Origin of the sequence: Cyanobacterium stanieri LEGE 03274 (assembly GCF_015207825.1) — a bacterium.
Lineage (GTDB): Bacteria > Cyanobacteriota > Cyanobacteriia > Cyanobacteriales > Cyanobacteriaceae > Cyanobacterium > Cyanobacterium stanieri_B.
On sequence record NZ_JADEWC010000001.1, the window covers coordinates 1 to 115,343 of the forward strand.

General features: G+C 37.2%; 99 protein-coding genes and 3 tRNA genes (1 of these 102 running past the window's edge). 46 read left to right on the forward strand and 56 right to left on the reverse strand.

What is annotated here, in order from left to right; genetic code table 11:
- Positions 1–71 precede the first annotated feature (71 nt).
- Genes IQ215_RS00005 through IQ215_RS00015 form a run of 3 tightly spaced genes read left to right on the forward strand, consistent with a single transcriptional unit; the run spans position 72 to position 2,777 of the window.
- Positions 72–1,265: an ATP-grasp domain-containing protein gene (locus IQ215_RS00005; protein ID WP_193799275.1), complete on the forward strand. Its 1,194-nt coding sequence runs from the start codon at positions 72–74 to the stop codon at positions 1,263–1,265.
- 58 nt (positions 1,266–1,323) lie between these two features.
- Positions 1,324–2,046: an FHA domain-containing protein gene (locus IQ215_RS00010; protein ID WP_193799276.1), complete on the forward strand. Its 723-nt coding sequence runs from the start codon at positions 1,324–1,326 to the stop codon at positions 2,044–2,046.
- Between the two features lie 59 nt (positions 2,047–2,105).
- Positions 2,106–2,777: a COP23 domain-containing protein gene (locus tag IQ215_RS00015; protein WP_193799277.1), complete on the forward strand. Its 672-nt coding sequence runs from the start codon at positions 2,106–2,108 to the stop codon at positions 2,775–2,777.
- Positions 2,778–2,810: 33 nt separating this feature from the next.
- Here the strand turns inward: IQ215_RS00015 and IQ215_RS00020 are convergent.
- A tRNA-Cys gene (locus tag IQ215_RS00020) sits at positions 2,811–2,882 on the reverse strand.
- Between the two features lie 57 nt (positions 2,883–2,939).
- Between IQ215_RS00020 and IQ215_RS00025 the strand changes: the two genes are divergently transcribed.
- The 9 genes from IQ215_RS00025 to IQ215_RS00065 all read left to right on the forward strand — a co-directional run bounded on the left by IQ215_RS00025 (position 2,940) and on the right by IQ215_RS00065 (position 12,635).
- Positions 2,940–3,419 (forward strand): CYTH domain-containing protein, encoded by a 480-nt coding sequence (locus IQ215_RS00025; RefSeq protein ID WP_193799278.1) that lies wholly within the window; start codon positions 2,940–2,942, stop codon positions 3,417–3,419.
- A gap of 92 nt (positions 3,420–3,511) precedes the next feature.
- Positions 3,512–3,961 carry a nucleoside-diphosphate kinase gene (gene ndk / locus IQ215_RS00030; protein WP_193799279.1) on the forward strand — a complete coding sequence of 150 codons (450 nt, stop codon included), beginning with the start codon at positions 3,512–3,514 and terminating at the stop codon, positions 3,959–3,961.
- A gap of 151 nt (positions 3,962–4,112) precedes the next feature.
- The gene (gene glyS / locus IQ215_RS00035) at positions 4,113–6,245 is read left to right on the forward strand and encodes a glycine--tRNA ligase subunit beta (protein WP_193799280.1); all 2,133 of its coding nucleotides are present in this window, start codon (positions 4,113–4,115) and stop codon (positions 6,243–6,245) included.
- Between the two features lie 193 nt (positions 6,246–6,438).
- On the forward strand, positions 6,439–7,227 hold the full coding sequence (locus IQ215_RS00040; protein WP_193799281.1) for an HAD-IA family hydrolase: 789 nt from the start codon (positions 6,439–6,441) through the stop codon (positions 7,225–7,227).
- 199 nt (positions 7,228–7,426) lie between these two features.
- Positions 7,427–8,533, forward strand: a complete 1,107-nt coding sequence (locus IQ215_RS00045; protein WP_193799282.1) for an ABC transporter ATP-binding protein — start codon at positions 7,427–7,429, stop codon at positions 8,531–8,533.
- Between the two features lie 185 nt (positions 8,534–8,718).
- On the forward strand, positions 8,719–9,993 hold the full coding sequence (locus tag IQ215_RS00050) for an ABC transporter substrate-binding protein (protein WP_193799283.1): 1,275 nt from the start codon (positions 8,719–8,721) through the stop codon (positions 9,991–9,993).
- Positions 9,994–10,052: 59 nt separating this feature from the next.
- Positions 10,053–10,412, forward strand: a complete 360-nt coding sequence (locus tag IQ215_RS00055) for a four helix bundle protein (RefSeq protein WP_193799284.1) — start codon at positions 10,053–10,055, stop codon at positions 10,410–10,412.
- 98 nt (positions 10,413–10,510) lie between these two features.
- On the forward strand, positions 10,511–11,482 hold the full coding sequence (locus IQ215_RS00060) for a carbohydrate ABC transporter permease (RefSeq protein ID WP_193799285.1): 972 nt from the start codon (positions 10,511–10,513) through the stop codon (positions 11,480–11,482).
- Between the two features lie 304 nt (positions 11,483–11,786).
- A complete protein-coding gene (locus IQ215_RS00065; RefSeq protein WP_206688459.1) occupies positions 11,787–12,635 on the forward strand; it encodes a carbohydrate ABC transporter permease in 849 nt (282 codons plus the stop codon).
- A 37-nt stretch (positions 12,636–12,672) separates the two neighbouring features.
- Here the strand turns inward: IQ215_RS00065 and IQ215_RS00070 are convergent, their stop codons facing one another.
- Both IQ215_RS00070 and IQ215_RS00075 read right to left on the reverse strand, forming a co-directional pair.
- The gene (locus IQ215_RS00070; RefSeq protein WP_193799287.1) at positions 12,673–13,032 is read right to left on the reverse strand and encodes a DUF5615 family PIN-like protein; all 360 of its coding nucleotides are present in this window, start codon (positions 13,030–13,032) and stop codon (positions 12,673–12,675) included.
- Positions 13,032–13,268, reverse strand: coding sequence for a DUF433 domain-containing protein (locus IQ215_RS00075; protein WP_015221931.1), 237 nt, complete (start codon positions 13,266–13,268; stop codon positions 13,032–13,034). Before IQ215_RS00075 ends, IQ215_RS00070 begins: the two co-directional genes overlap by 1 nt.
- A 175-nt stretch (positions 13,269–13,443) precedes the next feature.
- Between IQ215_RS00075 and pntA the strand changes: the two genes are divergently transcribed.
- The 4 genes from pntA to pntB all read left to right on the forward strand — a co-directional run bounded on the left by pntA (position 13,444) and on the right by pntB (position 17,207).
- Positions 13,444–15,036: a Re/Si-specific NAD(P)(+) transhydrogenase subunit alpha gene (gene pntA / locus IQ215_RS00080; RefSeq protein ID WP_193799288.1), complete on the forward strand. Its 1,593-nt coding sequence runs from the start codon at positions 13,444–13,446 to the stop codon at positions 15,034–15,036.
- Positions 15,037–15,038: 2 nt separating this feature from the next.
- Positions 15,039–15,350 carry a nucleotidyltransferase family protein gene (locus IQ215_RS00085; protein WP_193799289.1) on the forward strand — a complete coding sequence of 104 codons (312 nt, stop codon included), beginning with the start codon at positions 15,039–15,041 and terminating at the stop codon, positions 15,348–15,350.
- Positions 15,347–15,694, forward strand: coding sequence for a HepT-like ribonuclease domain-containing protein (locus IQ215_RS00090; RefSeq protein WP_193799290.1), 348 nt, complete (start codon positions 15,347–15,349; stop codon positions 15,692–15,694). The genes IQ215_RS00085 and IQ215_RS00090 overlap by 4 nt, the downstream gene beginning before the upstream one ends.
- An 82-nt stretch (positions 15,695–15,776) precedes the next feature.
- Positions 15,777–17,207 (forward strand): Re/Si-specific NAD(P)(+) transhydrogenase subunit beta, encoded by a 1,431-nt coding sequence (gene pntB / locus IQ215_RS00095; RefSeq protein ID WP_193799291.1) that lies wholly within the window; start codon positions 15,777–15,779, stop codon positions 17,205–17,207.
- 132 nt (positions 17,208–17,339) lie between these two features.
- Here pntB and IQ215_RS00100 read toward each other — a convergent pair whose 3' ends face one another.
- The gene (locus IQ215_RS00100; protein ID WP_193799455.1) at positions 17,340–18,875 is read right to left on the reverse strand and encodes a hypothetical protein; all 1,536 of its coding nucleotides are present in this window, start codon (positions 18,873–18,875) and stop codon (positions 17,340–17,342) included.
- 52 nt (positions 18,876–18,927) lie between these two features.
- Complete coding sequence (locus tag IQ215_RS00105) at positions 18,928–20,202, reverse strand: ABC transporter ATP-binding protein (protein WP_193799292.1); 1,275 nt, start codon at positions 20,200–20,202, stop codon at positions 18,928–18,930.
- Between the two features lie 292 nt (positions 20,203–20,494).
- On the opposite strand from IQ215_RS00105, the gene IQ215_RS00110 reads away from it, so the two are divergent.
- Together IQ215_RS00110 and IQ215_RS00115 are read left to right on the forward strand one after the other, a co-directional pair.
- Complete coding sequence (locus IQ215_RS00110; protein WP_193799293.1) at positions 20,495–21,868, forward strand: iron uptake porin; 1,374 nt, start codon at positions 20,495–20,497, stop codon at positions 21,866–21,868.
- A 231-nt stretch (positions 21,869–22,099) separates the two neighbouring features.
- Positions 22,100–23,233, forward strand: a complete 1,134-nt coding sequence (locus IQ215_RS00115) for a transporter substrate-binding domain-containing protein (protein WP_193799294.1) — start codon at positions 22,100–22,102, stop codon at positions 23,231–23,233.
- A 589-nt stretch (positions 23,234–23,822) separates the two neighbouring features.
- On the opposite strand, the gene IQ215_RS00120 is transcribed toward IQ215_RS00115, so the two are convergent.
- The 8 genes from IQ215_RS00120 to IQ215_RS00155 all read right to left on the reverse strand — a co-directional run bounded on the left by IQ215_RS00120 (position 23,823) and on the right by IQ215_RS00155 (position 35,203).
- Positions 23,823–24,761, reverse strand: coding sequence for an isoaspartyl peptidase/L-asparaginase (locus IQ215_RS00120; RefSeq protein ID WP_193799295.1), 939 nt, complete (start codon positions 24,759–24,761; stop codon positions 23,823–23,825).
- Between the two features lie 239 nt (positions 24,762–25,000).
- Complete coding sequence (gene dnaN, locus IQ215_RS00125) at positions 25,001–26,185, reverse strand: DNA polymerase III subunit beta (protein ID WP_193799296.1); 1,185 nt, start codon at positions 26,183–26,185, stop codon at positions 25,001–25,003.
- A 103-nt stretch (positions 26,186–26,288) separates the two neighbouring features.
- A complete protein-coding gene (locus IQ215_RS00130; RefSeq protein ID WP_193799297.1) occupies positions 26,289–28,766 on the reverse strand; it encodes an exonuclease domain-containing protein in 2,478 nt (825 codons plus the stop codon).
- A gap of 176 nt (positions 28,767–28,942) precedes the next feature.
- Positions 28,943–29,212 carry a helix-turn-helix domain-containing protein gene (locus IQ215_RS00135; protein WP_193799298.1) on the reverse strand — a complete coding sequence of 90 codons (270 nt, stop codon included), beginning with the start codon at positions 29,210–29,212 and terminating at the stop codon, positions 28,943–28,945.
- Positions 29,213–29,316: 104 nt separating this feature from the next.
- Positions 29,317–30,351, reverse strand: coding sequence for a hypothetical protein (locus IQ215_RS00140; RefSeq protein WP_193799299.1), 1,035 nt, complete (start codon positions 30,349–30,351; stop codon positions 29,317–29,319).
- A gap of 377 nt (positions 30,352–30,728) precedes the next feature.
- Positions 30,729–32,030, reverse strand: a complete 1,302-nt coding sequence (hemL, locus tag IQ215_RS00145) for a glutamate-1-semialdehyde 2,1-aminomutase (protein ID WP_193799300.1) — start codon at positions 32,028–32,030, stop codon at positions 30,729–30,731.
- 85 nt (positions 32,031–32,115) lie between these two features.
- On the reverse strand, positions 32,116–33,963 hold the full coding sequence (locus IQ215_RS00150; protein WP_193799301.1) for an ABC transporter ATP-binding protein: 1,848 nt from the start codon (positions 33,961–33,963) through the stop codon (positions 32,116–32,118).
- Positions 33,964–34,003: 40 nt separating this feature from the next.
- Positions 34,004–35,203 carry a glycosyltransferase gene (locus IQ215_RS00155; protein WP_206688460.1) on the reverse strand — a complete coding sequence of 400 codons (1,200 nt, stop codon included), beginning with the start codon at positions 35,201–35,203 and terminating at the stop codon, positions 34,004–34,006.
- Between the two features lie 101 nt (positions 35,204–35,304).
- Between IQ215_RS00155 and gloB the strand changes: the two genes are divergently transcribed.
- From gloB to rsmD, 3 genes are all read left to right on the forward strand, one after another.
- On the forward strand, positions 35,305–36,078 hold the full coding sequence (gene gloB / locus IQ215_RS00160) for a hydroxyacylglutathione hydrolase (RefSeq protein ID WP_193799302.1): 774 nt from the start codon (positions 35,305–35,307) through the stop codon (positions 36,076–36,078).
- A 161-nt stretch (positions 36,079–36,239) separates the two neighbouring features.
- On the forward strand, positions 36,240–37,655 hold the full coding sequence (locus tag IQ215_RS00165; protein WP_193799303.1) for an LCP family protein: 1,416 nt from the start codon (positions 36,240–36,242) through the stop codon (positions 37,653–37,655).
- 23 nt (positions 37,656–37,678) lie between these two features.
- Positions 37,679–38,224 (forward strand): 16S rRNA (guanine(966)-N(2))-methyltransferase RsmD, encoded by a 546-nt coding sequence (gene rsmD, locus IQ215_RS00170; protein WP_193799304.1) that lies wholly within the window; start codon positions 37,679–37,681, stop codon positions 38,222–38,224.
- 272 nt (positions 38,225–38,496) lie between these two features.
- Here the strand turns inward: rsmD and IQ215_RS00175 are convergent, their stop codons facing one another.
- The 3 genes from IQ215_RS00175 to IQ215_RS00185 all read right to left on the reverse strand — a co-directional run bounded on the left by IQ215_RS00175 (position 38,497) and on the right by IQ215_RS00185 (position 41,457).
- A complete protein-coding gene (locus IQ215_RS00175; RefSeq protein ID WP_193799305.1) occupies positions 38,497–39,201 on the reverse strand; it encodes a pirin family protein in 705 nt (234 codons plus the stop codon).
- 262 nt (positions 39,202–39,463) lie between these two features.
- Positions 39,464–39,724 (reverse strand): hypothetical protein, encoded by a 261-nt coding sequence (locus IQ215_RS00180; RefSeq protein ID WP_193799306.1) that lies wholly within the window; start codon positions 39,722–39,724, stop codon positions 39,464–39,466.
- 236 nt (positions 39,725–39,960) lie between these two features.
- Positions 39,961–41,457, reverse strand: a complete 1,497-nt coding sequence (locus IQ215_RS00185; protein WP_193799307.1) for an AAA family ATPase — start codon at positions 41,455–41,457, stop codon at positions 39,961–39,963.
- A gap of 89 nt (positions 41,458–41,546) precedes the next feature.
- Here IQ215_RS00185 and IQ215_RS00190 point away from each other — a divergent pair, with 89 nt between their 5' ends.
- Positions 41,547–42,260, forward strand: a complete 714-nt coding sequence (locus IQ215_RS00190) for a cytochrome b/b6 domain-containing protein (RefSeq protein WP_193799308.1) — start codon at positions 41,547–41,549, stop codon at positions 42,258–42,260.
- Positions 42,261–42,272: 12 nt separating this feature from the next.
- Here IQ215_RS00190 and IQ215_RS00195 read toward each other — a convergent pair whose 3' ends face one another.
- The 3 genes from IQ215_RS00195 to IQ215_RS00205 form a co-directional block, all read right to left on the reverse strand.
- Positions 42,273–43,931: a ShlB/FhaC/HecB family hemolysin secretion/activation protein gene (locus IQ215_RS00195; RefSeq protein WP_193799309.1), complete on the reverse strand. Its 1,659-nt coding sequence runs from the start codon at positions 43,929–43,931 to the stop codon at positions 42,273–42,275.
- 55 nt (positions 43,932–43,986) lie between these two features.
- Positions 43,987–45,447: a sodium/glutamate symporter gene (locus IQ215_RS00200; protein ID WP_193799310.1), complete on the reverse strand. Its 1,461-nt coding sequence runs from the start codon at positions 45,445–45,447 to the stop codon at positions 43,987–43,989.
- Positions 45,448–45,587: 140 nt separating this feature from the next.
- Positions 45,588–46,181 carry a DUF4340 domain-containing protein gene (locus tag IQ215_RS00205; RefSeq protein WP_193799311.1) on the reverse strand — a complete coding sequence of 198 codons (594 nt, stop codon included), beginning with the start codon at positions 46,179–46,181 and terminating at the stop codon, positions 45,588–45,590.
- A gap of 266 nt (positions 46,182–46,447) precedes the next feature.
- On the opposite strand from IQ215_RS00205, the gene IQ215_RS00210 reads away from it, so the two are divergent.
- Both IQ215_RS00210 and IQ215_RS00215 read left to right on the forward strand, forming a co-directional pair.
- Positions 46,448–47,113 (forward strand): DUF2834 domain-containing protein, encoded by a 666-nt coding sequence (locus tag IQ215_RS00210; protein ID WP_193799312.1) that lies wholly within the window; start codon positions 46,448–46,450, stop codon positions 47,111–47,113.
- Positions 47,114–47,269: 156 nt separating this feature from the next.
- Positions 47,270–48,877 carry a B12-binding domain-containing radical SAM protein gene (locus IQ215_RS00215; RefSeq protein ID WP_193799313.1) on the forward strand — a complete coding sequence of 536 codons (1,608 nt, stop codon included), beginning with the start codon at positions 47,270–47,272 and terminating at the stop codon, positions 48,875–48,877.
- A 6-nt stretch (positions 48,878–48,883) separates the two neighbouring features.
- Here the strand turns inward: IQ215_RS00215 and IQ215_RS00220 are convergent, their stop codons facing one another.
- Positions 48,884–49,576 carry a response regulator transcription factor gene (locus IQ215_RS00220; protein WP_193799314.1) on the reverse strand — a complete coding sequence of 231 codons (693 nt, stop codon included), beginning with the start codon at positions 49,574–49,576 and terminating at the stop codon, positions 48,884–48,886.
- A gap of 663 nt (positions 49,577–50,239) precedes the next feature.
- Between IQ215_RS00220 and IQ215_RS00225 the strand changes: the two genes are divergently transcribed.
- Complete coding sequence (locus IQ215_RS00225) at positions 50,240–50,458, forward strand: chlorophyll a/b-binding protein (protein WP_069790582.1); 219 nt, start codon at positions 50,240–50,242, stop codon at positions 50,456–50,458.
- A gap of 308 nt (positions 50,459–50,766) precedes the next feature.
- On the opposite strand, the gene IQ215_RS00230 is transcribed toward IQ215_RS00225, so the two are convergent.
- Entirely contained in the window at positions 50,767–51,687 is a 921-nt protein-coding gene (locus tag IQ215_RS00230) for an NAD(+) kinase (RefSeq protein ID WP_193799315.1), read from the reverse strand.
- 80 nt (positions 51,688–51,767) lie between these two features.
- On the opposite strand from IQ215_RS00230, the gene ovoA reads away from it, so the two are divergent.
- Positions 51,768–53,090, forward strand: coding sequence for a 5-histidylcysteine sulfoxide synthase (ovoA, locus tag IQ215_RS00235; protein ID WP_193799316.1), 1,323 nt, complete (start codon positions 51,768–51,770; stop codon positions 53,088–53,090).
- Between the two features lie 360 nt (positions 53,091–53,450).
- Here the strand turns inward: ovoA and ilvB are convergent, their stop codons facing one another.
- From ilvB to IQ215_RS00255, 4 genes are all read right to left on the reverse strand, one after another.
- Positions 53,451–55,148 (reverse strand): biosynthetic-type acetolactate synthase large subunit, encoded by a 1,698-nt coding sequence (gene ilvB, locus IQ215_RS00240; RefSeq protein ID WP_241735215.1) that lies wholly within the window; start codon positions 55,146–55,148, stop codon positions 53,451–53,453.
- 174 nt (positions 55,149–55,322) lie between these two features.
- The gene (locus IQ215_RS00245; RefSeq protein ID WP_193799318.1) at positions 55,323–56,210 is read right to left on the reverse strand and encodes an alpha/beta fold hydrolase; all 888 of its coding nucleotides are present in this window, start codon (positions 56,208–56,210) and stop codon (positions 55,323–55,325) included.
- A gap of 55 nt (positions 56,211–56,265) precedes the next feature.
- A complete protein-coding gene (locus IQ215_RS00250; RefSeq protein WP_193799319.1) occupies positions 56,266–57,384 on the reverse strand; it encodes a mechanosensitive ion channel family protein in 1,119 nt (372 codons plus the stop codon).
- Positions 57,385–57,652: 268 nt separating this feature from the next.
- The gene (locus tag IQ215_RS00255) at positions 57,653–58,741 is read right to left on the reverse strand and encodes a mechanosensitive ion channel family protein (protein ID WP_193799320.1); all 1,089 of its coding nucleotides are present in this window, start codon (positions 58,739–58,741) and stop codon (positions 57,653–57,655) included.
- A 236-nt stretch (positions 58,742–58,977) separates the two neighbouring features.
- Between IQ215_RS00255 and IQ215_RS00260 the strand changes: the two genes are divergently transcribed.
- Together IQ215_RS00260 and cydB are read left to right on the forward strand one after the other, a co-directional pair.
- Positions 58,978–60,414, forward strand: a complete 1,437-nt coding sequence (locus IQ215_RS00260) for a cytochrome ubiquinol oxidase subunit I (RefSeq protein WP_193799321.1) — start codon at positions 58,978–58,980, stop codon at positions 60,412–60,414.
- A gap of 82 nt (positions 60,415–60,496) precedes the next feature.
- On the forward strand, positions 60,497–61,498 hold the full coding sequence (gene cydB / locus IQ215_RS00265) for a cytochrome d ubiquinol oxidase subunit II (RefSeq protein ID WP_193799322.1): 1,002 nt from the start codon (positions 60,497–60,499) through the stop codon (positions 61,496–61,498).
- 244 nt (positions 61,499–61,742) lie between these two features.
- On the opposite strand, the gene IQ215_RS00270 is transcribed toward cydB, so the two are convergent.
- The 4 genes from IQ215_RS00270 to IQ215_RS00285 form a co-directional block, all read right to left on the reverse strand.
- A complete protein-coding gene (locus IQ215_RS00270) occupies positions 61,743–62,861 on the reverse strand; it encodes an FAD-dependent oxidoreductase (protein WP_193799323.1) in 1,119 nt (372 codons plus the stop codon).
- Positions 62,858–63,955 carry a hybrid sensor histidine kinase/response regulator gene (locus IQ215_RS00275; RefSeq protein ID WP_193799324.1) on the reverse strand — a complete coding sequence of 366 codons (1,098 nt, stop codon included), beginning with the start codon at positions 63,953–63,955 and terminating at the stop codon, positions 62,858–62,860. The genes IQ215_RS00270 and IQ215_RS00275 overlap by 4 nt, the downstream gene beginning before the upstream one ends.
- Before the next feature lie 133 nt (positions 63,956–64,088).
- Complete coding sequence (gene rdgB / locus IQ215_RS00280; protein WP_193799325.1) at positions 64,089–64,670, reverse strand: RdgB/HAM1 family non-canonical purine NTP pyrophosphatase; 582 nt, start codon at positions 64,668–64,670, stop codon at positions 64,089–64,091.
- A gap of 134 nt (positions 64,671–64,804) precedes the next feature.
- Positions 64,805–65,308 carry a DNA-processing protein DprA gene (locus tag IQ215_RS00285; RefSeq protein ID WP_193799326.1) on the reverse strand — a complete coding sequence of 168 codons (504 nt, stop codon included), beginning with the start codon at positions 65,306–65,308 and terminating at the stop codon, positions 64,805–64,807.
- A gap of 145 nt (positions 65,309–65,453) precedes the next feature.
- On the opposite strand from IQ215_RS00285, the gene IQ215_RS00290 reads away from it, so the two are divergent.
- Positions 65,454–65,527, forward strand: a tRNA-Val gene (locus IQ215_RS00290).
- An 8-nt stretch (positions 65,528–65,535) separates the two neighbouring features.
- Here IQ215_RS00290 and IQ215_RS00295 read toward each other — a convergent pair.
- From IQ215_RS00295 to IQ215_RS00310, 4 genes are all read right to left on the reverse strand, one after another.
- Complete coding sequence (locus IQ215_RS00295) at positions 65,536–65,925, reverse strand: hypothetical protein (protein ID WP_193799327.1); 390 nt, start codon at positions 65,923–65,925, stop codon at positions 65,536–65,538.
- A gap of 492 nt (positions 65,926–66,417) precedes the next feature.
- The gene (gene pflB, locus IQ215_RS00300; RefSeq protein ID WP_193799328.1) at positions 66,418–68,688 is read right to left on the reverse strand and encodes a formate C-acetyltransferase; all 2,271 of its coding nucleotides are present in this window, start codon (positions 68,686–68,688) and stop codon (positions 66,418–66,420) included.
- A 310-nt stretch (positions 68,689–68,998) separates the two neighbouring features.
- Positions 68,999–69,919 carry an SGNH/GDSL hydrolase family protein gene (locus IQ215_RS00305; RefSeq protein WP_193799329.1) on the reverse strand — a complete coding sequence of 307 codons (921 nt, stop codon included), beginning with the start codon at positions 69,917–69,919 and terminating at the stop codon, positions 68,999–69,001.
- Between the two features lie 6 nt (positions 69,920–69,925).
- The gene (locus IQ215_RS00310) at positions 69,926–70,777 is read right to left on the reverse strand and encodes an SHOCT domain-containing protein (RefSeq protein WP_193799330.1); all 852 of its coding nucleotides are present in this window, start codon (positions 70,775–70,777) and stop codon (positions 69,926–69,928) included.
- Positions 70,778–70,971: 194 nt separating this feature from the next.
- On the opposite strand from IQ215_RS00310, the gene IQ215_RS00315 reads away from it, so the two are divergent.
- Positions 70,972–71,056 (forward strand) — tRNA-Leu (locus tag IQ215_RS00315).
- A 149-nt stretch (positions 71,057–71,205) separates the two neighbouring features.
- Here the strand turns inward: IQ215_RS00315 and IQ215_RS00320 are convergent.
- The 4 genes from IQ215_RS00320 to IQ215_RS00335 form a co-directional block, all read right to left on the reverse strand.
- Positions 71,206–72,534: a Mur ligase family protein gene (locus IQ215_RS00320; RefSeq protein WP_193799331.1), complete on the reverse strand. Its 1,329-nt coding sequence runs from the start codon at positions 72,532–72,534 to the stop codon at positions 71,206–71,208.
- 86 nt (positions 72,535–72,620) lie between these two features.
- Positions 72,621–73,070, reverse strand: coding sequence for a photosystem II protein PsbQ (gene psbQ, locus IQ215_RS00325; protein WP_193799457.1), 450 nt, complete (start codon positions 73,068–73,070; stop codon positions 72,621–72,623).
- Between the two features lie 260 nt (positions 73,071–73,330).
- A complete protein-coding gene (locus IQ215_RS00330) occupies positions 73,331–74,353 on the reverse strand; it encodes an aspartate-semialdehyde dehydrogenase (protein ID WP_193799332.1) in 1,023 nt (340 codons plus the stop codon).
- Positions 74,354–74,677: 324 nt separating this feature from the next.
- Positions 74,678–76,018, reverse strand: coding sequence for a cytochrome c biogenesis protein (locus tag IQ215_RS00335; protein WP_193799333.1), 1,341 nt, complete (start codon positions 76,016–76,018; stop codon positions 74,678–74,680).
- A gap of 145 nt (positions 76,019–76,163) precedes the next feature.
- Between IQ215_RS00335 and IQ215_RS00340 the strand changes: the two genes are divergently transcribed.
- The 3 genes from IQ215_RS00340 (at position 76,164) to IQ215_RS00350 (ending at position 80,923) form a co-directional block, all read left to right on the forward strand.
- Positions 76,164–76,643: an NAD(P)H-quinone oxidoreductase subunit N gene (locus IQ215_RS00340; protein ID WP_193799334.1), complete on the forward strand. Its 480-nt coding sequence runs from the start codon at positions 76,164–76,166 to the stop codon at positions 76,641–76,643.
- Positions 76,644–76,888: 245 nt separating this feature from the next.
- Positions 76,889–80,092, forward strand: coding sequence for a valine--tRNA ligase (locus tag IQ215_RS00345; protein WP_193799335.1), 3,204 nt, complete (start codon positions 76,889–76,891; stop codon positions 80,090–80,092).
- 402 nt (positions 80,093–80,494) lie between these two features.
- On the forward strand, positions 80,495–80,923 hold the full coding sequence (locus tag IQ215_RS00350) for a hypothetical protein (protein ID WP_193799336.1): 429 nt from the start codon (positions 80,495–80,497) through the stop codon (positions 80,921–80,923).
- An 85-nt stretch (positions 80,924–81,008) separates the two neighbouring features.
- Here the strand turns inward: IQ215_RS00350 and psaM are convergent, their stop codons facing one another.
- On the reverse strand, positions 81,009–81,104 hold the full coding sequence (psaM, locus tag IQ215_RS00355; protein WP_015223751.1) for a photosystem I reaction center subunit XII: 96 nt from the start codon (positions 81,102–81,104) through the stop codon (positions 81,009–81,011).
- A 110-nt stretch (positions 81,105–81,214) separates the two neighbouring features.
- Between psaM and IQ215_RS00360 the strand changes: the two genes are divergently transcribed.
- Positions 81,215–81,739 carry a helix-hairpin-helix domain-containing protein gene (locus tag IQ215_RS00360; protein WP_193799337.1) on the forward strand — a complete coding sequence of 175 codons (525 nt, stop codon included), beginning with the start codon at positions 81,215–81,217 and terminating at the stop codon, positions 81,737–81,739.
- A 24-nt stretch (positions 81,740–81,763) separates the two neighbouring features.
- On the opposite strand, the gene IQ215_RS00365 is transcribed toward IQ215_RS00360, so the two are convergent.
- From IQ215_RS00365 to IQ215_RS00375, 3 genes are read right to left on the reverse strand one after another with little or no spacing between them, the layout of a single operon-like run.
- Positions 81,764–82,375 (reverse strand): exopolysaccharide biosynthesis protein, encoded by a 612-nt coding sequence (locus tag IQ215_RS00365; protein WP_193799338.1) that lies wholly within the window; start codon positions 82,373–82,375, stop codon positions 81,764–81,766.
- 22 nt (positions 82,376–82,397) lie between these two features.
- Entirely contained in the window at positions 82,398–83,609 is a 1,212-nt protein-coding gene (locus IQ215_RS00370; protein ID WP_193799339.1) for an ATP phosphoribosyltransferase regulatory subunit, read from the reverse strand.
- 53 nt (positions 83,610–83,662) lie between these two features.
- On the reverse strand, positions 83,663–84,652 hold the full coding sequence (locus tag IQ215_RS00375; RefSeq protein WP_193799340.1) for a J domain-containing protein: 990 nt from the start codon (positions 84,650–84,652) through the stop codon (positions 83,663–83,665).
- A gap of 475 nt (positions 84,653–85,127) precedes the next feature.
- On the opposite strand from IQ215_RS00375, the gene tpiA reads away from it, so the two are divergent.
- Positions 85,128–85,853, forward strand: coding sequence for a triose-phosphate isomerase (gene tpiA, locus IQ215_RS00380; RefSeq protein ID WP_193799341.1), 726 nt, complete (start codon positions 85,128–85,130; stop codon positions 85,851–85,853).
- 110 nt (positions 85,854–85,963) lie between these two features.
- Here the strand turns inward: tpiA and IQ215_RS00385 are convergent, their stop codons facing one another.
- From IQ215_RS00385 to IQ215_RS00405, 5 genes are all read right to left on the reverse strand, one after another.
- Positions 85,964–87,157, reverse strand: a complete 1,194-nt coding sequence (locus IQ215_RS00385; RefSeq protein ID WP_193799458.1) for a DUF4336 domain-containing protein — start codon at positions 87,155–87,157, stop codon at positions 85,964–85,966.
- A gap of 197 nt (positions 87,158–87,354) precedes the next feature.
- Positions 87,355–87,903 (reverse strand): FKBP-type peptidyl-prolyl cis-trans isomerase, encoded by a 549-nt coding sequence (locus IQ215_RS00390; protein ID WP_193799342.1) that lies wholly within the window; start codon positions 87,901–87,903, stop codon positions 87,355–87,357.
- 163 nt (positions 87,904–88,066) lie between these two features.
- Positions 88,067–90,256 carry an argonaute PAZ domain-containing protein gene (locus IQ215_RS00395; RefSeq protein WP_193799343.1) on the reverse strand — a complete coding sequence of 730 codons (2,190 nt, stop codon included), beginning with the start codon at positions 90,254–90,256 and terminating at the stop codon, positions 88,067–88,069.
- 268 nt (positions 90,257–90,524) lie between these two features.
- The gene (gene cobA / locus IQ215_RS00400; RefSeq protein WP_193799344.1) at positions 90,525–91,289 is read right to left on the reverse strand and encodes a uroporphyrinogen-III C-methyltransferase; all 765 of its coding nucleotides are present in this window, start codon (positions 91,287–91,289) and stop codon (positions 90,525–90,527) included.
- 102 nt (positions 91,290–91,391) lie between these two features.
- Positions 91,392–94,028: an EAL domain-containing protein gene (locus IQ215_RS00405; RefSeq protein WP_193799345.1), complete on the reverse strand. Its 2,637-nt coding sequence runs from the start codon at positions 94,026–94,028 to the stop codon at positions 91,392–91,394.
- 447 nt (positions 94,029–94,475) lie between these two features.
- Between IQ215_RS00405 and miaB the strand changes: the two genes are divergently transcribed.
- The gene (miaB, locus tag IQ215_RS00410) at positions 94,476–95,831 is read left to right on the forward strand and encodes a tRNA (N6-isopentenyl adenosine(37)-C2)-methylthiotransferase MiaB (protein WP_193799346.1); all 1,356 of its coding nucleotides are present in this window, start codon (positions 94,476–94,478) and stop codon (positions 95,829–95,831) included.
- Between the two features lie 315 nt (positions 95,832–96,146).
- Here the strand turns inward: miaB and IQ215_RS00415 are convergent, their stop codons facing one another.
- Both IQ215_RS00415 and IQ215_RS00420 read right to left on the reverse strand, forming a co-directional pair.
- Positions 96,147–96,641, reverse strand: coding sequence for a hypothetical protein (locus IQ215_RS00415; RefSeq protein WP_193799347.1), 495 nt, complete (start codon positions 96,639–96,641; stop codon positions 96,147–96,149).
- Positions 96,642–96,752: 111 nt separating this feature from the next.
- Entirely contained in the window at positions 96,753–97,817 is a 1,065-nt protein-coding gene (locus IQ215_RS00420; protein ID WP_193799348.1) for a glycosyltransferase family 4 protein, read from the reverse strand.
- A 188-nt stretch (positions 97,818–98,005) separates the two neighbouring features.
- Here IQ215_RS00420 and IQ215_RS00425 point away from each other — a divergent pair, with 188 nt between their 5' ends.
- On the forward strand, positions 98,006–98,392 hold the full coding sequence (locus IQ215_RS00425) for a c-type cytochrome (RefSeq protein WP_193799349.1): 387 nt from the start codon (positions 98,006–98,008) through the stop codon (positions 98,390–98,392).
- A gap of 35 nt (positions 98,393–98,427) precedes the next feature.
- Here IQ215_RS00425 and IQ215_RS00430 read toward each other — a convergent pair whose 3' ends face one another.
- Positions 98,428–99,099, reverse strand: a complete 672-nt coding sequence (locus IQ215_RS00430; RefSeq protein WP_193799350.1) for an N-acetylmannosamine-6-phosphate 2-epimerase — start codon at positions 99,097–99,099, stop codon at positions 98,428–98,430.
- Between the two features lie 405 nt (positions 99,100–99,504).
- On the opposite strand from IQ215_RS00430, the gene IQ215_RS00435 reads away from it, so the two are divergent.
- From IQ215_RS00435 to IQ215_RS00455, 5 genes are all read left to right on the forward strand, one after another.
- Positions 99,505–100,365: a pentapeptide repeat-containing protein gene (locus tag IQ215_RS00435; RefSeq protein ID WP_193799351.1), complete on the forward strand. Its 861-nt coding sequence runs from the start codon at positions 99,505–99,507 to the stop codon at positions 100,363–100,365.
- 33 nt (positions 100,366–100,398) lie between these two features.
- Positions 100,399–101,298, forward strand: coding sequence for a tRNA pseudouridine(55) synthase TruB (gene truB / locus IQ215_RS00440; protein WP_193799352.1), 900 nt, complete (start codon positions 100,399–100,401; stop codon positions 101,296–101,298).
- A 119-nt stretch (positions 101,299–101,417) separates the two neighbouring features.
- A complete protein-coding gene (locus tag IQ215_RS00445) occupies positions 101,418–102,116 on the forward strand; it encodes a TerC family protein (protein WP_193799353.1) in 699 nt (232 codons plus the stop codon).
- A gap of 71 nt (positions 102,117–102,187) precedes the next feature.
- Complete coding sequence (locus IQ215_RS00450) at positions 102,188–103,255, forward strand: AI-2E family transporter (protein ID WP_193799354.1); 1,068 nt, start codon at positions 102,188–102,190, stop codon at positions 103,253–103,255.
- On the forward strand, positions 103,236–103,784 hold the full coding sequence (locus IQ215_RS00455; protein WP_193799355.1) for an HD domain-containing protein: 549 nt from the start codon (positions 103,236–103,238) through the stop codon (positions 103,782–103,784). Before IQ215_RS00450 ends, IQ215_RS00455 begins: the two co-directional genes overlap by 20 nt.
- A 356-nt stretch (positions 103,785–104,140) precedes the next feature.
- Here IQ215_RS00455 and IQ215_RS00460 read toward each other — a convergent pair whose 3' ends face one another.
- Positions 104,141–105,391 carry an FIST signal transduction protein gene (locus IQ215_RS00460; RefSeq protein ID WP_193799356.1) on the reverse strand — a complete coding sequence of 417 codons (1,251 nt, stop codon included), beginning with the start codon at positions 105,389–105,391 and terminating at the stop codon, positions 104,141–104,143.
- A gap of 107 nt (positions 105,392–105,498) precedes the next feature.
- Positions 105,499–107,745 (reverse strand): RelA/SpoT family protein, encoded by a 2,247-nt coding sequence (locus IQ215_RS00465; RefSeq protein WP_193799357.1) that lies wholly within the window; start codon positions 107,743–107,745, stop codon positions 105,499–105,501.
- Between the two features lie 327 nt (positions 107,746–108,072).
- On the opposite strand from IQ215_RS00465, the gene patD reads away from it, so the two are divergent.
- Positions 108,073–108,459 carry a heterocyst frequency control protein PatD gene (gene patD / locus IQ215_RS00470; protein ID WP_193799358.1) on the forward strand — a complete coding sequence of 129 codons (387 nt, stop codon included), beginning with the start codon at positions 108,073–108,075 and terminating at the stop codon, positions 108,457–108,459.
- A 209-nt stretch (positions 108,460–108,668) separates the two neighbouring features.
- Here patD and cpcA read toward each other — a convergent pair whose 3' ends face one another.
- Positions 108,669–109,157, reverse strand: a complete 489-nt coding sequence (gene cpcA, locus IQ215_RS00475) for a phycocyanin subunit alpha (protein ID WP_193799359.1) — start codon at positions 109,155–109,157, stop codon at positions 108,669–108,671.
- A 73-nt stretch (positions 109,158–109,230) separates the two neighbouring features.
- Positions 109,231–109,749: a phycocyanin subunit beta gene (locus IQ215_RS00480; RefSeq protein ID WP_193799360.1), complete on the reverse strand. Its 519-nt coding sequence runs from the start codon at positions 109,747–109,749 to the stop codon at positions 109,231–109,233.
- A 429-nt stretch (positions 109,750–110,178) separates the two neighbouring features.
- Between IQ215_RS00480 and rlmB the strand changes: the two genes are divergently transcribed.
- The 3 genes from rlmB (at position 110,179) to nusB (ending at position 112,213) form a co-directional block, all read left to right on the forward strand.
- Complete coding sequence (gene rlmB, locus IQ215_RS00485; RefSeq protein WP_193799361.1) at positions 110,179–111,063, forward strand: 23S rRNA (guanosine(2251)-2'-O)-methyltransferase RlmB; 885 nt, start codon at positions 110,179–110,181, stop codon at positions 111,061–111,063.
- A 149-nt stretch (positions 111,064–111,212) separates the two neighbouring features.
- A complete protein-coding gene (locus IQ215_RS00490) occupies positions 111,213–111,506 on the forward strand; it encodes a DUF1816 domain-containing protein (RefSeq protein ID WP_193799362.1) in 294 nt (97 codons plus the stop codon).
- 80 nt (positions 111,507–111,586) lie between these two features.
- Positions 111,587–112,213: a transcription antitermination factor NusB gene (nusB, locus tag IQ215_RS00495; RefSeq protein WP_193799363.1), complete on the forward strand. Its 627-nt coding sequence runs from the start codon at positions 111,587–111,589 to the stop codon at positions 112,211–112,213.
- A 41-nt stretch (positions 112,214–112,254) separates the two neighbouring features.
- Here the strand turns inward: nusB and pgeF are convergent, their stop codons facing one another.
- The 3 genes from pgeF to IQ215_RS00510 form a co-directional block, all read right to left on the reverse strand.
- Positions 112,255–113,049 carry a peptidoglycan editing factor PgeF gene (pgeF, locus tag IQ215_RS00500; RefSeq protein ID WP_193799364.1) on the reverse strand — a complete coding sequence of 265 codons (795 nt, stop codon included), beginning with the start codon at positions 113,047–113,049 and terminating at the stop codon, positions 112,255–112,257.
- Positions 113,050–113,159: 110 nt separating this feature from the next.
- Positions 113,160–114,506 carry a diguanylate cyclase domain-containing protein gene (locus IQ215_RS00505; RefSeq protein WP_193799365.1) on the reverse strand — a complete coding sequence of 449 codons (1,347 nt, stop codon included), beginning with the start codon at positions 114,504–114,506 and terminating at the stop codon, positions 113,160–113,162.
- Between the two features lie 167 nt (positions 114,507–114,673).
- Positions 114,674–115,343, reverse strand: partial view of a hybrid sensor histidine kinase/response regulator gene (locus tag IQ215_RS00510; protein WP_193799366.1) — the 3' end only. Its footprint extends 2,045 nt past the window's final position; only the last 670 of its 2,715 coding nucleotides appear in the window; its start codon lies off the right edge, out of view; it ends in the stop codon at positions 114,674–114,676.

Below are 115,343 nucleotides of genomic sequence, written 5' to 3' on the forward strand. Positions count from 1 at the left end.
AAGTAATACCATTGCAATTATTATCCCGAACAGAGGTTATATTGGTAATTGGGTCATCACCAAAGAATACAATGGATTTACTAGAATATCAAGCCAAAAAACTATTTAACCAAGTGGGTATCCCCGTATTACCTTCTCAACCTCTATCGAGCGCCAGTGAATTAAAAAATCTCCAAATTCCCTATCCCGTAGTCTTAAAATCCCAAGTGATGGCCAGTGGTAGAGCTAAATTAGGAGGTGTAAAGTTTGTTAATAATACCATAGATGCGATCGCTGCTTGTCAATCTATTTTTAGCCTCGCCATCGAAAAAGAATATCCGAAAGTAATTTTGGCCGAAAGCCGTTACAACGCCCAAAAAGAGATATTTTTGGCCATCATGCTTGATTATAAACTCAAAAAACCCGTCATATTTGGCTCAGGGCAAGGGGGAATCAACATCGAAGAATTATTAAACAACCTCGTTTATTGCCCCATAAAAGACGAATACTCACCCTTTTATGGTCGTCGTCTTGCCAAAAAAATGGGCTTACAAGGCAAAACCATCAACGCCGTTACTAACATTATCAATAAAATGTATCGGCTTTTTATAGACCAAGATTTAGATATGATTGAAATTAATCCCCTTGGTATTAACCATGATGGAGCCGTCATGGCCCTCGATGGTAAAATCAGAGTCAATGATTATGGGCTACTTCGTCATCCCGAACTATCGGAGTTAATTAAACCCATTCAAGATTCTAGCCCCCATCAATCTATTAACTATTCTCCTAATAACTCTCTTTTTTCTCAATTTAATATTAATACTCATCAAAAAACTGCCCTGATTTCTGCTAGTATAGATAAAGCTATTTTTAGCATAAATAATAGTCAAAATATTATCAGTAACGATACAATAAATACTTGCTTTATTCTTGAAAAGCCTTGTAATCAAATAACTTCAGAAGATATTAACGAAATATTTTATAAAATTATAAAATCAGAAACTATCAATAAAGTTTTAGTGGATTTACCCCTAGAATATCAATTTAATTATAGTTTAATTCAAGTAATTTCTAAACATTATCCTACGGATTTTTCCCACTGGTCAAACAAAAATGACGAAAGGGGCGATCGCCCCACAGGAACAAGATTTGAAATCAGAGAGTCTAACAAAAATAAGACCTCCTTTGCCCTCAGAAAAATAGACTGGATAATCAAAACCAAAGGAGACAAACTCAATAATCAAATTAACAATTTACCCATAACAATAATTAACATAATATGACGAAAATTTTCTTAAAATAAAAATATCCCCACTCCCCCTATTCCATAAGCAATAGTTTATGATACCCATTATTTGTCCGAAATGCGGATACAGTAACCAACAAGATAGCAAATTTTGTACCTTTTGTGGTCATGATGTAGAATTTCTTCGACCCCATATTGATAGTAATTTTAGCCTTAAGATGGCAGAAAAAGCATCTATGGAATTTCCAGAAGATGAAAGCCTTACCCAAATAAACAACCATGAGGACTTTTTTCCCTATGGAAAAGATGATTTCCTCAATTCATCAGAAGAAAACGAAGATGACATCCCCACCGTTGCTAATTGGAATATTCCCACAGAGTTAAACACCGCCATCGATGAAAACGATTCTAATCCCAGAACCATTATTGATGTAAGAGTGACCAATTCTGTTAATAAAACAACCCTTGTTTTAACTAACCCTGATACCGACAAAACTTTTATCTTTCCCCCAGATAAAAAAGCCATTTATTGTGGAAGATATAACGAAGATTTTGCCATTGATATAGATTTATCAAATTTACCCCATAGCGACATTGTATCTAGGGTTCATTTCATTATTCATATTGATTTTGAAACCTATTACATAGAAGATGCAGGAAGTTCTAACGGTACTTTTTTGAACAATGAGGAAGTAAAAAGTGGTCATATTCATCGTCAACAAATACACATTGGAGATGAAATTAAACTAGGGAAAACCACCCCCTTAAAACTCATATTTCAAGAAGTAGAAAACATTGTTTATTCTCCCTCAGAATAATTAATTAATCCGAATTATTTTAACTACTACTATTAATAATAGAAACAAAACATAGACCCATGAAAAACCAACTCATTGCATTAGCCATATTATCAGGATTAAGTCTGGGTAGTTTAAGTCAACATAACCCTGCCCAAGCCCAAAACCGTAACCTTTATCGTTGCGTCATGAAAAACGATGCCCCCACCACCGTAGTTGATACCCCCAGAGGGCGCATTGATTTGATTGTCTGGAAAAACGAACTTCCGGGCGGATGGTCTCCTGTGAGAAGATGTCAAGAAATTACCAAAAGATTTCAAACTTTTTCAGATCGTGGCGCTTTACGCTATGTTACCAGTGGTCGTCTCAATAATCAACCAGTGATTTGTGTGGCAGAGAATCGCCCAGGAGTAGGTATTAGTTGCCGAAATGATGGCTTACTATTAACCCTAGCTCAAAATGAAAATCCTCAAAGGGTTATGGAACAATTATTTGATATATCTGCAAGGGTGAGGGGAGGTAATCCTATTACCAGGAATATTCAAGAAAGAACTATATTAGCGGTGGATCGTTTTCTTGATGAAGTGGATATAGTAGAAGAAGGGGAAGATGTAGAGGTGATTGATATTACCGATGCTAGTGCCGATGAAATTTCCGATTTGATGGATGATGGGGAGACACCAAATCAACCCATGGTTAATCCTAGTCGTTGCTCTACTCCTACCCCAGAATTACAGCCCGTGGAGCAATAAAAACAACATGGAGTCGAAGTGAATGTAATTGTAAGGCGGCACCCAGATTCGAACTGGGGGATGAAGGTTTTGCAGACCTCTGCCTTACCACTTGGCTATGCCGCCGTTTTTTAGCCATTTATTATATTAACTTAAAGTTAGTGTAATATGCAAGGAGAAATTATGTCCATTGAAATTGAACGCAAGTTTTTAGTTAATAAGGAGCTTTGGCAACCTCCTGATGAGGGGGTGATTTATCAACAAGGTTATATTTACACTCAAAATGGTAGCACCGTTCGGGTAAGGGTTGCAGGAAATGTTGGTTTTCTTACCCTCAAGACGAAAACAAACGGTATGAGTCGATATGAGTTTGAATATCCGATTCCCTTGTTTGAAGCCCAAGAAATGTTAAGGATTATGTGCGATCGCCCCTTAATCGAAAAAAAACGTTATAAAATTAAAATCGAAGAACTAATTTGGGAAATAGACGAATTTTTTGGAGATAACCAAGGCTTATTGTTAGCAGAAGTAGAACTAAGCTCAGAAAATCAAACCATCTCACTACCCCCATGGATAGATCGAGAAGTAACAGGGGATTTACGCTACTATAACTCTAATCTGGTTAAAAATCCCTACAATAATGGTAAATGGATAAAGTCCTAAGCAGAAAATAATCCATAAAACCTATCAAAAGGTGCAACATCTAAGGTAATCTTTTTTAGGAAATAAAAATAAATTATTGCTAGGAGAATACCATGGAACGCACTTTTTTAATGATTAAACCCGACGGAGTACAACGCAACCTCGTAGGAGAAGTAATCAAACGTTTAGAAAATAAAGGATTTACCCTCGTTGGCTTAAAATTAATGGCCGTATCCCAAGAATTAGCCGAAAAACATTACGATGTCCATAAAGAGCGCCCCTTCTTTGGTAGCTTAGTAGAATTTATCGTATCTTCCCCCGTGGTTGCCATGGTATGGGAAGGAGAAGGGGTTGTCGCCTCTGCCCGTAAAATTATCGGTGCCACTGATCCTTTAAGTGCTGAACCTGGTACTATTAGAGGAGATTATGGAGTTAATATCGGTAGAAACCTCATCCATGGCTCAGATGCCATTGAAACTGCCCAAAGAGAAATCAGCCTTTGGTTTAAAGAAGAAGAACTTTGCTCCTGGCAAAACACCATGAAACCTTGGCTTTCTGAATAATATATCATTTCCCCTCTCAAAACGGAGGGGTTTACTATGATTTAAAATTTGCTTGAAACAATTATTAATTATCAATTCTTTGAACCATTGCCCATTGCCTATTCCCTATATAATTGTATGATTGATAATATTATGAGTAAATTGTTATAAGATGCCTGATTTTCTCTTAGAAATTGGAACAGAAGAATTACCCGCTAGTTTTGTGGACAGTGCGATCGCACAGTGGCAAGAAAAAATAAAAAATCATTTAGAATCAGAATATCTACAACCTGAAAAAATCAATATATATGGCACTCCTAGACGTTTAGCCGTATTAATAGAAGGCATCGGCGAAAAACAACCCGACAGAGAAGAAGAAATAAAAGGCCCCCCCGTCAGCGCCGCCTACAAAGATGGGCAACCCACCAAAGCATTAGAAGGTTTTACCCGTAAGCAAGGAGTAAGTATGGATGAGGTGGAAATCAAATCTACTCCTAAAGGGGATTTTATCTTTGTTAATAAAAAGTTTGTAGGGAAAAACAGCACAGAAATATTACAACAGTTAATCCCGCAATGGATAACGGGGTTAGAGGGTAGAAGGTTTATGCGTTGGGCGGATGGCGATTTGCGTTTTCCTCGCCCCATTCGTCATTTAGTAGCACTTTGGGATAATCAAATATTACCCCTCCAATTACCTAACGGTAACACAACTATTAAGGCAGGGCTAACCTCCACTGGGCATCGTATTTTACATCCTGAAAAAATAACCATCGAGACAGCCAAAGACTATAAAAAATCCCTAGAAAAAGCCTTTGTGCAAGTAGATGTCAATGAAAGATGTGAGTCTATCAAAAAACAAATTCAAGAAATAGCCCAAAAAGTAGGGGGTAAAGCGGAAATTTATCCCGACTTACTCGCCGAGGTTACCAACCTTGTGGAATATCCTACCGCTGTTTTAGGTAGTTTTGAACCAGAATTTTTGCAACTTCCCCCCGAAGTAATCACCACCGTCATGGTGACACATCAACGTTATTTCCCCATCAAAGACGAAAAAGGTGCATTATTACCCTACTTTATCACCATCGGTAACGGAGATCCCCAAAAGTCCGCCATCATCGCCACAGGTAATGCCAAGGTGATTAGGGCAAGACTGGCAGATGCTCAATTCTTCTATCAAGCCGATTGTGATGAGCATTTAGAAACCTATCTCCCCCAACTAGAAAACGTCACTTTCCAAGAAGACTTAGGCACTATGCACGATAAAGTTAATCGTATCATTGCCATCAGTCAACAAATTGCCGAACAATTAAACCTCGATGCCACTCAAAGGGCGGAAATTGAAAGCACAGCTTCTCTATGTAAGGCTGATTTAGTTACTCAGATGGTGTATGAATTTCCCGAATTACAGGGGGTTATGGGGGAAAAATATGCCCTCGTTAGTGGGGAGTCGGCAACCGTGGCTAAGGGGATTTTTGAGCATTATTTACCCCGTAATGCTGATGATATTATGCCCCACACCCTTAATGGACAAGTAGTGGGTATGGGCGATCGCCTCGACACCATTGTTAGTATAATTGGATTAGGCATGATACCATCGGGTTCTAGTGATCCTTTTGCCCTGAGAAGATCGGCTAATGGTATTATTAATATTGCATGGCATGGTAATTTGGGCATCAATTTAACTCAATTAATCGAACAAGCCTGTAACGATTTTTTAGCAGGACATAATCAAGAATCTCCTTTGCCAATTGTTACTGATTTCTTTTTACAACGGATTCAAACTTTGTTACAAGATGAATTAAATATTGACTATGATTTAGTTAATGCCGTCTTAGGTGAAGATGACCAAGAATACAAAGAACGTGCTTTAAATAGTGTCTTAGATATACGAAATCGTGCCTTATTTTTACAAGGAATTAGGAATAATGGTACTTTAGCAAATATTTACGAAACTGTAAATCGTTCCACAAAACTAGCTAAAAAAGGAACTTTAAATACCACAGAATTAGACCCCCATAATATTATTAAAACAGAATTATTTGAGTCTAATTCAGAACAAGAATTATACAATTCCCTAGAGAAATTATTACCCATTTCCCAAAAAGCAAAGGCGAATAGTGATTATCATTTGTTAACTAATGCCCTAGTAGAAATCGCCCCTACCATCAGTAACTTTTTTGATGGTGAAAATAGCGTTTTGGTAATGGCGGATGATGACAACATCAAACAAAATCGTCTTAATCTTCTTGGTTTATTACGTAATCACAGTCGTATTTTAGCTGATTTCGGTGCGATCGTTAAATAATTGATAATGGATAATTGAGAATTGATAGTTAGATAAATTTAAGTTTTTTTGCTTATTTTTTCCTTATCAAAATCAACACTTTCATTAACCATAAAAGTCCCCCTGGATTTAGGGGGCAAAATCCTTTTTAGACTAACTCGATTTTTCCCTATTTTTAGACTTCACTTTTTAGTAAAACTTCCTTGTAAAGATAATGAAACTTAAAGCACTTATATTCGATGTTGATGGTACTATAGCCGAAACTGAAAAAAATGGTCATAGAGTAGCCTTTAATCTCGCTTTTGATGAACTTAATTTACCTTGGCAATGGGATATAGATTTTTATGGTAAATTACTCAAAATTGGGGGAGGAAAAGAACGTTTTACCTATTATTTAAATAACTATCAAACAGATTTTCAATTACCTACTTCCCTTGATGAGTTTGTCTTAAATGTTCATAAAATAAAAAATCAATATTATGGCCAATTAGTACAAGATAAAACCATTAAATTGCGTACGGGGGTAGCAAGATTGATGAAAGAAGCCCATAAAAATAATGTGCACCTTGCGATCGCCTCTACATCGGCAGTAAAAAATGTAAAATCTTTACTAGATGGTACTTGTAGCCCCGAAATGATTTCATGGATTGAAGTTATAGCCGCAGGAGATATGGTAGAAAATAAAAAACCCGCCCCCGATATATACCAATTAGCCCTCAAAAAACTAAATCTTTCTCCCCATGAATGTGTAACCATCGAAGATACTAACCAAGGCTTAGTAGCGGCCACCAGAGCCAATATAAAAGCCATTATTACAGTTAATGACTATACCAAAGACGAAAATTTCGATTCTGCCATGGTGGTTTTAAATCATTTAGGCGACAAAAAAAATTATTGTAATGTTATTCAATATCAAGATGAAATATCGTCTTTAATTCCACAATTAGATAAAAAATATTTAACCATTGAATTAATAGAAAACATATTATCCTCTAATAAGTAAATATAAATAATTAATCCAAAACAATTATAACAGTTAAAACGTGAATAAAATTATGAAAAGTATATTTTATTGACTACTTTCTTGAAGTTCAACCATTAGCTAAAATGCAAAAAATAGCATACAACAATGTAGTTAAAAATTTGCACAGAATAGAAAATCAAGCTATGGTAGAAAAAAGAAGTAGTAATGTACAGTCAGTATGGCCAGTATAACTTTTGAAAATGTCAGTAAACAATTTGATAATTTTACTGCAGTTAAAAACTTAAATTTAAGCATCGATGACGGCGAATTTTTAGTCTTCGTCGGGCCTTCCGGATGTGGAAAAACAACATCTCTGCGTCTTTTAGCAGGGTTAGAAACCATTACATCAGGTCATCTATATTTAGACGATCGCATCGTAAACAAATTACCACCAAAAGAGCGTAACATCGCCATGGTGTTTCAATCCTACGCGCTCTATCCTCATCTGAGTGTATATGAAAATATGGCATTTAGTCTGCAATTGCAGGGTAAAAGTAAAAGTGCCATCCGCCGTAGGGTAGAAACCGCAGCCGATCAATTGGGTATTGCCCATTTGCTAGAACGTAAGCCCAAAGAGCTTTCTGGAGGACAAAGGCAGAGGGTGGCAGTGGGAAGGGCGATCGTCCGTGAACCATCAGTATTTTTGATGGATGAACCCCTATCGAACCTCGATGCAAAATTGAGGGTTCAAGCAAGGACAGAAATCTGTAAACTCCATGCAAAACTCCAAACCACCTTTGTTTATGTAACCCATGATCAAGTAGAAGCCATGACCATGGGAACGAGAATTGCGGTGATGAATCATGGTATTCTCCAACAGATAGACAGCCCCGAAAATCTTTACAATTATCCTCAAAATGTGTTTGTCGCTGGATTTATTGGTAGTCCGGCGATGAATTTTTTTAAGGTAAATTTAATTAGAAAAGAGGCTCAATTATTTTTAGAAAATGAAGACTTTTCCCTGCCTATCCCTCAATCTTTGACAGCAAAGTATGAACAATATCCTCAAAAAGAATATATCTTCGGTATTCGCCCCGAAAATATCCACGATCCCCAATATGAGGTAGCCGATATTATGCCCATTCCCGTCCAAGCTGAAGTTACACTAAGGGAAATGATGGGTAATGAAATCATCCTTTATCTTAATACTGTGGGTGGTGAAGAATTTGTGGCAAGGGTTGATCCACGATCGCCCCTAAAAGCAGGAGATAAAATTAATCTCACTTTTGATATGAGTCATATTCACTTATTTGACACCGAAACTGAGGTTAATATCACTTTGTAACAATTAACAATTGACAATGGACAATTGACAATTAATTGTAGTTCAAAATATTTTCTACCGATATTAAACAATCCCTAATATATTTTTTCAAAAATTATTTTATAAATTAATTGAAAAACTTTTAATTCACTCCCCCCCGAATTCGCGGGGGGATAGGGAGGATCCAAACACTATCCAAAAATGTTATGAAAATCTCGAAAATAACTCAGAAAATAATTATTTTTCTCAGTTTAATCTGCCTAACCGTGGCCTGTACCGTAAACGGGGATGATGAACCTCCAGAAGTAAGACTAATGGGAGTAATCATCGGCGAACAACAGGAAAAACTAGAACAAGCCCTAGAACCCTTTGAGCAGGAAACAGGTATTAACGTAGTTTACGAAGGAACAGACGCTTTCGCCACCCTCCTCCCCATCCGAGTAGATGGAGGTAATCCCCCAGACATCGCCATGTTTCCCCAACCTGGACTAATGAGAGACTTTGCCAGAGAAGGAGAATTAATCCCCCTCGAAACTTTCATGTCCTTAGAAAATTTAATTGATGCCTACGGAGAAGATTGGGTAGGCTTAGGAGAAGTAGATGGAAATGTATATGGTTTATGGTATCGAGCTTCAGTTAAAAGTTTAGTCTGGTATCCCCCGAGCAGTTTTGCCGAAAATGGTTACACTATCCCCGAAACATGGGAAGAAATGATTACCCTTTCCGATCAAATCGTAGCCGAAGGCAAAAGACCATGGTGTTTAGGTATTGAAAGTGGTGATGCCACAGGGTGGGTTGGCACTGACTGGGTAGAAGATATTTTATTACGCAATATTGGTGCTGAAAATTACGATCAATGGGTAGATAATGAAATACCATTTAATGATCCTAGGGTGGAAGAAGCCTTTGAAAAATTCGGAGAAATTGCCCTCAACGAAGAATATGTCAGGGGAGGAAGAATTGGCGTACTTAGTACCCCTTTTGGTGATTCCATTAACCCTATGTTTGAACAACCACCCCGTTGTTATCTCCATCGTCAGGCAAACTTTATCGCCTCTTTTTTCCCCGATGATGTCACCTTGGGGGAGGATGTGGCGATTTTTCCCTTACCCCCCATCGAGCCCGAACAGGGGCAACCCATCCTAGTCGCGGGAGATGCCTTTGCCATGTTTAATGATACCCCCGAAGCAAGGCAGTTGATGGAGTATTTAGCCTCTAAAGTTCCCCATGAGATATGGGCAGGGTTAGGAGGTTTTATTAGTCCTCAGAGACAGGTTAGCCTAGATGTCTATCCTGATGAACTTACCCGTCAAGTGGCGGAGATTTTGCAGTCTGCCGATGTAGTGCGTTTTGATGGTTCGGATATGATGCCCGGTGCCGTGGGTACGGGTACTTTTTGGACTGGAATGGTGGACTATCTAGGGGGCGCTGATTTGGATGGGGTTTTGGATTATATCGAGAATAGTTTTCCTGAAATTTAAAAAGAGGGAACGGGGAACAGGGAATAGGGAACAGTATTTTATTTAAAGAGGGTAAGTTGATGAAGGAAATTACTGATTTTAAAGACTTAAGGATTTGGCAAAAAGGCATGGATATTGCCAAAGAATGTTATTTTCTCACCAAAAAATTTCCTCAAGATGAGCTATATGGCATGGTTCAACAAATTAGAAGATCTGCATCTTCTATCCCTGCAAACATTGCAGAGGGATATGGAAGAAGAACAACGGGAGAATATAGGCGTTTTTTGAGTATTGCACAAGGTTCTGTCAATGAATTACAGACTCATCTACTTCTGGCTAAGGCAGTGGGTTTATGTGATTCTTCCGATATAGAACTTTTGATCAATGAGTTGGAGTACGAAAATCGAATGATTATTACTCTCATAAAAAAACTATCTTAAATATTCCCTGTTCCCTACCTCCTGCTTAAATTTTTCCTGTTCCCCGTTCCCCATTCCCTGTTCCCTACCTTAACCAAAAATTTTATTTATAATTACTTATGCTACAACGATTATTCACTGTTATTGTCGCAATCCTCCTCGGTTGTGGGGGGGTTATTGCCATATTTTATGCCCTTAATTATGCGGTCAATTTATTACCACAAAAGTGGCGATCGCCCGTACTGCCATGGGTATATCTAGCCCCTGCTATTTTAGTATTGGGAGGCTTTTTGGTATTACCCACCATCAATACTTTTTATCTGAGCTTTTTTGATCGCAGGTCAGAAAATTTCGTTTTCTTGGACAACTACATCTTTTCCTTTACCGATAGAACAATGTTAATTGCCTTTCGCAATAATATTCTTTGGTTGGTATTGGTAACGGGGGTTAGTGTTGCCTTGGGTTTGGTGTTGGCGGTATTGATGGATAAAGTCAGGTACGAAAAATGGACTAAGGCATTAATCTTTTTACCCATGGCTATCTCTTTCGTGGGGGCGAGTGTGATTTGGCGTTTTATCTATGCTTATCGCCCCGCCGATGAAGCCCAAATTGGTTTATTAAATGCTATCATCACTTCCCTAGGATTTGAGCCTGTGGGATGGCTAGTGGAGCAAAGTGTTAATAATTTCGCCCTCATCGCCATTATGATTTGGTTACAAACGGGGTTTGCCTTAGTAATTTTATCAGCGGCGGTAAAGGGTATCCCTAAAGATGTCATCGAGGCGGCAAAAATGGATGGTGCCAATGAATGGCAGATTTTTTGGAAAATCATTGTACCTATGATTAGTTCTACTATTACGGTGGTAGCTACTACGGTGGTTATTTTGGTGTTGAAGGTATTTGACATCGTTTTTGTGATGACAGGGGGCAACCAAGGCACGGAGGTAATCGCTAGTCGCATGATCAAAGAAACCTATAACTATCGTAATGTGGGGGTTGGCAGTGCGATCGCCGTTATTCTTTTACTTGCCATTATTCCCGTGATGGTAACGAATATTAAACGATTTAAAGAACAAGAAAGGCTCAGATAATTAATGGACAATGGACAATTGACAATTCACATAATGAAGGTTGCAGGTGTCAGGTGTCAGGTTGCAGGTTGTAAAAGACAAGAGATTTTCAATTTACTTTCTTAGTCTTGATTTTCCACACCCCATCTCCTCATCACCCCATCTCCAAGCTATTGCCCATTGCCTATTCCCTAGTAAAAACACCATTGCCCATTGCCTATTCCCCATTGCCTTCCCTCAAAAAACACTATTCCCCGTTCCCCGTTCCCTATGTAGTAACACCTAAATATTAGCTATCATGAAAAGAAGAAAGAAAAAAAACAAAATGCAGAAATTTTGGGAAAAAACTCCCGTTCATATTACCCTAGTAGTAATTTCCCTTATTTGGACATTACCCAGTATTGGTTTATTAATTAGCTCTTTTCGCTATCAAGATGACCTATTGAGGACTGGTTGGTGGACAGTATTCCAACATCCCTTCGACTTTACTCAGTATCATTTGGGGAACTATATTACTGTACTAACCGCTGAGGGTATGGGAGATGCTTTTTTGAATAGTTTAACCATCTCTATCCCCGCTACTATCATCCCCATTGCGATCGCCTGTTTTGCCGCCTATGCCTTCGCTTGGATGAAATTTCCTGGGCGACAACTCCTGTTTATTATCGTCGTTGCCTTATTGGTAGTACCTCTACAAATGACCCTAATTCCCATTCTCAACGCCTATCGAGTATTTGGCATCTCAGGCTCTTTTCTGGGGGTATGGTTAGCCCACACAGCCTATGGAATGCCCTTGGGTATATATCTACTGAGAAACTATATCGGTGCATTGCCTAAGGATTTAATTGAAGCGGCGGCGGTGGATGGTGCATCCCATTTGAAAATTTTTACCAAGATTATTGTACCTCTTTCAACCCCTGCGATCGCCTCTTTTGCCGTATTCCAATTCCTCTGGGTATGGAATGATTTATTAGTTGCCCTCGTCTATCTGGGAGGTACTCCCGATGTTGCCCCCGTTACCATCCAATTAAGCAATATGATAGGCTCTCGTGGTCAAGACTGGCACATTCTCACCGCTGGGGCATTTATCAGTATGATTATTCCTTTACTGGTATTCTTTGCCCTTCAGAAATACTTTGTCCGAGGTTTGTTGGCAGGTTCAGTCAAATCTTAGTAGTGTTTTAGTATTTTATTGTGAGGAGCTTTTCGCCCTACTGAAATTCAAATTTAGTTATATTTTCCGTATCATCAATCAAAACGACTCCTAAAGCAACATCATTAATTAATCCACTAACTTTTTGTATCAAAGGTAATATATGCTTAGGATTAGTGCTACTTGTATTTAAAACAATCACTTTCAAAGAGCTATTACTTAAATTTTGCTGATACGGTAAATTTTTATCGGCGGTGATAAAAACATCAAAAGGGTGATTTTCTGCTAAATTAATAATCTCCTTATCTTTTAAGCCACGCCATCCCATATCATTGATGTTATAAACTTCATAACCTTGATTAAGAAATGGTTGTTTTAATTTTTTACTTAAAAGATTTTCGTCCAATAATATAATCATTAAGCACAAAGCTCTTTTTCAATCATTAACCTAGTGATACATTCCAAAACTTTCATAGTTTGAGTTTTTAAGTATGGAAAATCATCTAAGAATTCTATTAATCCCCCCTCTTCTTGCATATAGTCAAATAATGTTTGCAAAGGTACACGAGTACCAATAAAAACTGGTGTACCACTCATGATTTCAGGATCTGAATGTATAATTTTTTGACTTTCTAATAATTGCTTTAAAGTCATATCTTTTTATTTATGGGGTGTGGTTTCATTTTCCTATTTTACAATTAGAACTTTAATAATCAAACTTCAAAAAACTTAACCTAATCCCTTGAGATTCCTAAGATAAGTTTAAATTCACCGCCAAAATGGAAAAACTGCCATAAGATGCAAATTAACGACTTATTTGGGAGTACACATGACAGCAACATTAGTAAAAGACAAAGAAGTTGAGAATAAAAAAACTTCTTTGAAGATAGCCATTCCCAGAGAAATTTATCCGAATGAATGTCGAGTTTCAGCCACTCCCGACACTGTCCAGAAATTGCAAAAACTCGGTTTTGAAGTGTTAGTAGAAACAGGGGCAGGGGAAAGAGCCAATTTTGATGATCGCCTTTATACCTCTGTAGGGTGTAAAATCATTGAAAATAGGGAACAACTGTGGCAAGAGGGAGATATAATCCTCAAAGTACGTCCTCCCGAAGCCCAAGAAGTAGAATTATTAACCGAAGATAAAACCCTTATTAGCTTCATTTACCCTGCCCAAAATCCCGATTTACTGGCACAACTGGCGCAGAAAAAAGCCACCGTATTCGCCATGGATGCAGTGCCACGCATTAGCAGGGCGCAGAAATTAGATGCCCTTTCTAGTATGGCAAACATCGCTGGTTATCGTGCCGTCATCGAAGCCGCCAACAATTTCGGTAGATTTTTCACTGGGCAAATCACCGCCGCCGGAAAAGTTCCCCCCGCCAAAGTATTGGTAATTGGTGCAGGGGTAGCAGGGTTAGCCGCCATTGGGGCCGCCAAAAGCCTTGGGGCAATAGTTCGGGCGTTTGATACTCGCTTGGTGGTAAAAGAGCAAATCGAAAGCCTTGGGGGAGAATTTTTGGAGCTAGAATTTGCCGAGGATGGCTCTGGGGAAGGGGGTTACGCCAAAACCATGAGCAAGGAATTTATTGATGCGGAAATGGCTTTATTTGCCGAACAAGCGGAGGAAGTGGATATAATTATTACCACCGCCCTTATTCCAGGGAAACCTGCCCCCAAGTTGATTACCGAGGAAATGGTTAAAACCATGCGCCAAGGTTCGGTAATTGTGGATTTGGCTGCCGGGCAGGGTGGAAATTGTGAGGTGACAAAACCCGATGAGGTGTATCAATATCATGGGGTAACCATTGTCGGTTTAACGGATTTACCTAGTCGCATGGCGAGTCAATCTAGCCAATTATATGGCACTAATTTATGGCATTTGCTCAAGGATATGGGAGGTAACGATCAATTTACCGTTAACCTTGAGGATGAAGTTATTAGGGGGGCATTGGTTACCCATCAAGGGGATGTTACTTTTCCTCCTCCAAAAATTGCCCAACCTTCCCCTACCACCCCTGTTAAACCCGAAACTAAAGTTGTGTCTTCTGCTGAAAAGCAATCGAAAAAGGGGATTAGTGGTTTAGTGTGGTTGATATTGGGAATTGCCTCTTTAATTGGTATTGGTATTGGGGCGCCAACGTCTTTCCTATCCCATTTTACTGTGTTTATTTTGGCTTGTTTTGTGGGTTGGCAGGTGATTTGGAATGTTGTCCCTGCTTTACATACTCCTTTGATGAGTGTTACTAATGCCATCAGTGGCATCATTATCATCGGTGGTATGTTGCAAATTTCTGGAGATATTTCTTCTCCTACTACCATTCTAGGGGCGATCGCCATTTTGGTGGGTACGATTAATATTTGTGGCGGATTTTTAGTGACTCAAAGAATGCTCAAAATGTTTCAACGAATTGACAATTGATAATGGTTCATTCAACAGAGAAATTAACTCATTTACAGGCAAAAATTAGGGAAATAAAAAAGGAAATAGGAGATAAATATCAAATTGAAGAACTAGGTTTATTTGGCTCTTATGTAAGGGGAGAAGAAACAGAAGACAGTGATATTGATATTCTCGTTAAGTTCCATTCTGATCATAATATTGGTTTGTTTAAATATTGTGAGTTACAAAATTTGTTGAGTGAAAAACTGGGTAAAAAAGTAGATTTAGTCATGAAAGATTCTCTTAAATCCTACATCGGTAAATATATTTTGGATGAGGTTATTTATCTATGAAAAGAGAATTAAAAGATTATATACTTGATATTCTCAATGCCATAAATAGTATTGAAATGTTTACCAAGGGGTATGATTTTAATTCTTTTAGTAGGGATGAAAAGACTAAATTTGCCGTAATATATGCTATCCAAATTATTGGCGAAGCTAGTAACAAAATACCTGTAGATTTACAAAATAAGTATCCTCAAATTCCTTGGAAAAATGTTAGGGGAATGCGTAATTTAATTGTCCATGAATATTTTGGGGTTAATTTGCTAGTTATTTGGAACACCATTAAGAATGATTTACCTTCTTTAAAGCCAGTTATAGAAGATATGCTTACAGATTTGCTTAATGGGTAAAAATTTTGATTATCACTAGGGAGTAATGAATGGCTAAAGCCATTACTACAAACTACTATTACACAAAATACATTGTAAAAATATGAACTCGAATTTAATCACAGTTGCCTATATTGGCGCCAGCGCTTTGTTTATCCTCAGCCTAGCGGGATTATCCCGACAAGAAACCGCCAGAAAAGGTAATATATATGGTATCGCTGGAATGGCGATCGCATTTATTGCTACTGCATTCAGCCAACAGGTAAGCAACTATAGCCTTTTAATTGGCGCTATCATTCCCGCCGTCATCATCGGTGCAGTATTAGCTTCACGGGTAGCCATGACATCCATGCCTGAATTAGTGGCAATCCTCCATAGTTTTGTGGGTTTAGCCGCTGTATTGGTAGGTATCGGCAACTATCTACAACCCGAAACAGGGTTACTCCCTGCCGAAGAATTTATCCATCAAATCGAAATCTATGTAGGGGTATTCATCGGCGCCGTCACCTTCACAGGCTCAATTATCGCCTTTGGTAAATTACGCGCCATCATTAGCTCAAAACCCCTTATGTTACCAGCCCGACACTTTCTCAATTTAGGTATGTTAGGGGCTACGGTTTACCTTGGTTATAACTTCCTGAATACAGAAACAGGATTACAACCCCTCCTCATCATGACTGGGATTGCTTGTTTATTGGGTATTCACCTTGTGGCAGGAATTGGGGGCGCAGATATGCCCGTAGTTATTTCCATGCTCAACAGTTATTCTGGATGGGCAGCCGCTGCGGCAGGTTTTATGCTCAATAATGACTTGTTAATTATCACAGGGGCTTTGGTGGGTAGTAGTGGCGCCATCCTCAGTTACATTATGTGTAAAGCCATGAATCGCTCATTCATTAGTGTGATTCTCGGTGGTTTTGGGGAAGGTAGCAACAAAAACACTGCCTCTGGTGAAAAACAAGAGGTAGGAGAAGCGGTAGCCACCAACATCGATGAAGTGGCTGATATGTTAGTAGAAGCCAAAAGCGTCATTATCACCCCCGGCTATGGTATGGCTGTTGCCCAAGCCCAGCATGGGGTTTCGGAAATTACTAAGATTTTGAAAAGTCGTAAGGTAAATGTGCGTTTTGGTATTCATCCCGTGGCAGGGCGTTTACCCGGGCATATGAATGTATTATTAGCAGAAGCAAATGTACCCTATGACATGGTTTTGGAAATGGATGAAATTAACGAGGATTTTCCCCAAACTGATTTGGTATTAGTGATTGGGGCTAATGATACTGTTAATCCTAGCGCATTGGAAGACCCTCAAAGTGCGATCGCAGGTATGCCCGTATTAGAAGTCTGGAAAGCCCAAAATTGCGTAGTTATGAAACGGAGTTTAGCCACAGGTTACGCAGGGGTCGATAATCCTTTATTCTATAAAGAAAATACTAAAATGCTCTTTGGTGATGCCAAAATTAACGTTGATTCTCTTTTGGTTGCCTTACGGGAAAAAACTGCCAAAAAAGGAAAGGTTTTAGTTTCTGCATAAAAAATGTGCGATCGCCTTTTAAACTTTTACCATTGTGACAAAAGTGATACCTCCATGGACATAAACTTTTATATGGGAAGGTTTTATGGATTGTAGTATGGGCGATCGCCTCTTTGACTAGATGGATGCTATTTATGGACTCCATTGGGGTTTAAAACCTGCAATGGGTAATTCTTGGAGAGATGCTTGGGGAGATTCAGGGCTAGGTAGATTTAATATCCAAAGACGACTATCTAGGATTAATTCTGCTGAGTCGCTGAATAATTCTTGGGCGGGCATATTTTCAATGGGGGTGTTTTCTCTTAGGTTACTTTCGGTAACGAGTTGATCAAATAAAATTCCTGAACCATCGGGAGATATACTTATTTTGATGTCTTGATAATGGGGAAGGGCAAGAAGGGGTATCACTTTTTGGGATTCGATGTCGATGCCGACAAAGTAGGGCTTTTCTTGAAATTGATTTTCAGTTTCCATTAATTCGGTAAGGAGACAGAAAAGGTTATTTCCATTGGGGGAAAATTTACAGTCAACAATTGAGCCTTCGATGGTGACTAATTCTTTCTCTAGTCCTTGATTATTAACGTAAAATAGTGAGCGGGTATAGCGTAAATCAGGGTTATCGGTGTTAAAGTTTACCATGGCTGCCCCTGTGCCGTCTCTGGTGAAGGTTAATACTTGTCCATATTGAGGAAGAAAGTTAAGGGAGTCGTTTTCTTGTTCTTGTTCTTGTTTTTGTAGTGGTATGATGGAAATTCCTTCTCCTTGGGCAATGGCGATCGCACTTTTGTCGGGGGTTATGATGAAGTTGCCACCATCGGCATTGAGTGCTTGGGGAATTTTACCTTCTTCTATTTTCCATAAATCAAAGTCGGTGGGATCATCTTTGCGTATTCGTTGCACAATAATAATATCTCCATTTTCCCCTGCTAAGTCAAAACGATTGTTTAGGTATTCGTCTTGCCCGAGAATGGTTTTTAGTTGCCCTGGAATTTTGGTTGTACTATCATTGGATAATCCTGTAGTTACTTCATAGATGGATAAATCTCTTACCCCTTCTTGATTAGTTTCTTTCTCGGAGGCAGAAAAAATTATTTTTTCGGTGTTAGGGCTAAATTTAAAGTCGCTAACCACTAGATTTGCAGGGGTTAGGATTGTTTGGTTTTCTTTGGTGGTATTGTTGAGTATCAATCTTCCTGCTTCTTCCCCTTGACTACCTACATAGGCAAAGGCTTTGTCTCTACTCTGAAATTGTCCGATAAAAGGTTCTATTTCTGCTCCTAATTCTTCTTTTCCTCTAAATTTTTCCCTCGCACTTTTGAGGGATAAACGATAATTTCTACCGTAGGGAATTACGTTATTTAAAGTATAGACTAATCTTTTTCCTGCCCAGCTAATTCTTCCGGGTAGGGGGGGTTCAATTTCTAAATTATCTTCTACACTTTCTTGAGATACAGGACGATCAAAGTCTAAAATAAAGGCGTTATCATTGGCATTTACAGTGCGATCGCCCCAGGAAAACTTTTCTACATGGGGATTGGTTCTAAATAAACAAACATCATTAGGACATAAACGACTACCGATGATTAAGATCGAGATAATTATGGTACAAATAATTATAGTAAATAAACATATTTTATCAATGGTTTCTTGGTAAGTAATCTTTTTCATTTTCATGGACAAATACTGTTTAAATTGAGTTATTTTTATCTCATTATTATTGCTATTTTAAATAGATATTTTTACCTTGATAAGCATCAAAAAAACTGACTTTATCTAGGTTGATTCCTAAGTTAATTTTATCGCCGATATTAAATAAATTATCACCAAATATTCTTACTTGTAAGGTTTGATTAGAATCATTATTTAATAATACCTTTAAAAGAGTTTCATTGCCTAAGGATTCAATTAAATTGATGGTGCAAGATAAAGAAGATTCCCCAGGGTTTGAAATATAAAAATGTTCTGGTCTAATGCCTACATCTATTTTTTCATAATTATAATTACTGAGAATATCTAACCATTTTTGAGTTAAAATAAACTTAAAACATTCATGGACAATCATTGATTTTTCCTTAATAAAATCCACCTCCAAAAAATTCATGGGAGGCGAACCAATAAACTGAGCAACAAACTTATTAGCAGGTTGACGATACACTTCTAGGGGGGTAGCTACCTGTTGAATTTCTCCATTATTCATGATAGCAATACGATCGCCCATAGTCATAGCCTCAGTTTGATCATGGGTAACATAAATAGTAGTTACCTGCAATTGCTTTTGTAGGGTAACAATCTGGCTGCGGGTTTCTGTCCTTAGTTTAGCATCCAAATTAGAAAGAGGCTCATCCATCAAAAAGGCTTGGGGATTTCGGGCAATGGCGCGCCCTAGGGCTACCCGTTGTTTTTGTCCCCCAGATAGTTGTTTTGGTAGTCTATCTAAAAGATGATCTATTTGCAATAATTGGGCTACCTCTAAAACTTTTGCTTGGATACTTTTTTCTTCATCACTGAGGAAACGAAAACGAGGGGGCAACACACGGCTAAGATTACCCAATATTTTTGGGGCAGAAAACTTTTTTTTATCAGGATTCATCCGCCTTAAACCAAAGGCAATATTATCATAAACTCGAAGATGGGGATAAAGGGCGTAATTTTGGAATACCATGGCAATATCCCTAGATTTTGGTGGTAAATTATTTACGGTGCGATCGCCTATAATGATTTTCCCCGCACTAATCTCCTCTAACCCAGCTATTAAACGTAATAGGGTACTTTTTCCACAACCAGAAGGCCCCACCAATACCATAAATTCCCCTTCTCTAATCTCTAAATTAATCCCCCTCAACACATTCGTATTACTTACCGATGGGATTTTCTTTTGTTCATCATTCGCAGGAATAGAAGTGGGAGCAATAACCCCTAGATTATCACCATTAGATAGTTTTGACCTAGAGCTAGAATAGCTCTTATAGAGATTGTCAATAATTACTTGTGCCAAAATGTATCATCTATCCAAAATAAGCATTCAAGCCAAAATTATAGCACGTCAACATTTAAGCTAACAATTAACCCCACATCATTCCCCATGGAAATAACAATTAGCGATTAACCCCCATATTTTTTTTAAATTGTGATTATTTATTATGCAAAAAGTGAGTTTTTTAATTATCTTATTTATTAACTTATTCTCCTTCCCTAGCAAAGCAAATCCCATAAATTTTTACCCACTAGAAACACTAGAAAATAATACAATTAACGATAACCTTCCTTTAGTAATTGAGTTAAAGGAGATGAAAAACAATCAGAATATAATAGATGCCATTAAATATCTTGATAATAAATATCACTGTTTAGAAAACAACTTCATCGATACCCCGACAAAAAAAAGTTACCATAATGATATTACAAACAAAATAAATTATTGTCTAAAGCAACTAAAAAACGCCCCTAAGCAACTAATTTTAGAAGATATAAATATAATAAAACAACTGGAAAAAATATATTATTATGACCTAAAAACCTTAGAAAATAGCACAAAAAACCTAGAAAATATAAGTGATCAATTAACAAAAACAGCATTTTCAAACACCGCAAAACTAGAAGGAGAAATTATATTTGCCCTAGCCCAAGTACAAGGTAATCATCAAGTAGAAAATAGAGAACAATCAATCCCCGAAAACCTAACCCTTAGCCATCGTACTAGGTTAGAATTTATAAATAGTTTTAACGGCTCAGATGAACTAAGAATTCGTTTTCAATCCCGCAATGTTCCAGAATTTGAAGACATAACAGGAACATCTATGGCTAATTTAGGCTTTGATGGTAATAGCGATGGCAATATTGAATTAAGCCGTCTTGATTATGAAACCAACCTCGGTGAACATAGCGAAATTTACTTTAACATTGTAGGGGGAGGCTTAGGAGACTATCTCGATAATATTAATGGGGATTTTAGCGGTAGTGGAGATGGTGCGATTTCTTTATTTGCTCGAGAAAATCCTATCCGACGACAAGGGGGCGCACCCGGCATTGGGCTTAGTCATCAACTTAATGATAATATTCTTCTACAATGGGGTTATGTTGCACCAGAAGCCGATGATTTGGATGTGGGAATTTTTCAGAGTCCTTACGGTTTAGCTTTACAGGGGATGGTTGAATTTTCCAATGATTTTCGCTTCAGTTTAACCTATATACGTTCATTTAATGCGGTTAACACGGGAACAAGTAGTAGTTTAGCAGCCAACCCTTTTAATGGTGATTCTAGGGCGATTATGGCTGATTCCTGGGGCGCTGAAATATCATGGGATTTATCTTCCCAGACAACTTTTGGAGCGAGAGTGGGTTATATTAATGCTCAAGCTCAGGATTTAGAAAGACAACCCGAAGCACAGTTACTAACATGGGCAATGTTATTGGCGCTAAAAGATTTAGGAAAAGAAGGTAATTTATTAGGATTTGTATGGGGGCAACCTTTGAGGGTGATAGGAAATAATTATGGATTAGTGGAGGATAATGGCTCATGGCATTTAGAAGTTTTTTATCGTCTTAAAATTAATGATCATATTGCCATCACTCCTGGTTTTTTTATGATTATAAATCCTGAAAATAATCTTGATAATGCCCCTATATTGGTATCTACTGTTCGTACTACTTTCACTTTTTAAGTTTATCTTTAATTATTTACTGATGTTACTTAAAATTATTTATTTCTTTTCACTAACAATCATATTTTTTTGTTTATTATTATTTTTAGAAAAATTGGCGGATTATTGGTCTAGTAGATTAAGATAAGAATAAATGCTATTAAGAAATAAATCACTTTATAAATTTTCATTAATCAAGTTTTAAAATATTAATTGTATAATAAAAGCGAAATATGACATTTTTCTTAAATCATGTTTGTTCCCACAAAAATTAATGTTCTCCATTTTGTTAAACAAAATTCATGGATTAAAATTATCATTTTTAGTGTAATTATCATCTTCTTAAAACCTGTATCTGCCCAAGAAAATACTAATACTCTAAGGGTATCAACTCGCCCTTTTCCTCCTTTTGTATTTGAGGATAATAATGGTAAATATTCTGGCTTTAGTATTGAGTTATGGGATGAGATTGCTAATAGTATGGGTGTTGAATATGAATTATATTCAGAAGATAATGTGGAGGAATTATTAAATTCGGTGGTTGAGGGTAGGGCTGATGTGTCGGTAGCGGGAATTTCTATGACATCGGAGAGGGAGCAAATTATCGATTTTTCTCATCCTTTTTTCGATTCAGGATTAAATATACTGGTATCTGGTGAGCCTTTGTCGCCTTTGCGCATGGTTATTAACTATATTTTCGTACCGAGTATTTGGATTACGGTGGGAATTTTGTGTTTATTTACCATTTTTGCGGCTCATATAATGTGGTTTTTTGAAAGAAAGGAAAATGATGAGATGTTTCCCCGTCGATATTTGCGGGGTATTTGGGAATCTTTTTGGTGGTCTGTGGTAACCTTAGTTACAGTGGGTTATGGGGATAAGACTCCTACTACTGCGGGGGGAAGAATCGTTGCAACTATTTGGATGTTTGCAGGAATATTGTTAATTTCTTATTTTACTGCTTCGATTAGTTCTTCGATGACGGTCGATCGCCTCGATACCCAAATCAGGGGCTACAATGATTTAAGGGGACGTTCTGTGGGTACTGTAGCGGGTAGTACATCGGTAGATTTTTTAAATAATTTATCGGCTAACGTGGTGGTGTTTGAGAATATTGAGAGGGCTTATGAGGCTTTAAAAAATGATGATATTGAGGCGGTGGTTTATGATGAACCTGTTTTATTATATTTGATGAATCGACAAGAAAATTATAATCATAGTAGTAAGATTATTGGTAATACTTTTGATACTCAAAGTTATGCCATTGTCTTACCTAGGGGTAGTAGTTATCGTAATGAGATTAATCGAGCTATTTTAAGTTTGCGCGAAGATGGTACTTATGATCAAATTTATGAACGTTGGTTTGGTAGCAATAATGAGTTTTAAATATTGAGGGCGTTTGCTATTACCCCAAGTTCGGATAATTAATTTGTTATAAACGGATTGTATTTTAGCCCACCGTGTAATGAATTACCCCAAGTTCGGATAATTGGTTGTAAACGGATTGCATCTTAGCCCACCGTGTAATGAATTACCCCAAGTTTGGATAATTAGTTATAAACGGATTGCATCTTAGCCCACCGTGTAATGAGTTACCCCAAGTTCGGATAATTAGTTATAAACGGATTGTATTTTAGCCCACCGTGTAATGAGTTACCCCAAGTTCGGATAATTGGTTGTAAACGGATTGTATTTTAGCCCACCGTGTAATGAGTTACCCCAAGTTCGGATAATTGGTTATAAACGGATTGCATCTTAGCCCACCGTGTAATGAGTTACCCCAAGTTCGGATAATTTGTTATAAACGGATTGCATCTTAGCCCACCGTGTAATGAATTACACGGCTAACGGTAGTTCGTTCAATAAATTGAACTAAGATATATTTGGATTCACGAATTTATCATAAATTATTATCATCCTCACCCTTCATCTACCTTACTCCCATCACCTGAAACCTCACTCTAATTTTTTGTAACTAAATAGTATCAACCAAGGTATGGTCATTCCATTCAAGGCTATCGTTAATGGTATTACCATCATGGTAAGCGGCTAATAATATTTCGCTAGTTTTACCCCATGCTATTTTACCATCACGACTAAGGGCGATCGCCCCTAAATCCCGCTTATTGACCTTAGCTTCTTCCATAGATTTAGCCATAGCATCATATAATGACATACCATCAGAGGTACGAATAACCACCTTCGCCGCCAAACACTCATCAATAATATCTTCCCCAATACCTGTACAACTAACCCCAGCTACTCCATTGGCATAATTTCCCGCAGGCATAGCCGAATCACTTACCCTGCCCACATATTCCAAACCCTTACCCCCCGTAGAAGTACCAGCACTCACCCTGCCCATGGCATCAAGGGCAACCACCCCAATCGTACCCCGTCTGGCATTATCACCCTCTGCTACAACCCCAGCCATTTTACTGCTAAAGTTACCTTTTCTCTCCTCAATCCATTCTTGTAACCTTAAATCTGTGAGGGGATCATAAATGGGCAATCCCAACTCCCGTAACAGTTGTGCACTACCATAATCAGATAAAATCCGATCTTCTTTATCTTGTAATGTTTTTGCTAAATCAATGGGGTTTTTCACCCTAGAAACATTAATAACGCCACTGAAGCGCTGGGCATCACCATCCATCAAAGAGGCACTCATGCGAATTTGCCCATCTGATTGTAACACAGAACCCGTTCCAGCATTAAAACGGGGATTATTTTCTAGTAATTGACAACCTAAAATAACGGCTTCATTGGCACTTTTTCCCGCCAAAAGTAATTGATAAACTTCCTTAACAATATCCTGTAAAGATTCTCTAACCGCTGTTAAGCCTCCTTTTCCTTTTAAAGAACTACCAGCGCCGCCATGAATAATTAATTTAGGAATGTTTTGATTAGACATTTTTATTTCTTTATATATTGCTATTTACAAAAAATTTTAGCATATTTATGTACATAAAACCTTAACAAAAAAACAAATTTTATTAAAAATAAATGCTAATATTAACCATGAATTAACTATGTAGTAATTGCATTACTAATCTTTTAATTATTTCTCCTGTGATAACTGATAATTTATTGATTATTAATAAAGAAGATGATAAGGATAAAAAATAGGTGGGCATTACCCACCAACAAAAATTATAGCTTGACAGGCATAATTAAATAAGTCATTTGTAAACCACTAAGGGGAGTCACAATTACTGGTTGAATAGCGCCGTTAAAATGAAAAGTGATTTCGTTAGAAGATAACGCTTTTAAACCATCCATTAAATAACGAATATTAAAGCCAATCTCAAAGTCATCCCCTGTTATTTCCGCTAAAATACTTTCTTTTGCGTTTCCTAATTCGTTGGCTTCCACTGATAAAAATAGTTGTCCTTTTTGACTATCTAGGCTAAACTTGACCATATTATTTTTTTGGTCTAATAATACTGATACCCTTTCTAAACTTTCAATAATTCTCTTTCTTTCTACTACCATGGTGCGATCGAAAGAAGTGGGAATTAACTGATTATAATTAGGATAAGCCCCATCAAGTTTACGACTGGTTAAATTTTGCTCTCCTAACTCAAAAACTACCTGCCCATCATCCACATAAAGGGCAACATTATCTTCCTCCTTCGCCATGGTTAAAATTTTCTCCACTTCACGTAATGCACGGGCAGGAATTGTCATGGTAAAATTTTGTTCTTCACTAACAGAAATATCATCATGGGTGGTTTCCTCTTCTCCATCCTCCGATACTTCTTTATCATCAGTGGTTTTTACCACCGCCAAACGATGTCCATCAGTAGCCGCAAATTCGAGGGTATCAAGGTTACGGGTGAGATGTATTCCCGTTAAAATTTGTTTGGCTTCATCATTACTCGCAGCAAATAAAGAGCCTTTTAAACCCTCACTCAAAGCAGTTACAGGCAACATTAAGGCTTCTTCCTTCTCCACCGCTGGTAAATCGGGAAACTCCGAAGCTGATACCCCCCGAAGCTGAAATTTTCCGTACATTGACTCGATCGCAACCAGGGGATTATCATCAGTATCATCACCATCAAAACTAACTATAATTTCTCCTTCTGGTAAACGACTGACTATATCATTAAACAACTTAGCAGGAATAGTAATACAACCTTCTTCTTCCACTTGGGCGGCGAAACTGGTGCGCATTCCCAAACTCAAATCAAACCCTGTAAGGGTAACGGTATTTTTTTCACTATCAGCCATTAATAACACATTAGCTAAAATGGGATGGGTTGGACGACTAGGCACAGCACGACTAACTAAAGAAAGGTTATTTCTTAATTCGCTTTGAGAACAAATAATTTTCACGGTTTTCTATATTTGATAAGAATATATATAATGGGTTAGCAACCAACCTTATAGATGGTTAGTTTTTTTGCACAGACTCAATATTTTAACTCAGATTTTCAGTTTAATTTTTGATTATTTTTTTCAGGAATACGGTTATTAAGGAATCTTCTTCCAAAATTTCAGGTAAAAGCATTAAAGATTTTTCTAAATCTAATTCTAAATCTTTCTCTTGAATTTGAATAATTAGTTGATAAACCAGTTCAAAATTGACACGAGTTATTTCATCGAGGATAATAAATTTACCATTTTTCGTATTGTTTATCTTTTCAATTTCCATCTTCCCCACTCTGCCTTTTATTGGAGGCTCTTGTTTATCCCTAAATAATAGAAAATAACTTTTAGGATTAGAAATAATCAATTCATTAAAGTTACGTAATCTAGTGGTAAATGATGAACCTCCTACGTGTAAAAAACCGACAACTAATTCATCATTATCACTAATAGAAAGATGTTCAGGTAATTTTTTGTTGCCTAATCTTAGTTGATTTATTTCTATATCTTTATAGTATTGAGTAATGGTTTCTACTATAGTATTTAGTTTACCAAAATCATCGGAGTCTGTAATAATTTGCGGTAATTGATATTCCTTAATAATGTTATCTTTTATGGGTTGTAAAGATTGAATTAATCTATCCTTAAATAAAATATTATTTTCCTTGTTCTCTTTTTCATCAATAACTAGATCAGGAAAAATATCTGGTAAAGAAATTCCCTCTTGCTCATCATTTTTTACCTTTAAAAAGCTACTGGTTAAATGCGCTATTTGTTGTAAAATGTTTTCTAGTTGTTGAACCCTTGTTTCTAAATTTTTAGGATTATCAATAATAGTAGTTTGTGTGGGTGGTAAGGGTACATTTTCAGCCTTATAACGGTAATAATCAGATGCCCGATTAATAATACTTCTAATAGATGATTGTGATAAAATGTCTTTTAATTCTTCTTCTGTCAAAAAATCGGTAATTGATAATCCGACTACTTGACTTTTGAGGTTTAGAATTTCTTCGATTTGTGATTGTGCAGGGCGAGAAAGGGTAATACAGTTTTGAGATAGTCTATCCAACACTGAATCATCAAAATAGTCTTTAAACTGTTGCCAACGGTCAGGAAAAAGGTTTAAGATAACTAAACTATTGGGTACGTGGGTTAAAATTTCTTTGATGGCTAAACCGAAATTTTCTAATATTTTTTGATTTTGTTTTAATCCTAACCCCTCTAGTTGATCAAATACTATTATTAATGGTTCATCGAGGGTTGATAATTTACCAAAAACAGCGATCGCATCCAGGGCAAATTCTTCCCTGCTTAAATCATCATTCCAATTTTTTAAACCTATTTGATTAGCTTCTTCGTCACTTAATTCTTTCCCTGATAACCAACGTCTAATTATATCTTTAAAATCGGAACGACTATAGCGACAAAACTTGATCATTCCTTTTAAAATTTCTAAACCATAACCACCAATTGAAAAGTTTTTTGACCACCAATTAATAATATTGCGTTCAATAAAATCCCAGTTATTTTGATATTTTTTAGTATCTTCTTTGCCTAATACTTCGTAAATATTTAAACTATCATCACGGAAATTATCAATAACTTTTTTACCATTAATACTATTAGCTACTTTATCAATTTTAGATAAAATAGTGACAAAACTATGGGCGATTAAAAGTTCTAATTGCGTTCTTTTGGTGCCATCAACTTTTTCATTAAATGATTCTAAAATACGATTATAAGTATGATAAAAAATTGACTCTGAATTATTGGGTTGTCTGATAAATAAAACACGATTTCTAATTAATAATTCCTTAGCAATCCTCATAATTAAATGAGTTTTACCTGTTCCTGCTTCGCCGATAATTACAGCGCCCTTACTTTGATTATTACTATCTTTTTTTACTTCCTGTAAAATCGATTTTAGACTTTCATATTCTGTTTGATAAACTTGTTTAAAATCTAAATGAACTTGAAAAGGATTATCTACTCTACTGCTAGTAAAAGGATTAGGATAATTACTTAATTCTGTGTTAGAAATAATTTTTTTATTCATCTTTTCCATACTAAGTAAATGTAAGTATAATTGATGGGTAAATTTTGCATCATATGCCGCACTATGGGCAAAATTATTGTTAAATAGGCGTTGGTTTAGTTTCAGCCGTAGTTGCTTACTAATGTATTCTAGGGAATATTTTGGAAAGTGAGGGTAGTATTTTTTTGTTAGTTGTAGGGTACAAACAAAATTACAGGGAGGAAATTTCTTTTTAACATATTTGAAACTATCTTTTAATATTCTTTTATCATGGTTAACATGATGACATATAATAGTTTTTTTGAATAAGAATTTACTTAAGTCATTAATGATTTGAGGGAGAGATTTACGTTTAATTCTTTGTGATTCATTGTTATAATGTCCATCCACAAAGGCTTCGTAAACTAATCGTCCTTGCCCATCTATAATAGCAATTTCTCTCAGTAATTGTTGTCCCTCGGTATCTATGACTATGAATTCGGGGCGATCGCCTTTAAAACTATTAAATAACAAGAATTTATAACTCTAAAAGTAACTGCTAAAAACCAATAAAAAAAGAGATAATTTTATTTATAAAATAGTAACAATAGAAGTATTTTATCTTTTATAAAAATAGTAAAATGTAAAAAGTTTATTTAGAATTTTTAATTATCTCTAAAAATAGACTAAAAGTATAAGATTAAGTAATATTATTCAGTGGGTATATGCTCAGGTAAAGTACAACAATTGACCTCATCAAGACAAATTTTGCCCCATTTGAGCGCCCAACGAACTAACTCAACACGATTATCAGTTTTAGTTTTAGTTAAAATATTACTAATATGATTATCAACAGTTCTTTTACTAATTTCTAGTTTATCGGCAATATCGTTATTGGTTAAGCCGGTGGCCACCAGCTCCAAAATCTCTAATTCTCTTTGGGATAAACTATTATTGTCGGTATTTTTACCACTCGCCATATTCTTCTGCTTTGCTTAAATTAATACATAAATATTTACCTATGGTTATTGTAACGAAAACTTATCATTAATAAAACATATAATATTTCGAGGGGTAAAGTCGATTATTCCTCCGTCATCACCCTTAGGCGAACTAATTTTTCTCCCCCTTCATCGAGTTTTACTTCTATTACTTCACTGGTTAATCTTTCTAAACAAGTAAGGAGCGATCGCAAATTAGGACTACTCGAACCAGTTTCCACATAAAGGCGATCGGAAATACTACCAACCTTTTTCCAGAGGGTATATAGTTTTGCTACATTTTGTTCTAAATTACTGGCTTGTTTCACCAAATCAGCGGTAATACTAAGACAATCAAGGCGCATAGCCTCATCAAGCGCCATTTCTAAATCAATGGGAGAATCTCGGAGGGTTTCCACTTGGGATGCAGAATCGATATATTTGGCTAAACTTTTGGCGGTGGAGGTCATTTTTTTGACGGTGTCGATGTCGGGGTTTGCCTCTACTTCCTTTTTAATATCGTCAATTTGTTCGTCCGATAATTTTTCCATCTCTTTGACGAGGGGGGCAAGGTGGCGGGGTGGTAAAGAGCCATCTACGGCTTTTTCCTTGACATTATCGGGCAAAAAGTCCGAATTCATAGCGGTATATTCATCAGTCAGTTGCTTTACTTCTCGGCGTGTGATGCGATCGCCATTTTGAGCCGCCTCACTAACTAACTTTTGTACTTCTGGTTCAGCTTTAGCGGTTTCAATGAAAGCTCGTTTACTAAAATTTTGAATGGCATCAGGTTCTAAATTTCCTTCTGCTAAAAGGGTATCAGCGCTATTAGCCAATTGAATGAGGGCATAGGCTTGGCTTTTACTGATTTCCCTATTTTTGAGCCAATTAAGAAAACCTGCTCCCCTATTTTCTCCACCAAATTTCTCTCTATCCCTTACAGCTCTTAGGATTCTACCACGCCATATATCGGTTTGTAAGTCGAAGCGATCGCACACTTTCCAAACATCATCAACCTTTTGTTGGAAGTCATGTTCAGCAATTTCTTCATCTTCAGGATCTGGTAATTCAAATTCCAAATCCACAGGCATCGTTAACGCTTCGGCAATCTCCACCGTAGAGGGAGCAACTTCGACCATTTTCTAAAATTTCCTAACCTTGTAATCGTAATTTTCGCACTCCTATTAAAATATCATTTTTTGGATTATTAATTAACTTCAATTAGGGATAATAGTTGTCAGAATGGGGGGGATGGGAGATGGGGAGTAAGGGAGATGGGGAGTAAGGGAGATGAGGAGTAAAGGAGATGGGGAGTAAGATTGATAATAGTTCAATTTATTGAACGATAAACAGTTAGCCTTATAATTCATTGCAAGGGGAGTGATGATATATTTCTAAATCGAATTTGGTATTAGGTACTAGGTCATAATTTATTAATTGTCCATTGTTAATTAAGGTGCGCTGTGGAAAAGCAAAAGCCCCTCTCCCATGGGAAAGGGGTTAGGGTGAGGATAAATTAGACTTCTTTTAACACTTCTGCGGCGGCTTTAATGGTAGCTTCAATATCTTCTTCCGTATGAGCTAGAGAAGTAAAACCAGCCTCAAATTGAGAAGGAGCTAGATAAACACCTTTTTCGAGCATTCCTCGGTGGAAACGACCAAATTTAGCAGTATCTGCTTTTTTAGCATCATCATAATTATGCACAGGAGTATCAGAAAAGAACATCCCAAACATACCGCTAATATTACCACCATTTACCTGATGTCCTGCTTTACGGGCTACATCTAATAACCCAGTAATTAACTGATTGGTGATTTTTTCTAAATACTCATAGCTACCTGGTTTTTGTAACAATTCAAGGGTTTTAATCCCTGCCATCATCGCCAAAGGATTACCAGATAAAGTTCCAGCTTGATACATGGGCCCTGCGGGGGCTACCATGGACATAATTTCTTTTTTACCACCGTAAGCGCCTACGGGTAAACCACCACCGATTACTTTACCTAGGGTAGTTAAATCAGGAGTAACGCCAAATTTTTCTTGTACTCCACCATAGGCAATACGGAAACCTGTCATTACTTCATCAAATACCAAAAGAGCGTCATTTTCTTCGGTGATAACTCTTAAGCCTTCTAAAAATCCTGCATCGGGAGGCACAAACCCAGCATTACCTACCACGGGTTCAAGGATTACCCCGGCAATTTCTCCTTTATTGTCTTCAAATAGTTTCTTAACGGCTTCTAAGTCGTTGTAAGGGGCAGTTAAGGTGTCGGAGGTGACGTTTTTAGGTACTCCGGGGGAGTCGGGTAAACCAAGGGTAGCAACCCCTGAACCTGCTTGAACAAGGAACATATCTCCATGACCATGGTAACAGCCCTCAAATTTAATAATTTTATTTCTTTGGGTATAGGCGCGCATTAGGCGTAATACAGATAAACAGGCTTCTGTGCCAGAGTTAACAAATCTAACCATTTCGATGCTGGGTACGGCTTCGATCACCATTTCAGCGAGGACATTTTCTAATAGACAAGGAGCGCCAAAACTTGTGCCTTTTTCTAATACTTCCTTGAGGGCGCTTAATACTTCGGGATGGGCATGGCCACAAATGGCAGGGCCCCAACTACCTACATAATCAATATATTTATTATTATCTACGTCCCAAATATATGCTCCGTTTACTCTATCGAATACGATGGGTTGTCCACCCACGGATTTAAATGCTCTTACTGGGGAATTTACTCCCCCCGGCATCAGTTTTTGAGCTTGAGCAAAAATTTCTTCTGATTTTGTGGTTGTAAATGATGTTGTAGTAACCAATGTTATCTCCTTAGCTTTTATGTTCTGATTTCTTATAATCGATCTATTTTACCGAACTATTTGTCTCTAGGTTATGGATTTGGTTTTACCATGGGTTATGGATTTGGTTTTCTTTTTCTAGTTCATTGTCCATGATGGGGATGGTGTTGTTAAATTGCAATGAGTGTAGTTTTGCGTAATAGCCTTTTTTGGCTAGTAATTCTTGGTGAGTGCCAATTTCTACGATTTCTCCTTTTTCTAGGGCGACGATTTGATCGGCATCGTAGATGGTAGAAAGTCGATGGGCAATTACTAGGGTTGTTCTATCTTTTGAGAGGGTGTTTAAGGCATCTTGGACTATTTTTTCTGATACGGTGTCAAGGGCGCTGGTGGCTTCGTCTAGGAGTAGGATTTGTGGATCTCTTAATAGGGCACGGGCGATCGCAATTCGCTGTTTTTGTCCCCCTGAAAGGAGTACGCCGCGATCGCCTATTTCCGTTTCCAACTGCCGGGGTAAATCCATAACAAAATTATAGGCATTAGCTTGTTTTAGGGCATTAATCAAATCTTCCTCACTCACGTTATTCATACCATAACAAACGTTAAAACGTACTGTGTTATTGAATAAGAAAGTATCTTGACTGACGATCGCCATTTTATCCCGCACACTCTTAAGATTATATTCCCGATAATCAATACCATCAATGAGAATTTCACCCTCAGAAGGATCATAGAATCTGACAAATAAATCACCCAAAGTCGATTTTCCTGAACCTGAAGAACCTACCAAGGCAGTTACCTTACCCTTAGGAATTAACAAATTAATATCCCTCAAGACCAAATTATCATGGGCAGGATAATGGAAATTAAGATTATTCAATTCAAAACCCTTTTGTAGAGAAGAAAACTCCACATCCCCTTGGGGTAAAAACGGCTTATCCGATTTATCCAAAAAAGCGTGAATAACTTCCACACTACTAGACTGATTGGCAAACGCATTTCTTTTATTATCAATTTGAGCTACCAAAGGCACAGCCCGAAATAACAATATTAAAAATGTCAAAAGTAAAGGAACTAAAGTGGCCGCATCCTCCTGAAAGGTTAGTTTACCAATGATGACAATCCCTAAAATAATACAGATACCACCAATCTCATTTAACGGTTGAATAAAAACATTATTATATTGAACTTTCAGGGCAGCTTCTTCCCTTGCGTGAATCAGATCAACTAAATTTTGATACTCATTATCTTCCTGACTAACGGATTTAACTAATCTAATACCACTCAAAGTTTCTACTAATTTTTGAGTGTATGTCCTAGCAATTCTCCTTTGCTCACGACCTAATTCTTTCGATCTTCTGACAAAAATTTGATTACTACGGCTCAATAAAAATAATAACGCCCCTGTAATTAAAGTTAACTGCCAAGAAATGGTGAACAAAATAGCGGTAAAGGTGAGTAAATTAAATCCAATACTCATCATTCCAATGGCTGTATTAATAGAAGTGGCAGTTCTACTACATTCAGTTTCTAAATAGCTCATTAAAGTACCAGTTTTGGTGCGCTGGAAAAAATCTAAATCCACCGCCATCACAATTTTAAATAAATCATCTCGGATACTGTTAGCTAATCGTTTTGTTAACCATGAACTTGATAAACTATTCAGAACATTATTGATATTTTTGAGAATAATAATAAGAATAATAGTTGATAACATTAACCCTACTCTCATATTCCCTGAAAAACTATCAAAAAAAGAAAAAGGTTGACTTAATATAGGGGGAAAATTATTAATATCCAATAATGTGGGATCAAGAATAGAAAGAACAATGGGAATAATTAGGGTAATCCCAATACTATTAAAAAAAGCTCCTGAAAAACCAAAAAAAAGACTTAATAAAATCCACCAACGAAAGCGGAGGGCATATTGTAATAATAATTTATTATGATTCATTCTAATAACTAGATATACTGTGGATTTATCAACTCGACAATTATTTTTTGAGAGGCAAGGATGCAATCACTTGATCTAACATGAAGACCATTTGTTCTTGGCTATAGTATTTAAAGTAACGTTCCCTAGCTTTTAGTCCTTTATCAATGGCTGTTTGATACCCTTGGAAGATAGTTTTTATTCCTTGGGCTAAATCCTCTGGGGATTGAGGATTAACCAAATAACCCGTATCTTGTAAAACCTCGGGAATATCACCTACCCTAGTGGCTAAAATAGGTTTTGCCATGGCCATAGCGTCGGTTAATTTCAAGGGAAATTGGGCTATGGTTTCGGGGGTTTTGCGTTGGGGAATTACCATTACATCGGCACAAGAGATTATTTCGGGCATCTGCTCAAAGGGTTGGGGGGGAATAGATATAATCCATTTTGACCATCTCTCTTGTAGATACTTGTCATAATCATCGTAAGGACTTCCACCAACGATAACAAGTTTGAGATCTTCCCACTGCAACAAGTCCATGGCCTCTAATAAGTCTTCTAATCCTTTGTAGGGGCGAGGGGCGCCGGGGAACATTAATACTCGATAGTTTTCTAGTCCATATTTTCTTTTACAAGTGATAGGATCAAATTTACTAGGATTGAATAGTTCTAAGTCTTTTCCTTGGGGAATATAAACCCCTCCAAATTTTTTTTGTAGGAAAGTGTTATGGGTGGTAACCGCATCGGCGTAGGAAATAAATTTTTCGAGCCAACGAAGATAAAGGGGATGATCGGGATACCTCAATGCTCCGTCTTCTTTGACAATTTCTTTGATAAATTTGATGGGTTTAAAACCAAATTTCCATTTATCTCCTCCAAACCAACTCATTTCCCAGTCGTCGATGTCTAAGATGAGAGGACAACCGGAGGTTAATTTCTTGATTATGGCTAGACCAAAACTGGTGGTTTTTGGTTTAATGGCGTAAAGAATATCACCGTCAATTTGACTTATTAGTTCTTTACTGGCATCGATAATACCTGAGTGGTATTCAGAGGGTATGTAAACTATGGGAATATCTTTGGAAAATTGGGGAGTTTGTACACCAAATCCGAGACCAAATATTTTTACTTGATGTCCCATTTTTTGCAGGGCTTTGGCAAGGAGAAAGGGACGCACAGCACCGCCCCAGCGCCCCGAGCCACTGGAGGATAAATCACTGACGATAATGGATATTTTGAGGGAATGTTTGTTGGTATTCAAAACAATCTTAGTAGTGGGTTAATGGGTTCACGGGTATAATGACAAGTTAAGTTTTATTTCGTAATGTTATTTTATCTATAGATTTTAGTCAATTGTTAATTATGGATATTATTAGAATTCCCGTTTTATCGGACAATTATATCTTTGTTTTATACGATCGCACTTTAAACCAAGCGGCAGTGGTTGATCCGGCGGAGGCACAACCTGTTTTAAAATGTCTTGAAGAACTTGGGGTGCAGTTAGTGGCAATTTTTAACACCCACCATCATGGGGATCATGTGGGGGGTAACAAGGAGTTACTAGAGGCTTTTCCTGAGGCGATTGTTTATGGTGGGGAAGTGGATAGGGGTAGAATTCCTAGGCAACAGTTTTTTTTAAAAGAAGGAGATACGGTCGAATTTGCCGGGAGAAAAGGGGAGGTCTTTTTTGTACCTGGTCACACGAAAGCCCATATAGCCTACTATTTTGCTCCCGATGAAAAAAATGAGGTGGGGGAGCTTTTCTGCGGTGATACGCTCTTTGCTGGGGGCTGTGGACGGTTATTTGAGGGGACTCCCGCCCAGATGGTGAACTCTTTGAGTAAGTTTCGTGCTTTGCCAGATAATACTAGGGTATGGTGCGCCCATGAATATACCCTCAGTAATTTAAAGTTTGCTATTACCGTAGATGGTAACAATTTAGACCTTATGAAGCGCTATGGGGAGGTTAAAATGGCACGGGACAATGATCAACCTACCATACCGACTTTTATTGGTTTAGAGAAAAAGACTAATCCTTTCATGCGGTGGGATAGTGAGCAGATTAAATCTGCCATGGGTTTTGAAGAACCTAGTCGGGTGTTTGGTCGTCTGCGGGGTATGAAGGATAATTTTTAGAATTCTTACTCATTTTGCAGTCCTATTGCCTATCATTTAAGAGGTTGTTTGTGAATGTGTGATCAGTTTTTGTTTATCATATTCGTTAATTGAAAAAAGAAGGGTAGGGCTTCCTATTCTTTTGCCTAATTATTTTTATATTTCTTTTGTGGGGAGTTTTAATGTCTGTCAGTAAAGTAAATTATCGTCCCAAAAAAGGGGGAACAAGGAAAACACAACCTCCCAAAAAGGGTTCTAAGGTCAATTGGCTTTTAATGGGTTTTGGTTTAAGTGCGATCGCCTCTTTATCCACTGCCATAGGAGCTTTACTAGCCCTATCTTTTACCCAAACCCCCCTCGCCCAAGTTAACCTCACCGCCGAGGAAGAGGCGGTTTTTAATCAGGAGGAAACTTTAAGTTACAGTAGTTTAAATGTTCCTCAATTACGCAGACCTATTAATATTTTAGTGTTGGGCATCAAATCCTTAAGCACGGATATTCCCGATTATCCAGAAACAAACCTCGGTTATCATCCTCTGGTTAATTCGTTCCAGGGGCGATCGGATAGTATGATGTTACTCAGACTAGACCCACAAAAAGATGAAGTAACGGTATTATCTATCCCCCGTGATACTAGAACCCTAGTGCAAGGGGTGGGCATAACCAAGATTAATGATGCTAATGCCTACGGTGGGGCATCTTTAGCGGCGGAGTCCGTTAGTGAGCTTCTCAATGGGGTGCAAATTGATCGTTATATTCGCATTAATGTTCAGGGGGTAGAAAAACTCATTGATGCCCTTGGGGGGGTAGATTTTTATGTTCCTAAGGATATGAAATATACTGATCATAGTCAGCGTCTTTATATCGATTTACAGGAAGGGGAGCAACATTTAGACGGACAAAAAGCATTACAACTATTACGTTTTCGTTATGATGCCCTAGGGGATGTGGGTAGGGTGCAACGACAACAAGCCCTCATCAGAGCTTTGAGCGAACAAGCCTTAAGCCCTAAAACCGTTTTACGTATTCCTGAAATTTTGGGTATTATCCGTTCCCATATTGATACTAATTTAGGAACAAATGAACTAATAGCCATGGCTGCTTTTATGGGCCAAAAGACTAGATCGGATTTTCAGATGGTAATGTTACCTGGAGATTTTAATCAACCAGAGGAAGGGCAGTTAAGTTATTGGTTACCGAATCAGAGGGGTATTACAAGGGTGGCTCAAGATATTTTTGGGGTTCAGCCTGATTATTTTTACGCTAGTGATGACCGTGACGAGGCGATCGCCCCTAGTCGTGTTAGGGTTGCCATACAAACCCATGATGGCGATGAAGAAACGGCTCAAAGTGTGGCTAATCGTCTGATAGAATTAGGTTATAACCGAGTTTTTATTAGTACCATTCCCTACAACGAACCCATTAAGGAAACCCGTATCATTGCCCAAGGGGGAAATCCTTCTATGGCTGCGCTTCTGCGCTCTGAGTTGGGCTTAGGGGAAGTTTTAGTAGAAAGCACGGGGATTTTAGGTACTGATGTCACCATTCAGGTAGGTAGTGATTGGACTACGGATAACCAACCATTGACCATTGATTAGGGAAAATTGAATATCAGTTATAGATGCGTATTTACGGTAATAGAGAAATCAAAACCCTTGCGGGGCAAAATACCCGCCCCACTACTTCCAAGGTAAGGGAAGCTATTTTTAATATTTGGCAACATAAAATTAATGGTTCTCGGTGGCTCGATTTATGTGCGGGAAATGGTACTATGGGCGCTGAAGCCCTTTGTCGTGGTGCTATTAAAGCCGTGGCGATCGAAAAATCTCCCCGCGCCTGTCAAATCATTCGGGAAAATTGGCAAAAAATCGCCCATAACAATCAAGAGGCGATCGTTCTCAAAGGAGATATTTTAAAAAGATTAAAAGGATTACAAGGACAACAATTTGACCTTATTTATCTTGATCCCCCCTACCATTTAAACCTTTATAATCCCACTTTACAAGCTATCTTTGACTACGATTTATTATCCTCCCATGGAGAAATAGCTACGGAATTTGCTCCCAAAAAATCCCCCGTAATAATTACCGATAAATGGCAACTATTACAAGAGAAATTTTATGGTAATACTAATATTAATTTTTACGGTAAGTTACCCACTAATTAACTATAATAGTCTTGCTTAAATTCATTAAAAATTTGTACAAAACGAATATACATAGATTTATTTACCAATAGTTATTAGTATGATTTAGTTTAGAGGTTTAAGATTTAAAACCCATTAATCGATCATGATTATCCATTATTCAGCGCACCCTAATTGACTTAATTTTAGATTAACATTTTTAGTGTTTTAAAGGTGTCAATAATTAACAATAGATAATCAATAAAGTATGCCTAAAACCTAAACTTATTGATAACTATCATAGAGAATTGAGTTTAATTTAAAAAATGAAATAATAAAAATTCACTCTCATTTTGATTACCCTTAATAGTTAATAAATCTTCCTCCCGAATAGCTACCCCGTCTCCAGCATTAAGAGTGTTATTATTAAAATCTAATTGTCCTTTTACTAACTGAATCCAAGCATAATCATTGCTACCCAAAGAATAATTTATTTCTTCATTTTCCCCTAAAATAGAAGACCAGATGTTAACATTTTGATGAATTTTTAAAGAATTATTTTCACCATCAGGAGAAACTAATAAACATAATTTTCCTCTTTTTTCCTCCTCAGAAAAAATCTTTTGTTCGTAGCTAGGCTCTAAATTTTGTTGATTGGGTAAAATCCAAATTTGTAACAAATGCACTTCATTTTGACTAGAATGATTAAATTCACTATGACGAATACCCGTACCAGCGCTCATTCTTTGTACTTCTCCCCTAGAAATGGTTTCACCATTACCGATACTATCTTTATGCTCTAATTCTCCCTCAATGACATAGGTGACAATTTCCATATCTCGGTGTCCATGAGTACCAAAACCCCCAGCGGGAGCGATTTTGTCTTCATTAATAACTAAAAGATTACCAAATCCTGTATATTGAGGATCATAATAACTACCAAAAGAAAAAGTATGTTTTGTATTTAACCAATCAAATAAAACATGACCTCTTTGGGCTGATGGACGTATTGTAATCATTATTTTTTCTTTACAATTTATCTGGGTTAGATGATATTGAGCTTATTTTTTGTAATACTGTTATATCTCTGAACTTCCTTCAGATTCCAATAATTATAACATTCAAAAAATAACCAATATTGTTCGTTTATTATCACCTATAATTTCTGGGTAACCGCCATTATTTTAGTTGACAAAAGCTAATAACCAGCGCACCTTAATTGTTAAATAGAATTTAAAATAATAATCCAAAAAATACGCAAATATTACTAATTTTAAAACCCTATTTACGTTCTGAAATTATGAGAGAAATGGGGATAAAACTTTCCCACGGTAATAAAATTGGTTGTTTCTTAAAAATTAACTGTCCATTATAGGTTTTTTTATCAATGGCAACTCCGATGGGCTGAGAATCAAGGGTTATATGGAATTTACAATAAGTTTCATAAATTTCTCTCGCCGCCCTTAACATTGTAGGATCTAAAATTTGAGGAATACTATTTAAAACTTTTTGAGAAAGATTATTTTTATTGGGTATAGCCATAGTTTTTATATAGAAATATATATATGATGTTAAGTTCTTTTAGTTATTTATCAATAAACTCCATGGGGTTTTTGTACACTTTTTAAAGTCAATCAAAATTATCAATTGGTTAATGGTCAATAAGAGTAAAAACTTAATATAAATAATAAGTAAGCTAACGCTAAAATATATTTTACTTATATATGACCAAAAAAGATCTTTTTTATCTGACTATGACAACCCTTGAGAAATAATTATTAATTATCCATTTTTAACTGGTAATTTCGAGAAGCTAAACGGGCTTTTCCCGATGATGCCCATTGTTCAAGAAAGGCAATTTGTTCTCGGGCAGTACGGGCTAGGGGTATAATTTGACTGGCGGCCATGAGAATGTCATCGGTGCTAAAGTCTCGATTTTGACTAAAGCCGAGGTGCATGGCTTCGATAATAGTTTGTTCGATTTCTGCCCCAGAAAATTCCGGGGTTTCGTATGCCAGTCTTTTCATGTCGAATTTTTCAAGGTTATGGGGGCGTAGTCGGTTGAGATGCACCGCAAAAATAGCTTCCCTTTCATCTTGACTTGGTAAACCAACAAAGAATATTTCGTCAAACCGTCCTTTTCTTAAAACTTCTGCTGGTAAATTTTGAATATTATTGGCGGTAGCCACCACAAAAACAGGGCTTTTTTTCTCTGCTAACCAAGTGATAAATGTGCCGAATACTCGGCTAGTAGTGCCTGAGTCGCCTCTACCATCAGCGCCCGAGAATCCTTTATCAATTTCATCAATCCAGAGAATACAAGGGGAAAGGGCTTCGGCTAGGTTAATCATTTGCCTTGTGCGCGATTCCGATTCCCCCACCAAACCGCCAAAAAGTCTGCCTACGTCTAGCCTGAGAAGGGGTAAATGCCAGTGATGGGCGATCGCCTTTGCGGTGAGAGATTTCCCTGTGCCTTGAATACCAACGAGTAGAAGCCCCCGAGGGTAGGGCAATCCGTAAGCCCTAGCGGATTCAGAAAATGATCCGCCCCTTCTGAGTAACCATTCTTTGAGGTTATCCAAACCACCAATATCGGATATTTGTTCTTGGGCTGGGTAGTAGTCGAGGATTTGGGTTTGACGTATGGACTGTTTTTTCTCCTCTAAGATGAGTTCTACGTCTTCGGCTTCTAATTTGCCATTTTGGGCGATCGCCCTTGTTAACACCCTTCTGATGCGTTCTAGGGATAATCCTTGGGCTGCCCTAACTAATTCGGTTAAAAGTTCATCATCCAACGATTGCCCTACCATCAAACGCTCAATTTCTTCTTTGATTTCTGTGGCTTGGGGTAAAGGAAAATCGACTACGGTAAAAACTTCCCTTAACTCGGCTGGGAGGTTGACTTCTGAGGCAATGATAACAATATTTTTTGGTTGGGCTTTCAGTTTTCGAGCAAGGTTACGCAGTTTACGGGAGATGGAAATATCTTCTAAAAATCTTTGAAAGTCTCGCAAGATAAATACTCCCCCCGTATTAGGGGGCAATTTTTCCAGAAACTCCAACGCTTGAAGGGGGTTACGTCTGCCAAAATTGGTATTATTAGGATTATCTTGATAACCGTCCACAAAATCCCAGATATAAGTATGACGATTGCCCATGGTTTCGGTGATAGATGCGATCGCCTTTTCTACCCTTTCTTCTTCGCTGCTAGAAATGTAAATAAGGGGGTAACAGGCTCTTAATAATAGGGAAAATTCTCGGTTAAATTCTTTCATTCCAGATTTTGACCAATGTTGGATTAAATATTCTTCGCACTTTTACTAATTTATCATGACAGAATTATAAATATTATTGATTACCACTTATGAACAAAAAACAATCAATTCTTTATCAACCCTTATTATTAAGAATATTCCATAACTTTCAAGCCATATTTACTATCTTAGCGATGGTGACAGCTTTTTGGACATACAATACCTACGATGGCCGATGGGGAAAAGTTAATTTTCTTCCTGATTGGAATGCCATTGAGGGTATCCATGGAACTTTTGGTTTATGGAGTTTATTATTATTTCCTGTTTTTACCATTTATGTTATTCATCGTGGGCAAACAAAATTAATTCAAACAAATACCCCTAACCAACTAAAATTATTTAATAAACCCATCTGGTGGTATTCTCTCCATAGAATTGTCAATACCCTTAGTATTTTTAGTTTAGTATTTGCGGTTTTTAGTGGCAAAATGATGGATGAAAAGTGGTTACCTCAAGGGGAATTAAATCATATTTGGTATTACTTACATTTGATTTCGTTATTAATAATAACTTTAACCCTCGCTCTACATTTATTAATGAGTGTAAAAATAGGCGGTTATCCTCTCCTTTTATCCATGGTTAATTTACGGGTAAGGGATAAGGATAGTTGGCGATTATGGAAGAAAAATATTATTAATAATTCCCCTCAATATAAAGAAATAATTATCAAAGAATGGGCAAAATTAGCTCCCCATTTTAAGTTTTTAGAAATGGTGATTTTATTATCTATTCTTGGGGCTTGGTTATTTTCTTTTATTAAATAAATTGTTGTCAAATTAAAAATTATACCTCATGTTAAAATGAAGACCATCATCTTGAATATTATCAGTACGATCGCCCAAATTTACCAACGGGGGTGCATAATCAAGACGAAAATAAATATTTTGTTTTGGTTGCCAAATCAACCCCATACCAAGAGATGCAAGGAAATTTTGCGAAGGTAAAAAATTAGGATTACTCGACACATTCCACACTGCCCCCATATCAAAAAAAGGCACTAATTGTAATACCGACTCCTGCGCCTCATTGCGTGAAATAGTGATTCTATCTTCAATGGAAAAACGAAAACCATTATCTCCTGATCTCGCATTTTGCCGATAACCCCGTAAAGATTGACCCCCACCAATGCTAAACTGTTCCGAGGGTAAAAGGGCATCCCCCGTTAACTGTACATCCCCTTGAATAATCAAAAAATGATCTCGCCCCAATAGTTGCACCCTTTGCACCTGCCCACTCCAAGCAAAAAAGTAACCGTCAGGATTATTCGGCGCTTCACTGGTGGTAACATCAAATAAGCCCATACCAAGCCTAAATTGCGATCGCACCGCCCACGCCCCAAACTGCTCTCTTTTAACATAGTCTTGCCCAAAAGTCAATACATTCGTCCGAGAAATACCATTTTCATCTGGCCCAATACCGAAAGGAGTAGGCCCTTGAAAAGTAAAAGTTTGCCCCGTGCGATAACTCATCCCCAAAGAAAGGGCAAATTCTGCCAACGGAGTGCGCATCAAAGGTTGACGATAACTCACCTCATAAAACTCACTACTACCACTAATATCCAACACCTCAAACGGGCCACTAACAATGCGATTTCGTTGTAAACTTACCGTTGTATCCAGAGTGCCATTCATGGGATTAAGGGGCGCTGAATAGGCAAAAGTAAGATCATAGGTACTCAAAAACTCCTCAAAACGAGGACGAAACGACACCGAAAAAGCATCCCCAAAACCAAACACATTGCCATGGCGTAAATCAATATCCCCCTGCACATCTCCCACCCTTGGGGGAGAATAATTATTAATAGCCACCGAGCCAGAAAAAGGATTTGCCTCCGTTACCCTCACACTGAGAATGCTTTGCCCAATGCCATCTCCACTTCTCAAACTACCCTCAATATTATCGATTAAAGGATCAGATTTTAATAACTTCAACTGGTCTTCTAATTTATCAGAATTAAAAGGCGTTTTAGTACCAAGGGCAATTCTATCTAGCACATAACCCCTCAATCTTTCCACCCCTTCAATTTCTACTTCCTGAATTTCCCCTTCTATTACCCGAATAATTGCCACCCCATCATCATCTATATTCGCCACAAAAGCCCTTGTAGTCAGATAAGCATCATTGAGATATAACTGAGTAATATCAGCACTAATTTTTTCCAAATCTTCGTTAGTAAATTCTTGATCATCATAGGAATCAATAATTTGGGCAATTTCTCCTCCAAAAATAGAATTACCCTCAATCCTGATACTCGTCGCCACAACTTGATCATTTTCAGACTGAGATAACAAAAAATTTTCTTGATTTAATTCCTCGGAATTGTGACTATTTTCTATTACCTCCAAAGCCAAAACCCTTGGACTTAAACTGAAATTATTTAAGCCTAAATACCCACAGAAACAAGAAGCAATAAAAACCAGTTTAGAATAACCCATATAATTTGACCACAAGGATATTTATAGACAAAATTAATTTTAACTAGATTTTATTTTATCGATTAATCTTTTCTGCAATTCGTGCTTGTTTAGAATCTTTACCAAAAAGGAAAAAACCTAACACCAACCAGATAACAAGTATTACAGTAGTTAATAAAAGAATAGATAAAGAGCCAAACTCATTAATTAAAATAGGTGCGGCAGCCGTAAACAAACCACCTCCCACAATAGGTTCAAAAAACAATTGTTTATAAGCAAAACTTTCAAAAGCACCCGATTTATTCTCAGGATCAACCATTCTTAAAAGTAAAATTCCTGTGGCAGTAACCCCCATAGATTGACCAAAATCACAGATACCACGCTCAAACCAATAGTTAGGAATGATTTTTGGTGCAATAAATATAAAAGCAAAAAGATTCCAAATAATACCAACAATACTTAGTAATAAAAAGGGAACAATATTTGTTCCTAATACTTGTAAAGAAATAGAAGCCAAGGCCGTCACCACCACAATATCAAGGGCTAAACCAGCTAAATTATTCATTAAACGACGATTAATTAATTCTTTTAAGCCAATTCTTTCTAGGGTAATTTGAACAATTATTCCTCCAATTAAAGCCATGGGAAAAAGGGGAATATAATTCATCAACGTTAACCCCGTTGCCCCCCATGTTGCTGATTCAATGAGTTTTAATCCTTCTAAAATTAACCAACCAATACCAATGGCTAAACCTACAAAACCGAAATTTAAAGAAAGAGGATCAATTAATAGATTACGATAGAGTTTAATTCTTTTTAATCTGATTCTTTCTTCTTTTTCTTTAATTTCTGAAGCCGATAAACCTTCGTAGGTGGAAAACTTTTGACCTTCTTTATTAAAGGTTTTTATATGTCCTTTTTTCCTACCCCAACTAGCTAATAATGTTCCTGTGATAATCCCTGAAACGATACCAACGGTGGCTAATCCGAGGGCTAAATCTCCCCCTTCAGGAAAGTTTAAATCAATAAAAGTTTGTTCCATTCCTGCGGCCGTGCCATGCCCCCCCTCAAAGGCAATTTCGATGAGACTACCTACCAAGGGATTCATATTAAATACTGGCACAAGGATTAAAAGAGTAAGTAAAATTCCGATCACATATTGCCCCCATGCCAAGGTTTGCCCAAAGATTACTTGAGGGGCTGCTTTTTTCCAAATTTGCTTGGGATTAGGTATGGATTCCCCCAGAAAAAGGGCGGCAAAGACAACGTTGATAAATACCCCGGGGGATTGTTGCCAAACGGTACGAATGGGCTCACTAAATAAACCCCCTGCAAAAAGGGCATTTTCTCCCCCTAGGTTGGTGATGAGGGCGCCCAATGCTTCTTGCCCCAATATGAGGGCTAAAAATCCTGCTACTACAGATTCTGGAAGGTATAGGGTTTGAATCCAACGGGCTTTTTGTTTTATCCACCTAGCAATTAAAATTAGAATCGATAGGATAACGAAGGCAAAAAGTGCGTCTCTGAGGTTAAACATAATTAGTTGAGATGTAATAGTCAGGTTATATGTACCGAGATGACGCAAGTGGGGAGAAGAAAAATTGTCTATTATGGTTTATGACAATTTATGGTAAGCCAAACACGATAAATATAAGTTTAATTGTACATGGTTCATTGTCAATTGTTTAACTCTTTCCAGTCTTCGTACGGCCTTTCTACGACATATTGAAAACTTTTGGACATGAGAAATATTCCTTCGGATTGGGGGGCAGATGGAGGAAATTTGACTAAACCATAGATTTGGCTGTTGTCGAAGTTACTACCTCCAATGTTAATTTGGTAGGTTTCATCATTATCTAAGGTTATGCTTATTATCGCTTTGGGGGTTTCTAAGCCATATTCGGATAGGTTAGCCTCATCCATGGGAATTTCTGGTTTTTTGGTGGCTTGGGGAAAAAGGTTTAATAAAAAGGAGATGGAGGCATCGTTGGCTTTGACTTGTTCTGGGGCGCTCATTTGCCATGGTTGAACTTCTGCTTGGGTTTTTTCAAAAATCAGGGTTTGACTATTTTCTTGCCTGTCTGGGGGGTCAATGGTGATGGTTTTTATTTGCTCTGTGTCAAAGGAGAAAAGTTTGTTTTCCTGTGGTATTAAATTTTCGTTGTCATTGTTTGTTACATTAGATTGAGGACGAATTTCTACAAGATAAATAACGGAGGCAAGGCTAACAGCAAATATACTTAGTAATATGGTACTGCGATTAAATTTCATATTTTGTCTTGCTGGATTGAGATTTAATTTTAGCTTTATATCATGTTCAGGTAATCAGTTGTAAACAAAAATTGTTTCTCCGGTCTAAATTCTTTAATTTTGAGGAATATTAATGATAATTTTTTCTTTGAAAGTAGTTTGAAGGGGGTAAAAATTTTAATAAATATGATAAATATTAAATCATTTTTTTAGTTCAATTATATATTTTTATGAAATAATTTCTAACATTTTGTCAATTAAAGTGACTTTAATCTTGTTTTTTTATTATGATTAATAAAATTGTTTTTTTTAGTATTTGGATTTTATTTATTGGTTACGGATTTTTATTTGCCCCTCCTGATAATCCTGAGACTATGGATTTAATCATTAATCTTTCTAAAGGTAATTGGGATGGTATCAACCCTTATATTATCAGCTTGTTTAATCTGATGGGAATTTTGCCGATGATTTATGCTTGTTTACTTTTGGTGGATGGTAGGGGGCAAAAATTGATGGTGACTCCTTTTATGGTAGGTAGTTTTTTCCTCGGTGCTTTTTCTCTCTTGCCTTATTTTGCTTTGCGGGAATCTAATACTACTTTTGTGGGGGAAAAGACAATATTTATCAAAATTGTTGAAAGTAAATTAACTGCGATCGCCCTTATAATTGGTACTACTATATTGGTGGTATCAGGAATAAAAGATGGTAACTTTAGTGATTTTGTTTATCAATGGCAACATAGTAAATTTATCCATGTAATGAGCCTTGATTTTTGTCTATTATGTTTACTTTTTCCTGTACTTATTAAAGATGATTTGGTAAGACGTAATATTAATAATCCTGTCCTCAGGGCGATCGCCTTTATTCCCTTATTTGGTACTTTGATATATATGATATTACGCCCCTCTTTATCCACCGATGAAACTCCTAATAATTCTGAAGTCTTAGCATGATAAATCCGTTTATTTAACAAGGGGCTTAAGCCCCTTGCCTAAAACTTTTACCCCTTGCCTGAAATAAATTATATTTCTATAAATTGCCCTCTCAAAAAAATAACTTTATTTAATCATGATTATCAATTATCAACTATCAATTATCAATTAAAAAACATGGATTTATTTTCCTCAGAAAAACTACTTTTTACCCCGACATCTAAAAACCATAACCCCATCTCCCTTATCTACGCCTTTCCCAATGAATATACCGTAGGTATTACTAGCCTTGGTTATCAATTAATTTGGGCAAACTTTAGCACCCGTGAAGATGTAGAAGTAACTCGTCTATTTACCGACATTGAGGAAAAATTACCCCGTCATCCTGAAATATTAGGCTTTTCCTTTTCATGGGAATTAGACTATGTTAATATCCTCGATTTATTAGAAAAATTAAACATACCTATTTATGCCAAAGATAGAACCGAAAATCATCCTTTAGTATTTGGTGGAGGCCCTGTTTTAACAGCTAATCCCGAACCTTTTGCAGAATTTTTTGACGTTATTTTATTAGGAGATGGAGAAAATTTAATTGATAATTTTATAGATAGTTTCCAAGAAATTAGGAATAGTAATAGACAAGAAAAATTAATCCATTTAGCCCAAACCCCCGGTATTTATTGCCCCAATTTATACCATGTAGAATACGAGAATATAACAGGAAAAATCAAATCTATTACCCCCATTGATGAGCGTATTCCTGCGGTGGTGGAAAAACAAACCTATCGAGGCAATGTCTTATCTGCTTCTACGGTGGTAACAGAAAAGGCGGCATGGGAAAATATTTTCATGGTGGAAGTGGTGCGCAGTTGCCCCGAAATGTGTCGTTTTTGTCTGGCAAGTTATCTTACTTTACCATTTCGTACCGCTAGTTTAGAAGGTTCGTTAATTCCTGCCATTGAAAGGGGTTTAAAATATACTAACCGCTTGGGATTATTGGGGGCATCGGTGACACAACATCCCGAATTTGAGGAGTTGTTAAACTATATCATGCAACCAAAATATGATGATGTACGCCTCAGTATTGCCTCCGTGCGCACCAATACGGTGACGGAAAAATTGGCTCAAACCCTTACGAAAAGGGATACTAAGTCCATTACCATCGCCATTGAAAGTGGTTCGGCAAAAATTCGGCAAATGATTAATAAAAAGTTGGAAAATGACGAAATTATCCAAGCCTCTATTAATGCGCAAAAGGGTGGTTTAAGGGCGATTAAGTTTTATGGTATGGTGGGTTTACCCCAAGAGGATAATAGTGATTTGGATGCTACCATTGAGATGATGAGGGCGGTTAAAAAGGCTTCTCCACGGTTAAAAACTACCCTCGGTTGCAGTACATTTGTGCCAAAAGCCCATACTCCTTTCCAATGGTTTGGGGTGAATAAGCAGTCGAAAAAGCGTTTACAGTATTTACAAAAAAATCTGGCAAAGGCAGGGGTAGATTTTCGCCCAGAGAGTTATAATTGGTCTGTAATTCAAGGGTTAATGTCTAGGGGCGATCGCCGCTTAAGTAAGTTGTTATTATTAACTCGTATTTATGGAGATACTCTAGGTAGTTATAAACGAGCATTTAAAGAATTAAAAGGACAACTGCCCAGTTTAGATTATTATGTCCATGAAAATTGGGAGTTAGAACAGGTTTTGCCTTGGAGTCATCTCAAAACCGCCTTACCTGATGAGACTTTAATAAAACACCTACAAATGTCTTTACCCAATAATCTATAGTCGGATTTAAACTTCAAATTTGTAGCCAACTCCCCTAACCGTAAGGATAAAATGGGGATTATTACAGTCTTTCTCTATTTTTTTACGAATTTGTCCAATATGCACATCAACAACCCGATTATCTCCAATGGGATTGTTATCCCATACATGGCTGACTAAATCTTCTCTACGCCATACTTTCCCCGGATTATTAGCAAGGAAGTAAAGTAAATCAAATTCTAAAGTTGTTAGAGTGATTACTTGCTCATTAATTTTGACTTCTCTGGTTTCAGGATTAATAATTAAATTATCAATGGTAATTAAACTTTCTGGAGAAGATTTAACAATTCTCTGTCTTTTAAGAATTGCTTGTACTCTAAATTCTAATTCTTCTAAATCAAAAGGCTTGGTTATATAATCATCTGCCCCCGTAATGAAACCTTTTTTTTTATCTTCCAAATCTGTACGACTGGTGAGCATCAACACAAAAACATCGCTAGTGTTTTGCATTTCGGTGCATAAGTTGTAACCTAAGGTATCGGGTAAATTAATATCTAAAATGACTAAGTCAGGTTTAAATTCGCCAAAAATGTTTATTGCTGTTTTACCATTATTGGCATACTCAACGATATAGTCTTTTTTTTGTAAAAAACGACTGACTAAATTACCAATACTAATATCATCATCAACAATTAAGATTTTTGGACAAGTGATACTCATTTTATATAGTCATTATAGTTAGTAATGGAAATGGTTTTATTCTTTTAATCGACGAATTAGTAAAAAATTTTTTGTTTAAGTTAACTACGATTTTATTAAATTGTACCGTATATTTACTGATTATAAAGTTATAATAAACATTCTTCACTGAAAAATATAATCAAAATCATTTCACACTAAATCCCTAAATCAAAATATACTTTAGCTCAATGAATTGAACCATAAATTGATAACCTTACCATTGATGACAAGATGGTTAGAAAATATCTCATCCCTCGCTCTGCAATGAATTATATCAAATTCGGATAATTTGTTATCAATAGATTGTATCTTTGTATCCCCACCGTGTAATTCATTACACGGCTAATGGTAGTTCGTTCAATAAATTGAACTATTCTACCTTTACCCCCCATCACCCTTACTCCTCATCTCCCATACTCCCCATCACATGAAACCTCACTCTAATTTGTAAGTAATCAAGCGGACTTGACATTACAAGCCTAAAAGTTGGTCGTTAAATAAATTGAACTTTGATCCACGGATTTAGTATAAGCAGTCAATTACGGCTAACCGAAGAAAAACCGAATGTCAATTACTTGTTACAAAAGTTTATATTATGTTATAGTTATTTATATACGCAATATATAACAAATTATAACTTTTATGGATAGTCGCACTAATACATACGTAACAGAAGATCAAGGTCGTTTAAACAACTATGCCGTTGAGCCTAAAATGTACGTTGATTCTAGTCAACAATTCGGTTTCAATAAATATGCTGAAAAATTAAACGGTCGTTTAGCAATGATTGGTTTTATTTCCTTAATTGGCTTTGAGTTATTGACTGGTCAAGGTTTAATCGGTTGGTTAACTAACCTATAAGAACAAATTTTCTTTTTCACCATAGCTTTCTAGTTAGTTGCAATCGCACATAATATTTAAACACTACATTAAAGGATGAGGAGCTTGAGAGACGCTCCTTATTTTTTTTGTGTCAAGACGAATAGAGTTCATCTCAATTTAGGATAATGGGTTATGAGTAATATCAGTTTTGGGCTGTAGGTTAGAGGTGTGATGTTGCTTAATTACAGTGTGAAATATATTTTCATGATCAAAACCGGTGATTATAAACAATATCACGACTATTGCCCATTGCCCCCTTAACCAGAAAATTTTATCTCGAACCCAAGTTAATTACGATGATTGTTATCAGAAGAAATTCTAGCGCCCGTCCATTGCAACTTTTCTCGGATGGTTTTATAAAAAGAATGGGATTCCCGTAGAATGATAAAATTAGCAAAACATTCCGCCATACGTACCGATACCCATTGCCCAGGCCAAATGGCGGTACTAAGCGCCCCATCCATCCATAACTTATTATTTAACTCATAATCCCCTAACGTCCAGACATTCACCACCGAACCGGCAGGTAACACCAAAGGGCGACTAGAAAGACTGAGAGGACATATAGGGGTAACGGCGATCGCACTCATGGCAGGATGAATAATAGGCCCCATAGCCGACACCGTATAACAAGTAGAACCCGTGGGGGTAGAAATAATTAAACCATCTCCATGGTACTGATCTACTACCTCCCCATCAATCTCCATTTCCAACAAAGCCGTAGGCATCCTATCCAGACAAGCAGGTTTAATACACATCTCATTGAGACAATAAAAATCATCACTCACCGCCTCTGGTTGCCCTCGATTCAACTCAAAAACCTGAGCCTTAAGCATCATCCTTCTTTCCACCGCATACAAATCAGCTGATAACCTATCCCAAAGATGCTCGGTATCCTTAAACAAAGAAAAAGGTTCAGTCAAAAAACCTAAATGCCCACCCACATTCACCGCCAACATGGGAATCCCTTCAGGGGCGAGGTGTCTTGCCGCCGCCAAAATAGTGCCGTCTCCCCCCAAAATAATACCCAAATCAATTTTATCCGTGGCAGAAGCCAAAAAAACAGGATAAGGATTATCCTTCACACCGCTAGGCCCTAGTAAAACTTTACAACCCCTAGCCTCTAATTCTTGGGAGCATCTTTCCGCCCATTTTTTACTCTCCCTATCCCCTGCCTTGTAGGCAATAATTACCTGTTGTAACTGCACAATATTTAATTGATCTGTTTTTTCTCATTGTACTGGCATCTTTGAACGGATAACATAAAAGAAAAGTATAATTTAAAGCCATGATCAATAATCCTTTATTACCCCTCAACTCTTGCACCAAGGAAGACATTATCAATTATCTGGAGTGGGGATGGCAAAAGGAAGATATTTTATTTAAAAGTATTTTGAGCCGTGATACTTATTATCTTAATCCTGATCCGTTGCGTAATCCTTTAATTTTTTATCTGGGACATTCTGCGGTATTTTATATTAATAAGTTGGTCATGGTGGGGTTACTAACCCAAAGGATAAACCCTGATTATGAAAGGCTTTTTGAAATGGGGGTTGATCCAGAATTTCCCGATGAGTTACAAAAAACCCTTGCCCATATTCGTCAACAATCCCTCGAGGATGTGTGGGCATATCGTAACCAAGTTTATCAAACTGTTATCAAAGTAATTAATAATACTCCTTTATCTTTACCCATAACTATGGATAGTCCATGGTGGGCTATTGTAATGGGTATGGAACATCAGAGGATTCATATTGAAACTTCTTCGATGTTGATTCGCCAGTTACCTCCTCATTTATTAGCCAAGCCTGATAGTTGGAGTTATGCGCCTTCTTTGGGTAAACCTCCAGCAAATGAAATGGTTTTGGTGGGTGGTGGTAAGGTGGTTTTGGGTAAAAAGGATGATGATTTTCTCTACGGTTGGGATGTGGATTTTGGTAGTAGGGGGGAGGAAGTTAATAGTTTTTTGGTTAGTAAATATATGATTACTAACTATGAGTTTTTGGATTTTGTCAATGAGGGGGGTTATGAAAATAAGGGTTTTTGGAATGAGAAAAGTTGGGCATGGTTGGTTGAGGAAAATCGCCATCATCCTAAGTTTTGGCTGAAAACAGATGATGGTTATCAATATCGAGCTATGTTTGATTACATCGATTTACCTTTAGATTATCCCGTGGAGGTTAACCACTATGAGGCGATCGCATTTTGTCGTTATTTAAGCCAAAAAAGAAGTAAAAAATATGCTTTGATGAGTGAAGCGCAATGGCATTTGGCTTCTATGGGTAACGATGATATAGATAACTATAACCTCAATCTGAATTATCAATCTCCTACCCCCGTGGGAAGCATTAAAATCGCTCACAGTCAAAGAGGAGTATATGATATTAGGGGTAATGTGTGGGAATGGTTAGGAGATAAATTTACTCCTTTATCTGGTTTTAAATCCCATTTTCTCTATGAAGACTATTCCCAACCCTTTTTCGATAATCGTCATTATCTGTTAGTGGGCGGTGCGTGGATTACCAATGGTGCAGAAGCCACCCGTTATTATCGTAACTGGTTTCGCCCTTATTTTTATCAACACGCAGGATTTAGAATTGTAGAAAAATAAGATAGAGCTTAATTAAGTGTAGGTTGTAGGCATTATATCAAGTTCGCTTGATTACTTACACATTAGAGTGAGGTTTCAGGTGATGGAGAGTATGGCAGATGAGGAGTATGGGTAGAATAGTTCAATTTATTGAACGAACTACTATTAGCCGTGTAATTCATTACACGGTGAGGATACGAAGATACAATCTATTGATAACGAATTATCCGAACTAGATATAATTCATTGCAAAGGGAGTGATGATATATTTTTTAGATCGGATTGGGTATAATTCATTTGTTAATTGTCCATTGTTTACCCAGCGAATTTAGTCCAAAAACAAAAAAAACTCCCTCCATGGAGAGGGAGAATTAAACAAAATTAACCGAAATTAGGAGGCTCTTTTGGCAAACCTAACATTTCAGCATTACATTTACCCGGGGCTACCATGGGATAACAATTTTCATTGGATTTTACCTGAACATCCATTAAAACAGGGCCATCATGGTTGAGCATATGGGCGATCGCCCCTTGTAACTCATCTCGACTACGAACAACCATACCCTTAACCCCAAAAGCCTGAGCCAACAGTTCAAAATTAGGCATACCTGTGGACATATTAGAAGAAGAATAACGCTCCCCATAAAAAGTCTCCTGCCACTGACGAACCATGCCCTGCCAACCATTATTAATGATGACAATTTTCGCCTTAATATTATACTGAGCCAACGTCGCCAACTCTTGGAGATTCATTTGGAAACTAGCATCCCCACTAATACAGATAACCTCCTCATCAGGCAAAGCCACCTTAGCACCCATGGCCGCAGGAAGCCCATAACCCATCGTGCCTAATCCCGCACTAGAAATCCAACGACGAGGCCCAGTCTGTAAAAATTGAGCCGCCCACATTTGATGTTGTCCTACATCGGTAGTATAGTAAGCATTAGGAGCTTGACGGCCCACCTCCACAATCACCTCTTGGGGAGACAAAGCCCCTTCAGGTTGAGGAACTTCCAAAGGATAATCCCGTTTCCATCGTTCAATTTCTGCCAACCAATCTTGAGTGATGGTTTCCTCAGGTAAATTTAACTCATCCAAACGATCCAAAATTTGAGTTAAAACTTGACGCACATCCCCCACAATCGGCACATCAGGACGGCGATTTTTACCCACTTCCGCAGGATCGATGTCAATGTGAATAACCTTAGCACGGGAAGCAAACTCATCTAACTTACCCGTCACCCGATCATCAAATCTAGCACCTACCGCAATCAACAAATCACAACCAGTCACCGCAAAATTAGCATAGGCAGTGCCGTGCATCCCTAACATACTCACCGAGAGAGGATCATGTTCATCAAAAGCGCCCAATCCCATCAAGGTAGTGGTGACAGGAATTTGGAAACGATGGGCCAGCGTCTTAACTTCCTCGTGGGCATTAGCTAAAATAGCTCCACCACCCACATACAACAAAGGCTTTTTCGCCGTACTCATCAACTCGATGGCCGCATTAATTTGGCGGGGATTTCCCTTCACCGTAGGCCGGTAACTAGCTAACTTCACATCTCCCGGATTGACAGGCACATAATCACACTCCTCTAAACCCACATCCTTAGGAATATCCACCAACACAGGGCCTGGTCGTCCCGTACTAGCAATGTGGAACGCCTCGGCAATAATCCAAGCAATATCACGGGCGTGACGAGCCACATAGGAATGTTTAACAATGGGTAAAGTAATGCCAAAAATATCAGTTTCTTGGAAAGCATCAGAACCAATAGCCGCACGGGGAACTTGACCTGTAATAATTACCATGGGAATAGAGTCCATGTGGGCCGTAGCGATGCCCGTTACAAGGTTGGTCGCCCCAGGGCCTGAAGTGCCAAAACATACCCCTACCTTACCTGTTGCCCTGGCGTAACCATCGGCGGCATGGGATGCTCCTTGTTCGTGGCGCACTAAGATATGTTTTAATTCTCCTCTGGCTTCAAAGCGATATAGTTCATCATAGATAGGTAAAATTGCTCCCCCCGGATAACCGAAAATATGTTCCACACCATGACGGTGAAGGCTATCCATAAGTGCGAAAGCTCCAGTTTTTTTAACTGAAGCTGCATCAGGGGACAGTTTTACAGGGGAAAAGTTAGAAGCTACCATATAAGTTTTTTTATTTCATCGGCAATGATCTCTATCCTTACTATTGTAAAGCCCCTAGGGGTATCTTGTAATTAGTTTTTGTTTATTTGTTACATTTTACAGACATTTTTCCATCCAATCACTGATAATTTGACTCACTTGTTCGGGGGCTTCATCGTGGGGGCAATGTCCTGCATTAAGATAATATTCGGTTAAATTGGGGCAGAATTGCTTAAATTTAGCTCCCCTTTCTTTGGTTCTCATCCAGGGGTCTGCTTCTCCCCAAATGGTCATTAAAGGGCATTCTAGTTGCTCTAGGAGATGATCTATGCTATCTCCTTGGGGATTTTTGAATACCGATGCAAACACTTGCAATGCTCCTTTGTCGCAGGAGGGGCGGTAAATGTCTTCGATAAGTTGTTCGTTGATGGCGCTGTTGTCTAAGTAAACTTTTTCTAGGGTTTTGCGAATATTTTTTTTATTTCTGAGGCGTTGAAAGAGAATGTATGATACCCATGATTGTCGTAAGACTAAACCTATTATTTTTTGAGTAACATTAGGGGTTTTTTTCTGGGCATCGGAAAAGGGGCCTGCGCTGTTAATGAGGATTAATCCTGCCACACTATCGGGAAATTCGGAAGCTGTACAAAGGGAGGCATAGCCACCTAAGGAGTTTCCTGCGAGGATGGTTTTTTGCCCAATGTTTTCTTGGATGAAGTCGTTTAATTGTTGTCGCCAAAGAGTGCCGTTGTATTCCCAAGGTGGTTTTCCTGAGCGTCCAAAACCGAGTAAGTCGATCGCCCATACTTGGTAATTTTCTTTTAATATATGAATATTTTTGCGCCAATGATCTGTTGATGCTCCAAACCCATGGACTAAGAGTAAGGGTGGTTTATGGGGATTGTCTATTCCTCCTTTTACATAGTACACTTTTTCCCCTCGCCATTGCCAATATTCCCCTGGCTGTGAAGGTGTATCGTGGATTGATTTATTTAAAACTTCCATATCTTATATTTAGTTTTATTAAGTTATATTAATAATTATAGCCTTGCTTTAAAACCTAGAGGGTGACGGGGGAATCGACATAGATGGTGGGTTCTTGCATGGTAAAGTTAATGCCATGGGTAGTAAGTTGTTGGGATATGTTATCGTTGGCTAGTTCTAGGAGTCTTTTTCTGAGTTTGATAGAGCTTTCGTTAGAACCGAGAATGAAAAATGTTACTCTGGCTCTGGTTTGCCGTTGATGTTCGGGGACAAATAATGCTACTTTGGTACTATCGGGATCTATTCCGAATAGGGCATTGGTACATTTTTTAACCACGTCTTCGACGAGGGCTTGTTCACTGTCTGCAAGGATGTTAACAAAGTCTAGGTAAAGTAAGACCATGACTTTTTTTCCTCGGGTGACGTTTTCTATTTCAATATTTGCCATCATGGAGTTAGGCAATATCATCAAAGTTCCTTTTCCTGGTAATCTTATTTTAGTGGATCTTAAGCCGATGGATTCGACTCTACCGTATAGTCCACTATTGAGCCTGATATATTCCCCGACAATGAAAGGACGGTCTAAATATATTACACAAGTTCCGAGTAGTTGTTCTAGGGTTTTTTGGGCGGCAAAGGCGATCGCAATTCCCCCTAAACCTACACTGGCTAATAAACCCACCAAATTTATATCTAATCTTCGGGCAAAGGCAAGGGCGGCAATAAAACCAATTAAGACGTTAACGATGGTTTCTACGACTAATAACAATTCATCTACTTCTTTTCCTAATTTTTGAATTAAGTTAATACCGTAAATAATTATCACTTGTCGAAATAAACGGGATGCTAACCAAGCAATAATTAAAATTAAACTAAGATCAATGATAAATTCTAATAGGTTATATAATCCTTCATAACTACGAATAAAGTTAAGGGATAGTGACCATAAAATTAGTGTTCCTGCTAAACGAAAAATATTTTGTAATGGATCAATTATTCCTTGATAAAATTCTGTTAATGGTTTTTGAGCAAATTTAGAAATTATTACTTTGACATAAAATGGGGTATATCTTCCCACAAAAAAGGATGCTAATAAAAGTAGTATAAAAAAACCAAATTCATACACAAAGTTAAGAAAAACTTGATAGCCTTCTTGGGCTTCTAAAAATTCGAGAATGTCAATAATATTTTCCATATTTTTCTACATTAATATTGTTTGATAAATAAGTTTAAATAAACTAGATTATAAAATAATTACTATTAACTATTTAATAATTATTTTGTAACCATTCAAAAAATGGCATTGCTTAATTATGGTATAAAACATAGTTAAATTACATAAGAAACTAAGACTTCTAAATATTAGAACCGTTTCCTATTCCCCATGGTTGATGAGGGAAGTCGAGATGCCCTGTTTCCTTTCTCAACAAGAAATCATACTTAAAATAAGCAACGCCAAAAAATTAAATAGTAATGGGAGAATCTACATTAATGGTTTCATCCTCAATGGTAAAATTGATACCATAATTCTTGAGCTGAAGGGTAATATTTTCCTTCGCAATGTCTAATAATTGACGTCGTAAATCCATCGAAACCCTTTCCGAACCTAAGAGGAAAAAACTGACTTGAGCTTGGGTATAATATTTATTTTTTCCTTGATTTATATCTTCAAATTTAACCCCCGTATTTTTAGGATCTATGCCAAAAATGTCTTTGGTGCTATCAATAATTATTTGTCTAATTAATGCCATTTCATCTTCATCTAAAGAAGTATTGAAAGTAAAATAAACTAGAGAAATAATCTTTTTTGCTCCCGTATAATTTTCTATATTGACTTGGGTTAAAGAACTATTGGGAATAATCATTAATGTTCCTTTCCCTGATAATCTTATTTTAGTAGATCTTAGTCCAATGGATTCGACCCTACCAAAAACCCCGTCAGGTAATCCGATATAATCGTCTATGCTAAATGGTCTATCTAAATAGATTACTATGCCTCCTAATACTTGTTCTAGGGTTTTTTGGGCAGCAAAGGCGATCGCCAATCCTCCTATACCTAAACTTGCTAAAAGACCAAATAAATTAATTTTATGAACTTGGGAAAAAATAAAAATAATTAGTAAAACAATAATAGCATTAGCTAAAAATTTACCAACAATTAAAAATTCACTATTAATTTTTTTATCACTTTTAAGGGCGGCATTAAGAAGATATTTGTCAAATAATAATCTAAACCATCTAGTTACCAAAAAAATTGTTAAAAAAGAAATCCCTAAACTAAGTAAAATTTCTCCAACTTGAATTAGCTTAGATTTCTCATTAACTAAGATATATATGTCTAATAATCCTAAAAACCATAGTAGAGTCACTAAACCCAAATCGGGCTGAATTACTTCCCGATAAAAACTATTACCATCGGAACGAAGAAACTTACTACTAATAAAATTTCCTAATTTCTGTAGATAAACACTGCTAATAAATATAACGACAATAATTGTAATTATTACCCCAATTTGTAGGGCTGGATCAGCATTAAAAAAAATTTCGATCATACTACTTTCACTGGTGCTTTAATCAAACTAATATTAACACTAACCATAACCGGGATTTTGTATGGTAATTAATTTACGAATTTTGTAGAGAATTTTAGGATAACATATTTACTACATTAAATCAATTAAGAAAGGATTAAAAAAAATATGTATTGCCTTTGAAGTAAAAAAGACAGTTAGTCAAAAGAAAATAATGATTAGAATGAAAAAGAATCTAATTTTGACCTATTTTTTCCATGGATTTTCTGTCAGATACACTAATTTTATCAAGGATGCAATTTGCATTCACGGCAATATTTCATATGTTATGGCCAGTATTAACTACAGGCATGGCAATTTATTTGGTAATTGTGGAAGGATTATGGCTAAAAACTAAAAATCCAGACTACTATTATCATGCTCGTTTTTGGGCTAAGTTGTATGTGTTAAACTTCGGTATTGGCGTGGCTTCTGGCTCTCCTATGGCTTTTCAATTTGGTACTAACTGGGCTCCTTTTTCGGAGTCGGTGGGAGATTTTTTTGGTAGTATTCTTGGTTTTGAAGCTACCATGGCGTTTATGTTAGAGGCTGGTTTCTTGGGTATTATGCTATTTGGTTGGGAAAGGGTAAACCCTGTTATCCACTACATTGCTACGATTTTGGTGGCATTTGGGGCAAACCTTTCTACTTTTTGGATTTTAACGGCTAATTCTTGGATGCAAACCCCCGCAGGAGGAGAATTTGTGGAGGGGAAATTTGTGGTAAGCAACTATTTTGAGGGAATGTTAAATCCTTTCATGATAAAAAGTGTTTCCCATATGTTTTTGGCTACCCTCGAAACTTCTTTGTTTGTCATTGGCGGTATTAGTGCTTGGTATTTACTCAAAAAACGTCATCAGGCTTTTTTCAATCGCTCCCTTAAAATTGTGTTAGTCGTTGCGATCGCCATTACTCCCTTACAAGTCTATGTGGGGCATTTAAGCGCCGAGCAAGTATATCACTACCAACCCACCAAATTAGCTGCCATGGAGGCGTTGTGGGATACCATTCCCGCAGGAGAAAGCGCCGATTGGAGTCTCTTGGCTGCCCCCAATAATAAAATGGAGAGTAACAATTGGGAAATCAAAGTACCTAACGCCCTAAGTTATATCCTAGAGTTTAAACCCCGTTTAAGTGAGCCTGTATTGGGCTTAAAAGAATGGAAACCAGAAGACCGTCCCTCCATGGTAGGGTTAGTATATTATGCCTTCCGTCTCATGAGTGGCATTGCTTTTGTGTTTGTAGGCATCATGGTAGTATCCGTCATTCAATGGCTGAGGGGCAAATTTACCCCCGAAAATTTGGCAAACCAAAAACTACTCCTGTGGGCTTGGATATTCAGCGCCCCTACGGGTTATTTAGCGGTGGAGTCAGGGTGGATAGTGCGTTGTGTGGGTAGGCAACCCTGGGTTGTTTATGGGCAAATTCGCACGGCGGATGCGGTTTCCAATTTACCTGCGGGAAATGTATTAACTTCCTTAAGTATCTTTTTGGCTATTTATACTTTACTTTTCTTTTCTGCCCTTTATTTTGGTAGTCGCATCATCCGCAAAGGGCCTAATTTTGATTTACCTTTACCGGGGGCAAGGGATGAGGAAACCCCTTTAGATGTCAATCCGGCTAAACATATTCCCAACAGTCGCCCCATTAATTAGGTTTTGGGTGGTACGGACGTACCATGGTACGTCCGTACAGGTGTCAGGTAGTACGTCTTTGTAAATTTAAGAAATTTTTATCATGGAATCATTAGATTATTTGTTGCCTTTGGTATGGTTTGCCATTTTGGCTTTATTTTTGTTTATGTATGTGATGTTAGATGGTTTTGATTTGGGGGTTGGTATCCTTTCCCTGACTTCTTCTACGGAGGAAAGGAGAGGTATATTAATGACGAGTTTAAGTAATGTATGGGATGCCAATGCTACTTGGTTAATTTTGATGGGGGGTAGTTTATTTGGGGCTTTTCCCCTTGCCTATGCTACCATTTTAAGCTCTCTTTATATTCCTATTATGATTATGGTAATCGGGTTGGTTTTTCGCACGGTGGCGTTTGAGTTTAGGGAAAATTCTGACAACAAGTTTTTTTGGAATGTAGCTTTTGGTATTGGTAGTTTAGTGGCAACGGTGGGGCAGGGTTTTGCCCTTGCGGGGGTAATTGAGGGTATCCATGTGGATGAAACGGGGCATTTTATTGGCTCAACTTGGGATTGGTTTAATTGGCGTAGTATTATAATTGCTTTAACTTTGGTTCAAGGTTATGTTTTAATTGGTTCTTGTTATCTGATTATGAAAACTTCTGGTAGTTTACAGGAAACCCATTATAAAACTGCTAAAATTGCTTCTATTACTACGTTACTCGGTGCGATCGCCATTACCACAGTAACCCCCATTTTTTCTATTTTCGCCAGAAATAGACTATTTGAAGAACCATTTATTTACATCTTTAGTGCTATTCCTATAATTGGATTAAGTTTAGTTATTTGGCTATTTATTAGCCTTAATAAAAAACAAGAAAAAATTCCTTTTATCCTGACTATTTTAATATTTTTACTCACCTTTGTGGGTTTAGCATTAGTCGTCTTTCCCTACATTATTCCCCCCACCATTACCATCTATGAAGCGGCCGCTTCCCCTAGCTCTTTGGTATTTATGTTAATATTTATCGGCTTTTTAATACCAATTATGCTGTTTTATAACATCTACAATTATTTTGTATTCCGTGGCAAAGTTAGCGCAGAATAATATCAAGTTTAATTTGAAAAATATATCATTACTCCCCTTGCAATGAATTACCTTTGTAAAGGCGTGAATAATTGACAATTGACAATGAATAATTGAACTATTTTACCCTTACTCCCTATCTCCCATACTCCCCATCTCCCATACTCCCTATCTCCCATACTCCTCATCTCCCATACTCCCTATTTCCCATACTCCCCATCTCCTTAATACTTGCATTGAAGTTGCTGATTTTTGGAGCAAAATTCTAAATCGAAAATTGTTTCATAAATTTTTTATCAATGTAATCTTTAAGCCACCACAACCAACTAGAATGATAGGCAAGATTTCCCCAAATTGCCACGGCTTTTTGATTTCCTGTACCGATTAAACTTAAATAAAGAGACTGGGGGTAGTAGGGTTGTAGGTTTTTTCCTTGTACTATCAATTTCCAATTTTGATATAAAGGTTTTCCTTGTCTGACGGCAAAAACTCCCGCTTTAGGGCAAGGATAATTTTTGATGGTGGCGATGTCTCCTGTGGCAAAAATATTTTTATGGGATACACTTTGTAGGGTATTACTAATTAAAATAAATCCTTGTTCATCAAGGGTGATTTCAGTATTTTTAAGCCAAGGTGCAGGAGAAGGGTTGGTGACTAAAAATGTATAGTCGCTGGATATTTTTTCTTTTTTTTGGGTAATAATTGCATTGGGTAATATTTCAATAATTTCTGTGTTAAAAATTACTTTAATACCTTTATTTTTTAAAATTTTACTAACAATATTTATGGCTAATTGATTATAATTACGGAGAATTGTTTCATTCCTACTAATAACAGTAATGTTAACTTTTTTAATAGTATTAAGATTAGTTAGTTTTTGGAACATATTTAGGGCTAGTTCTACTCCTCCTGCCCCTGCTCCAATAATATTTAAATTAATATTTTCTTGATTTGTTTGATGACATTTACTAATAATTTTATCCCATTCTTTTAGTAAAGTTGAGACGGGTTTTGCAGGGATGCTATATTCTGTTGCTCCTTTTATCCGAGATTGTTTGGGGGGGCTTCCGATGTCGATGGAGAGGTAGTCATATGGAATAATTTTCCCTGATTTACAAATTACTTTTTGTTGTTTAGGATTTATATTAATCACTTGATCAATAATTAATTTTATTTTAGTTTTTTTACTTAGTTTTTCTAGGTTAATATGGGTTTGTTCAAAGTTATAATATCCTGCAATATAGGCGGGGAGCATTCCTGAATAGGGAGTATTTTTTACTTCATTAATTAAGATAATTTCAATATTTTTTATGGGATTGTCATAATACATTTTAAGGGCGATCGCATGGCTATGACCACCCCCAATTAAAACTAATTTTGTCATAATGGTTCTTCATGTTGAGGAATATTAATAATAAATTTTGTTCCTTTATTTTCTTCACTTTCGACGCTAATTTCTCCCCCATGAATTTCCACGGCACTTTTAACAATGGATAAACCTAACCCATTACCTTTTATGCCTCCAACGTTATCAGCCCTTTCAAATAATTGAAATAGTTTATGTTGATAACTATCAGGAATACCGATACCATAATCTTGTATGGTAAGACAAATATTATTTTCTTCACAGCACAACGTTAAATCTATATCTCCCCCTTCTGGAGAATATTTGATGGCGTTAGAGATTAAATTATTGAGGATATGATGTAACATTTTCCTATCAAGGTAAGCCTCACAGGATGAATGTTGACAGTGAAAATTAATGGTGTGTTTATCGTTTAAATTATTTTGCTCATCAATTAAACCTTGGAGAAATTCCACTAAATCAAACTGGTTGGGATAGAGGGTAATTTTTCCTTCTTCTGCTTTACTGATTAATAATAAATCTTCGAGAGAATCGTTCATTTCAACGATCGCACTTTTGATAAAATTAAAATATCTCTCTTTTTTATCAGGAGATAACTTATCTCCATAGTCCTTGATCAACTCAGTGTATCCCAAAATGCTGGTAAGGGGCGCTCGTAAATCGTGGGAAGCGGTAGCCAAGGCCTGAGTTTTAATTTGATTGAGTTTTTTTTGTTTCAGTAAGTCGGATTCTGTGCGGGAATCTTCTTCAAATTTAGATAAAGCAATGGTGATGGTTGTGCTGATGTCAGCAATTTTGTAAGGCTTAACCAAATAGCCATAGGCAGGAGTTTTTTGAGCCCTTTGGAGGGTTTGGGCATCCGCATAGGCACTTAAATAGATAATGGGAATTTTTAACTCTTGATAGATAGCTTGGGCGGCGGTAATACCATCCATCGAGCCTTTGAGCATAATATCCATCAAAATTAAATCGGGTAGAGAATCCTTAGCCTTTTGAATTGCTTTTTCCCCTTTACTAACAATACCAATTACCTCATATCCTAGTTTTTTTAAATCGAGGGAAAGACTCTCAGCCGCAATTAGCTCGTCTTCAACTATCAATATCTTATACATACCCTTTGAAATGGTAAATAGTCTGGGATTCTACTCTGATGATTTAATCTATAGTCTCCTTGTCTAATTATATTCCTTTGGGCTGGTTTAATATCTAAACCCTTTACAAACTTAACTTAATAATAATATGACTTCATGATAGAGAAAAAAGGTTTTTTAATAACGGTAACAAGCCCTCTAAAGCAATTCCTCGATGACTGATTTTATCCTTAGTTTTAGGGGCAATTTCTGCAAAAGTTTGTCCGATTTCTGGTATATAAAAAATAGGATCATAACCAAATCCCCCTTGCCCTTGTCGTTGAGTTAATATTTCCCCTCGACAGATGCCCTCATTTTGCAACCTTATTTTACCATCTCCAGAGGCGATCGCCACGGCACACACAAACTGAGCTTGACGATTAGTTTCCCCCTCCAACTCCTTCAAAACCCGATCAATACAAGCATCTGGGCTAGAAGCATACCGAGCTGAAAAAAGACCGGGCGCACCATTCAAAGCATCAATCATCAAACCAGAGTCATCGGCGATCGCCCATTCTCCCATAGCCAAAGCCACCTGACTAGCCTTTAACATAGCATTTTCCATAAAAGTTGAACCAGTTTCCTCCACCTCCAAATCCTTCGGCTTCAAAACCAACTCAACATCCAAACCCCTTAAATAACCCTCAAACTCCTTCAATTTACCAGGGTTACTTGTCGCCAATACTAACTTTTTCACAGACAAAATACTTTATAAACAATCAAATATAATTGTAGCCCCAAACACTCAGCCATTAGTAATCAGCTATCAGTTTCCAAAAAACACTGAAAGCCGACAACCTTTAGCTAAAACGGCATCGACAATGAACTTCACTAATCAAAGTAAAACAAAGTCACAACCTTTCTTTGCTCCTCCGCCTCCTCACAGGTTTTCATTAGAGTATGACTATCATGAAAAGCAAAACAAATTAACTGTTGACAACGAGAGATAATTTCTCGGTTACAATCCGCACTCGCTTCCCCCAAAGAGAGATGATTATGATCAGGATTTTCCACCAAGTGAATTACCTTTTGTAACTGTTCTTGAGACTCCTTAGGCTGACGATCTAAACTTTGAGGTAGAATCACCGTTAAAAGATTAGGATCAGCCCTCATCGCCCCTCTAATAGCCGCAGAATTAGTTCCTGCAGCCCCGGACGTGATTAAACGATTACCTCCCAATACAAGGGCATAACTCATCATCTCAATCAGGTGTTGATGAGTTATCGGCACATGGCGTGAACCTAGCAAAGCGATTTTCTTAGAGCTAGTTTGTTGAATAGCCGCTAATTCCTGTGCTAGGGTGTCTAAATTTGAAATTTCTAGTGCTTGACTCAAAGACTGTTAATTTATCGTTAAATTTCCCATGCTATTCTAACAAATGATTCATCATTCCGATCCAGTAATCTTTAATTTTATTGTTTTACTTCCTAAAACTTGCCTTTTATTTCAGATCTTGATATAATTTTAGACTGTAGATTAAGGACGTATAGCTCAGTTGGTTAGAGTACATCGTTGACATCGATGGGGTCGCCTGTTCGAGTCAGGCTACGTCCATATAATAATTAAGCTAAAGTTTCTGGGCAATAACCCAATCCCTTAGCAAATTGTAAACGAAAGGCTTCTATCTCCGTGGTGGTAGGGATACCATGGGAAACGATCGCCACTTGATAATCAACCATAACTTTAACGGGAGGTTCTCCCATATCAAGGCTACAAAACACTAAATTCATTTTCACCTTAGGATGATAAACATATCCTATCTCCTCTAAAAATGCTCTCAAATTCCCATACTGCCATTGGGTTAAAAGATAAGGTGCTTTGAGACGAATTATCCAACCATTAACCTGATTAACAAGGGTTAATTCCGACTCCTGAAATAAAGGATTTTTAACTAAAAAGTTGATTAGCCTAATTACTAAACTAGCATTATCAATAAAATATATATATTCCATGGTTTTCCCCTCAATTCCCCTTTTCTTTATCTTTTCTTTATATTTACAGATTATGCGTCCCTTACATAAGGGGTAAATTACCCTTTATAAAGAATCAGATATGGGGAATATTACCCAATTTCTATGGGAAATCCGTTGAAATCATAAATTATCTCCAGTTCGGGATAAAATTTTTTATTTAAGGCGGGGAATAGGGAATGGGCAATAGAAAATATATCATCACTCCCCTTGCAATGAATTATATCAAGTTCGGATAATTCATTATAAATAGATTGTGCCTTGGCAGTTGCCCCACCGTGTAATGAATTACACGGCTAATGGTAATTCGTTCAATAAATTGAACTATTCTACCTGTACTCCCCATCACCTGCCACCTGAGACATCACTCTAATTTGTAAGTGATCAAAGGGACTTGATATTAGAATTAATTTGATGCTTACAAAAAAATCCTCCCCCAATGAAGGAGAGGAGACACAGAAACAAAAATCAGGATTATAATTGAGCGTGGAAAGTACGGTTAATTACATCTAACTGTTGCTCACGGGTAAGTTTAATAAAGTTCACCGCATAACCTGACACCCTGATGGTAAGCTGAGGATATTGTTCAGGATGATCCATGGCATCAAGGAGCGTTTCTCGATTGAGGACGTTAATATTAATATGGTGTCCTGTATCGTGAAAATAACCATCCAACATCCCCGCAAGGTTATTAATTCTTATGTCAGGGGTTTTACCCAGCGCCTCAGGCACAATGGAGAAGGTATAAGAAATACCATCTTGGGCATCTTCGTAGGGCAATTTCGCCACAGAAGCCATAGAGGCGATCGCACCGTTGGTATCCCTGCCGTGCATAGGGTTTGCCCCGGGGGCAAAAGGTTCACCTGCTTTTCTGCCGTCAGGAGTGCTACCCGTTTTTTTACCATACACCACATTAGAAGTGATAGTTAACACCGACTGAGTAGGTACAGCATTGCGATAGGTTTTATTTTTGCGTACCTTATTCATAAAGGTAGTCATAATATTAGCAGTGATAGTGTCCACCCGATCATCATTATTACCAAACTTGGGATAATCACCCTCCACCTCGTAATCTACTGCCAAACCAGCCTCATTACGGATAACTTTTACCCTGCTATACTTCATCGCCGACAGGGCATCCCCCACCACCGACAAACCAGCAATACCACAAGCCATGGTGCGATAAACATCCCGATCATGTAATGCCATCTCAATACGTTCGTAAGCATACTTATCGTGCATATAATGAATGACATTCAAAGTATTAACATATAACTTGGCTAACCAGTCGATAAGGAGGTCAAATTTTGCCGTTACCTCTTCATAATCAAGATATTCTGAAGTGATAGGCGCATAGGCGGGGGCAACTTGCATCGCTGTATTTTCATCCTTACCGCCGTTGATGGCATATAATAAAGCCTTGGCAAGATTTACCCTAGCGCCGAAAAACTGCATTTGTTTACCGATACGCATCGCCGACACACAACAGGCAATGCCATAATCATCCCCATATTCGGGGCGCATCAAGTCATCGTTTTCATATTGAATCGAGCTTGTATCGATGGAAACTTTCGCCACATAACGTTTGAAGGCTAGGGGTAGTTTTTCAGACCATAAAATGGTTAAATTGGGTTCAGGGGCAGGGCCTAGGTTATAAAGGGTATGGAGGAAGCGGAAACTGGTTTTTGTCACCAAGGGGCGTCCATCTAAACCCACACCACCAATGACTTCCGTTACCCACACTGGATCTGCGGCGAATAATTGGTTATACTCAGGAGCACGGAGAAATCTTACCATGCGCAATTTGATCACGAATTGATCGATTAATTCTTGGGCTTCGCTTTCGCTGATTAATCTTTTTTCTAAGTCTTTTTGAATGTAGATGTCGAGGAAAGTAGATACACGCCCTAAGGACATGGCAGCGCCGTTTTGTTCTTTTACCGCCCCTAAATAGCCAAAATAGAGCCATTGTAGGGCTTCGGTGGCGTTTTGGGCAGGGCGACTTATATCAAACCCATAACTACCTGCCATCTCTTTTAATTCATGGAGGGCTTTGATTTGTTCGGTGATTTCTTCCCGTAGGCGGATGGTGTCTTCATCCATTACATCTACTTCGAGGGAAAGGAGTTGATTTTGTTTATCTTCTATGAGGAAATCCACCCCATACAATGCCACACGGCGATAATCGCCGATGATTCTTCCTCTACCGTAGGCATCGGGTAAACCTGTAATAATCCCCGATTTACGGGCTTTTCTCATCTCGGTGGTGTAGGCAGAGAATACGCCATCGTTATGGGTTTTACGATATTGGTTGAATATATCATGGATTAAGGGATCGATGGTATAGCCATAAGCCTCGAGAGATTTTTCTACTACCCTAATTCCACCATTGGGCATAATGGCACGTTTGAGGGGTTTATCGGTTTGTAAGCCGACAATTTTTTCTAAGTCTTTATTGATGTAACCTGCACCGTAGGCGGTGATACTAGAGGGGATTTTGGTTTCTGCGTCTAATACTCCTTTTTCTCTTTCTTGTTTCATCAGCAATTTAACCTCTGTCCACAGATTGTGGGTGGTGGGGGTTGCATCCCTTAAAAATGATTCGTCACCGTCATAGGGGGTATAATTGCGTTGGATAAAGTCTCGGACGTTAATTTCTTGTTGCCATTTTCCGCTCTCAAATTCTTCCCAGATGGGTTTGTTTTGTGTGGAGTTGGAGGCGGTTTTGTCTGTCATCATTACCATATGTTGCGATCTAGCTTTTTTCTTTTGGTTGCTAGTCCTCCTATCTCTTATTATACTTCTTGGGTTTAGGGGCGATCGTTTAGTTTTGTAAATCCTTGTAATTGATTAAGGTGCGCTGGATGAGCCAGAAATTAGCTATACATTAATACTTCCATAGCAGGTGATGGGGAGATAGGGAGATGAGGAGTAAGTTTACTAATGGTTTAATTACTCATTATTTACCCCTTTACAAGACTATAAATTGTATCCTGAACTCAAGTTAATTTATTATATTATCGATTATAATCAGCCTTATTTTTTCAATGATATTCTAGTGTAAAGTAATGTTTTTTTGCCAATGATTTACCAATAGCTTATTCCCTTCATGGCTAAGATGAATATGATCATGGTATAAGTCATCAGGATTAGAATAGCTTTTGAATAGAGGTAAAAAATCAGTATATGTAATTTCTAATTCATTAACAAGATAATTTAGTCTTTCCCTTGCTTTGATTTCATAATCTTTAGAAAAAGGAGCGAATACTTCTCTTTTTAAGGGAGTTAACGCTAGAAAAAAGTCCATTTTATCTTTTTTTGCTATTTCATAAATATCTTTAACTGCTTTTAAATTCATAGCAACCACATCTCCTGTTTCTTTCGGGATATTCCTTAAATCAGGATGAATGGGTAAAGGTAAAACTTTTTTAAAAAATTCTTCTAAGGCCAATAAGGGTTTTTTATCAGGATAATTAAGAGCTTTTCCTACTTGAATACTAGAAGGAGCAAAGCTAAATAAATCGTCGGTATTTAATACCAAAATTAAAATATTTCCCGAAAAACTTCCGTACTTTTGTAAATATGCTAACTCGTTACGAGCGCCCCAGGAATTTGCAGAAATATTTAAAACTTCTACTTGATTTAAGGAAGATTGATTATTAATAATTTTTTGCTCTAATAAACTAGAAAGAGTCTCTTTTTGATCAGTCCACCAACCACCGTTAACAATAGAATCACCCAATAATATTATGCGAAAAGTATTTTTTTCTTTCTGTTTTTTTATCTCATCATAACGCATAGAATAACTATTTATTTTAATCAAATTACCATTGCGCCTAGTAACCTGATTTGGTGCTATTAAGTATCCAATTTCAGGATCTTTAATATAAATTAAAGGATTACCAAAACCCCATTTTATTCTCAAAAATATTTCTAATAATACAATAAAAATAACTAGAAAAAAAATAAAATTCATAATCTTTTAAAGAGAAGCAATTTTTTGATCATATTCTGCTTGAGTAAGAATACCACTATTTAAAGCCTCTTTTAATTTAATCATTTTAATTCGATTACGTTCAGCATATCTTTCTCTCAGAATTTGCTCCCTTGTTTGTGCGTCCATTTGCTCTAATTTTGATGAGTATTCTTCTTGATTCAAAATACCTTGGGCAAAGGCTTCTTGTAGCTGTTTTATTTTATTCTCAATGATGCAGTTAACTTCATAATCATCAATTTGCTTTTCTAAAATAGATTTTTTTTGATTAAATTCTCCCTCCGTTAAAATGTCATTAGCAAAAGCATCCTCTAATCTAGCTATCTCCGCTTCTAAGTTATCAATAATTTCTTTTTGCTCAGAAGTTTTATAATGTGAAGAATCATTTGGTTTATCGGAATACCATACCTCAGATTCCTGAGTTTTATTTTCCATTGGTTGTACCCTTGTTAACTGAGAATTTCTTTCCAGATAACTAATTAATTCATTTTCCAAAACAAAACTCCAACTCGCCCCAGCAATTCCCGTTAAGTAGGTTAAACCTCCCGTAAAAATTGCCCCTAAACTAGCCCCTGCTATATTTTGAATCCATTTTCCCCTCGAGGTTTCGATAATGAATTCTTTTCCATTATCTTGAGAGGGATAAATCTTGACTTTAAAAGCGATGTTAGTTCCTAATATAGTACGAATGCCATCGGTTTTTTTGGCTTGAACAATATAAACACCACTTTTTAAAACTCCCTCCACTTGATATTGTTTACCCTTAAACCATAACATCACATCCTGATAAACTTTATCTAAATCTCGATAATTATTGAGTACGAAATAATTTTTTGCCATAACTCCTGATTACCCAAGGCAATATTTACTAACGTCCAAAACTTCCTAAACTTTATTATATCTACTCTTACGGTGTTGAGAGTTGAAGGATAACCACACCTGTTAAATTTATTTTGATATCCACCTTGCATTTTTTTTAAGCGATTGCTATAATAGTTATCTGTGAGCAATTCACAAACAAACCCTAAAGTCTAGGGGGTGTGGCGGAATGGTAGACGCTGCGGACTTAAAATCCGTTGACCTTTATCGGTCGTGAGAGTTCAAGTCTCTCCACCCCCATCCAAGAAGTAGCTACTTTAATAAGTAGCTATTTTTTTGTGCATTAACAAATTATTTGTCATCAGCTACAAATTAAATAACCAGGTAATCAATTTATGGGTTATCAAAAGAGAATTTTGTTATGATTTACTCACCATGTAATTATGGAGTTATAAGATACTTCGGCCTACTAAGATTTTTCTAACTTCTAACATAGCAGAATAGGTCGGAATAATATATAGAGTTTGATTTTCTGGAGTAATTTTTAAAGCCTCCTCAATGGCTTGAGGTAAATTTTCTTTGATGATTAAGTTTAAGTTGTTTTCGGTGGTGTCGAGACTATATTTTAACCTTAATGCCATGTCATAAACCCTATCTCCACTGACAACAATATTTCCTCCTGAGGCAACTAATTTTTCCATATCTACGTCCCATATCCATGATACATCTGTACCATCTGGGGTGCGATCGTTTAAAATCATCATAGTGGTACAATGGGGATTAATTTTTTTAAGATCATTAACAGCCCGAATGGTTTCATTCATGCCCACGGGATTTTTAGATAAAAGAATGCGAATATTTTTGTTATTAATTGTTAATTCTTCTGCTCTACCAAAAGCCGCTTTAAAGTTAGTTATTGTTTGATTTATGATTTGTTTTTCGACACCAATAGATTGAGCTAATAATCCTGCAGCAAGGGTATTATATTTATTATAAACACCTATTAAAATTTGTTGCCATTCTTGACTATTAACGTCTAATTTACTTTTTGTAAAATCACATTTAGGACAGTTATAATCCCCAAGGTGAGACAGATAAACCCCTTGATAGTCAAGAGGATGACCACATTTTGGACAGTAAATAGAATCTACAGCGTGAGGAATTTCTTCTAAGTATAAATCTTTTTCATTTAAGCCAAAAAACAATACTTTTTTATCAATATTTTGACCTAAATAACAGAGGGTGGGATCGTCTCCATTTATGACAATTGTAGTGGCTTGGGATAAAGGTGCGATCGCCCCTTGCCAACGATAACTAATGGTATCAACTTCCCCATAACGATCTAATTGATCTCGGAATAAATTTAAAGCTAAAATATGACTAGGATTACACTGTGCCAATACTAAAGGTAAAACATTTTCATCAACTTCAAGTATGGCATAATCAGCATCAATTTTGCCCCAAAGACTACTATTATCAATCAAGCAAGTAACCAAACCATTAATTAAATTAGCCCCCGTAGAATTATGAATCACCCGATAACCAGCATTTTCCAAAATTTCCTTTAACAAAAGAGAAGTAGTTGTCTTCCCATTAGTACCAACCACCAAAATTACCCCTTGCTTAATCTGCTTCGATAAAACAGCCAACAAACGAGGGTGAAAACGCCTAGCAATTGCCCCAGGCAACACACTAGCTGCCCCTAACCCCAGTAAACGCACAGTGCCAGTAATAACTTTTGCCGTTGCTACCGCCAAAGCTAAAGGAAACTTAACCATTAATATTGCCCCACTCTCCAAACTCAAAAAAATAGTAAAAAATACCTAACACTAACCACTATTGCCCATTAACTAACCTAAACAGATTAACTATTAGTGGGAATCATATCAAGATAAGCATCAAAATCCTTAATAGCTTCAAAATATTGAGCTTGGGCGGCACTATAATTTTTTTCCTTTGCAGCCGCGTCAATTCTTTCAAAATGACTGAATAACTCTCTAGCTAGGTTCTGAGCGGATTTTTGATCTTTTTGAAGTAAACGACTAGAAGCATTAGCCATAGACTGTCTGAGGCTTCCTAAAGGTCCATGAATAAAGGTTCTGGTATCGACCCAATTTTCCTTTTTAATAAATTCTTCAAGGGTAGTCATTTTTTCCCTGGCCTCGGCAATGGGGGCGCGATATATCTGTAATTGTTCAATTTTTTCAGGGGTGTAAACCGTGGGAATTTTTGCCTTGCTAGGGCTACTACAGCTTACCAACAATGTAGTCACTAAGACTAAGATAAGGGAAAGAATAGGACGTAATTTTTTCATCATCGTATTTAAATTGACATAAATATTTTGTTCTTTGATTATTTTCTCAGAATTGTTACTATTAGCCAACTTTATCTTTATGAAAGACAATAATTATACTCTACGGAATAAATCATAGACTATAGTTAACCTGAGTTCGGAATAAAATTTAGAGTCTTGTAAAAAAGGTATCGGGTATCAGGTGTCAGGTTAAGAAGTTGATAAAAACTATATGTTAATTAGAGTTAGGAATAACATTTTTAGCTTTTTAAAGGTGTGAATTATTTACCCAGCCACTGCTTTTCAATTAGTAATTCGGCAATTTGCACCGCATTTAGGGCAGCCCCTTTACGAATTTGGTCACCACATAACCATAATTCGATATTATTATCACTAGATATATCTTGACGAATTCTGCCCACTAAGACATCATCTTTTCCAGTGGCGTCTATGGGCATGGGAAAATAATTGTTTGCCCAATCATCAACTACTGTTACCCCTTCGGCTTGATTGAGCAGTTTTTTCGCTTCATCCACCGCAAAAGGTTGTTCAAATTCTAAGTTAATGGCCTCCGAGTGCGCTCGTAACACAGGCACACGAATACAGGTGGCACTAATACGAATACTGTTATCTCCAAAAATCTTTCTGGTTTCATTAACCATCTTCATCTCCTCCTCACAATAGTGATTCTCGAGGATAGGGGAATTATGGGGGAATAAATTAAAAGCGAGGGGATAGGGTAATATTTCAGGGTTAGGGGTTTCACCATTGAGAATGGCTTGGGCTTGATTTTTTACTTCCTCCATTGCCCTTGCCCCTGCCCCACTAGCAGACTGATAGGTAGAAACTATAATACGTTTAATGGGTTGAATTTTATGTAAAGGATAAATGGCAACCCCCATTAGAATAGTGGTGCAGTTAGGATTGGCAATAATTCCTTGATGGTTTTGGGCATCTTGGGGATTAATTTCGGGTACCACCAAAGGTACATTGTCATCCATGCGAAAAGCGCTGGAATTATCAATCATCACCGCTCCTGCTTCAACGATCGCCCTTGCCCATTTTTTAGAGGTTGAACCACCCGCAGAGGCCAAGACAATATCCACATCATCAAAGGAATTTTCCGTTACTTCTTCGATGGTTAAAGATTGATTTTTAAAGGAGATTGTTTTTCCAGCTGAACGGCTAGAAGCTAGAAGTTTTAAATTAGAGAGGGGAAAATTACGCTCAATTAATAGGTTGATAATTTCTGTGCCAACCGCCCCAGTTGCACCTAAAATTGCTACTCGAATATTCTTAGACAATTATTTTTCCTCCTTGACGATTATTTTTTTTGTTCTCGGTTCAAAAAACTATGTTATTTTTAATAATATTACAGTTATGGTGGCTAATTCTGTCTAAATTTTCTTAGTACCCACCTAAACAACCTGAAAAATTATTAAGGTGTGCTTTTATAGATCGTACACGTTAATTCTTAAGAGTTAAGGCACATTGCAAATATCAAAAAATATACGGCGTTGCTTAATCATGGTATGAAATATTATTAAATTACAATAAATATCCCATATTATTACCATTCCCCGTTCCCTATTCCCCACCTTCACGACGTCACTTTTAGCACACCCTAGTTACAAAGAATCAATCATAGTAAAAATTTCTCGCTCAAAAGTCACTTGGGCGCGATTAGTTTTCCCCCCAATGAAAGTAGAATCGTCCTTTTCCAATACCCATACCTGAGAGAAAGAAACATAACTCATAACTACTCCCACCATCAAAAGAGCAAAACCAAGGTAAACTATAGGTACTCCAGGATCAGCTTTTATTTGTAAACCCGTAGAGCCAATTAAGTCCAAAACCTTGAGATTAACGCCATTTACCTCCACAGGCATGCCCGGGCGAGTAGCGCCAACTAATTGTCCTGACATATCATAAATGAACATTGTACCTTGTAAGTCTTTGGTAATGAGAGATACTCCATTGCTCATATCAGGGTTAGTGGGTATCCATGTACCCCAGATGCGCCCTTTTCCTTTGGTATCTAATTCCGCCATGGGTAGTTGGAAAATAGGACTATTATTTAATTGTACTTTTACTCCAGAAATGCTCCAACTGGTTTGATAAAAAGTAACTCCTTTATATCTTAGGGGTTGATTGACAAAGATAGTTTTTTTGTCTAATTCTTTGCCCTCTTGATCAATAATTGAAAGGTCAGAATAAAATTGATCTACTGCTCCTTGGGGGCTATAATCAATTCTAAAATCCTTTACTTTTACTGAAAAATCTTGAGGTTTTTTGAGGTTTGTTAATGCTCCTGCTTCGATAAAATTTTTGATGGTGAAAGTTTCTCCTTCGGCAATCATTTCTTGGGCAAAAAATCCTGTAAATGCTCCCCAAATTGCCCCCAATAAAATTACTATCATGCCTATATGGACGATAATAGGTCCTACTCTACCGATAATTCCTTTTTGAGCGTATAAACTATCATTATCTTGATGAATTTTATATCCTTTTTTAGTTAAACTTTCTTTGATTTCTGCTAAACCATTTACAGATAATTCTGCACTAAGAGCTAGTTTATTAAACTCCCTTGGTTGACGGTAATATTTCCATATTTGAGCTGCCTTTAACGCTGGTAGTTGACGGCGAAATGTACAGGCAATTAGGCTAGTACCAAAAAGCACTAATATAGACACATACCACCATGTCGTGTAAACATGATCAAAACCCAAATTTAGTAATAATTTCCATGTGAAAAAACCCCATAATGCGGGATTCTCTGGATAGTTTTCTTGGTAGTAGGATAACCCTTGATTTTGCTCGATGACAGTGCCTGAAATGCTAAAAAGTGCGATCGCCAATAGCAATACAATGGCTAACCGTAAATCCGCCACCATGGCGAGAAGTTTACGGAAAAATTTAGAGATAGAGTCATTAAAAGATGAATTGTCAGAAGAAGGGGAAATACTCATAAACAAAGGGGAAAAGATTGTCCTAGTATCAACAATAACATGGCTAGGAATTGGTTAATGATGAAAACGATGAGCAAACGGAGACAGAGCCTATTATAATCAGATTAGCGAAAAAAAGAAATTATTAAAAATTGCTCAAAAAATTATGCCTTTATTAACTACAGGAAAAACCTTTATTCGTGACTTAGAAAAAACAGGAGCCTTGGCGGTGTATGCTCCCCTAGAAGGAGGTTTTGAAGGACGTTATCAAAGAAGATTACGCACCAATGGTTATCATAGTATTAGTATTTCGGCTAGGGGATTGGGAGATTTAAGTGCTTATTTAATGGGTGTCCATGGGGTGCGCCCAGCCCATTTAGGTAAGAAAAATATTGGGCAAGAAGGCGCAGTGGGGCCTACTTATTTTGTACCACCCATAGCACTGTCTCAGGTGGAAAATTTACCTCCTAAATCAAAAGGGTTGGTTTTATGGATTATTGAAGGGTTTGTGTTATCCCGTCAGGAGAAAGAATATTTAGCCAATTTGAGTAAAATTGAACCTAAAATTAAAGTGGTATTGGAATTAGGGGGAGAGCGTTATTTTCGTTGGCAACCTCTTTCTGAGGCGATTTCTGCGGTGGCTTAATTTTTCCCTGACTTCTAGCCCTTCTGATAATGTAAAAAGAAGGAAATGAATAAATACTTCTAAAAGCAAGGGGTTTAAACCCCTTGTTAAAAAAATATCATTGGGCAAAAGAAAATACTTAACCCGTTACCCATTGCCTGTTGCTCATTGCCCATTGTTTTTGTGTTCAAGATATGGCAAAATCAACACAAAGAGAAAAGATTAATCAGTAAGTGCGATCGCACCTAGCAAAGAGAAATAAATCAATGAGTGGCACAGAAATAAACCTTCCCCCCCAGTATGAAGCCCAACAAACAGAAGCAAAATGGCAAAAATATTGGGAAGAAAATCAAACCTTCAAAGCAAACCCCGACAAAAAAGGGCAACCCTATGCCATCGTAATTCCCCCTCCTAATGTGACGGGAAAACTACACATGGGCCATGCTTTTAATACCTCATTGATTGATACCCTTGTTCGCTATCATCGCATGAAAGGCAAAAATACCCTTTGTCTCCCAGGCACCGATCATGCTAGTATTGCGGTACAGACGATTATTGAAAAACAACTCAAAGCCAAAGGAAAAACCAGAGACGATTTAGGTAGAGAAAAATTTTTACAAATGGCTTGGGCGTGGCGCGAAAAATCTGGGGGCGCGATTTATAATCAACTCAAAAGAATGGGTTTGTCTGCCGATTGGAGTCGTCAAAGATTTACCCTCGATGAAAAATTATCTGATTCCGTCAAAACCGCCTTTGTGAAACTCTACGAAGAAGGCTTGATTTACCGTGGTAAATACATGGTGAATTGGTGCCCTGAATCTCAATCAGCGGTATCAGATTTAGAGGTGGAAAATAAAGAAGTTAATGGCAGTCTTTGGCATTTTCGTTATCCCCTCACCGATGGCAGTGGTTTTGTGGAAGTGGCTACCACTCGCCCTGAAACCATGTTAGGAGATACGGCGGTAGCCGTTAACCCCAATGATGGACGTTACCAAGACATTATCGGTAAAACCCTCACCTTACCTCTTGTGGGGCGCGAAATTCCCATAATTGCCGATGAATATGTAGATCCCACTTTTGGTACAGGATGTGTTAAAGTTACACCAGCCCATGACCCTAATGATTTTGCCATGGGGAAACGTCATGATCTCCCTTTTATAACTATTCTTAACAAAGATGGCTCAATTAATGAAAATGGGGGTGAGTTTCAGGGGCAAGATAGATTTGAAGCCAGAAAAAATGTGGTTAAGGCTATTGATGAGGCAGGATGCTTAGTAAAAGTAGAAGCCTACACTCATAGTGTACCCTATAGCGATCGCGGTAAAGTACCCGTTGAGCCTTTGTTATCTACCCAATGGTATGTAAAAATTAAACCCCTTGCCCAAGATGCCCTCAAGGAATTAGATGAGGATAAATCCCCTTTCTTTGTGCCTGAGAGATGGGAAAAGGTATATCGTGATTGGTTGGTAAAAATTGAGGATTGGTGTATTTCCCGTCAGTTGTGGTGGGGGCATCAAATCCCCGCTTGGTATGTGGTAAGTGAAAGTAATGGGGAAATTAGTGATGATACTCCCTTTGTGGTTGCCCATAACGAGGATGAAGCCCAGCTAAAGGCGATCGCCCTTTACGGGGAAGATGCTATAATTGAGCAAGATCCAGATGTACTCGATACATGGTTTTCCTCAGGATTATGGCCATTTTCTACCATGGGTTGGCCAGAAAAAACCATCGACTTAGCCACCTATTATCCCAATGCTACCATGGTAACAGGGTTTGATATTATCTTTTTCTGGGTAGCGCGGATGACGATGATGTCAAAACATTTTACTGGGCAAATACCTTTTAAGGATGTTTATATCCATGGTTTGGTAAGGGATGAAAACGGCAAAAAAATGTCTAAATCCGCCAATAATGGCATCGATCCTTTATTATTAAGTGATAAGTATGGCACCGATGCCCTTCGTTATACCCTCATCCGTGAAGTGGCAGGGGCAGGGCAAGACATTAGCTTACAATATAACCGTAAAAGCGATGAATCGGAATCCGTGGAAGCATCCCGCAACTTCGCCAACAAACTTTGGAATGCAGCCCGATTTGTGTTAATGAATTTGGATGGTAAAACTCCCCAAGACTTGGGTTATCCTTCCCTAACTCAGTTGGAAATGAGTGATAGATGGATTCTCTCTCGTTTTAACCAAGTTATCAAACAAACCGATGAATATTTAGAAAATTATGGCTTAGGGGAAGCGGCTAAAGGATTATATGAATTTATTTGGGGTGACTTTTGCGACTGGTATATCGAGTTAGTGAAAACTCGCCTCAGACAAGATGCCGATTCCCCTTCCCGTATCGTTGCCCAACAAACCCTTGCCTATGTGCTAGAAGGTATCTTAAAATTATTACATCCTTTCATGCCCCACATTACCGAAGAAATTTGGCATACCCTCACCCAAACAGAAGAAGGTAGTCTCGCCTTACAATCTTATCCTGTGGTTGATGAGTTATTAACTTTCTCCTCGGTGGTAGCGGTGACGAATAATAGTGATATGGAAGAATTGATTATTGATTTGAGTGATTCTAGTCAGTTTTCCAGTGATAACCCTACCATTGTTAAAGTGGGTAATCAATTAATTGGTTTGTTGGATCAATTGCCTGACCAATTTAGTTCTATTATTAAAAGATACAAGCAACCTTTAACTTTATTGTTAGTTATATTTTTAACTTTGGTTGTTTTGCAGTTGGTGGTATCGGTTTCCAATGCTATCTATGAGTTTCCCCTTCTTGCCCCTGTGTTGAGGTTAGTGGGTTTAAGTTATTCTGGTTGGTTTATCTATCGTAATCTAGTCTTTGCACAAACTAGACAAGAAACCATTAAACGTTTGACTGGTTTAAAACAAGAGATTTTTGGTTCAAAAAATGTCACTGCTTCTTTACAGTCTAGCCATGGAGAAAGTGTTACCCCGATGGTAATTGATAGTTTAATTTCTGAGGATTTAGAAACCAGTTTTACTTTACTCTTTGAAACTATTCGCGCCATTCGTAATTTACGGGCGGAGGCGGAAATTAAACCTAGCGCCCAAGTGTCTGTTATTCTTCAGTCTGATAGTGAGGAAGAAAGACGAATTTTGAAAAATACTCGTAACTACATTGAGGAGTTGGCTAAGGTGGAGAATCTCTCTATCATAGATAGTTTAACTCAAGAAGTGCCAAGGGCGATCGCCTCGGTGGTTGGTACAATTCAAGTATTAATTCCCCTAGAAGGTGTTATCGATGTAGATAAGTTAACCGCCAAATTAACTAAAAAAATGAGTAAAATCGAAGGGGAAGTAAAATCCCTTGAGGGGCGTTTAAAGAATCCTAATTTTACCCAAAAAGCCCCCCCTGAAATTATTCAAACAGCCCAAGATAATTTGGATGAAGCTAAAACTCAATTACAAATTTTACAAAATAGATTAACTTTACTCCAGTAGTTATAGTTTTTTGGGGCTACCATTTGAGGGGGTGATTATTATAAATAAGGAGGAAAATTTTTATAGTAATTCTAAATAGCTAATTTTAGTGGTAAGAATAATGATTATTACTTGATAGGGGATTAAATATCCTTTATCAGTTACTGTTATATATGTTTATTTAATGGGGCTATGAGATAATTTATGACTCATTTTTAATATAATAAGTAGTTATTGAACTTTTTATAATCAGCTTCCATGGGATAAATATAACTAAAATTAGTAGTAATTTGTTAGTAAGTAGTTAATAGATTTAATCAGAAACTTTTTATTAAAAATTAATTTAGGATTACTATAAATTTTTATAAATTATTTAAAATACTTTTCCTTTTCTGTTTACTCCAAAAAATAGTTGTTCTCAAAATGTTATATTTAGCTCAAGTAGTCGAAAACAATATTTCTCAAAAATTAGAACTACATCTACTAGCCATGGAGGAATCAAGTAATCAATGGACTTTTTGCAACGAGGAATATTTATCACTGCCCGATGAAATTGAATCTTGTCAAGGATTATTATTATTATTAGATATTAATGAAAAAAGGGAAATAATTCGCTATCGGGATGCCAAGGATTGGGTATTGAATATAATTAGAGATTTTGTGACAAATGAAGGGGAAAAATGTTCAGATTTCTTTGTAAATGAACAAGTAAGAATTGAGCAATGGAGACAGGAATTAACTTTAGAAAGTCAAGATTTAACCAGAATTAAGTTAGAAATGGAAACTCGTCGAGAAGAATTACAACAATTAGAACACAATTTAAGTTTAGAAAGAAAAAAATTAAATGATTAGGGTTTGATTACAATGTAAATTTATAAAGTTGCAAACAAGATGGATTTCCCCCCTTGTCAGAAAAGACTAAAGAGGGGATTAGGAATTATTTATATAATTCAGTGGATAAGCGGAAAGCAAGAATAGCAGGTACTAAAGCAATGGCTAAAGCAACGAAAACTTGAGTATCAGAAATAGGCATAAAAAACTCCTTTTTTACAATGGAAATTGATAAAATTAAGCTAAATTACTATTTAATTTGCCCTAATATAGACACTGTGGCACGATTTTGTAATAATTTGCAACAAAATAATGATTAAACTAGACTGGCGAGAAAGGGCGATCGCCCGTAAAATAGAACAAAATCCCTATTATCGTTTCCAAAATCTGTCTGAAATTAGAGTAGGGGCAAAACTAGGTATTTCTATAGACGTAAATCAAGCCTGTGTCGATGATTGGTTAAGGCTTCCGGGGATTTCTATTACCCAAGCTCGTACCCTCGTAGAGATGAATAATTCGGGCATTCAAATCCTTTGTATAGAAGATTTAGCCGCCACCCTAGGCATTTCCGTAACCAAGATTGCTTTTTGGAAACCCATTCTTAACTTTTCTTATTATGACCAAAATAGCTTCCATGCACCTCCAAAAATAAACCCCAATACAGCCACCCTAGAGCAACTAGAAGCCATCCCAAACCTTGATCATGACATGGCCTCTAAAATTATCAAAAATAGAGAGGAGGAGGGCAAATATCGTAATTTACCCCACTTACAGCAAAGATTATCTTTATCCCCTGACTTTGTTTATCATCTCATGTATTATTTCCAATTTGATTAAGGTAAAAAGTAACAATAAAGGTTGCTATTTATTGATAAACTGCCAAAGGGAAGAACTTCCAACGATTGCACCGAATATAATAGACGCAGATAAACATCCAGCGACAATACAAACAATCAAACCCAAAAGACAGATAAAACCATCATCCTCCTGTAAACCAAAAGCCGTGATGAAAATACCCACCGCAGGGGCGGTATTGGTGCCGGGGATGGGAATCATCATGGAAATGGCCATAAGGGCGATCGCACCGCCTAGAACAATTTTACCAATATGGCTATTACAAACAGAAGTTAAACGGGGTTTAGTGATAGTTTCCAAGCGTTTGAGCCAGGGTAAACCCTTTTCCACAAAACCTTTAGCCATAACCGTTTTCATTTTACCCCTCTTAAAGCGATTAGGTAACCAAGGTATTTGATAACCAATCATAAACTGAATCGCCAATAAAAGAATAAGTATGCCAAAAGGGATAGAATAACCTGGGGCAGGAATCGGCAACGCCGAAGGTAAAGACAAAATCAGTAACAGAAAGCCAAAAATGCGATCGCCCGCCAAAAGAAGAATATCATCAAAAAAAATAATATCCCCCCTTTCCTCAAGCAAAAAATAGCGCTCCAACTCAACCGATAACTTCGCCATACATTTTAATCACCTAGAAACATTAAACAACTTCAATTTTAGGCATACCATCAGCCCCAATCCAAGCCAAATACTTAATACCTTCATCCTCAGCATAAAGCCTAATTTGCTCCGCCGAGCGATATTGTAATTCTAACTCCACCCTGACAATATGTTCACTATGGCGCAACCTTTGGGCATAATCTAAAGCCATTTTTGCTGCCTCAGAATTTTCAGGAATAACCAGCCAATCACTAGGAGGAGTCGTTTTTGGTAAATTGGCCCCCGACAATAAACAACTATGTAAATCCTCAATATTAAAAGAAAAACCAATACCGGGATAATCCTCCTTTTGAGGATGGTATAAACCTAATAATTGATTATATCTTCCCCCCTGCCCCAATACACGAGGTTGACTATCACTAAAACCAACTACTTCAAAAACAATCCCCGTATAATAATCAAAGGTTTGCACCAAACTTAAATCCAACACAATGGGCAGAGGCTTACCATAACTGTGATTTACCAACTCCAATAAATCCTCAAGATGCTTAACCGCTTTTCTGGTATCCCCATCAATATCTAGGCTACTAACTCTACTTAAAACCTGTTGCGCATTCCCTCTCAAATCAAATAACTCTAAAGCCTTAACCTTTAAATCCCCATCCAATTTTAACCCTTCCAAGGCAACACGATCTAAATTAGCCAAACAATTGAGAATATCTCCTCTGAGATGGCTAGGAAATTGACTTAAAAGCCCCTTAGTTAATCCAGCATCCCCCAACAACAACTGCCATTCTTGAATACCTAACCTTTCCAAACAATTAGCCACCAAAAGAATGGTTTCCCCATCAGCCAAAAGTCCATCAGTAAAGAGTAATTCCACCCCAGCTTGATAAAATTCTAACTGTTTACCATGATGCCCCTCAGCACTGTTGCGAAACACATTGGCACGGTAACACAGCCTTTGCACCGTGTCATTCTGCATTCTCGTCACCGCAGCACGGGCAATGGAGGCCGTCAATTCTGGACGTAAGGCAAGATTTCCCTCTCCGATATTTTGTAAGGGTATCACCGTAGTAGGTTTGATCGCACCTCCTGCCATTAAAGTATCTAACCATTGAATAGTGGAAGTAACAATCCTTTTATAACCCCAATTTTGAAATACTTGCTGAAGTCGATCATTAATCCAGCTTTTTTGGGCAACTTCTAAGGGCAATAAGTCTCTAGCGCCTGCAGGGGCTTGATGAAGCATAGTCTGATTTTCGTTTAATTACTTGACAAACTTGGGCAAATTCACCGTTTATCCTACCATAAACGAATACCAAAAACCGTAGGACCTTCTTTTTTATCATCTTTATTTTTTCCTTTTCCTTTAGAAGATTTACCCTTTGTCTTTTTATTTTCTTCTAAAAATTCTTCTTTAATTTGTCTAACTATAGGCTCATTAGGATTAAGAGAAAAGGCTTTATTATAATGAATTTTGCCGTAGGTTTTATTACCCTGTTTATAATAATAATAGGAAATTAAACCATGAACCTTAGGATTAGCGTTATCGAGTTTAAGAGCCTCGCGCATATCTAAGATAGCCTGTTCCAGATTACCAATTTTAGCCGCATTTTCAGCATTAGCGATTAATCTATCTAACCGATTAACACCTGCTTCGGCTTGAGGAGTAGCTTCTGTTTCGTTTTGAACTTGAGTGGTATTATTAGCGACGGTTTCTGGGGATGGTTGTTGGGTGATAATCGCTTCAGATGATTGAATTTCTCCCACATTTCTTGAGCTACGGGAGATATTTTCCCGCCGTTGAGTTTCATTTTGAGACATTAAATAAACCATATTTAACTCACTGATGAGAGCTATTTTTGTGAGCACTGTGTTAATGTCTTGATATTGGTCAACTGCTATTTTTTGGACTAACTCATGGTAGAGTTTATCTCTATTTTTTTCGGCTTGATGCAGGGTTTTAGCAATTTCGGTGCTAATGGTAATATCATTGACTTGGGAGGCTAATCTTCTACTCATTTCTGCAAAGATTAATTGACATTCTTTCCTTAGTTTATCTTTATAAAGATTTTCATAGGCTGGATTAACTAATTTGGAGAGAATTTGACTTGCTTTTTCTTTTTCTTCGGGAGTTTCGGCACTACAGGTGTCGGGGTGCAATTGATAGGCAATTTTGAGATAGCGTAAACGAATGTCTTTGGCGCTAGCATCAATGGGTACACCTAAAATAGAGTAGTAGTCTTTTACTTCGTATTTAAATAGTCCATACTTGACATTGATGTTCATCATATAATTGTGCTGTTTTATGGGTTGCCTATATTTGAATTATATATAAGTATTTAACTATTTAACCTCAATTCGGGATAACGGGTTATGGGTAGCACAAGTTTTGGGGTGTAGGTTAGAGGTGTGATGTTGTTTAATTACGGTGTGAAATATATTTTGATGATCAAAACTATTGATTATTAAAAATATTACCACTATTGCCCATTCCCTGCCTTCCTATGAAGATGTTAAACTCAGGCTACCTATCAATCAATTATTGATAAACCCATTGACAGAGGGTAAACAATCGATATATTGTACTACGATACCGCTAGTTGATATTTTTGGGATGTCAAAGGTATCACTGATGGTTTTATTTATCTTACCCTAAATAATGTGGGTTTTGTTTAATCATAGATAGTCACAAGTTTTCGCAAACATAGAGATTAATAATTTTAATTAACTAGCTGAATTAAAGTATAAAAGTATAGGAGAAAAAGTGCGTAGAATTATTATTGCTGGTAACTGGAAAATGCACAAAACTCAGAGAGAATCTTTAGAGTTTTTACAAGGTTTTTTACCTCACTTAGAAGATACCCCCGAAAAAAGAGAGGTAGTTTTATGTGTACCTTTCACCAGTTTAAATTTTATGTCAAAAAATTTACATGGTAGCCGAGTTAAACTAGGGGCGCAAAATATCCACTGGGCGAAGGAAGGGGCTTTCACTGGGGAGGTTTCTGGAGCTATGTTAACGGAAATTGGTTTAAATTATGTTATTGTGGGCCATAGTGAGCGTCGTCAGTATTTTGGAGAAACTGATGAGACTGTCAATAAGAGATTGTTGGCGGCACAAAGTCACGGTTTAACTCCTATTTTGTGTGTGGGTGAAAGTAAAGCCCAGAGAGATGGGGGGGAAACTGAACAAGTTATTTTTGACCAACTTAAAAAAGGTTTGGTAGATGTTGATCAGGATAACTTAATTATAGCATATGAACCCATATGGGCGATTGGTACTGGGGATACTTGCGAAGCAACGGAGGCTAATCGGGTTATCGGTTTGATTCGTGGGCAGTTAACGAATAAGGATGTTACTATCCAGTATGGTGGTTCGGTAAAACCTGATAATGTGGATGAAATTATGGCACAATCTGACATTGATGGGGCTTTAGTGGGGGGCGCTAGTCTCCAGGCTGATAGTTTTGCTAGGTTGGTTAATTATCGATAAGTCGTTGCTGATTTTAGGTATAATTTGTCATTAGGGTGGGCAATAGGCAGTGGTTTAATTTGATTAATGATCGTTTTAAATCATTGTCCATTGTCTATGTCTATTTTTTACTAATCATCCTTGGGGTGTTTAGCGATGCCTAGTTTAATGAGATTTTTTTCTAAAATTTGAATAAAGTTAGCGTCTTTGAGGTATATTTGCCGATCGCCCCCAGGATATAATAAATAAAGGTTAGTGCTATTCTTATCAATAAAGGTAAAAGCCTGTTTAAATTGTATTCCGTTAGATTTAATGGGTGCGTCAAAGTGCGCTGGGATAATATATTCAAAATTCCATAAAGATACCAAATTCGCCCAATTTAAAACCTTTTTCGAGGCTTGGGGTAAAATAAGGCTTTCAAGGATAGGGGCTACTAAAAGACGGTTACGGATGGCCATAAATGAGGTTTGCCACCCCGATAACCAACGGAAGGGAAAAAGCCCAAAATAATTACGACGACTACGGTTAGGCGCATTGATGGCGTTGATAATTAATTCTTTTAAACCCACCGTATCAATCATACTCGGGCGAAAATAAAGGGCAAATAGACATATTCTTTGCCATCCTTTGAGACGGTTAAATTCATTGTCAGGCAAGTCATCAAGGGCCGTTTCACGGGCATGGAAAAGTAAAGGGAAGGGGTTTAATTGGACAATTTCGGGAGGTTTTTCGGGAATAGATATAACCGTATCCGTCACCAATAGGGTACGAGATGATTTATGATACATGGCAACCTCGGAAAATGAGCCTTGGGTTAAGTCAATGTCGAGGATATGATATTCAAATTCCTTGGCAAAGGGAGATTCCCGCCAATCGAGGGGTAAAAATTTTGTTCTATTGATGGGGAAACCCACCCAAGATAATGGTAAACGAAAAGGGAAAGTCCATTGACTGGGTACACAATAAATCTCGGCGTAGGGGAAGCGACGGGCAAAAGGGGGTACAAATATTTTATGTTCTAACCCTGAACTTGTAGAGTGGATAATATATTTAATGTTGCCATGGAGTGCCTCCAATTCTCTCACTAATTTTACACATTCTTGGGTAGGGGCGATCGGGCAATATACCAATAAACCCCCCTCCTCCAACTTCACCACCGTCATGCGAATAGGCACAACCGCATATAACAACCCATGAGGTTGCTCAAAAGTCCAAATCTTATCTTTTAATACTTCCTTTCTGATGGTTGCCCTACGATTATAGGGATAGAGGGGTAATAAAAACCACCAGCCCCATTTTTGCTCTTTATTACTATTAATACTCACGTCAATGGACAATTAAATATTTATATTACTTCTTTATTAGTCTTAAAATAGCTTGTAGAAAAATAATGTTTTCAACTCCAATAAGCCATAGAAATTAAGAACTTCATCCTCTATCTTAACAATTTAGATACAAGCAAGACAAACTAGAAATAACTTTAATTTAATTGTCCATTGTTCATTCTTAATTGTCAATTATTTTAATTGATACCCAATAATTCCACATCAAAAATCAGAGTAGCATTAGGAGGAATGACACCACCAGCGCCCCTAGCCCCATAACCTAAATCTGGGGGAATAATGAGAGTAGTTTTGTCACCAATTTTCATATTAGCAACCCCTTCATCCCATCCTTTAATAACTTGCCCTACTCCTATGGTAAAGGTAAAAGGTTGGTTTCTATCTTTTGAGCTATCAAATTTTTTACCTCTCTTATAACCTTCTTCTGCTAAATAACCAGTGTAATGCACCGTTACTTTTTGCCCCCTAGTGGGAGATTCTCCATCCCCTGCCTCAGTTTGCACAGAAATTAAACCAGTAGAAGAAGTTTGAGCGTTAGATAAATCGATTTCCATATTTCCTGTTTCCATAAGTTGACTTGCACTAGCCACCAAAGTGGGTGACTCTGCCTGAATTTCTTGGGTGGTAGTTGATGCCACCGCACTGGAATTATTGTTAAAAATCACGGAGAAAATTAACATCCCAGCACATACAAAAATAATGCCTAAGCTAATGACAATCGGTTTCATTTTTTATTAAATGTCTTGAAGTCATTTTTAATTGTCTATGATTAACGAGCAAATGTCTATGGAGTAACTTTAATTCCTGCAATAAAATTCTAGTGGTGGAGTGAATTGATAATGGAGAATTGGTAATGATGATTTTGTTATGCTTGAATTGAGCAAAATCTAATTAAACGCTAATGAGTTTTTCCCTATCTACATTTTGTAAAACACTCACACTACCCATTCTTTGCATCTCCTTACTACTCTTATCCGCAAGATGTAACACCCAAGGCAAACGAGAGGCACTATAACCACTAGCGGGGTTAAGTTGGGCGAGATGATAGGTTTGTAAGGCAAGAATATTCAAAGGCGCATCTCCATATTCATGGATAACCTTAAGGGGTTTTACACTACCGATGTTTTTATTCACAGGTTGATGGGTGACGATGGAAAAAGACTTACTGTTATTCATAAAAAAAACTGTGCCGGATGGGGCATCATAATATTTATCGCTTTGGGGGTTAAAACATCCCATTCTACCTGTGCCACTTTTTCTCACACTGAGGATGTCGAGGGCTATTTGTTGTTGTTTTAATTCCTCTATGGTTAGGCTAAATTCTTCTTTTTGCACTAATCCATCTCTCATAATTAAGATTCGGTGGGGATAACGATCGCACTTATGATAAAATTTCAAAACTAGGTTAGAAATTATTTGCCAAACTACTTTCCCTGAAATAGCCTCTCCCCGTTGCACATCGGGCAATTCCCATCCTAAACTTTGCCCATCGGCTAAAATAGCATACGCTGGAGTACCATAGTATAACTGACGATTTGTCCCTGTATCAAAGCCAATAATTAAGTCCGCCGTTTGAGCATAGTTAGAGGGCTTTAAATGCACTGTTTGCCATTGGGCTTTACACAATAATCCTAACACCACATTAGTGGCTTTGTAAGCGTTTGCCTTGGGTTTTGCAATGATAAATTGTGTGGCAATACCTGCACTAAAGGCAGATTTTCTAATCTCAATTTTTTTTGTATTACCTAAACGCTCTTTTAACACTACTAAAACTGTTTTAATACCCTCATCTGCCCATTTTTGCCAAAACATTTTTCTTTCTAAATCATGATGGGGAAAATCTTGAGCATTGCGATAGGATTGATAATTAATTTCAACATCACTACTTCTAGCAATATCTAATAAACATTTTTCTACTTCTGCAGGATATTGATGCGCGTCATTGTATAAATTTAAACAACCTAATTTTAATTCCCCTACCTTTGCACAGCCTTTTTGTCTTACTTGACTAACTTTATTTACCTTTCCTTTTTTAGCTAAAATTTCTGCTTCAGGTAATTTAAAACCAGTCACTTTTATGGCTTCACATTTGTAGTTTTTATCATCAACTTGATAGATTTTAGTGGCAATTTCATTAGCAATAAAGGTAGATTCATCAATACGTTGTTGGAAAGATTTTTTAATCAGTTGAAATACTTCTTGAACTTCTTTTTTTTCCTCAAAATCTGTATTTTCTGCCACATGGGCTAACATTTCCATGGTAAGGGAAGGAGATACTCGAGAGGATAAATGGGGAATTAATTGATTATTAAAACCATTGGCTTTTTTAACTAAAATTAACTGAGAATTCTTGATTTCTTTTTCTGTTGCCCCCCTTTCTCGATGATATTGTGCAAGGCTGGTTTGGGTATTTTCAATCATCATTGTTTCTGGATTTTCATCGGTGATGTCTTTTAATATCCAGCTAAGATATTTACCCTCTATTTTGTAAGTATTTCTCATATACTTAAAAGGTGCATCGGGATATTTCTCTAACCATTGTTGTAATGTCCAAGGGGTATAAAAGCGATGATGGCTATCGATTTCCAAGAATAGTCTGCCATCGGCGGCAATATCTACATCTATTTTTTTTCCTCTATGTACTTCCCAACCTTCTCCATATTTGGCTGTGCCTTCTTGCCCTGTTATCCACCATATAATTCCTTCGTTGGTTTTTTGGATGGCACTATGTTTATGTTTTTTTAGTTGTTTATATAGGTTATTTCTTTCTATTTTTTCGAGGGCTTTTCTTTGGTTTAAATTATCTGGATTTAGTGTTATTTTATTAATTAATTGTAATGTCCAATTTTCTGTAGATAGTTTTTCTTCGTCTATTTCTTCTCTGGTAATAATGGTATTTTGAAATATTGCTCCTACTACTTTTATATCATACAAAATACGGGCGATCGCCCTTAATTCCTGTCCTGTTTCGCTCCATTGATGAAATGAGCATTGATATTGATAAACTTCCCTTTCTTTTTCCGATAATTGTTTAACAAAAAACTTATTTAAAACTAATCCAACCTTAGTTAAATGAACCACATTAATAACCCTATCATTAACCTATTCAAACATTTTATGATAGTTGATGGTCAAAAAAATTAAAAATACCACAAAAATATTAGCATTGCACGGGTTATGGTATGAAATATGGTTGAATTACACTAAAAACCAAGACTTCTAAATATTATAACCGTTCCCTTCCTCAACGAGAAATCATACCTAAAATCGGCAACGCTAAATATTATCAGTATTCCCCGTGGTTATGGAGGGAAGTCGAGATGTCCTATTCCCTGCCTAAAATTGTAATTTAACTAAATACCATATCGCTTATTGCTTGTCTAAATGCCACCACTTTACCAATAACAGCAATGGCAGGGGCTTCAAATCCTGATGATTCTACTTTCTCAATGATATTTTCCAGATTACCATATAACTCCTGTTGATCGGGACGTGTACCCCAACGAATAAGCGCTATTTGGGTTTGGGGTGTCAACCCTGCCTCCATTAATTGGGGAATAATTTGATGAAGGTTATGGATTCCCATATAAATAACTATAGTTTCCGAACCACGGGCGATCGCACTCCAATCCACATTAGGGCGATATTTTCCCACCGATTCATGGCCGGTAACAAAAGTAACCGATGAACTATAACCCCGATGAGTAACAGGAATACCGGCATAAGCAGGAGCGGCAATACCAGAAGTAATCCCCGGTACCACTTCCACAGGAATCCCAGCTTTGATTAAATCCGCCATTTCCTCTCCTCCCCGACCAAAAACAAAGGGATCTCCCCCCTTCAGGCGTACCACTATGGCGTGTTCACGGGCTTTTTCGATCAAAATTTCATTAGTTTCATTTTGGGGCAAAGAATGGCGACCACGGCGTTTCCCTGCGTTGATTTTTTCGGCGTAGGGGCTAATAATATCTAAAATTTCTGGACTAACTAGGGCATCATACACCACCACATCTGCCAATTCTAACAGTGATTTTCCCTTAACCGTAAGTAATCCGGGGTCCCCGGGACCTGCGCCCACTAAATAAACTGTTCCGATGAAAGAATTCTGACTCATAAATTAAGGGTGTTTTGCAAAAAAGCCGTAATGAAGCAATAAATTAAAATATAATAAAATTTTGGCCTATTATCAGTTAATTTTAATACATTCTCCCCAAAATTAAATCTGTTTATTGTTTATATACTCTTGATAAGAACCCTTTTCGAGTACCATGGTAGCTTGGAGAGGTAACAGAGGAGGAGAAAAGAAGTAACCTTGCCCCCACGAACATCCATGCTGTTTTAACCAGTTTTTTTGTTCCACTGCTTCTACCCCTTCAGCAATAACAGACATCCCGATGGATTTAGATAAAACAATAATTGATTCGGTAATCAATTGATTATGATGATTAAACTCTAAATTATGGACAAAACTGCGATCAATTTTGAGAATATCTACAGGTAAACGATGTAAATAACTAAAACAAGAATATCCTGTGCCAAAATCATCAATACTAATAGAAATATTTCTTTCTTTTACTTGATGTAATAAATAAAAAGTGGACTCAAGATTTTCTATCAACATACTTTCAGTAATTTCTAGGCTCAAGGTGTTGGGTAAAATTTCATATTCAGAAAGAATTTCATCTAAAGTAGTAATCAAAGAATTATTTAACTGTTTTACGGATAAATTAATGCTTAATTTTAAGGGATAGTTAAATTGTTTTTGCCATGTAGATAATTGTTGACAACCTGTTTTTAAAATCCATTGCCCTAGGGGGATTATTAACCCCATTTCTTCGGTAATGGAAATAAATTTGAAGGGAGAAATTAACCCTTTTTTTGGATGTTGCCAACGGATAAGGGCTTCAAAACCTTCGATGACGGATGATTCTAGGTTAACGATGGGTTGATAGTTTAAAATAAATTCCTGATTATCAAGGGCGTGACGTAAATCATTTTCCATTTGTAGTCTTTCCACGACCTGGGAGTGCATAATGGGATCGAAGATGGCATATTTGCCCTTTCCTCTTTGTTTAGCCCGATACATGGCTATATCTGCATCTCTGAGGATGTTTTCGGCTTTCTCATCCTCTGCACTGCCTGTGGTGATGCCGATACTGGTTTTGATGAAAACGTTTTTATTGTCTAGGGTAAAGGGTGATTCGAGGGCTTGGATAATTCTTTGGGCTACGGTGATGGCTTCTTGAATGGTGGCAATGTCTTCTAATAAAATAACAAATTCATCTCCTCCGAGTCGGGCGGCAATATCTGTTTCTCGGATGAAGTCTTGTAATAGTTTTGCCATGGAGATGAGTAATTTATCACCCGTGGAATGTCCTAAACTATCGTTAATGACTTTGAAGTTATCTAAGTCTAGGAATAAGACGGCAAATTGAATTTGGGAATTTCTTTTCTGTTTTTGGATGGCTAATTCTAGTCTTTGGGTGAGTAAGTCTCGGTTTGCTAATCCTGTTAGTTTGTCGTGAAAAGCGTTATGTTTTAATTGTTGTTCGATTAAGATGCGATCGCTTATATTTGTTACAGTACCGATATAACCTTTTAGTTGATTATGGCGATCATATTCTGGTAAACATTGTCCAAAAACCCATACTATGGATTTATCAGGCCGTTGGAAACGATATTCTATGTCAAAGTTTACTCCTTTTTTAATGGAATTTGTCCAATGGATTGTTTTTTCTCTGTCTTCGGGGTGAATACCATTTAACCAGCCTTCAGTTTTAATTTTTTCTGCAGATAAACCCATTAATTGGCAACAGTATTCATTGACGTATAAGCAATTAAAATCTTTATCGGTTCTAAATACTCCGACGGGGATACTATTGGTAAGGTTAATATAACTATTTTTGCTCTCTTGTAAGTTTTGTTCTACTATTTTGCGACGGGCAACTTCTTTTTTAAGGAAATAATTCCACAGGGCGAGAAAAATTAGGGCGAAAAATGGTATATAAATTAGGGAATTTATGAGTAATTCTGGTATATCTTGCCAACCAAATATTTTTTCTGGTTCTAACCATCTACTTCTTGCTTGATAATAAATAGAATCGGAGTTATCCATTAGTTTTTCTAGGGTGAGATCTAGTTCTGGTAATATATTTTTAGGATCTCCTTTTGGGGTAATAAAATGTAAACGGGCTGGATTAATCAAAATATTTGTTCTCGAAATATTATATTCTAATAAGTTCTTTCTGCCTAAAAAATTATTAACTATTCCTGCGTCTATTTCTCTATTTTCTAGGAGGATAAAAATATCTTCAAAACTATCAACTTTTACTAATCGAGGAAAAATACCAAAGGCTTGTATTTCTTTTTCTAACACCTCCTGTTGAATACTCGATTTTAATATTCCAATAGTTTTACCATCTAAATCAAAGATCGAGTTTAATTCTAATCCAGGTCTTGTGTATACCTCTGACCAACTGGCTAATACTACGTTATTATTAAAAGTGAAGGTGCGATCGCGCTCAGGGGAATAAGCCACATCAACCATTAAATCTAATTCATTGGCTTCCACTAAATTTAAACACCTTTCCCATCGACAAGGTACATAAACTATTGACCAATTATTTATTCTTGCAATCTCATCAATAATATCTACCCAAAAACCTTGAGGATTACCATTTTCATCAATAAAGACTTTCGGGCTATTTTGATAAACTCCAACATTTATTGCTTTTAAATTATTGGAAATTTCTTGGGCAATGTTTCCTTGTTCTAAAAAAATAAGAGAAAGCCAAATGACTAAGAGAACAATATATTTTAAATGTTTTAAGTATCTTGAAACATTAACTTTCATTAGTTTTTATTTTTTATATTATTTTATCATTTAATTCATAGAATAATTTAATTATTCCTTTATTTCTTCTGAATATTAATTATGGAATTTTGCCATTTTTAAAAATTATCTATTTAGTTAAATAAACAAATAAATTAGTATTGTTAATGAGATATAACCAAGATAAATTTAATTCCCCTTGAGCAATTTTATTGTATGTAAAAATACTAAAAGACCTAATATAGAGAATATCCCAAAAGATTACGGATTAACTTATGTATTAAGATTATTGTAATTTATTTTTCACTATTCGTAATACTTTGTTGATTGCCCCATTAATGAAGTAGGCTGTTTTTTATTTTCTTTCCATGGTAATCCTCGGAAACAGTTTAACAGAAGAAAGGCTCAATTCTTGTATATTAGAGATATGCAAAAAAACTAACTATATATTTAATTTTTATTGAAAATATGACCAATAGCAATCGTCGATATAATATCACTACCTTCGGCTGTCAGATGAATAAAGCAGACTCCGAGCGCATGGCAGGAATATTAGAAACCATGGGCTATGATTTCACCGAAGATCCTAACGATGCTAGTATTATTGTTTATAACACCTGTAGCATTAGGGATAATGCCGAACAGAAGGTTTACTCTTATTTAGGTAAACAGGCCAAAAGAAAGCACAAAGAGGGGGATTTAACCCTTGTGGTGGCTGGTTGTGTGGCACAACAGGAGGGAGAACAACTTTTAAGACGTGTACCTGAAATTGACCTGATTATGGGGCCTCAACACGCCAATCGCCTTGATAGTTTGTTGGATCAAGTTTTTGCGGGAAATCAGATTGTTGCCACTGAGCCTGTACATATTTTTGAGGATATTACTAAACCTCGTCGGGAAAGTAGTGTTTCGGCTTGGGTTAATATTATCTATGGTTGCAATGAAAGGTGCAGTTATTGTGTAGTGCCTAATACTCGTGGGGTAGAACAGTCTCGCACCCCTGAAGCTATTAAGGGGGAAATTGAGGAGTTAGCCCGTCAAGGGTACAAGGAAATAACTTTACTTGGTCAAAATATTGATGCCTATGGTCGTGATTTACCAGGTACTACGGAAACAGGGAGACATAAGCATACTTTAACGGATTTACTTTATTTTATCCATGATGTGGAAGGTATTGAGCGCATCCGCTTTGCCACTTCTCACCCCCGTTATTTTACGGAGCGTTTAATCAAGGCTTGTCATGAGTTACCGAAGGTATGCGAACATTTCCATATTCCTTTCCAGTCGGGGGATAATGAGGTATTAAAGGCGATGAAGCGTGGTTATACCCATGAGCGTTATCGGGATATTATTAACAAGATTCGTGGTTATATGCCCCATGCGGCCATTAGTGCTGATGCTATTGTGGGTTTTCCTGGGGAAACGGAGGAGCAGTTTGAGAATACTTTAAGGTTAGTGGAGGATATTGGTTTTGATCAATTAAATACGGCGGCTTATTCTCCTCGTCCTCAAACCCCTGCAGCGGAGTGGGAAAATCAGCTTAGTGAGGAGGTTAAGGGCGATCGCCTCGCGCGCCTAAATCATTTAGTATCTGTTAAGGCGGCGGAACGTTCTCAAAGATATTTGGGTAATATTGAACAGGTATTGGTAGAGGATGTTAACCCCAAAGATGCTACTCAGGTGGTGGGTAGGACAGATGGTAATCGTCTTACTTTCTTTGCAGGGGATATAAATGAGTTGAAAGGGAAAATTGTCCCTGTGAAAATTACTCAGGTAAGGGCTTTTAGTCTCACTGGGGAGGCTCTTACTTTGGTGGAGGCTTAAATTAGATGGTAGGTGTTAGGTGATGGGGAGTAAGGGTGATGGGGAGTAGGGGTGATAATAGTTTTTTAATTATCCGTTGTCCATTGTTTACAATTTTAAAAGGCGAAAAATATTATCCTTACCTCAAGTTATATCAAGTTTGGATACTTCGTTATAAATAGATTGTATCTTCTTTGCCCCACCGTGTAATAAATTACACGGCTAATGATAGTTCGTTCAATAAATTGAACTAAGATATTGATATTGCTAATTTGTAATTGATCCACTGGATTTGATATTAATTGTTTAAACTATTCCCCATTCTCTATTCCCCAACTACCCTTGAATTGTATCAATGATACTCAAAAGTTCTGAGAGTTTTTCCTTAACTGATTCGTGGGAGTATTCGTCTTCAGGGTGCGCTGGTTGTCCTGGTTTTTGGAAGTAAGGGCGATCGCCACTTATTTGCCCAGACTTAAGGTCAACCCGTCTCACAAAGTCATAATATAAATTATCACTCTCCATAATCTCCTCAATAATAGCCCTCAAGGCCGATAAAGGATCAGTATCATGGTTACCAATTTTATTATCCGCCCCATCCACCATATCTTGTAATACAGCCTGTAGCGCTCCAGAGCTATCCCGAAGATTATTACTAATAAATAACTTGATTTCCGTTTTCAACCTAATAATAAAAGGCACGGGAGACTCTCCCTTAAGAAACCCTCCTCCTTCTTGCCCAATTAAATCTGCCAAAGAAAATTGTCGGCCTCGCAAAGCATCTCGACGCAATTCCAAATCCTTTTCTTTATCTTCCTCTGACTTACTCATGGTAATGAATAATTATAGTGACTTTTAATTAATCTTACTTCCTTTGACCACCCGTTCAATAAATAGGTTGGTGAAATTATTTTCAGTTTCAACTATGCCTAATTACTTAAACTAATTAGTCTTAACTATCTTTTTAAACCAAGCCTCAAACCTATCTCCCCACACCTCCAAAGAATACTCCTTTTCCACCACCAAACGACAATCATAACGATTAATGGTAGATAACTGATTAATAGCTTTCACTAAACCATCAACACTATCAGGGGTTACTAAAAAGCCCGTCTTACCATCTTCCACAATTTCCGATGGCCCTCCCCTAGCATAAGCAATTACAGGCACACCACAAGCTAAAGCCTCAATAGCTACATTACCAAAAGCCTCAATCCAGCGGGGAGTCATCAACAAACCCTGACATTGTCTTAATTCTTCCTGTAAATCTTGAGTGGATAAAAAACCTCGATAATCGATGGGTGCATCAGGATATTGAGTAAGAATATTTTGCCAGTATTGCTCATCTTGAATTTTACCAAAAATTAATAAAGGAACTTGGGTAATATCACAAGCCTTGACAGCATCTTCGAGCGCCTTTTCTGGTGCAATTCTTCCTAACCATGCCAATTTTTGCTCACATTTTTCACTATATTGATACAAGGATAAATCTAAACCACTGCCTAAGATTTCGCATAGCTGACTAAAAGGAAAGGTGTTTGCCTGAGACTTGGTATAAACTCCAAAATTATGGGGATATTGTTGGGCGATTTTATCCATCATCTCATCAAGGCTATCTGATAAAGAACCCATACTGATAAATTGAGCAATGGGGGTAGAGAAAAAAGGAGTTAAATAAAAAGGAAGCCAATCGAAGGCAAAGTTAACAATCAAATCATATTCTGATTGTACTTTTCTGGCATATTCCCACATATTACCTAATACTGAATTTTTGGGCATCACCGTGGGAATGTCTCTAGTTTGAGTTTGGGCGGGAATATGCACACTACCTTCAATTTCAATGATTTTGGCGTTGGCAAAGTAGGAGTTTTTTGGGGCTATGGTGGTGATGTCATAACCTCTTTTTTGCATTTCTTGGATCAGGTTATATAGGGTTAATTCTACTCCGCCTCCAATACCTGAACTTAAAGCACCGACGGGGGTTGACATGAATAATAGTTTGTGCATTTTGATAATTTTAATAAAAAATAATAACCAATACTAGGTTGTTTTTAGATCAATGGGATGGTATCAATTTAAGATATTTCAAGCTAATTCCGCATTTTTAAACGTTAATTAAATCTGCAAAAGTGGCATTAATGAGACAAAATATTGCAGAATGTTAAATAGGTAAACCAAAAGTTAACAATGATTCCGTGAACAACCAGATATTAGAAACAAAAATTAATAGACCAGAAGTCAGAAACGTAATCATAACCGTTTCTGGCGTTGTTATGTTAACGATGGTAATATTTCTCTCATTTTGGTTGCTACCGTCTAAAAATCCTTATGTGCAAGAAGTATTATCTTATCAGGGTAATGGGGAAAGGGGGGAGGCTATTTTTAATGTTAATTGTGCTGGTTGTCATGGAATACAGGGGGTGGGAAATGTGGGGCCAACTTTAACGAATGTTTCTAAGCGTAAGTCGGAGGAAAGTATTATTAATCAGGTAATTAGCGGTAAAACTCCTCCGATGCCTAAGTTTCAGCCTTCGGCGGAAGATATGGCAGATTTATTGGCTTATTTACGGGATTTAAATTAACTCAATTAAGTCCGAAAAATACACAAAAATAGCCATTATCCATTGATGGTGGCGACATATTCTCTTGTTTGTAAGTCTATTCCTGTGATGGCTGTGCCAACTACTACGGCAAATGCTCCGATTTCGAGGGCTTTTTTTGCTTGTTGGGGGGTTTTTATGCCTCCTTCACAAATAATTGGTTTATCGATGGTGGTTACTAATTCTTGGAGGAAGTCGAAGTTAGGAGGGGTTTTATCGTTGGTATCTTCGGTATAGCCGTATAGGGTTGTACCAATAAAGTCTGCCCCTGCTTGGCTAGAGGCGATCGCACTTTCGATGGTATCAATATCAGCCATCACTAAACGATCTAAATTAGACTTAATTCTAGCAATAATATCTGGCATTTGTTCACCGTTAGGACGAGGGCGCAAAGTAGCATCCACCGCAATTATATCCGCTCCCGCTTCACTTACTGCCACCGCATCTTCATATCTAGGGGTAATATACACTGAGGAGTTAAGCCCCATTTGTTTCCATAAACCAATGATGGGAATATCAGGGGCTAGTTTACGCACGGCCCGAATGTGGCTTGGGCTATCGATTCTTACTCCTTTTGCCCCATTCATAATAGATGTAAGGGCGATCGCACCTATCATCTCAGGTTGATGTAAAGGAGAATCACTAGGGGCTTGACAAGAAACAATTAAACTCGATTTTAAAATATTCATAGGAATAACGTCGGTGGGGATTAAGGGAAACAATTAACCATGGACAATTAATACTTATACCAAATCTGAAAAAAACAGTAAATAATAAATAGCCTTTAGTTTATTCAGCCTCAATCAACCCCTAGCTAATATCTAATATCAAGTCTGCTTGATCACGTCACTTACAAATTAGTAAGATCAATATCTTAGTTCAATAAATTGAACTAACTACCATTAGCCGTGTAATTCATTACACGGTGGACGAAGATACAATCTATTGATAACAAATTATCCGAATTTGATGTAATTCCTAACCCCTTTACCCTACCCCTTGTCCGAAAAAAGTATTTAACGATACTATTGCCCAATTTTTGTAAACTTATGTTACGATGGGTTAAGAAGATTAAGAAAACTTTAAATATTACAATGACTACTCAAGCACAACACCTAAAAATGTTAACCTCTGTTCAGAAATGGAACTTATGGCGCAAGGCCAATCCCAATCTTTTGCCAGAGTTAAGAGGGGTTGACTTGAGTTATCGTAACCTAGACGGTATCAACTTTAAAGGCGTAAACCTAAGGGAAGCAAATTTGAGGGGTGCAAGTTTAAACAACGCCAACTGTGCAGGGGCAAACTTCCACCGTGCAGATTTAACAAAAGTAACTATGAAAGATGCTGAACTTCACAAAGCATCATTAAGTGACGCTAATCTTTATCAAGCAGTATTCAACGGTAGTGATTTAAGTCAAGCTACCATTTGTAATTCTAATCTAACAGAGGCACAAATGTCTGGTTGTTATTTCATCAAAACTGATTTAACTGACTCTAAATTAAATCAAGCAGATTTACGTCAATCTTATTTTACCGAAGCTGTTTTAGTGGGTACAAAATTCATTGAAGCTAATTTAACTCAAGTTGATTTGAGCAACGTTAATGCTAAATCTGCCCAATTTACGGGGGCAAATTTAACAGGGGTAACCATTGAAGACTGGATTATTGATGAGAATACCCAAATGGATAGTGTTTTCTGTGATCATTTTTATCCTCAGTTACATGAAAAAATTGATCTAAATAGTGGCAATGTTAATGCTTTCGACTCTTTTGTAATGAATGATAAAGAAAGGGATAATCTTAGTCAAGATGAGGTTGTTAACTCTTTCCCTAACTCTAATGTTTCTGGGGCTAATGGCTTAAATAATATTAGACAAACTGATAATTATTTTGAGGTAGCCATTAAAAGATCTCAAGAAATTTGGAATACCTCCCATAAACCTGTTAATCTATAGGGTAGAAGATTGTGAGGATAATTGGTAATGACAATGATGGGATTTATTAACCTCCACAAACCTAAGGGGTTTTCATCCCATGATTGTGTTGCTAAGGTAAGGAGAATATTACATACGAAAAAAGTTGGTCATGGTGGTACATTAGATCCCCTCGCTACGGGAGTATTGCCTATGGCGGTGGGTAAAGCGACTCGCCTACTGCAGTTTTTACCTACTAAAAAAGCCTATCGGGCTAGAATAAGATTTGGAGTAGTTACCACCACAGATGATTTAGAGGGAGAGATAATTAGACAGGATAAATGTCCTGATTTAAAGTTAGAAAATGTTGCTAATTTTATTCCTCATTTTGTTGGTAACATAGTACAAATTCCCCCCATATATAGTGCCATAAAACAGGGTGGAAAAAAATTATATGAATTAGCAAGGCAGGGAAAAGATGTAGAAATTATCCCTAGAAATGTAGAAATATTTGAGATAAATATTATTAACTGGGACTCAGGAGATTACCCAGAATTAGATGTAGAGATTGTTTGTGGGGCAGGTACTTACATAAGGGCGATCGCCCGTGACCTTGGGGAAAGAGTAGGTACAGGGGCAACCTTAGCAAAGTTAGAAAGAACATTAAGCTGTAACTTAGAAATAAAAAATAGTGTAACCTTAGAGGTTTTAGAAAAAGAAAAAAAAGATGATAAACTATTTTTAATTAAACCTGATTTACTATTAGAAAATTTACCGACTATTAACTTAAATGATAATGAAAGTATGAGATGGCAACAGGGACAAAAATTAAAATTTAATCAAGAAAATAACCATGACTATTATCGCACCTATAACCATGAACAAAAATTTTTAGGTATTAGTACCATAAAACAAGGAGAAGAAGGATTAATAATCAAACCAAAAATAGTGATAATTAACCCCAACGAAACTTAAAACTATTCAAAAAATAAAAAAAATGTAAACTAATTGTTAATAATAACCAAGAAAATCAAAACCCCATTCCAACTCAAGCTATATTAATCAATATCTGTTCACCATAGGCGAGATACTTAATGTTAGACCAAGTTTTACATCCCTCCATTGATTTCGGCATCGAAACTTTTTTCATATTAGTTATATTAATTGCCCTAGAAGCGGTTTTATCCGCCGATAATGCCATCGCCCTAGCCTCCATTGCTCAAGGGTTAAGTGATGAAAAAGAACAGAAATATGCCCTTAATGTCGGCTTGATATTAGCTTATGTTTTGCGGATTACCCTCATTGTTACAGCCACATGGGTGATTCAATTTTGGCAATTTTCCGTAGCGGGTGGGTTATACTTGTTGTGGCTTGTTTTTCGTTACTACACCAATAAAAATGATGACTCCGAGGGGGTTTCTAGTCTGAATTTTAAAGGGCTTTGGCAAGCTATTCCTATGATAGCCGTTACGGACTTAGCTTTTTCCTTAGATAGTGTGACAACGGCGATCGCAGTGGCTGAAGATATATGGTTAATTATAGCAGGGGGAACAATCGGAGTTATTGCCCTTCGTTTCCTTGCTCAACTGTTTATCCGTTGGATAGAAGAATATACTCACCTAGAAGAAGCCGGATTTATTACCGTCGGTTTAGTAGGACTAAGACTAATTATTAAAGTAGCACAACCAAACTTAGTACCCCCAGAATGGTTAATGATAGTAACTATCATTGGTATCTTTGCTTGGGGCTTCTCCACAAAAAATCAAATGACAGAAGAAAGCCAAGAAGGTTGATGATTTAAATATCAAAACAACGTAGAATTGAGAAATAATATTAGCTATCACAAAATTAGATCCATACCCCTATGAACGAATCAAGACTAAAAATATCCCTGAGTAGTCTTGCAATATTAATTTCTGTCATTCTATGTTTAATTCTACTTTGGCATTTAAGGGGGCTTCTGGTCACCCTAATGATTGCAACAGTTTTAGCCGCAACCCTTTCTCCTATTGTTGACTATGTAGAAAGGTTTTTACCCCGTTGGCTTGGAGTAATTCTTGCTTACTTAATCATTATCGCCATTTTAGTCGGAGGAGGATTAGTAATTGGCCCAACGGTATTCACTCAATTACAAAGATTGATACAAAAATTTCCTCTCTATCTTGAAATACTAGGTAATACCGCTGAAAATTTGGTAATGCGTTTTGGTATCACCGAACCTAGAGCCTTAGAACTGATTGACAAACTCCTTGATTTACAAGCCCTTATTTCTTGGGGGGTTAGATCTAGTCAAAAATTACTTTTAAGCTCATTGGGAGTTACTAAGGGTATCGTTGGAGGGGTTTTTAACCTCATCCTCTCTATTTTATTATCGGGTTATCTTTTGGCCGGTTCAGATAAACTGATCAAAGGATTTGTCAGACTTTTTCCTTCTCCATGGAATCAAAGAATAGAAGCTCAATTTGAACCAGTTACCGAAAGAATGGGTAAGTATATTCAAGGGAGAATTCTGGTGTCTTTGGTGCTAGGGGTTGCTATTACCATCGGTTTAAAAATTCTTGGCATTAATGAATTTGCCCTTGGTTTGGGGGTAATTGCTGGGTTTACTAATTTAATACCATTTTTTGGCCCTGTTTTGGGTTCAGTACCTGCCCTAATTGTTGCGGTGGCACAGGGGGGCTGGGTGTTTTTATGGGTGTTACTTTTATTTCTGGTGATTCAAAATATAGAAACTTATGTATTAGATCCTTTGTTGGTGGGTTCTAGCGTTAAGGTTGAGCCTTTATATCAGTTGTTGGCGGTGTTAGGAGGTGTGCAAGTGTTAGGCATTATTGGTGCTTTGATTGTACCTCCTTGGATTGCAGGGGCTGGGGTGGTTTTGGAAAACCTTTATATTGAGCCTAGGGAGAAGAATGATTATTTGGAATCCTGAAAAGTATTTACAGGCTTGGAATTTTGTTTCTTTTGCTCATAAAACGCAAAAAATGCCTGGTTCTGATATTCCGTACCTTAATCATCTTGGGGCAGTTGCCATGGAAGCTATGACGACTATTTGTTATGGTAAGGTCATTTATCCTGATTTATTGATTCAATGTGCGGTGCTACATGATGTGATTGAGGATACTGGCTTTGGTTATCAGGATCTCAAAAAAGAATTTGGCATTGATGTGGCTGATGGGGTTTTAGCATTAACTAAAAATACAAATTTGCCTTCTAAACAAGCCCAAATGGAAGATAGTCTGATGAGGATTCTTCAACAACCCCCAGAAATTTGGATGGTTAAAATGTGCGATCGCACCACAAATCTACAAGTACCGCCAAAACACTGGGATCAAGGAAAAATAAGGAGTTATCATCAAGAGGCGATGTTAATTTGGGAAAACCTCCACCAAGCCAACGAATATCTAAGTCAAAGACTCAAACAAAAAATCATTGACTATCAACAATATTTTCAATGTTAATTTCATATATTAACGTCAGTTCAAGATTTGTCACTATAGTAGGGGATGTATCATGGTACGTCTGTACAGGTTGCAGGTTATAGGTTTAATATCAAGTCACCTTGATCACTTACAAATTAGTAATATCAATATCTTAGTTCAATTTATTGAACGAACTACGGTTAGCCGTGTAATGAATTACACGGTGGGGGTACAAAGATACAATCTATAGATAACAAATTATCAGAACTTGATATAAAATACGACTATATTTAATCTATCAAAGAAGTAAAAATGAGATTAATAGACTTTTTGTAAATTCTTTAACCTGATACCCGACACCTTTTCTAGGGGCATCAAAGTTTTATTATCCATTGCTAACTATTCGATTCTGGTTGAGAGAAAATAGCAAAAACAGAAGTATAACCATGGACAAAAGTTGAACCACCCACAGGGCCAATTTCCCCATTGCAGAAGAAACCAGATAAAGGAATATCTACGAAATAATCAAGGAATAATTCCGAGTCAAAATTAGGTTCACCATACAACCCCTCTCCTCTGCCCATGCAGGAAAACATTAGCCCTCCCACAGCAGGAACTTCATCTTTAAGATCAAAGTAATTGTCTAAGAGGGTTTCTAAATCTTCCGCCGAAGCATTACCATCACGGAGATGAAAACGGATTCTTTGTCCGGGCCTGATGCGATCGCCCACTGCGATCGCCCCATACTTAGGATCAACCCCCATCAAATTACGAATTAAAAAATCTCCATGGTTCAACTCCAACTTAAACTCATCCCTAGCAATACCGATAAAAAGGGAATGTTGAGCCAATTCCTGATCCCCCGCATCCAAATCATTAATCAACTCTCGCAAAAAATTAAGGGGGGAATCCGTATTACCCTGATTATCCGTTAACTCTAAGATGACATTTCTTTCTCCCTTGGTCACCTGATAAATCTTACCGATGGAACGGCATCCCTGTGCCACAATGGATTCGACCACAATATTACCGCTCATAGCTAAACCAATCGTTCCTTGAGTCGCAAAACACCCTTGAGGTTCATCTGGTGTACGATAAAACAAACCACTGGCCACCCCCATAGTGCTAGAACTAGCCAAACCACCCACCTTAATAGCTGCCGGATAAGCATAGTCTAAACCCTCTATTAACTCATTAGTCGCCCCCGAAAAAGGATCTGACAACAAAATAAAATCAGGTTTTACCTCAGGAGATACCCCCACCATATCCCACCACTCTTGGGGGGCGCTATCAGAATCTGGTAAATCATCAGGGAGAATATGAAAAAGGCTCAAGTCCACATCAGGTAAACAAGCCACCGTCAAACTCAAAGCCGGACTAGATTCCACCTCCGCAGGTTGTTCCTCATCTTCCATGCCCACGATGCCACCCCCACCACAGCCAATTAAAAAAGGCAGGGGAAACTTATCTAACAATAAAGGCAACAACCGAGCATAATCACTAGCAAAAGCAGAGGAGATGAATAAAATACCTAAATCTGGATCGCCAGTTAAACGCTCTTGTAATTTTTCCACCACCTCATCAATGGCTTTTTCGAGGGATGATTGAACAGAGAGGGCATTAATCCATTGAATTTTTTGTGACATAGGCATTTTTGAGTTAATGGAATCTAGTCCATTGCTATGGGTCAAACTAAAGCATTAACCTTTAATTATTAACTTTTCATCTCCTCTTGTCAATTCATGGTTGGGCATTAGTTAACATCGCTGATACGACGTATATTTAGCACATCGCTAATATTTCTAATTTTTTGCATCACGCTACTTAATTGTTCAGAGTCTCGCACATCAATGGTGAGGGAAATAAGGGCAGGTTTAGCAGAATGAGTCTTCACAGAAGCATTACTGACATTGATATGATAATCACTTAGTCTGCCAAGGATGTCTCGTAAAACACCCACCCGATTAATGGTTTCTACCACCACATCCACAGGATAAGTTGCCACACGATTGGATTTTTGATGACTATTCCATTTTACGGGTATGAAGCGATCGCCCTTAACATTAGCCAAATTAGGACAATCATGGTGATGAATAGAAATACCCCGTTGATGGGTAACTACCCCCACAATGGATTCACCCGGCACAGGGCGACAACACCCTGCAATGTGGTATTCTAGCCCCTCAATCCCTGCGATGGGATATTTAGTAGCATCAATTTCCTTATACTGTTTTTGAGGAGTAATATTAGCCGAAGTTAACAAAGTTTCCTCTGTCAAACTTGTGGGCTTAGTATCGGGTTGATTTTGTTTGTTTTCATCCCGCAAACGGTTAATTACCTGAGTTGAAGTAATTTCCCCATAGCCCAAAGCCACTAATAAATCATCTACCTTATGAAAGTTACACTTTTGGGCAACCTTCATCATGGTGTCGGACTTCAATAAAGACTCTAAGCCATTTTTACCCAATTCCTTCTCCAACAATTCCTTACCCCTGGCAATATTTTCATCACGGTGGGATAACTTATACCATTGACGAATACGGTTACGCGCCGTGGGAGTTTTGACAAAATTGAGCCAATCGAGACTAGGATGGGCATTATTAGCGGTGATAATTTCCACAATGTCGCCATTTTCTAAAATATGATCCATGGGCAACCAACGACCATTTATTTTTGCTCCCTTCATATGATTTCCTACCTCAGAATGGATACGATAGGCAAAATCTACTGCCGTAGAGCCACGATTTAGGGAAATTAACGCCCCTTGAGGAGTAAATACATAAACATCATCATCAAAAAGATTTTCTTTAAGGTTATCAACATACTCTTCAGCATCTTTCAAATCCTTCTGCCAGTCTAATAGTTGCCTTAACCAAGTAAACTTCTGATCATCATTGGATAGGTTGGTATTATGAGAATTACCCGCTTCCTTATACTTCCAATGGGCGGCAATCCCATATTCAGCGATGCGATGCATTTCCATGGTGCGGATTTGAATTTCCAGGGGGCGACCATTTAAACTAACCACCGTGGTATGTAAAGATTGATAAAGGTTAGGTTTTGGTAAGCCGATATAGTCTTTGAATCTACCTGGAATGGGGCGAAAAGCATTATGCACCACCGCAAGGGCTTGATAACATTCTTGTATGGTGTTTACAATGATTCTTAGGGCGGCAATATCAAAAATTTGGTCAAATTCTTTGTTTTGTCGTTGCATCTTCTCATAGATGCCATAGAGATGCTTGGGGCGCCCTTTTACTTCAATGGGATCAATCTTCGATTCTCTTAATCCTTGGTTGATGATGTCGATAACTTGATTAATTCTGGTTTCTCTATCACTTCTTCTTTCGGCTATTAAACTACGAATATTTTGATATTCGTCTCCGTGGAGGTATTTAAAACTTAAATCTTCTAATTCCCATTTAAATTGCCACATACCAAGACGATTAGCAAGGGGCGCAAAAATTTCTTTAGTTTCCGTGGCGATTAATTTTTGCTTTTCAGGGGGTAAAAAGTCGAGGGTACGCATATTGTGTAATCTATCGGCTAATTTGACTACGATTACTCGAATATCCTGCGCCATGGCGAGAAACATTCGTCGAAAGTTTTCCGCTTGTCTTTCGGTTTTGTTGGAAAAGTTAAATTTTGATAGTTTGGTGACGGCTTCTACTAATTGACGTACGTTACTACCGAACAATTCTTCGATATGATCTGGGGTGATGTCTTCGTTATCTTCCACTACGTCATGGAGAAAACCTGCGGCTATCATCTCTGCGTCTCCTCCTAAGTCTCGTAGCAATTCGGCTACAGCGATGGGATGAATAATATAAGCCTCCCCTGATTTACGATATTGTCCTTCATGGAGTTGATAGGCATATTCAAAGGCTTTACAGATTAGGGCGTTATTCGGATCTCCTTGATCCCCAATCATACATTGGTTAAGCCATTCTGGAAGATGAATTTTCTTTTGTTTATCTTTGGTAGGGGTTGCAATAGTCATAGTAGGGGTAATGGGGTAGTGGTTTAATAATAAATGAGTTTTTTCCTAATATTTTTTGATAATCAAAATTTACTCCTTTGCCTTTAAATGGGGGAGTTTTGTTTAATTATCCTTGAGATTAGGGATGATAAATAATATATTTATTGTTATAAGAAAACCATGGCGATTTACTTAGATTAGTAATTTTTTATAGCAATATTTTATTTGTATGGAAACCTCTGAAGTCTTATTGTTTTAACTTCTTGTTTAGGTTGACTGGAAAAGATACTTTAATCTAAGTATAATCAAAAACTCTTAATTATATGATTGTAACGCAATATAAAGACAATGTTATCAAAATCACATTTTTCTATTGTAAAGGATTGGGTATTTTTACTGAAAGATTTTCAAAGTCAGTGGAATTTACAAAAAATAAATAACTATTATCAAACTTCCCTATGGCAAAAAATTAATGGTTTTTTACAATCAGAAATTATGAGTCTTAATGAGGATGATTTTCCTCTTAATAATATTCCTCAATGGCAGTCTTGGCAAACGGAAACCTATCGTTTTATTCGTCTTCTTAATACGGAGTTGTTATTTTTTGCATCGGCTAAACAACCTCATACTAAGCAGTTAAAAACTAATAGTATTTCTCAAAAGTTACAAGGTGCGATCGCCCTTAGCGAAAATTTGTTAAATCAGGCAATGGGGAATGGTAATAATATTTTATGATTTGCAGTTTAATTATCAATTATCCATTCTCAATTATCCATTAACTTAAAGCCAACATCGCCCGAAAAAGTCAACAAACACAAGAATTAAATCCGTATTCGCAAACCTTCTCAGGCGATGAATGTTTATTATTTCAACCTTGATTGAACAAGGATTTTTTGATGTTCTCCCTTAAGAGAAACCTATGATCAAAACTCAGAAGCAATAGATTAGCTGAGAGCGTTGATAGCATAATCGATGTAGGAGTTAGCTTCTACAGCAGGATCTCCACTTAAACCGTGGTTAGCTTTGATGTATTTTAAAGCCTCGATGTACCAGCTAGGAGATAACTCGAAGCTACGGTTGATTTCATCGATACCAGCGATTAAATACTCATCCATAGGACCAGTTCCACCAGCTACTAAACAGTAGGTAACCATACGTAGGTAGTAACCGATGTCACGGGAACATTTTGCTTTACCTTCAGAGGTAGAAGCGTAGTTAGCACCAGGGGTAGAAGTGGTGTAAGGGAATTTGCTGTAAACAGCGTTAGCAGCGCCATCAACTAAACGTTGAGCATTTTCAGTTAAAGACTTAGCGGCAGATAAACTAGCACTAGCTTGACGGAAACGACCGAAAGCGGTTTGGATTTCGGTGCTGCTGAGGAAACGACCTTGAGAATCTGCTGCGGATACTGCTTCAGTTAAAGGGGTTTTCATTGTCTAATATTCTCCTTAAATTTGTGTTTTTGTTAACGAAATGATTTTTTTAACTTATGAGGTAGCTATTTAATTACGCTACTGCAGCAGCAGCACGATCAAAATAGGTAGCAACTTCAGCCATTAATTGGCTACAATCACCAAGGGTGATGTTGTTGGTGTCGTTAGCAATTGCTAAAGCAGCATCTTTCATTTTTTGTACGCCAACAGCAACCGAAGATCCGGGAGTTCCTAATGCTAAGTAGGTTTCACGGAGTCCATTTAAACAACGATCTTCTAATACGGAAGCGTCACCAGAGAAGATAGCGTAGGTAACGTAACGTAAGATGATTTCCATGTCACGAAGACAAGCTGCCATACGACGGCTGGTGTAAGCGTTTCCACCAGGTGCGATTAATTGAGGCTGTTCAGCGAATAAGGAACGAGCTGCGTTGGTAACGATAGCAGAAGCGTTGCTGGTGATACGGTTAACGGTATCCATACGCTTGTTGCTGTCAGCAACCATTTGGCTTAAAGCATCGATTTGAGAAGCAGATAAGAACTCTCCACGAGCGTCAGCTTGAGAAACAACCCTTGTGAATGCGTCGTACATTTTAAGTTAATCTCCTAAATTGAATTAGTTTTGTTAGTGTTTGTTTTATTAAATGTGATTTAACTTTTTTTTCGTTAAACCTTGGGAGTAAACCCTTGCAAATTAGTTTCCTACATTATGAGCTTAAAACCAAGTTTTTGTTAAGCATTTGTAAAGAAACTTAATTTTTTTACATTTCTTTTTTGTCAATGGGTCTTTTTTTACTTCCCGAATACAGTTATACACCTTGAATGGACTTTTTTACATTACATCATGTTAATTTTTTGACCTTACTTCTTTACATTTCTTAATAAGAAATAAGTAAATATTCATAATCTAAAAAAATTGACAATGGACAATGAACAATGGACAATTAACTGTAATAACTTTAAGTCGTAAAGATGAATGATCAATGGTTAATTATTCATCACCAACTAATCATTAATTCCCATGAAACCTCGTCCCAAGAAAAAGCACAATTCCCCTCGTAATTCTTTCCCTGAGCAAAAGATGCCCCGTAAAAGAGATAGTGAGCCTCGTTTGAAGTCTGTAAAGGTTGATGATGGTGTTTTAGATAATGATAATCATCAAGATTTAATTTATGGTTGTTATCCTGTATTGGAGGTTTTAAAGGGCGATCGCACCTTAAACCGTATTTATGTAACAGGTAAAATAGCCCATGACAAAAGATTTGCCGACTTAATCCAAGAAGCCAAAAGTAACGGTGCTGTCATCGATATAGTTGATTCCAAAAGAATTAGCCAAGTAACCAATTTTGCCAACCATCAGGGTATTGCCGTCACCGTTGCCCCCTACGAATATGTAGAATTAGATCAATTAATTTCCCAAGCAAAAGCCCAAACCCCAGACCCTGTAATTATTATAGCCGATGGAATCAGCGATCCCCACAACCTAGGAGCGATCATCCGTACGGGGGAAGCCCTCGGAATGCAAGGTTTAATCATTCCCCAAAGAAGGGCGGCCGGGGTAAACTCCACCGTCATGAAGGTGGCCGCAGGGGCGCTCGAACATTTTCCCATCGCTAGGGTAGTCAATCTCAACCAAGCCATTAGCGCCCTCCAAGAAGCAGGTTTTTGGATTTATGGCACCGTGGCCGAAAGTGGTAGCTATTTACACAATACAAAGTTACAGGGGGCAGTAGGTTTAGTAATAGGTTCTGAAGATAAGGGCTTAAGCCAATCCGTGGCGAAATCCTGTGATTTTCTAGTATCTATTCCCATGACAGGGAAAACCCCTAGTTTAAACGCCTCTGTGGCAACGGCCATCTGTCTTTATGAAGTATGTCGTCAAAAATTAGTTTCTCAAGGTAAATAACTGGGTAAATGCCCCCTTGTCAATGCCAAAATCAAAGACTAAAGTTGAATAAAGAGGGAGAATTTATTTTCCAGCGCTTCAAAAACTTTTGGTTAGCAATATATAAATAGGATTAAACTTAAACAAATACTACTATCGAGGTGTCAGTTATGAAAGAACTTTTGATTCAAATTCTTAATTTTTTCGGTTGGGCTTGTTGGTTGAAAGTAACTACCGAAAATCCTAGGTGTACTTATTATTTTGGGCCTTTTTTAACACAAAAAGAAGCTAGGGAAAATCAACAGGGTTATATTGATGATTTGCTTGAGGAGGGAGCAAAGGAAATTAAAATTTCTATTAGGAGATTTAAACCCACGGAATTAACTATCTTTGATGATTTAGCTGATTTGAATAATGCTTCCCAGAGGGTTAAGGTTTCAGGGCAACCTTCTTTAAACTTATAATTACTATTTATTTCCTGTCAACCTTGGGGTATAATTTTATAGCTCTGTGTTACTATTAAAAGATTTTACCCCAGTTTAGTATGCCCATTAGACAACAACCGAGAAGAACCGCCAGAATTCTAGCTTTACTTAGTTTAACTCAAGTTCGTGGTAATGCTGAGAAAATAGAGCAATTAGAAATTAATGATTTATTGTTAGGGGCAATTCGTAGTTTAACCACAGAGGTGGAAAATGCTTTGGAAACTGCGGCAGATGAGCTAAATCGCAGTAATGAACAGGTTTTTAGGAGTGAAACCCGTACTACTAATGTGGGTAGTGCTAAGGAGATGTTAAAAGATGCGATCGCCCTTACCCAAAAAGCTATTAATCGTCTTGGTAATGTTTTAGAGTTACCCGAATTTGTGCAACTTTCTCAACAAGCACAGGTGAGGGAATATGCCATTGAATTAATTACCACGGTTAATCGTCGTCAAGGGGAAATTAATCAAATGTTGGATGACGTGATGATTGATTGGAAGTTAAATCGTCTATCTTTGATTGATAGTAATATTCTGCGCATTGCGGTGGCGGAAATGGCTTTTTTACAAATTGAACCAAAAGTGGCCATTAATGAGGCTGTGGAAATCGCTAAGACTTATTCTGATGATGATGGTTTTCGTTTTATTAATGGGGTTTTAAGGAAAATTAGTGATCAACTTACTAAATAAACTGAGCTTTTTAAGTAAAAATAAGGCTTTTCCATCAAGCCCTATGGAGAAATAATCCCAGACCATTGTACTTGTTTTTGGTGGGTGCGACGGTAGGAAAAAAAGCGCGCTGGGGTTTGATAGGTGCAGTAAGGGGCGATCGCAATTTGTCCTTTATTGATACCTTGTTGCTGAATTTGAGTATGAATTACTTGAGTAACATCTAATTTTACTTTACCTTCTTCCTTGTCGCCTAAAATTACTTTATGGGGGGAGTTATACCCTTGTTGCAGAATTTCTTGATCTTCTCCCTTAAAAATGGTCGATAATACCTTTAAGGCCACGGGAATATCGACTTGATAAACTTCTCCATTAATAGCAGGGCCCAGGGCAAAGAGTAAGTCTTCTTTTTTTGAGCCTAATTGGTTAAAAAGGGTGATGGCATCTGGTACAATTTTTAAGGCAGTGCCACGCCAACCAGAATGAATGGCGCATACTTTTCCTAAGGTGCGATCGGCTATCAAAACGGGGGTACAATCAGCACTAGCAACCCATACAGAATCCCCCGCTTTTTCGCTGATAATACCATCCCCTTGGGAATAAGTTATGTTTCCCTCCTCATCTTTTTTGGTTTCCACCGCCGAGGTAGAAAAAAGAATATTACTATGAATTTGTTTGAGACGAAAAACATTGGCAGATTTATGTAAATATTTACTTAACATAGATGGGGGTTGCCCTGCAAAATCCACCGAAAAAAAACCATGACACCAATCTTTTAATAAATCACAGGTTAAAAATTCTCCGTCGGGGGTTGATTTCCATTGCCATTGAGAATGATTTGATGAAGAATAAGCCATGGTGAGATAGTTTTTAGTAATGATAACTAAGGGTAAATTGCCTATATTTTAATCAAATTTTTGACTGTTCACCCAAATTTTTTTTATCTCTGATTATCCCTGAAAAAATCTTAATTTAATTCCTTAGCAATGATACAGTTTCTACCATTTTTTTTAGCTAAATAAAGGGCTTGATCTACTAATTCAATTAAATTTGACCATAAATGATCTTGACTAGGAATTGTGGTGGCAATACCAATACTTAATGTTACCTGATCACTAACATCAGAGTATTCATGTTTTAGCGCTAAATGTTTAATATTTTTTTGGATTAATTCCCCAAGGGCGATCGCATCTTGACTAGAAGTATGAGGTAAAATAATAATAAACTCCTCCCCTCCAAATCGAGATACCAATTCCCCCGCCCGTTTTACCGTAGCCCCAAGACAACGGGCAATTTGCCTCAAACACTCATCCCCTTGTAAATGTCCATAACCATCATTGTATGCCTTAAAAAAATCCACATCTAACATAATTAAAGATAAATTATGTTCCTGTCTTTGATGTCTTTTCCATTCACTCTCTATGGTTTTATCAAATAGACGACGATTAGCAACCCCTGTTAAACCATCACTATTGGCAAGGAATTCTAATTTTAATTCCATTTTTTTGCGGTTAGTAATATCCCTTACCATCAAAGAAAAACCATCACCCAGTTTATTCGCAATAAAATGATACCATCGACTTCTTTCCCCTGTTTTTAAATAAATATCTTCTGAGATAAAACCACCATTTTCTACCAAATTCTTTAACTTATTAAATAAACTAGAATCGATTTTATTAATCAATCTTTTACCCACTAATTTTCCCACCAAATTACTCTCATGGGCATTAATCATTTTGGCAAAAACAGGGTTAACTACTAAACAACGAAAATCATCAATTTCTGTGCTTAAAGGTTTTCTTACCGCTTGTAAAGCAGCTACCCCATCGAGGGAAGTATTAAGAATACTAGCTAGTAAAGCCCTTGATTGATACAAAATTTCTTCTGCTTCTTGTCTTTTATGAATTTCTTTTTCCAACAATTTCTTTTGTTTTTGAATAGTCAATTGATTTTCAATTCGGGCGACTACTTCTTCAATTTGAAAAGGTTTTGTAATATAATCAGCACCACCAACTTGAAAGGCTTTTACCTTATCAAATACTTCATTTAAAGCACTAATAAAAATAACGGGAATGTGTTGAGTAAAAGGATCTTTTTTTATAGCTTCACACACTTGATAACCATCCATTTCTGGCATTTTTATATCCAATAAAATTAAGTCAGGAGGATTAGAATTGATTGAGCGTAAAGCAACTTTACCACTAAGAGCTTTCCTGACATTATAATTAGAAGAACTTAATATATTAGCTAAAACTTTGATATTTTCCGCTATATCATCGACAATTAAAAGACTATATTGAGAATTTTCTGACATTATTACGAAGATAAAATATTTATGGTTGGCTAAAAAATGAAGTTATGATCTTAATTAATATATTTAGGATGGATAATTGAGAATAGTAATTATTGTATATTTTTTGATGTTTATATGATGCCAAAACCTCTGAGCATAGCTCATAAATTTATTCATCAAACTTTAAACTATAATTCTTCAATTAGATTGGTAATTTTATCTAATTCTAAAGAATTAACAATGGTTTTCAATCCTTCAATTAAATTTGTTTCTGTGGTCGGTATTTGGGCAATTAAATCTAAAATTAATTGTTCATCTAAATCAATACTAGCCTGATATAGTTTATTTAACCATTCTTGGGGCATTACCAATAAATCCGCAGGTTTTAAGTCTCTATGATTATGGGAAAAAGATTTGTCAGACTCTATCTGATTATAAATAAAACGTATCCCTAAATGTTTACTTAACATTGCGAAAATGGTTTCTTGGCGAAAAGGTTTACGCACAAAATCATCGCATCCTGCCGATAAAATAATCGCCTTTTCCTCCTCCAAAACACTGGCAGTCACCGCAATAATAGCCGTGGCATTACCCATAACAGTGCCTTTGATAATTTTAGTTGCCTCATAACCATCCAATACAGGCATACGCATATCCATAAAAATCAGATGGGGTTGCCATTTTTCCCAAAGGGCGATCGCCTCTTGACCATTATTTGCTATGGTTAAATCAAACCCAAAAGGCTCTAATAATTTCCATAATAATTGACAATTAATATCTTTATCATCCACAATCAAAATTTTATATCTTGGCTGATTTTTTTCAATACCCACCACTTGTAAACTAGGATTATTAACC

Excerpts from the sequence above, each read along its gene's own strand:
- IQ215_RS00040 (WP_193799281.1), top strand. The coding sequence starts at position 6,439 with ATGAAACTTAAAGCACTTATATTCGATGTTGATGGTACTATAGCCGAA.
- IQ215_RS00350 (WP_193799336.1), top strand. The coding sequence starts at position 80,495 with ATGTTATATTTAGCTCAAGTAGTCGAAAACAATATTTCTCAAAAATTA.
- IQ215_RS00260 (WP_193799321.1), top strand. The coding sequence starts at position 58,978 with ATGGATTTTCTGTCAGATACACTAATTTTATCAAGGATGCAATTTGCA.
- IQ215_RS00180 (WP_193799306.1), bottom strand. The coding sequence starts at position 39,724 with ATGGCTATACCCAATAAAAATAATCTTTCTCAAAAAGTTTTAAATAGT.
- IQ215_RS00310 (WP_193799330.1), bottom strand. The coding sequence starts at position 70,777 with ATGGCAAAAAATTATTTCGTACTCAATAATTATCGAGATTTAGATAAA.
- IQ215_RS00115 (WP_193799294.1), top strand. The coding sequence starts at position 22,100 with ATGTTTGTTCCCACAAAAATTAATGTTCTCCATTTTGTTAAACAAAAT.
- IQ215_RS00195 (WP_193799309.1), bottom strand. The coding sequence starts at position 43,931 with ATGGGTTATTCTAAACTGGTTTTTATTGCTTCTTGTTTCTGTGGGTAT.
- IQ215_RS00165 (WP_193799303.1), top strand. The coding sequence starts at position 36,240 with ATGTCTGTCAGTAAAGTAAATTATCGTCCCAAAAAAGGGGGAACAAGG.
- IQ215_RS00365 (WP_193799338.1), bottom strand. The coding sequence starts at position 82,375 with ATGGCGAAGTTATCGGTTGAGTTGGAGCGCTATTTTTTGCTTGAGGAA.
- IQ215_RS00320 (WP_193799331.1), bottom strand. The coding sequence starts at position 72,534 with ATGGTTAAGTTTCCTTTAGCTTTGGCGGTAGCAACGGCAAAAGTTATT.
- truB (WP_193799352.1), top strand. The coding sequence starts at position 100,399 with ATGATGGGATTTATTAACCTCCACAAACCTAAGGGGTTTTCATCCCAT.
- IQ215_RS00190 (WP_193799308.1), top strand. The coding sequence starts at position 41,547 with ATGAACAAAAAACAATCAATTCTTTATCAACCCTTATTATTAAGAATA.
- IQ215_RS00005 (WP_193799275.1), top strand. The coding sequence starts at position 72 with ATGGATTTACTAGAATATCAAGCCAAAAAACTATTTAACCAAGTGGGT.
- IQ215_RS00120 (WP_193799295.1), bottom strand. The coding sequence starts at position 24,761 with ATGTCTAATCAAAACATTCCTAAATTAATTATTCATGGCGGCGCTGGT.
- pflB (WP_193799328.1), bottom strand. The coding sequence starts at position 68,688 with ATGGTAATGATGACAGACAAAACCGCCTCCAACTCCACACAAAACAAA.
- IQ215_RS00045 (WP_193799282.1), top strand. The coding sequence starts at position 7,427 with ATGGCCAGTATAACTTTTGAAAATGTCAGTAAACAATTTGATAATTTT.
- IQ215_RS00070 (WP_193799287.1), bottom strand. The coding sequence starts at position 13,032 with ATGATTATATTATTGGACGAAAATCTTTTAAGTAAAAAATTAAAACAA.
- IQ215_RS00025 (WP_193799278.1), top strand. The coding sequence starts at position 2,940 with ATGTCCATTGAAATTGAACGCAAGTTTTTAGTTAATAAGGAGCTTTGG.
- pntB (WP_193799291.1), top strand. The coding sequence starts at position 15,777 with ATGAACTCGAATTTAATCACAGTTGCCTATATTGGCGCCAGCGCTTTG.
- IQ215_RS00225 (WP_069790582.1), top strand. The coding sequence starts at position 50,240 with ATGGATAGTCGCACTAATACATACGTAACAGAAGATCAAGGTCGTTTA.
- IQ215_RS00175 (WP_193799305.1), bottom strand. The coding sequence starts at position 39,201 with ATGATTACAATACGTCCATCAGCCCAAAGAGGTCATGTTTTATTTGAT.
- IQ215_RS00360 (WP_193799337.1), top strand. The coding sequence starts at position 81,215 with ATGATTAAACTAGACTGGCGAGAAAGGGCGATCGCCCGTAAAATAGAA.
- patD (WP_193799358.1), top strand. The coding sequence starts at position 108,073 with ATGTTATCAAAATCACATTTTTCTATTGTAAAGGATTGGGTATTTTTA.
- IQ215_RS00245 (WP_193799318.1), bottom strand. The coding sequence starts at position 56,210 with ATGGAAGTTTTAAATAAATCAATCCACGATACACCTTCACAGCCAGGG.
- IQ215_RS00110 (WP_193799293.1), top strand. The coding sequence starts at position 20,495 with ATGAAAAACAATCAGAATATAATAGATGCCATTAAATATCTTGATAAT.
- IQ215_RS00375 (WP_193799340.1), bottom strand. The coding sequence starts at position 84,652 with ATGATGAACATCAATGTCAAGTATGGACTATTTAAATACGAAGTAAAA.
- ilvB (WP_241735215.1), bottom strand. The coding sequence starts at position 55,148 with ATGGATAGCCTTCACCGTCATGGTGTGGAACATATTTTCGGTTATCCG.
- IQ215_RS00255 (WP_193799320.1), bottom strand. The coding sequence starts at position 58,741 with ATGATCGAAATTTTTTTTAATGCTGATCCAGCCCTACAAATTGGGGTA.
- IQ215_RS00250 (WP_193799319.1), bottom strand. The coding sequence starts at position 57,384 with ATGGAAAATATTATTGACATTCTCGAATTTTTAGAAGCCCAAGAAGGC.
- IQ215_RS00370 (WP_193799339.1), bottom strand. The coding sequence starts at position 83,609 with ATGCTTCATCAAGCCCCTGCAGGCGCTAGAGACTTATTGCCCTTAGAA.
- IQ215_RS00010 (WP_193799276.1), top strand. The coding sequence starts at position 1,324 with ATGATACCCATTATTTGTCCGAAATGCGGATACAGTAACCAACAAGAT.
- nusB (WP_193799363.1), top strand. The coding sequence starts at position 111,587 with ATGCCCATTAGACAACAACCGAGAAGAACCGCCAGAATTCTAGCTTTA.
- IQ215_RS00445 (WP_193799353.1), top strand. The coding sequence starts at position 101,418 with ATGTTAGACCAAGTTTTACATCCCTCCATTGATTTCGGCATCGAAACT.
- IQ215_RS00480 (WP_193799360.1), bottom strand. The coding sequence starts at position 109,749 with ATGTACGACGCATTCACAAGGGTTGTTTCTCAAGCTGACGCTCGTGGA.
- IQ215_RS00150 (WP_193799301.1), bottom strand. The coding sequence starts at position 33,963 with ATGAATCATAATAAATTATTATTACAATATGCCCTCCGCTTTCGTTGG.
- IQ215_RS00220 (WP_193799314.1), bottom strand. The coding sequence starts at position 49,576 with ATGAGTATCACTTGTCCAAAAATCTTAATTGTTGATGATGATATTAGT.
- IQ215_RS00405 (WP_193799345.1), bottom strand. The coding sequence starts at position 94,028 with ATGAAAGTTAATGTTTCAAGATACTTAAAACATTTAAAATATATTGTT.
- rsmD (WP_193799304.1), top strand. The coding sequence starts at position 37,679 with ATGCGTATTTACGGTAATAGAGAAATCAAAACCCTTGCGGGGCAAAAT.
- IQ215_RS00055 (WP_193799284.1), top strand. The coding sequence starts at position 10,053 with ATGAAGGAAATTACTGATTTTAAAGACTTAAGGATTTGGCAAAAAGGC.
- IQ215_RS00335 (WP_193799333.1), bottom strand. The coding sequence starts at position 76,018 with ATGAGTATTTCCCCTTCTTCTGACAATTCATCTTTTAATGACTCTATC.
- IQ215_RS00205 (WP_193799311.1), bottom strand. The coding sequence starts at position 46,181 with ATGAAATTTAATCGCAGTACCATATTACTAAGTATATTTGCTGTTAGC.
- IQ215_RS00465 (WP_193799357.1), bottom strand. The coding sequence starts at position 107,745 with ATGACTATTGCAACCCCTACCAAAGATAAACAAAAGAAAATTCATCTT.
- IQ215_RS00185 (WP_193799307.1), bottom strand. The coding sequence starts at position 41,457 with ATGAAAGAATTTAACCGAGAATTTTCCCTATTATTAAGAGCCTGTTAC.
- ndk (WP_193799279.1), top strand. The coding sequence starts at position 3,512 with ATGGAACGCACTTTTTTAATGATTAAACCCGACGGAGTACAACGCAAC.
- cydB (WP_193799322.1), top strand. The coding sequence starts at position 60,497 with ATGGAATCATTAGATTATTTGTTGCCTTTGGTATGGTTTGCCATTTTG.
- pntA (WP_193799288.1), top strand. The coding sequence starts at position 13,444 with ATGACAGCAACATTAGTAAAAGACAAAGAAGTTGAGAATAAAAAAACT.
- IQ215_RS00215 (WP_193799313.1), top strand. The coding sequence starts at position 47,270 with ATGGATTTATTTTCCTCAGAAAAACTACTTTTTACCCCGACATCTAAA.
- cpcA (WP_193799359.1), bottom strand. The coding sequence starts at position 109,157 with ATGAAAACCCCTTTAACTGAAGCAGTATCCGCAGCAGATTCTCAAGGT.
- IQ215_RS00275 (WP_193799324.1), bottom strand. The coding sequence starts at position 63,955 with ATGTATAAGATATTGATAGTTGAAGACGAGCTAATTGCGGCTGAGAGT.
- IQ215_RS00060 (WP_193799285.1), top strand. The coding sequence starts at position 10,511 with ATGCTACAACGATTATTCACTGTTATTGTCGCAATCCTCCTCGGTTGT.
- IQ215_RS00415 (WP_193799347.1), bottom strand. The coding sequence starts at position 96,641 with ATGAGTAAGTCAGAGGAAGATAAAGAAAAGGATTTGGAATTGCGTCGA.
- IQ215_RS00435 (WP_193799351.1), top strand. The coding sequence starts at position 99,505 with ATGACTACTCAAGCACAACACCTAAAAATGTTAACCTCTGTTCAGAAA.
- IQ215_RS00135 (WP_193799298.1), bottom strand. The coding sequence starts at position 29,212 with ATGGCGAGTGGTAAAAATACCGACAATAATAGTTTATCCCAAAGAGAA.
- rlmB (WP_193799361.1), top strand. The coding sequence starts at position 110,179 with ATGAAACCTCGTCCCAAGAAAAAGCACAATTCCCCTCGTAATTCTTTC.
- IQ215_RS00305 (WP_193799329.1), bottom strand. The coding sequence starts at position 69,919 with ATGAATTTTATTTTTTTTCTAGTTATTTTTATTGTATTATTAGAAATA.
- ovoA (WP_193799316.1), top strand. The coding sequence starts at position 51,768 with ATGATCAATAATCCTTTATTACCCCTCAACTCTTGCACCAAGGAAGAC.
- IQ215_RS00455 (WP_193799355.1), top strand. The coding sequence starts at position 103,236 with ATGATTATTTGGAATCCTGAAAAGTATTTACAGGCTTGGAATTTTGTT.
- IQ215_RS00490 (WP_193799362.1), top strand. The coding sequence starts at position 111,213 with ATGAAAGAACTTTTGATTCAAATTCTTAATTTTTTCGGTTGGGCTTGT.
- IQ215_RS00100 (WP_193799455.1), bottom strand. The coding sequence starts at position 18,875 with ATGAAAAAGATTACTTACCAAGAAACCATTGATAAAATATGTTTATTT.
- IQ215_RS00295 (WP_193799327.1), bottom strand. The coding sequence starts at position 65,925 with ATGGAATATATATATTTTATTGATAATGCTAGTTTAGTAATTAGGCTA.
- miaB (WP_193799346.1), top strand. The coding sequence starts at position 94,476 with ATGACCAATAGCAATCGTCGATATAATATCACTACCTTCGGCTGTCAG.
- cobA (WP_193799344.1), bottom strand. The coding sequence starts at position 91,289 with ATGAGTCAGAATTCTTTCATCGGAACAGTTTATTTAGTGGGCGCAGGT.
- IQ215_RS00505 (WP_193799365.1), bottom strand. The coding sequence starts at position 114,506 with ATGTCAGAAAATTCTCAATATAGTCTTTTAATTGTCGATGATATAGCG.
- IQ215_RS00460 (WP_193799356.1), bottom strand. The coding sequence starts at position 105,391 with ATGTCACAAAAAATTCAATGGATTAATGCCCTCTCTGTTCAATCATCC.
- pgeF (WP_193799364.1), bottom strand. The coding sequence starts at position 113,049 with ATGGCTTATTCTTCATCAAATCATTCTCAATGGCAATGGAAATCAACC.
- IQ215_RS00450 (WP_193799354.1), top strand. The coding sequence starts at position 102,188 with ATGAACGAATCAAGACTAAAAATATCCCTGAGTAGTCTTGCAATATTA.
- IQ215_RS00340 (WP_193799334.1), top strand. The coding sequence starts at position 76,164 with ATGCCTTTATTAACTACAGGAAAAACCTTTATTCGTGACTTAGAAAAA.
- IQ215_RS00085 (WP_193799289.1), top strand. The coding sequence starts at position 15,039 with ATGGTTCATTCAACAGAGAAATTAACTCATTTACAGGCAAAAATTAGG.
- gloB (WP_193799302.1), top strand. The coding sequence starts at position 35,305 with ATGGATATTATTAGAATTCCCGTTTTATCGGACAATTATATCTTTGTT.
- IQ215_RS00075 (WP_015221931.1), bottom strand. The coding sequence starts at position 13,268 with ATGACTTTAAAGCAATTATTAGAAAGTCAAAAAATTATACATTCAGAT.
- IQ215_RS00345 (WP_193799335.1), top strand. The coding sequence starts at position 76,889 with ATGAGTGGCACAGAAATAAACCTTCCCCCCCAGTATGAAGCCCAACAA.
- psbQ (WP_193799457.1), bottom strand. The coding sequence starts at position 73,070 with ATGAAAAAATTACGTCCTATTCTTTCCCTTATCTTAGTCTTAGTGACT.
- IQ215_RS00090 (WP_193799290.1), top strand. The coding sequence starts at position 15,347 with ATGAAAAGAGAATTAAAAGATTATATACTTGATATTCTCAATGCCATA.
- IQ215_RS00270 (WP_193799323.1), bottom strand. The coding sequence starts at position 62,861 with ATGACAAAATTAGTTTTAATTGGGGGTGGTCATAGCCATGCGATCGCC.
- IQ215_RS00050 (WP_193799283.1), top strand. The coding sequence starts at position 8,719 with ATGAAAATCTCGAAAATAACTCAGAAAATAATTATTTTTCTCAGTTTA.
- IQ215_RS00140 (WP_193799299.1), bottom strand. The coding sequence starts at position 30,351 with ATGGTCGAAGTTGCTCCCTCTACGGTGGAGATTGCCGAAGCGTTAACG.
- IQ215_RS00065 (WP_206688459.1), top strand. The coding sequence starts at position 11,787 with ATGCAGAAATTTTGGGAAAAAACTCCCGTTCATATTACCCTAGTAGTA.
- IQ215_RS00210 (WP_193799312.1), top strand. The coding sequence starts at position 46,448 with ATGATTAATAAAATTGTTTTTTTTAGTATTTGGATTTTATTTATTGGT.
- IQ215_RS00420 (WP_193799348.1), bottom strand. The coding sequence starts at position 97,817 with ATGCACAAACTATTATTCATGTCAACCCCCGTCGGTGCTTTAAGTTCA.
- IQ215_RS00015 (WP_193799277.1), top strand. The coding sequence starts at position 2,106 with ATGAAAAACCAACTCATTGCATTAGCCATATTATCAGGATTAAGTCTG.
- glyS (WP_193799280.1), top strand. The coding sequence starts at position 4,113 with ATGCCTGATTTTCTCTTAGAAATTGGAACAGAAGAATTACCCGCTAGT.
- IQ215_RS00430 (WP_193799350.1), bottom strand. The coding sequence starts at position 99,099 with ATGAATATTTTAAAATCGAGTTTAATTGTTTCTTGTCAAGCCCCTAGT.
- IQ215_RS00390 (WP_193799342.1), bottom strand. The coding sequence starts at position 87,903 with ATGAAACCGATTGTCATTAGCTTAGGCATTATTTTTGTATGTGCTGGG.
- psaM (WP_015223751.1), bottom strand. The coding sequence starts at position 81,104 with ATGCCTATTTCTGATACTCAAGTTTTCGTTGCTTTAGCCATTGCTTTA.
- IQ215_RS00200 (WP_193799310.1), bottom strand. The coding sequence starts at position 45,447 with ATGTTTAACCTCAGAGACGCACTTTTTGCCTTCGTTATCCTATCGATT.